The 112,349-nt window shown below is 73.6% G+C and carries 105 protein-coding genes (2 of these 105 only partly in view); 42 read left to right on the top strand and 63 right to left on the bottom strand.

What is annotated here, in order from left to right; genetic code table 11:
• Nucleotides 1–952: the 5' portion of a long-chain fatty acid--CoA ligase gene (locus tag ACFZP7_RS03780; RefSeq protein ID WP_210951889.1), read on the bottom strand. 956 nt of this gene lie to the left of the window's left edge; the window shows 952 of its 1,908 coding nt (coding positions 1–952); its start codon is at nt 950–952; its stop codon lies beyond the left edge, outside the window.
• A gap of 151 nt (nt 953–1,103) precedes the next feature.
• Here ACFZP7_RS03780 and ACFZP7_RS03775 point away from each other — a divergent pair, with 151 nt between their 5' ends.
• Nucleotides 1,104–1,337: a DUF6480 family protein gene (locus ACFZP7_RS03775; RefSeq protein WP_019331176.1), complete on the top strand. Its 234-nt coding sequence runs from the start codon at nt 1,104–1,106 to the stop codon at nt 1,335–1,337.
• Between the two features lie 8 nt (nt 1,338–1,345).
• Here ACFZP7_RS03775 and ACFZP7_RS03770 read toward each other — a convergent pair whose 3' ends face one another.
• The 6 genes from ACFZP7_RS03770 to ACFZP7_RS03745 form a co-directional block, all read right to left on the bottom strand.
• A complete protein-coding gene (locus ACFZP7_RS03770) occupies nt 1,346–2,437 on the bottom strand; it encodes a glutamate--cysteine ligase (RefSeq protein WP_385633845.1) in 1,092 nt (363 codons plus the stop codon).
• A 111-nt stretch (nt 2,438–2,548) separates the two neighbouring features.
• Nucleotides 2,549–4,771, bottom strand: coding sequence for a 1,4-alpha-glucan branching enzyme (glgB, locus tag ACFZP7_RS03765; protein WP_385633844.1), 2,223 nt, complete (start codon nt 4,769–4,771; stop codon nt 2,549–2,551).
• Nucleotides 4,772–4,774: 3 nt separating this feature from the next.
• On the bottom strand, nt 4,775–6,136 hold the full coding sequence (locus ACFZP7_RS03760) for a maltokinase N-terminal cap-like domain-containing protein (protein WP_168723625.1): 1,362 nt from the start codon (nt 6,134–6,136) through the stop codon (nt 4,775–4,777).
• A gap of 28 nt (nt 6,137–6,164) precedes the next feature.
• A complete protein-coding gene (treS, locus tag ACFZP7_RS03755) occupies nt 6,165–7,883 on the bottom strand; it encodes a maltose alpha-D-glucosyltransferase (protein WP_086878704.1) in 1,719 nt (572 codons plus the stop codon).
• On the bottom strand, nt 7,880–9,880 hold the full coding sequence (locus tag ACFZP7_RS03750; protein WP_385633843.1) for an alpha-1,4-glucan--maltose-1-phosphate maltosyltransferase: 2,001 nt from the start codon (nt 9,878–9,880) through the stop codon (nt 7,880–7,882). The genes treS and ACFZP7_RS03750 overlap by 4 nt, the downstream gene beginning before the upstream one ends.
• Nucleotides 9,881–9,932: 52 nt before the next feature.
• The gene (locus tag ACFZP7_RS03745) at nt 9,933–10,205 is read right to left on the bottom strand and encodes a DUF5133 domain-containing protein (protein ID WP_019324075.1); all 273 of its coding nucleotides are present in this window, start codon (nt 10,203–10,205) and stop codon (nt 9,933–9,935) included.
• Between the two features lie 238 nt (nt 10,206–10,443).
• Between ACFZP7_RS03745 and ACFZP7_RS03740 the strand changes: the two genes are divergently transcribed.
• Together ACFZP7_RS03740 and glgX are read left to right on the top strand one after the other, a co-directional pair.
• Complete coding sequence (locus ACFZP7_RS03740) at nt 10,444–10,959, top strand: hypothetical protein (RefSeq protein ID WP_031020436.1); 516 nt, start codon at nt 10,444–10,446, stop codon at nt 10,957–10,959.
• Nucleotides 10,956–13,103, top strand: coding sequence for a glycogen debranching protein GlgX (gene glgX, locus ACFZP7_RS03735; RefSeq protein ID WP_385633842.1), 2,148 nt, complete (start codon nt 10,956–10,958; stop codon nt 13,101–13,103). Before ACFZP7_RS03740 ends, glgX begins: the two co-directional genes overlap by 4 nt.
• 13 nt (nt 13,104–13,116) lie before the next feature.
• On the opposite strand, the gene ACFZP7_RS03730 is transcribed toward glgX, so the two are convergent.
• Entirely contained in the window at nt 13,117–13,920 is an 804-nt protein-coding gene (locus tag ACFZP7_RS03730; RefSeq protein ID WP_046250693.1) for a VOC family protein, read from the bottom strand.
• A 227-nt stretch (nt 13,921–14,147) separates the two neighbouring features.
• On the opposite strand from ACFZP7_RS03730, the gene ACFZP7_RS03725 reads away from it, so the two are divergent.
• Nucleotides 14,148–14,474 (top strand): ANTAR domain-containing protein, encoded by a 327-nt coding sequence (locus tag ACFZP7_RS03725; RefSeq protein WP_175437918.1) that lies wholly within the window; start codon nt 14,148–14,150, stop codon nt 14,472–14,474.
• A 3-nt stretch (nt 14,475–14,477) separates the two neighbouring features.
• Here ACFZP7_RS03725 and ACFZP7_RS03720 read toward each other — a convergent pair whose 3' ends face one another.
• Nucleotides 14,478–15,269 carry an RNA polymerase sigma factor SigF gene (locus ACFZP7_RS03720; protein ID WP_031020441.1) on the bottom strand — a complete coding sequence of 264 codons (792 nt, stop codon included), beginning with the start codon at nt 15,267–15,269 and terminating at the stop codon, nt 14,478–14,480.
• 301 nt (nt 15,270–15,570) lie between these two features.
• Between ACFZP7_RS03720 and ACFZP7_RS03715 the strand changes: the two genes are divergently transcribed.
• Complete coding sequence (locus tag ACFZP7_RS03715) at nt 15,571–16,095, top strand: hypothetical protein (protein ID WP_019324082.1); 525 nt, start codon at nt 15,571–15,573, stop codon at nt 16,093–16,095.
• A gap of 74 nt (nt 16,096–16,169) precedes the next feature.
• On the opposite strand, the gene hemC is transcribed toward ACFZP7_RS03715, so the two are convergent.
• From hemC to ACFZP7_RS03695, 4 genes are all read right to left on the bottom strand, one after another.
• On the bottom strand, nt 16,170–17,105 hold the full coding sequence (hemC, locus tag ACFZP7_RS03710) for a hydroxymethylbilane synthase (protein ID WP_385633841.1): 936 nt from the start codon (nt 17,103–17,105) through the stop codon (nt 16,170–16,172).
• 74 nt (nt 17,106–17,179) lie between these two features.
• Nucleotides 17,180–17,965: an NPP1 family protein gene (locus ACFZP7_RS03705; RefSeq protein ID WP_192341689.1), complete on the bottom strand. Its 786-nt coding sequence runs from the start codon at nt 17,963–17,965 to the stop codon at nt 17,180–17,182.
• Between the two features lie 136 nt (nt 17,966–18,101).
• Nucleotides 18,102–19,082 (bottom strand): non-homologous end-joining DNA ligase, encoded by a 981-nt coding sequence (ligD, locus tag ACFZP7_RS03700; protein ID WP_385633840.1) that lies wholly within the window; start codon nt 19,080–19,082, stop codon nt 18,102–18,104.
• Between the two features lie 94 nt (nt 19,083–19,176).
• On the bottom strand, nt 19,177–20,634 hold the full coding sequence (locus tag ACFZP7_RS03695; protein ID WP_127441965.1) for an MFS transporter: 1,458 nt from the start codon (nt 20,632–20,634) through the stop codon (nt 19,177–19,179).
• Nucleotides 20,635–20,886: 252 nt separating this feature from the next.
• On the opposite strand from ACFZP7_RS03695, the gene ACFZP7_RS03690 reads away from it, so the two are divergent.
• From ACFZP7_RS03690 to ACFZP7_RS03675, 4 genes are all read left to right on the top strand, one after another.
• A complete protein-coding gene (locus tag ACFZP7_RS03690) occupies nt 20,887–21,543 on the top strand; it encodes a TetR/AcrR family transcriptional regulator (protein ID WP_029392862.1) in 657 nt (218 codons plus the stop codon).
• Between the two features lie 247 nt (nt 21,544–21,790).
• Nucleotides 21,791–22,171, top strand: a complete 381-nt coding sequence (locus ACFZP7_RS03685; protein ID WP_385633839.1) for a hypothetical protein — start codon at nt 21,791–21,793, stop codon at nt 22,169–22,171.
• Nucleotides 22,168–22,635 carry a peroxiredoxin gene (locus tag ACFZP7_RS03680; protein ID WP_030973678.1) on the top strand — a complete coding sequence of 156 codons (468 nt, stop codon included), beginning with the start codon at nt 22,168–22,170 and terminating at the stop codon, nt 22,633–22,635. Before ACFZP7_RS03685 ends, ACFZP7_RS03680 begins: the two co-directional genes overlap by 4 nt.
• Before the next feature lie 55 nt (nt 22,636–22,690).
• Nucleotides 22,691–25,033 (top strand): SpoIIE family protein phosphatase, encoded by a 2,343-nt coding sequence (locus ACFZP7_RS03675; protein WP_385633838.1) that lies wholly within the window; start codon nt 22,691–22,693, stop codon nt 25,031–25,033.
• 84 nt (nt 25,034–25,117) lie between these two features.
• Here ACFZP7_RS03675 and ACFZP7_RS03670 read toward each other — a convergent pair whose 3' ends face one another.
• From ACFZP7_RS03670 to ACFZP7_RS03660, 3 genes are all read right to left on the bottom strand, one after another.
• Nucleotides 25,118–25,948 carry an aldo/keto reductase gene (locus tag ACFZP7_RS03670; protein WP_322500477.1) on the bottom strand — a complete coding sequence of 277 codons (831 nt, stop codon included), beginning with the start codon at nt 25,946–25,948 and terminating at the stop codon, nt 25,118–25,120.
• A 114-nt stretch (nt 25,949–26,062) separates the two neighbouring features.
• Entirely contained in the window at nt 26,063–26,818 is a 756-nt protein-coding gene (locus ACFZP7_RS03665) for a dienelactone hydrolase family protein (protein ID WP_385633837.1), read from the bottom strand.
• A gap of 137 nt (nt 26,819–26,955) precedes the next feature.
• Nucleotides 26,956–27,576 (bottom strand): L-threonylcarbamoyladenylate synthase, encoded by a 621-nt coding sequence (locus ACFZP7_RS03660; protein ID WP_019324094.1) that lies wholly within the window; start codon nt 27,574–27,576, stop codon nt 26,956–26,958.
• A 185-nt stretch (nt 27,577–27,761) separates the two neighbouring features.
• Between ACFZP7_RS03660 and ACFZP7_RS03655 the strand changes: the two genes are divergently transcribed.
• The gene (locus ACFZP7_RS03655; protein WP_385638325.1) at nt 27,762–29,294 is read left to right on the top strand and encodes a helix-turn-helix domain-containing protein; all 1,533 of its coding nucleotides are present in this window, start codon (nt 27,762–27,764) and stop codon (nt 29,292–29,294) included.
• 142 nt (nt 29,295–29,436) lie between these two features.
• Here the strand turns inward: ACFZP7_RS03655 and ACFZP7_RS03650 are convergent, their stop codons facing one another.
• The 3 genes from ACFZP7_RS03650 to ACFZP7_RS03640 form a co-directional block, all read right to left on the bottom strand.
• The gene (locus ACFZP7_RS03650; protein ID WP_046250702.1) at nt 29,437–30,477 is read right to left on the bottom strand and encodes an NAD(P)-dependent alcohol dehydrogenase; all 1,041 of its coding nucleotides are present in this window, start codon (nt 30,475–30,477) and stop codon (nt 29,437–29,439) included.
• A gap of 65 nt (nt 30,478–30,542) precedes the next feature.
• Complete coding sequence (locus ACFZP7_RS03645) at nt 30,543–31,340, bottom strand: SDR family NAD(P)-dependent oxidoreductase (protein WP_385633836.1); 798 nt, start codon at nt 31,338–31,340, stop codon at nt 30,543–30,545.
• A gap of 10 nt (nt 31,341–31,350) precedes the next feature.
• The gene (locus tag ACFZP7_RS03640) at nt 31,351–32,016 is read right to left on the bottom strand and encodes a TetR/AcrR family transcriptional regulator (protein ID WP_019324098.1); all 666 of its coding nucleotides are present in this window, start codon (nt 32,014–32,016) and stop codon (nt 31,351–31,353) included.
• A 134-nt stretch (nt 32,017–32,150) separates the two neighbouring features.
• Here ACFZP7_RS03640 and ACFZP7_RS03635 point away from each other — a divergent pair, with 134 nt between their 5' ends.
• Together ACFZP7_RS03635 and ACFZP7_RS03630 are read left to right on the top strand one after the other, a co-directional pair.
• The gene (locus ACFZP7_RS03635; RefSeq protein WP_019324099.1) at nt 32,151–32,387 is read left to right on the top strand and encodes a hypothetical protein; all 237 of its coding nucleotides are present in this window, start codon (nt 32,151–32,153) and stop codon (nt 32,385–32,387) included.
• A 208-nt stretch (nt 32,388–32,595) separates the two neighbouring features.
• The gene (locus ACFZP7_RS03630) at nt 32,596–34,254 is read left to right on the top strand and encodes a catalase (RefSeq protein WP_019324100.1); all 1,659 of its coding nucleotides are present in this window, start codon (nt 32,596–32,598) and stop codon (nt 34,252–34,254) included.
• 3 nt (nt 34,255–34,257) lie between these two features.
• Here ACFZP7_RS03630 and ACFZP7_RS03625 read toward each other — a convergent pair whose 3' ends face one another.
• Entirely contained in the window at nt 34,258–35,127 is an 870-nt protein-coding gene (locus ACFZP7_RS03625) for a fructosamine kinase family protein (RefSeq protein ID WP_385633835.1), read from the bottom strand.
• A 91-nt stretch (nt 35,128–35,218) separates the two neighbouring features.
• Here ACFZP7_RS03625 and ACFZP7_RS03620 point away from each other — a divergent pair, with 91 nt between their 5' ends.
• Nucleotides 35,219–35,542, top strand: a complete 324-nt coding sequence (locus ACFZP7_RS03620; RefSeq protein ID WP_019324102.1) for a hypothetical protein — start codon at nt 35,219–35,221, stop codon at nt 35,540–35,542.
• Between the two features lie 61 nt (nt 35,543–35,603).
• On the opposite strand, the gene ACFZP7_RS03615 is transcribed toward ACFZP7_RS03620, so the two are convergent.
• Entirely contained in the window at nt 35,604–36,872 is a 1,269-nt protein-coding gene (locus tag ACFZP7_RS03615) for an SLC13 family permease (protein WP_385633834.1), read from the bottom strand.
• A gap of 174 nt (nt 36,873–37,046) precedes the next feature.
• Between ACFZP7_RS03615 and ACFZP7_RS03610 the strand changes: the two genes are divergently transcribed.
• A complete protein-coding gene (locus ACFZP7_RS03610) occupies nt 37,047–37,535 on the top strand; it encodes a hypothetical protein (protein WP_385633833.1) in 489 nt (162 codons plus the stop codon).
• A gap of 515 nt (nt 37,536–38,050) precedes the next feature.
• On the opposite strand, the gene ACFZP7_RS03605 is transcribed toward ACFZP7_RS03610, so the two are convergent.
• On the bottom strand, nt 38,051–39,286 hold the full coding sequence (locus ACFZP7_RS03605; RefSeq protein WP_031020474.1) for an MFS transporter: 1,236 nt from the start codon (nt 39,284–39,286) through the stop codon (nt 38,051–38,053).
• Between the two features lie 412 nt (nt 39,287–39,698).
• Here ACFZP7_RS03605 and ACFZP7_RS03600 point away from each other — a divergent pair, with 412 nt between their 5' ends.
• Genes ACFZP7_RS03600 through ACFZP7_RS03590 form a run of 3 tightly spaced genes read left to right on the top strand, consistent with a single transcriptional unit; the run spans nt 39,699 to nt 41,493 of the window.
• Nucleotides 39,699–40,694: an NAD-dependent epimerase/dehydratase family protein gene (locus ACFZP7_RS03600; RefSeq protein ID WP_385633832.1), complete on the top strand. Its 996-nt coding sequence runs from the start codon at nt 39,699–39,701 to the stop codon at nt 40,692–40,694.
• The gene (locus tag ACFZP7_RS03595; RefSeq protein WP_385633831.1) at nt 40,691–41,287 is read left to right on the top strand and encodes a glycosyltransferase family 9 protein; all 597 of its coding nucleotides are present in this window, start codon (nt 40,691–40,693) and stop codon (nt 41,285–41,287) included. The genes ACFZP7_RS03600 and ACFZP7_RS03595 overlap by 4 nt, the downstream gene beginning before the upstream one ends.
• Nucleotides 41,288–41,295: 8 nt before the next feature.
• Nucleotides 41,296–41,493: a hypothetical protein gene (locus ACFZP7_RS03590; RefSeq protein ID WP_385633830.1), complete on the top strand. Its 198-nt coding sequence runs from the start codon at nt 41,296–41,298 to the stop codon at nt 41,491–41,493.
• A 50-nt stretch (nt 41,494–41,543) separates the two neighbouring features.
• On the opposite strand, the gene ACFZP7_RS03585 is transcribed toward ACFZP7_RS03590, so the two are convergent.
• From ACFZP7_RS03585 to ACFZP7_RS03570, 4 genes are all read right to left on the bottom strand, one after another.
• Nucleotides 41,544–42,107: a hemerythrin domain-containing protein gene (locus tag ACFZP7_RS03585; protein WP_385633829.1), complete on the bottom strand. Its 564-nt coding sequence runs from the start codon at nt 42,105–42,107 to the stop codon at nt 41,544–41,546.
• An 85-nt stretch (nt 42,108–42,192) separates the two neighbouring features.
• Nucleotides 42,193–42,726 carry a DoxX family protein gene (locus tag ACFZP7_RS03580; protein WP_220672000.1) on the bottom strand — a complete coding sequence of 178 codons (534 nt, stop codon included), beginning with the start codon at nt 42,724–42,726 and terminating at the stop codon, nt 42,193–42,195.
• 151 nt (nt 42,727–42,877) lie between these two features.
• Nucleotides 42,878–43,369 carry a hypothetical protein gene (locus tag ACFZP7_RS03575; protein ID WP_385633828.1) on the bottom strand — a complete coding sequence of 164 codons (492 nt, stop codon included), beginning with the start codon at nt 43,367–43,369 and terminating at the stop codon, nt 42,878–42,880.
• A complete protein-coding gene (locus ACFZP7_RS03570) occupies nt 43,366–45,855 on the bottom strand; it encodes a molybdopterin oxidoreductase family protein (protein WP_385633827.1) in 2,490 nt (829 codons plus the stop codon). The genes ACFZP7_RS03575 and ACFZP7_RS03570 overlap by 4 nt, the downstream gene beginning before the upstream one ends.
• Nucleotides 45,856–45,964: 109 nt before the next feature.
• Between ACFZP7_RS03570 and ACFZP7_RS03565 the strand changes: the two genes are divergently transcribed.
• Nucleotides 45,965–46,606, top strand: a complete 642-nt coding sequence (locus tag ACFZP7_RS03565; RefSeq protein WP_019324112.1) for a GNAT family N-acetyltransferase — start codon at nt 45,965–45,967, stop codon at nt 46,604–46,606.
• A gap of 48 nt (nt 46,607–46,654) precedes the next feature.
• On the opposite strand, the gene ACFZP7_RS03560 is transcribed toward ACFZP7_RS03565, so the two are convergent.
• The 3 genes from ACFZP7_RS03560 to ACFZP7_RS03550 all read right to left on the bottom strand — a co-directional run bounded on the left by ACFZP7_RS03560 (nt 46,655) and on the right by ACFZP7_RS03550 (nt 48,455).
• The gene (locus ACFZP7_RS03560) at nt 46,655–47,383 is read right to left on the bottom strand and encodes a metallophosphoesterase (protein ID WP_019324113.1); all 729 of its coding nucleotides are present in this window, start codon (nt 47,381–47,383) and stop codon (nt 46,655–46,657) included.
• Nucleotides 47,380–47,601, bottom strand: coding sequence for a BON domain-containing protein (locus ACFZP7_RS03555; RefSeq protein ID WP_050990676.1), 222 nt, complete (start codon nt 47,599–47,601; stop codon nt 47,380–47,382). Before ACFZP7_RS03555 ends, ACFZP7_RS03560 begins: the two co-directional genes overlap by 4 nt.
• A gap of 143 nt (nt 47,602–47,744) precedes the next feature.
• Nucleotides 47,745–48,455: a nucleotidyltransferase family protein gene (locus tag ACFZP7_RS03550; protein ID WP_062136017.1), complete on the bottom strand. Its 711-nt coding sequence runs from the start codon at nt 48,453–48,455 to the stop codon at nt 47,745–47,747.
• Between the two features lie 163 nt (nt 48,456–48,618).
• Here ACFZP7_RS03550 and ACFZP7_RS03545 point away from each other — a divergent pair, with 163 nt between their 5' ends.
• Nucleotides 48,619–48,930: a hypothetical protein gene (locus ACFZP7_RS03545; RefSeq protein ID WP_137960571.1), complete on the top strand. Its 312-nt coding sequence runs from the start codon at nt 48,619–48,621 to the stop codon at nt 48,928–48,930.
• Between the two features lie 54 nt (nt 48,931–48,984).
• Here the strand turns inward: ACFZP7_RS03545 and ACFZP7_RS03540 are convergent, their stop codons facing one another.
• Nucleotides 48,985–50,166, bottom strand: a complete 1,182-nt coding sequence (locus tag ACFZP7_RS03540) for a PP2C family protein-serine/threonine phosphatase (RefSeq protein ID WP_385633826.1) — start codon at nt 50,164–50,166, stop codon at nt 48,985–48,987.
• A gap of 225 nt (nt 50,167–50,391) precedes the next feature.
• Between ACFZP7_RS03540 and ACFZP7_RS03535 the strand changes: the two genes are divergently transcribed.
• Together ACFZP7_RS03535 and ACFZP7_RS03530 are read left to right on the top strand one after the other, a co-directional pair.
• Nucleotides 50,392–50,805, top strand: a complete 414-nt coding sequence (locus tag ACFZP7_RS03535) for an SRPBCC family protein (RefSeq protein WP_046249341.1) — start codon at nt 50,392–50,394, stop codon at nt 50,803–50,805.
• A gap of 91 nt (nt 50,806–50,896) precedes the next feature.
• Complete coding sequence (locus ACFZP7_RS03530) at nt 50,897–51,514, top strand: hypothetical protein (protein WP_385633825.1); 618 nt, start codon at nt 50,897–50,899, stop codon at nt 51,512–51,514.
• 25 nt (nt 51,515–51,539) lie between these two features.
• Here ACFZP7_RS03530 and ACFZP7_RS03525 read toward each other — a convergent pair whose 3' ends face one another.
• Nucleotides 51,540–52,415, bottom strand: coding sequence for an MBL fold metallo-hydrolase (locus ACFZP7_RS03525; RefSeq protein WP_125771295.1), 876 nt, complete (start codon nt 52,413–52,415; stop codon nt 51,540–51,542).
• Nucleotides 52,416–52,618: 203 nt separating this feature from the next.
• Here ACFZP7_RS03525 and ACFZP7_RS03520 point away from each other — a divergent pair, with 203 nt between their 5' ends.
• The gene (locus tag ACFZP7_RS03520; protein WP_385633824.1) at nt 52,619–53,860 is read left to right on the top strand and encodes a cytochrome P450; all 1,242 of its coding nucleotides are present in this window, start codon (nt 52,619–52,621) and stop codon (nt 53,858–53,860) included.
• Nucleotides 53,861–53,869: 9 nt separating this feature from the next.
• Here the strand turns inward: ACFZP7_RS03520 and ctaD are convergent, their stop codons facing one another.
• On the bottom strand, nt 53,870–55,585 hold the full coding sequence (ctaD, locus tag ACFZP7_RS03515) for a cytochrome c oxidase subunit I (RefSeq protein WP_261698455.1): 1,716 nt from the start codon (nt 55,583–55,585) through the stop codon (nt 53,870–53,872).
• 227 nt (nt 55,586–55,812) lie between these two features.
• Here ctaD and ACFZP7_RS03510 point away from each other — a divergent pair, with 227 nt between their 5' ends.
• From ACFZP7_RS03510 to ACFZP7_RS03495, 4 genes are all read left to right on the top strand, one after another.
• A complete protein-coding gene (locus tag ACFZP7_RS03510) occupies nt 55,813–55,998 on the top strand; it encodes a hypothetical protein (RefSeq protein WP_223781236.1) in 186 nt (61 codons plus the stop codon).
• A 280-nt stretch (nt 55,999–56,278) separates the two neighbouring features.
• Nucleotides 56,279–57,322, top strand: a complete 1,044-nt coding sequence (locus ACFZP7_RS03505) for a polyprenyl synthetase family protein (RefSeq protein ID WP_385633823.1) — start codon at nt 56,279–56,281, stop codon at nt 57,320–57,322.
• A gap of 271 nt (nt 57,323–57,593) precedes the next feature.
• The gene (locus tag ACFZP7_RS03500; protein ID WP_051851025.1) at nt 57,594–58,424 is read left to right on the top strand and encodes an ABC transporter ATP-binding protein; all 831 of its coding nucleotides are present in this window, start codon (nt 57,594–57,596) and stop codon (nt 58,422–58,424) included.
• Nucleotides 58,421–59,185 (top strand): ABC transporter permease, encoded by a 765-nt coding sequence (locus ACFZP7_RS03495; protein ID WP_220671384.1) that lies wholly within the window; start codon nt 58,421–58,423, stop codon nt 59,183–59,185. Before ACFZP7_RS03500 ends, ACFZP7_RS03495 begins: the two co-directional genes overlap by 4 nt.
• A gap of 50 nt (nt 59,186–59,235) precedes the next feature.
• On the opposite strand, the gene ACFZP7_RS03490 is transcribed toward ACFZP7_RS03495, so the two are convergent.
• Nucleotides 59,236–59,475 carry a hypothetical protein gene (locus tag ACFZP7_RS03490; RefSeq protein WP_031020497.1) on the bottom strand — a complete coding sequence of 80 codons (240 nt, stop codon included), beginning with the start codon at nt 59,473–59,475 and terminating at the stop codon, nt 59,236–59,238.
• A gap of 198 nt (nt 59,476–59,673) precedes the next feature.
• Between ACFZP7_RS03490 and ACFZP7_RS03485 the strand changes: the two genes are divergently transcribed.
• Nucleotides 59,674–60,288 (top strand): CAP domain-containing protein, encoded by a 615-nt coding sequence (locus ACFZP7_RS03485; RefSeq protein WP_385633822.1) that lies wholly within the window; start codon nt 59,674–59,676, stop codon nt 60,286–60,288.
• A gap of 22 nt (nt 60,289–60,310) precedes the next feature.
• On the opposite strand, the gene ACFZP7_RS03480 is transcribed toward ACFZP7_RS03485, so the two are convergent.
• Nucleotides 60,311–61,264, bottom strand: coding sequence for a terpene synthase family protein (locus ACFZP7_RS03480; protein ID WP_199807771.1), 954 nt, complete (start codon nt 61,262–61,264; stop codon nt 60,311–60,313).
• 877 nt (nt 61,265–62,141) lie between these two features.
• Here ACFZP7_RS03480 and ACFZP7_RS03475 point away from each other — a divergent pair.
• Together ACFZP7_RS03475 and ACFZP7_RS03470 are read left to right on the top strand one after the other, a co-directional pair.
• Nucleotides 62,142–63,428 carry a cation:proton antiporter gene (locus tag ACFZP7_RS03475; protein ID WP_385633821.1) on the top strand — a complete coding sequence of 429 codons (1,287 nt, stop codon included), beginning with the start codon at nt 62,142–62,144 and terminating at the stop codon, nt 63,426–63,428.
• A 119-nt stretch (nt 63,429–63,547) separates the two neighbouring features.
• Nucleotides 63,548–63,985, top strand: a complete 438-nt coding sequence (locus ACFZP7_RS03470; RefSeq protein WP_031020501.1) for a hypothetical protein — start codon at nt 63,548–63,550, stop codon at nt 63,983–63,985.
• 90 nt (nt 63,986–64,075) lie between these two features.
• Here the strand turns inward: ACFZP7_RS03470 and ACFZP7_RS03465 are convergent, their stop codons facing one another.
• The gene (locus ACFZP7_RS03465; protein ID WP_385633820.1) at nt 64,076–65,239 is read right to left on the bottom strand and encodes a S1 family peptidase; all 1,164 of its coding nucleotides are present in this window, start codon (nt 65,237–65,239) and stop codon (nt 64,076–64,078) included.
• Between the two features lie 318 nt (nt 65,240–65,557).
• On the opposite strand from ACFZP7_RS03465, the gene ACFZP7_RS03460 reads away from it, so the two are divergent.
• The 3 genes from ACFZP7_RS03460 to ACFZP7_RS03450 are packed head-to-tail and all read left to right on the top strand — an operon-like array spanning nt 65,558 to nt 68,582.
• A complete protein-coding gene (locus ACFZP7_RS03460) occupies nt 65,558–66,058 on the top strand; it encodes an SRPBCC family protein (protein ID WP_029392868.1) in 501 nt (166 codons plus the stop codon).
• The gene (locus ACFZP7_RS03455; RefSeq protein ID WP_385633819.1) at nt 66,051–67,670 is read left to right on the top strand and encodes a phytoene desaturase family protein; all 1,620 of its coding nucleotides are present in this window, start codon (nt 66,051–66,053) and stop codon (nt 67,668–67,670) included. The genes ACFZP7_RS03460 and ACFZP7_RS03455 overlap by 8 nt, the downstream gene beginning before the upstream one ends.
• A gap of 45 nt (nt 67,671–67,715) precedes the next feature.
• Nucleotides 67,716–68,582, top strand: a complete 867-nt coding sequence (locus tag ACFZP7_RS03450; RefSeq protein WP_385633818.1) for an SDR family oxidoreductase — start codon at nt 67,716–67,718, stop codon at nt 68,580–68,582.
• Nucleotides 68,583–68,703: 121 nt separating this feature from the next.
• On the opposite strand, the gene ACFZP7_RS03445 is transcribed toward ACFZP7_RS03450, so the two are convergent.
• Genes ACFZP7_RS03445 through ACFZP7_RS03435 form a run of 3 tightly spaced genes read right to left on the bottom strand, consistent with a single transcriptional unit; the run spans nt 68,704 to nt 72,242 of the window.
• Entirely contained in the window at nt 68,704–70,275 is a 1,572-nt protein-coding gene (locus ACFZP7_RS03445) for an FAD-dependent oxidoreductase (RefSeq protein ID WP_385633817.1), read from the bottom strand.
• Nucleotides 70,272–71,003 carry a methyltransferase domain-containing protein gene (locus ACFZP7_RS03440; RefSeq protein ID WP_019324137.1) on the bottom strand — a complete coding sequence of 244 codons (732 nt, stop codon included), beginning with the start codon at nt 71,001–71,003 and terminating at the stop codon, nt 70,272–70,274. The genes ACFZP7_RS03445 and ACFZP7_RS03440 overlap by 4 nt, the downstream gene beginning before the upstream one ends.
• A 3-nt stretch (nt 71,004–71,006) precedes the next feature.
• Nucleotides 71,007–72,242 carry a lycopene cyclase family protein gene (locus ACFZP7_RS03435; RefSeq protein ID WP_385633816.1) on the bottom strand — a complete coding sequence of 412 codons (1,236 nt, stop codon included), beginning with the start codon at nt 72,240–72,242 and terminating at the stop codon, nt 71,007–71,009.
• 498 nt (nt 72,243–72,740) lie between these two features.
• On the opposite strand from ACFZP7_RS03435, the gene crtI reads away from it, so the two are divergent.
• Genes crtI through ACFZP7_RS03415 form a run of 4 tightly spaced genes read left to right on the top strand, consistent with a single transcriptional unit; the run spans nt 72,741 to nt 76,765 of the window.
• Nucleotides 72,741–74,258 carry a phytoene desaturase family protein gene (gene crtI / locus ACFZP7_RS03430; protein ID WP_029392872.1) on the top strand — a complete coding sequence of 506 codons (1,518 nt, stop codon included), beginning with the start codon at nt 72,741–72,743 and terminating at the stop codon, nt 74,256–74,258.
• Nucleotides 74,255–75,256, top strand: coding sequence for a phytoene/squalene synthase family protein (locus ACFZP7_RS03425; protein ID WP_019324140.1), 1,002 nt, complete (start codon nt 74,255–74,257; stop codon nt 75,254–75,256). Before crtI ends, ACFZP7_RS03425 begins: the two co-directional genes overlap by 4 nt.
• Nucleotides 75,253–76,260, top strand: a complete 1,008-nt coding sequence (locus ACFZP7_RS03420; RefSeq protein ID WP_062136108.1) for a DUF5914 domain-containing protein — start codon at nt 75,253–75,255, stop codon at nt 76,258–76,260. Before ACFZP7_RS03425 ends, ACFZP7_RS03420 begins: the two co-directional genes overlap by 4 nt.
• A gap of 16 nt (nt 76,261–76,276) precedes the next feature.
• Nucleotides 76,277–76,765, top strand: a complete 489-nt coding sequence (locus ACFZP7_RS03415; protein ID WP_125536794.1) for an MSMEG_6728 family protein — start codon at nt 76,277–76,279, stop codon at nt 76,763–76,765.
• Nucleotides 76,766–76,772: 7 nt separating this feature from the next.
• Here ACFZP7_RS03415 and ACFZP7_RS03410 read toward each other — a convergent pair whose 3' ends face one another.
• Complete coding sequence (locus tag ACFZP7_RS03410; protein WP_385633815.1) at nt 76,773–77,519, bottom strand: hypothetical protein; 747 nt, start codon at nt 77,517–77,519, stop codon at nt 76,773–76,775.
• Between the two features lie 225 nt (nt 77,520–77,744).
• Between ACFZP7_RS03410 and ACFZP7_RS03405 the strand changes: the two genes are divergently transcribed.
• Nucleotides 77,745–78,683: a DMT family transporter gene (locus ACFZP7_RS03405; protein WP_385633814.1), complete on the top strand. Its 939-nt coding sequence runs from the start codon at nt 77,745–77,747 to the stop codon at nt 78,681–78,683.
• Here ACFZP7_RS03405 and ACFZP7_RS03400 read toward each other — a convergent pair.
• A complete protein-coding gene (locus ACFZP7_RS03400) occupies nt 78,647–80,134 on the bottom strand; it encodes an MFS transporter (RefSeq protein ID WP_385638323.1) in 1,488 nt (495 codons plus the stop codon). The two genes, ACFZP7_RS03405 and ACFZP7_RS03400, sit on opposite strands and share 37 nt — an antisense overlap.
• 450 nt (nt 80,135–80,584) lie before the next feature.
• Here ACFZP7_RS03400 and ACFZP7_RS03395 point away from each other — a divergent pair, with 450 nt between their 5' ends.
• Complete coding sequence (locus ACFZP7_RS03395; protein ID WP_385633813.1) at nt 80,585–82,309, top strand: hypothetical protein; 1,725 nt, start codon at nt 80,585–80,587, stop codon at nt 82,307–82,309.
• 46 nt (nt 82,310–82,355) lie between these two features.
• On the opposite strand, the gene ACFZP7_RS03390 is transcribed toward ACFZP7_RS03395, so the two are convergent.
• The 6 genes from ACFZP7_RS03390 to ACFZP7_RS03365 form a co-directional block, all read right to left on the bottom strand.
• Entirely contained in the window at nt 82,356–83,687 is a 1,332-nt protein-coding gene (locus ACFZP7_RS03390) for a lipase family protein (RefSeq protein WP_193449600.1), read from the bottom strand.
• A 193-nt stretch (nt 83,688–83,880) separates the two neighbouring features.
• Nucleotides 83,881–84,474 carry an exonuclease domain-containing protein gene (locus tag ACFZP7_RS03385; protein ID WP_385633812.1) on the bottom strand — a complete coding sequence of 198 codons (594 nt, stop codon included), beginning with the start codon at nt 84,472–84,474 and terminating at the stop codon, nt 83,881–83,883.
• A 60-nt stretch (nt 84,475–84,534) separates the two neighbouring features.
• Entirely contained in the window at nt 84,535–86,604 is a 2,070-nt protein-coding gene (locus ACFZP7_RS03380; RefSeq protein WP_385633811.1) for an iron ABC transporter permease, read from the bottom strand.
• Nucleotides 86,605–86,611: 7 nt separating this feature from the next.
• Nucleotides 86,612–87,595, bottom strand: a complete 984-nt coding sequence (locus ACFZP7_RS03375) for an ABC transporter substrate-binding protein (RefSeq protein WP_385633810.1) — start codon at nt 87,593–87,595, stop codon at nt 86,612–86,614.
• On the bottom strand, nt 87,592–88,452 hold the full coding sequence (locus tag ACFZP7_RS03370; RefSeq protein ID WP_037822485.1) for an ABC transporter ATP-binding protein: 861 nt from the start codon (nt 88,450–88,452) through the stop codon (nt 87,592–87,594). Before ACFZP7_RS03370 ends, ACFZP7_RS03375 begins: the two co-directional genes overlap by 4 nt.
• A 144-nt stretch (nt 88,453–88,596) precedes the next feature.
• Nucleotides 88,597–89,775: a spore photoproduct lyase family protein gene (locus ACFZP7_RS03365; RefSeq protein WP_030973563.1), complete on the bottom strand. Its 1,179-nt coding sequence runs from the start codon at nt 89,773–89,775 to the stop codon at nt 88,597–88,599.
• A 158-nt stretch (nt 89,776–89,933) separates the two neighbouring features.
• On the opposite strand from ACFZP7_RS03365, the gene ACFZP7_RS03360 reads away from it, so the two are divergent.
• Complete coding sequence (locus ACFZP7_RS03360) at nt 89,934–90,119, top strand: hypothetical protein (RefSeq protein ID WP_019324154.1); 186 nt, start codon at nt 89,934–89,936, stop codon at nt 90,117–90,119.
• A gap of 42 nt (nt 90,120–90,161) precedes the next feature.
• Here the strand turns inward: ACFZP7_RS03360 and ACFZP7_RS03355 are convergent, their stop codons facing one another.
• The 7 genes from ACFZP7_RS03355 to ACFZP7_RS03325 all read right to left on the bottom strand — a co-directional run bounded on the left by ACFZP7_RS03355 (nt 90,162) and on the right by ACFZP7_RS03325 (nt 99,380).
• Nucleotides 90,162–90,953: an SAM-dependent methyltransferase gene (locus ACFZP7_RS03355; RefSeq protein ID WP_385633809.1), complete on the bottom strand. Its 792-nt coding sequence runs from the start codon at nt 90,951–90,953 to the stop codon at nt 90,162–90,164.
• Between the two features lie 46 nt (nt 90,954–90,999).
• Nucleotides 91,000–91,704, bottom strand: coding sequence for a sugar O-acetyltransferase (locus ACFZP7_RS03350; RefSeq protein WP_385633808.1), 705 nt, complete (start codon nt 91,702–91,704; stop codon nt 91,000–91,002).
• Nucleotides 91,705–91,790: 86 nt separating this feature from the next.
• On the bottom strand, nt 91,791–93,836 hold the full coding sequence (locus ACFZP7_RS03345) for a glycoside hydrolase (RefSeq protein WP_385633807.1): 2,046 nt from the start codon (nt 93,834–93,836) through the stop codon (nt 91,791–91,793).
• 133 nt (nt 93,837–93,969) lie between these two features.
• Nucleotides 93,970–96,015 carry a beta-galactosidase gene (locus tag ACFZP7_RS03340; RefSeq protein WP_385633806.1) on the bottom strand — a complete coding sequence of 682 codons (2,046 nt, stop codon included), beginning with the start codon at nt 96,013–96,015 and terminating at the stop codon, nt 93,970–93,972.
• 54 nt (nt 96,016–96,069) lie between these two features.
• Nucleotides 96,070–97,410, bottom strand: a complete 1,341-nt coding sequence (locus ACFZP7_RS03335; RefSeq protein ID WP_019324159.1) for an ABC transporter substrate-binding protein — start codon at nt 97,408–97,410, stop codon at nt 96,070–96,072.
• Nucleotides 97,411–97,496: 86 nt separating this feature from the next.
• On the bottom strand, nt 97,497–98,447 hold the full coding sequence (locus ACFZP7_RS03330; RefSeq protein WP_385633805.1) for a carbohydrate ABC transporter permease: 951 nt from the start codon (nt 98,445–98,447) through the stop codon (nt 97,497–97,499).
• A 6-nt stretch (nt 98,448–98,453) separates the two neighbouring features.
• Nucleotides 98,454–99,380 (bottom strand): carbohydrate ABC transporter permease, encoded by a 927-nt coding sequence (locus ACFZP7_RS03325; RefSeq protein ID WP_019324161.1) that lies wholly within the window; start codon nt 99,378–99,380, stop codon nt 98,454–98,456.
• 205 nt (nt 99,381–99,585) lie between these two features.
• Between ACFZP7_RS03325 and ACFZP7_RS03320 the strand changes: the two genes are divergently transcribed.
• From ACFZP7_RS03320 to ACFZP7_RS03310, 3 genes are all read left to right on the top strand, one after another.
• Nucleotides 99,586–100,653: a LacI family DNA-binding transcriptional regulator gene (locus ACFZP7_RS03320; protein ID WP_019324162.1), complete on the top strand. Its 1,068-nt coding sequence runs from the start codon at nt 99,586–99,588 to the stop codon at nt 100,651–100,653.
• Between the two features lie 122 nt (nt 100,654–100,775).
• Nucleotides 100,776–102,578, top strand: a complete 1,803-nt coding sequence (locus tag ACFZP7_RS03315; RefSeq protein WP_030973549.1) for a thiamine pyrophosphate-requiring protein — start codon at nt 100,776–100,778, stop codon at nt 102,576–102,578.
• Nucleotides 102,575–103,621, top strand: coding sequence for an SDR family oxidoreductase (locus tag ACFZP7_RS03310; RefSeq protein ID WP_062136140.1), 1,047 nt, complete (start codon nt 102,575–102,577; stop codon nt 103,619–103,621). Before ACFZP7_RS03315 ends, ACFZP7_RS03310 begins: the two co-directional genes overlap by 4 nt.
• Before the next feature lie 98 nt (nt 103,622–103,719).
• On the opposite strand, the gene ACFZP7_RS03305 is transcribed toward ACFZP7_RS03310, so the two are convergent.
• The 10 genes from ACFZP7_RS03305 to ACFZP7_RS03260 all read right to left on the bottom strand — a co-directional run.
• Entirely contained in the window at nt 103,720–104,517 is a 798-nt protein-coding gene (locus ACFZP7_RS03305) for a hypothetical protein (protein WP_019324165.1), read from the bottom strand.
• Between the two features lie 241 nt (nt 104,518–104,758).
• Nucleotides 104,759–105,160: a hypothetical protein gene (locus ACFZP7_RS03300; RefSeq protein ID WP_019324166.1), complete on the bottom strand. Its 402-nt coding sequence runs from the start codon at nt 105,158–105,160 to the stop codon at nt 104,759–104,761.
• A 136-nt stretch (nt 105,161–105,296) separates the two neighbouring features.
• Nucleotides 105,297–106,520, bottom strand: coding sequence for a cytochrome P450 (locus ACFZP7_RS03295; RefSeq protein WP_127441937.1), 1,224 nt, complete (start codon nt 106,518–106,520; stop codon nt 105,297–105,299).
• Nucleotides 106,517–107,776, bottom strand: coding sequence for a cytochrome P450 (locus ACFZP7_RS03290; protein WP_019324168.1), 1,260 nt, complete (start codon nt 107,774–107,776; stop codon nt 106,517–106,519). Before ACFZP7_RS03290 ends, ACFZP7_RS03295 begins: the two co-directional genes overlap by 4 nt.
• Complete coding sequence (locus ACFZP7_RS03285; protein ID WP_385633804.1) at nt 107,773–108,390, bottom strand: ATP/GTP-binding protein; 618 nt, start codon at nt 108,388–108,390, stop codon at nt 107,773–107,775. Before ACFZP7_RS03285 ends, ACFZP7_RS03290 begins: the two co-directional genes overlap by 4 nt.
• Nucleotides 108,371–108,718: a DUF742 domain-containing protein gene (locus tag ACFZP7_RS03280; protein WP_019324170.1), complete on the bottom strand. Its 348-nt coding sequence runs from the start codon at nt 108,716–108,718 to the stop codon at nt 108,371–108,373. The genes ACFZP7_RS03285 and ACFZP7_RS03280 overlap by 20 nt, the downstream gene beginning before the upstream one ends.
• Nucleotides 108,715–109,122 (bottom strand): roadblock/LC7 domain-containing protein, encoded by a 408-nt coding sequence (locus tag ACFZP7_RS03275; RefSeq protein WP_019324171.1) that lies wholly within the window; start codon nt 109,120–109,122, stop codon nt 108,715–108,717. The genes ACFZP7_RS03280 and ACFZP7_RS03275 overlap by 4 nt, the downstream gene beginning before the upstream one ends.
• Entirely contained in the window at nt 109,119–110,933 is a 1,815-nt protein-coding gene (locus tag ACFZP7_RS03270) for an ATP-binding protein (RefSeq protein WP_385633803.1), read from the bottom strand. The genes ACFZP7_RS03275 and ACFZP7_RS03270 overlap by 4 nt, the downstream gene beginning before the upstream one ends.
• A 268-nt stretch (nt 110,934–111,201) precedes the next feature.
• Nucleotides 111,202–111,894, bottom strand: a complete 693-nt coding sequence (locus ACFZP7_RS03265) for a GAF and ANTAR domain-containing protein (protein ID WP_385627230.1) — start codon at nt 111,892–111,894, stop codon at nt 111,202–111,204.
• Nucleotides 111,895–112,261: 367 nt separating this feature from the next.
• Nucleotides 112,262–112,349, bottom strand: the final stretch of a protein-coding gene (locus ACFZP7_RS03260) for a hypothetical protein (RefSeq protein ID WP_385633802.1). It continues 344 nt past the right edge of the window; the window shows 88 of its 432 coding nt (coding positions 345–432); the start codon falls outside the window, past its right edge; its stop codon occupies nt 112,262–112,264.

Below are 112,349 nucleotides of genomic sequence, written 5' to 3'. Positions count from 1 at the left end.
CGGCGGCGAAGTCCCGTGCCGTGTCGGCGGCCCGCTCGAACAGTGCCCCGCGGCCGGCCTCCTGGGCGGTGCGCAGGAAGTTCTTGTACAGCTTCTCCAGCACGGAGGGGACCGCGTAGAGGTACGTCGGGCGGAAGGAGCGCAGCGCCGCGCCGAGCGCCTCCTCGGTCGTCGCGGGCTCGTGCGCCATGAGCAGACCGCCCCGCACGCACAGGTTCTGGATCATCAGCCCGTACACGTGCGAGAACGGCAGGAAGGCGAGGACGGCGCCCTGCTCCCCGGGCGGCGCCACCGTGTGGCCCCAGCCCTCGAGCAGGGTGTCGCAGGGACCGGCCAGCCCGCGGTGGCTCAGCGCGCAGCCCATGGCGCGGCCCGAGGAGCCCGAGGTGTAGGCGACGACCGCGGTGGAGTCCGGCAGCACGATGCGGCGCATCGAGTCGACCGTCTCGTACGGGAGGAACTCGCCGCGTGCCCTGAGCGTGTCCAGCGCGCCCGCGTCCAACTGCCAGACGTGCCGCAACGCGGGCAGCTGCGCGCACACCGAGCCGACCGTCATCACGCTCTGCTCGTCCTCGACCACCACGGCCACGCAGCCCGCGTCCCGCAGGATCCACTCGACCTGGTCGCGCGAGGAGGTCGGGTAGATCGGCACCACCTCGGCGCCCACCGTCCACAGCGCGTAGCTGAAGACCGTCCACTCGTACCGGGTCCGCGCCAGGATCGCCACCCGGTGGCCCGGCGAGATCCCGCTGGCGATCAGGCCCTTGGCCACGTCGACCACCTCGTCGCGGAACTCCACCGCCGTCACCTCCTGCCAGTCGGAGGAGCCCGGGGCGGGACGGCGGGCCAGCATCGGCAGGGCCGGCGTGCGCGCGGCCGTCTCGAAGAGGCTGTCGGCCAGCCCGCCGGTCAGGGGCGCGGCGGCCCGGGGAGCGAGAGCGGGATCGTGCATGCGCCGGCTCCTGACGTGTACGGACGGTGACACCGTCGGCGTGCACCGTCGACGGAGCTGCCGAATCTAGTCGAGGGGGTGGTCACGGCGGGCCGGGACGCCAGAACTGTTCCCGCCCGGTGATCTCGGCGGATCGGGGGACCCGGAGGGCATGACGTACACGAATCCGGACCCGGAACCCGAACGCAGCACCGGACTCGAGCCGGGAGGCGGTGTGCCGCCGGGCGAGACCCCGCCGGGCGAGAGCAGCATGGCCGAGGCCGGCCCCTGGGAGGGGAACAACCCGCCCAAGGGCTGGGCCGTGGCCCCCTTGACCGTGATCCTCGTCGTCGTGGCCCTCGTCGCGGCCGGCTTCCTGGGGTACGCCTTGGTGCTGATGCTCTGAGCGGCGCGTCAAGCCGCCTGCGTACGGCGTACGCACTCGGTGACGACGTCCCGCAGGCTGCCGGTGCGCTCCAGCAGCTCGCGCTGCACGCGGGCGCCGTTGCCGTCCCGCAGCAGCCGGGCGGTGCCCTCCCGCGCCAGGCCCAGGTCGCCGCAGCTCTCCAGCGCCTCCTCGACGTGCTCCAGCAGCGCCCGCACGACCGCCTCGGCCGGCATCCGCCGCATCGTCGCCGGGTGCAGCAGCTCCTCCGTCAGCCCCGACCGGGCGGCGCGCCAGGCCGCGAGGCGCAGCAGGCTCACGCTGTGCTCGGCCGGCGGGATGCCCTCGCGCCACTCCCGCGCCGCCGTCTCCACCAGCGCGCGGGCCAGGGCCGCGACCAGGACGGCCGTGCCGGCGTCCAGACACACGTCCGCGACCCGGAACTCGACCGTGGGGTAGCGCTGGGAGAGCCGGACGTCGAAGTAGATCATCCCCTCGTCGAGGATGGTGCCGGTCGCCACCATGTCGGCCACCCGGCGGTGGTAGGTCTCCGCCGACCCGAACAGCTCCGTCGGACCGGCCGAGGGCCAGCGCTGCCAGACCCGGCTGCGGTAACTGCTGTACGCCGAGTCCTTGCCCTGCCAGAAGGGCGAGTTCGCGCTGAGCGCGGCCAGCACCGGCAGCCAGGGCCGGACCCGGTCGATGACCGCGACGCCCTCCTCGTCGGAGTCCACCGACACGTGCACGTGGCAGCCCAGCACCAGCTGCTCCTGGACGACCACCCCGTACTGCTCGGCCATCCACCGGTAGCGCCGGTTCATGCCGACGGCCGGACTGACCGGCAGCGGCGAGGTGGCGAGCGCGGCCACGGCGCACCCGATGCCGCCCGCGTGCCGGCCGGCCTCCTGACGGCAGCGGGCGATCTCCGCGTGCAGCCGGCCCATGTCCGCCTGCGGATGCGTGGCGAACTCGAGCATCTGCTCGTGCAGCTCCTTCTCGAACACGTCCTGTTCGGCGTCGTCCAGTGAGGCCCGGGCGAGCACGGCGGCGGACAGCGCCCGCGGCTCGCCGGTCTCGGGATCGACCAGGAGGAGTTCCTCCTCCACTCCGACGGTGCGCACGTGATGCCCCTTTTCTGCGGTGCCCGGTCGCGGTGACGACGAGGTCTGCTGGTCTCAGGACCACCGACTGCCCGGTCAGGGGCGTCGGACACCTCGTCGCGCCGCCGAGCCTCACAGGGAGTGCGGCACCAGCCACACCGTCGCCAGCGGAGGAAGCGTGATCCGGATGGTCCCGTCCTCCGGCTTGACCGGGTCCGGGTCGGTGACGCCACTGCCGCCGTACTCCTCGGCGTCCGTGTTGAGGACCTCCCGCCAGGCGGTGGCGTCGTCCCCGACGTGGAGCGCGTAGTCGTGGCGGACCACGGGGGAGAAGTTCGACACCGCGAGCAGGGGAGTGCCGTCGGCGTCGAAGCGCAGGAACGCGAAGACGTTGTCCTCGGCCGCGTCCACGGCGACCCAGCGGAAGCCGGCGGGGTCGGTGTCGCGCTGCCACAGGGCCGGGGTCCTCCCGTAGCACCGGTTCAGCTCGCGCACCAGGGACTGGACGCCCCGGTGGTCGCCCGCCGAGTGGTACCCCTCGTCCAGCAGCCACCACTCGGGCCCCTGCTCCTCGGACCACTCGGCGCCCTGGGCGAACTCCTGCCCCATGAACAGCAGCTGCTTGCCGGGGTGGGCCCACATGAAGCCCAGGTACGCCCGGACGTTCGCCCGTCGCTGCCACCAGTCGCCCGGCATCTTCGACACCAGCGCCTGCTTGCCGTGCACCACCTCGTCGTGGGAGATCGGCAGGCAGTAGTTCTCGCTGTACGCGTACACCATCGAGAAGGTCATCTCGTGGTGGTGGTACTTGCGGTGCACCGGCTCGTGGGCGACGTACTCCAGCGAGTCGTGCATCCAGCCCATGTTCCACTTCAGGCCGAAGCCGAGGCCGCCGGTGTCGGTGGGCCGGGTCACCCCGCCCCACGCGGTCGACTCCTCGGCGATCGTCACCACGCCGGGGCAGCGCCGGTAGACGGTCGCGTTCATCTCCTGGAGGAACGCCATGGCCGCCAGGTCCTCCCGGCCGCCGTACACGTTGGGCTCCCACTGGCCCGAGTCACGGGAGTAGTCCAGGTAGAGCATCGAGGCGACCGCGTCGACCCGCAGGCCGTCGATGTGGAACTCCTCGCACCAGTACACGGCGTTGGCGACCAGGAAGTTGCGCACCTCGGTGCGGGCGAAGTCGAACGTGTAGGTCCCCCAGTCCGGGTGGGTCGCGCGACGCTCGTCCCCGGGCTCGTACAGCGGCTCCCCGTCGAAGCGGGCCAGCGCCCAGTCGTCCTTCGGGAAGTGGGCCGGCACCCAGTCCATGATCACGCCGATGCCCGCCCGGTGCAGGGCGTCGACGAGGTACCTGAAGTCGTCCGGGGAGCCCAGCCGCGCGGTCGGCGCGTAGAAGCCGGTGACCTGGTAGCCCCAGGACGGCCCGTAGGGGTGCTCGGCGACCGGCATCAGCTCGACGTGGGTGAAGCCCAGGTCCTTGACGTACGCGGGCAGCACATCGGCCAGCTCGCGGTAGGTCAGCCCCGGCCGCCAGGACGGCAGGTGCACCTCGTACACCGAGAACGGCGCCTCGTGCACGGGCGTGTCGGCGCGGGTGCGCATCCACTCGGCGTCGCCCCACGCGTAGTGGGACGCCGTCACCACGGAGGCGGTGTTCGGCGGCTCCTCGGCGGCGCGCGCCATCGGGTCGGCCTTCAGGGAGCGGTGCCCGTAGCGGGAGTGGATCTCGAACTTGTAGCGGGTGCCCTCGCCCACGCCCGGCAGGAACAGCTCCCACACCCCGGTCGAGCCGAGCGAGCGCATCGGGAAGGCGGTGCCGTCCCAGTGGGTGAAGTCGGTGGCGACCCGCACCCCCTGGGCGTTCGGCGCCCACACCGTGAAGCGGGTGCCGGTGACGCCCTCGTGCGTCATCGGTTCGGCGCCCAGCGCCCGCCACAGCTGCTCGTGCCGGCCCTCACCGATCAGGTGCAGGTCCAGCTCGCCGAGGGCGGGCAGGAAGCGGTACGGGTCGTGCGTCTCCTGCTCGCCCACCTCGTACGCCACGGCGAGGGTGTACGAGGGGATCGCGTCCAGCGGCAGTACGCCGGAGAAGAGGCCGTCGCCCTCCGACACGAGGGGACGGCGCTCTCCGTCGACGACCACGCTCACCTCGCGGGCGAACGGGCGCAGCGCCCGGAAGACGACGCCGCCGGGGACCGGGTGGGCGCCGAGCAGGGCGTGCGGGTCGTGATGGGCGCCCGCCAGCAGGCGCCCCCGGTCGACCGGGTCGAGGGGCGGGGCGGTCGCGCACCCGCCGGGGGCGGGCGGGACGGGACCGGACGGCTCGGGGAGCGAGGTGTCGCGGAGGGCCACGGGTCAGTCTCCTCTCACGGCGAGTCGTTCGATCGCCGCCATGGGTACGGGAAGCCAGTCGGGGCGGTGCCGGGCCTCGTACAGCACCTCGTACACGGCGCGGTCCGTCTCGTAGGCGCGCAGCAGGCCGTGCTTCTTGCGGGGGTCCCACCCGGCGCGGGCGGCGTAGCCCGCGCAGAACGCCTCCCGGCAGCGGCGCGCCCACTCGGGACGCCACGGGCGGCGCTGCCGGGCGGCGTAGTCGAAGGAGCGGAGCATGCCCGCGATGTCCCGGACGGGGGAGTGGGCGCTGCGCCGTTCGGACAGCGGTCGGGACGGCTCGCCCTCGAAGTCGATGACGAACCAGTCGCGTCCGGCCCGCAGCACCTGCCCCAGGTGCAGGTCGCCGTGGATGCGCTGGGCGGGCGGCCCGGAGTCGCAGGTGGACAGCGCCGCGAAGGCCGCCCGCAGACCGGGGACGAAGGGCTGCAGCGCCGGTACGCAGTGCGCGGCGGCGGTCAGCCGTTCGGTCATCGCGGCCGCCGTACGGCCGTTCTCCCCGGGCGGGCCGGGCGGGAAGGCCTCGGCGAGCGCGAGGTGGACGTCGGCCATGGCCCGTCCCAGCTCGTGGGCCTGCACGGTGAAGTCGTCCCCGGCGGCCAGCGCGTTCAGGGAGAGGGTCCAGCCGTCGGAGGCGTCGTTCAGGAACGGCTGGAGGACGCCCAGCGTCGCCTCGTACGGATGGGTGGTCCGCATCCAGGCCACCGGTGCGGGGACCCGGTCGCAGCCCTGCCGGGCCAGCGCGTCCGGGACCTCCAGGTCCGGGTTGACGCCGGGCTGGACGCGCCGGAAGAGCTTGAGGATGAACTCGTCCCCGTAGATCAGCGACGAGTTGGACTGCTCGGCGTCCAGCAGCCGCGGCGCGAGTCCGCCGGGCACCGGCCGGGAGGGGTCGGCCTCGAAGCGCAGGGGGCCCGCCTTGCCGGGGTGCCGCAGGCGCTCCAGGAGCAGTTGGGCGGTCCGCGGGTCGTGCAGCGCGTCGTAGACCGTCCGGCCGGCCAGCGGCCCGTCCTGCACCCGGCCGATGACGGCCCGGCCCAGGCGCGGCGACGGATGCTCGCGCACGCCGAGCAGCAACTGGTAGCAGTCGCCGGCCGGGGGAGCGCCGCCCGGGGCGGGCACGGGCCCGTGCCCGGTGTGCACCAGCAGGTGCAGACAGCCCGGGAACAGCTCGGTCATGGACAGCAGACCGAGCTCGGCCACGGGCCGGTCCTTGCCCGCGAACCAGCGCTGGCGCGGCAGCCACTCGCGCAGCAGCCCGTCGAGCGACGCCATCGGCTCGGCGAGGTGCGCGCGTCTGGGGCGCAGGGATGCGGTCTTCGGCATGGTGACGCGTCCTTTCCTCGGCCCGCGCTCAAACGCGGCGGCCGATGCGGGATGCGACTCGGGTGAGCCGGAACCAGTAGAAGCCGTGTCCGCCGAGGGTCAGCAGGTACGGCAGTTCGCCGATCGCGGGGAAGCGGACGCCGCCGAACAGCTCCACCGGGTGGCGTCCGGCGAACTCGCGCAGGTCCAGCTCGGTGGGCTGGGCGAACCGCGCGAAGTTGTGGACGCACAGCACCAGGTCGTCCTCGTACTCCCGCAGGAAGGCCAGCACCGCGGGGTTGGAGGAGGGGAGTTCGGTGTAGGTGCCGAGGCCGAAGGCCGGATTCTGTTTGCGGATCTCGATCATGCGGCGGGTCCAGTGGAGCAGGGAGGACGGCGAGGCCATGGACGCCTCGACGTTCGTCACCTGGTAGCCGTAGACCGGGTCCATGATGGTCGGCAGGTACAGGCGCCCCGGATCACAGGTCGAGAAGCCGGCGTTGCGGTCCGGCGTCCACTGCATCGGGGTGCGGACCGCGTCGCGGTCGCCGAGCCAGATGTTGTCGCCCATGCCGATCTCGTCGCCGTAGTAGAGGATCGGCGAGCCGGGCAGGGACAGCAGCAGCGCGGTGAACAGCTCGATCTGGTCCCGGTCGTTGTCCAGCAGGGTGGCGAGTCTGCGCCGGATGCCGATGTTGGCGCGCATGCGCGGGTCCTTGGCGTACTCCGCGTACATGTAGTCGCGTTCCTCGTCGGTGACCATCTCCAGGGTCAGCTCGTCGTGGTTGCGCAGGAAGATGCCCCACTGGCAGCCGGACGGGATGGCGGGGGTCTTGGCGAGGATTTCCGAGACGGGGTAGCGGGACTCGCGGCGCACGGCCATGAAGATGCGGGGCATGACCGGGAAGTGGAAGGCCATGTGGCACTCGTCGCCGCCGGAGGCGTAGTCGCCGAAGTAGTCGACCACGTCCTCCGGCCACTGGTTGGCCTCCGCCAGCAGCACGGTGTCGGGGTAGTGCGCGTCGATCTCGGCGCGCACCCGCTTGAGGAAGGCGTGGCTGGCGGGCAGGTTCTCGCAGTTGGTGCCCTCCTCGGCGTAGAGGTAGGGCACGGCGTCCAGCCGGTAGCCGTCCACCCCGAGGTCCAGCCAGAACTTGAGCGCGGCCAGCATCTCCTCCTGCACGGCCGGGTTCTCGTAGTTCAGGTCCGGCTGGTGGGAGAAGAAGCGGTGCCAGAAGTACTGGCCGCGGACCGGGTCGTAGGTCCAGTTGGAGGCCTCGGTGTCGACGAAGATGATGCGGGCGTCGGCGTAACGGGTGTCGTCGTCGGCCCAGACGTAGTAGTCGCCGTAGGGGCCGTCGGGGTCCTTGCGGGACTCCTGGAACCACGGGTGCTGGTCGCTGGTGTGGTTCATGACGAAGTCGATGATCACGCGCATGCCGCGCTGGTGGGCGGCGTCCACGAACTCGACGAAGTCGGCCAGGTCGCCGAACTCCGGCAGGACGGCGGTGTAGTCGGAGACGTCGTAGCCGCCGTCGCGCAGGGGCGACTTGAAGAAGGGCGGCAGCCACAGGCAGTCCACGCCCAGCCATTGCAGGTAGTCCAGCTTGGCGGTCAGGCCCTTGAGGTCACCGATGCCGTCGCCGTTGGAGTCCTGGAAGGAACGGACGAGCACCTCGTAGAAGACGGCTCGCTTGAACCAGTCCGGGTCGCGGTCCTTGGCCGGGGTGTCCTCGAACTTGTCCGGCACGGGCTCGTTCACGGTCATGAGGCTGCGGACCCTTCGTTGCGGGGCGCGGCGGCGGACGGCCGGCGGATGTGGAGGACGTGGGCGGGGGCCCGGCCGGGCTCCAGCCGCACGTAGTTCGTGCGGCCCCAGTGGTAGGTCTCGTCCGTGAGTTCGTCGTGGACCGGCACCGACGCGTGCCAGTCCAGGCCGAGCTGCGGCATGTCGAGCGAGATCGTGGCCTCCTGGGTGTGGTGGGGGTCGAGGTTCGCCACCACCAGCACGACGTCGGACCCCTCACGTTTGCTGTACGCGATGACGGCGTCGTTGTCGGTGTGGTGGAAGCGGAGGTTCCTGAGCCGGTGCAGCGCGGGATGGGCCCGGCGGATGGTGTTGAGGCGGGTGATGAGGGGGGCGATGGTGGTGCCCTCGCGGGCGGCGGTGGCCCAGTCACGGGGTTTGAGCTGGTACTTCTCGCTGTCGAGGTATTCCTCGCTGCCTTCGCGCAGGGGGGTGTTCTCGCACAGTTCGTAGCCGCTGTAGATGCCCCAGGCGGGGGAGAGGGTGGCGGCCAGGACGGCGCGGACCTCGAAGGCGGGCCGGCCGCCGTGCTGGAGGTAGGCGTGGAGGATGTCGGGGGTGTTGGCGAAGAAGTTGGGCCGCATGTAGGAGGCGGCGTCCCCCGTCAGTTCGGTGAGGTACTCCGTCAGTTCCTGTTTGGTGTTGCGCCAGGTGAAGTAGGTGTAGGACTGCTGGAAGCCGATCTGGGCCAGGGTGTGCATCATCGCGGGGCGGGTGAAGGCCTCGGCGAGGAAGACGACGTCGGGGTCGGCGCGGTTGATCTCGCCGATGACCCGTTCCCAGAAGACGACGGGTTTGGTGTGGGGGTTGTCGACGCGGAAGATCCGCACGCCGTGGTCCATCCAGTGGCGCAGGACGCGGACGGTCTCGGTGACCAGGCCGTCGAGGTCGGCGTCGAAGGCGATGGGGTAGATGTCCTGGTACTTCTTGGGCGGGTTCTCGGCGTAGGCGATGGACCCGTCGGGGCGGTGGTGGAACCACTCGGGGTGTTTGTGGACCCAGGGGTGGTCGGGGGAGCACTGGAGGGCGAAGTCGAGGGCGACCTCCAAACCCAGGCGTGCGGCCTCGGTGACGAAGTGGTCGAAGTCGTCGAGGGTGCCCAGGGCGGGGTGGATCGCGTCGTGGCCGCCCTCGGGGGAGCCGATGGCCCAGGGGACACCGACGTCGTCGGGACCGGCGGAGAGCGTGTTGTTGCGGCCCTTGCGGTGGGTGGTGCCGATGGGGTGGATGGGCGGGAGGTAGACGACGTCGAAGCCCATCGCGGCGATCGTGGGCAGCCGGCGGGCGGCGGTGCGGAAGGTGCCGTGGGGCCGGTCGGGGGTGCCCTCGGAACGGGGGAAGAACTCGTACCAGGCGCCGTACAGGGCGCGTTCGCGCTCCACCAGCAGCGGCAGCGGGTCCGAGGTGGTGACCAGTTCCCGCAGCGGGTGCCGGGCCAGCACCGCGTCCACCTCCGGCGTCAACGCCCCCGCCAGCCGGGTGGCCACCGGGAGCGTGTCGTCGAGCAGGGTCTCGGCGGCGGCCAGCACCACGGCACGGCCGGCGTCCTTCGGCACCCCCGCGGCGGCCCGCCGGTACAGCTCGGCGCCCTCCTCCAGGACCAGCCCCGTGTCGATGCCCGCCGGCACCTTGATCCGGGCGTGTCGCTGCCAGGTGGTGACCGGGTCGCTCCACGCCTCGACCCGGTAGGTCCACTCGCCCGGGGCGTCCGGGGTGACCTCGGCGCCCCACCGGTCGCTGCCCGGGGCCAGCTCCCGCATCGGAGTCCAGGGACCCGGCCGCCCCTCGGGGTCCTTCAGTACGACGTTGGCGGCCACCGCGTCGTGCCCCTCGCGGAACACGGAGGCGGTGACCTCGAACGTCTCTCCTGCCACCGCCTTCGCCGGGCGCCTGCCGTGATCCACCACCGGGTGGACGTCCCGCACCGGGATACGCCCGATCTCCACGGTCGTGCTCATCCGTTCTCACCTCCGCCGTGCTCGGGGCCGGGCGCCGGCCCGGCCGATTGGGTCAAGCCGCGCCGGAGGGGGTCTTCCGCCCCGACGGGGAGAGCAGGTCCGGTTGTTCCTGCGCACAGGTGACGAGATTGGTCCGCAGGTACCGTTCGGCCGCCTCCGCGGCCTCCCGCGCGCACCGCTTTCCCATCAGCACGCACAGGGTGTAACCGGAATCCTCGAAGGTGGCCCGGATGCCCACGTCCGCGGGGGACGCCAGCATCGAGCGTTCCCAGGCGCGGTAGAGCCGCAGCTGCCGGGCGACCTCTGACTTGGCAGGGAGCAGCATGGCCGGTCACCTTCCGGACGGTCCGGTACGGACGATCGAGTTCTTCACACATGGTGCACGCGTGGTGACTCGCCGTCTTGTTGGATCTTCAACTGATTTCTCGTGTTGCACGAATGGGCTACGGCTCCCACGCTGGAGTGACTCAGAAGCGAACATCGCTCACGCTTCGTGATCGGGGAGCCCGTCCCCCAAGGGACGAGGAGGAGCGAGAGCCCCTTCGCGGTGAGGAGCCACGACGATGAAGACCGCAGTGCCCTGCTACTACCACCTCGACGTGGAAGTGAGCCCGGAACGGGTCGGACAGGTCAGGCGCATCCTGGCCGCTCACCTCCGGTTCTGGGACCTGGAGAACCTCGTCGAACCCGTCTGCACCGGCGCCGAGATGCTGCTCCGGGCCATCGACGAGCACGCGAGCGACAAGCACACGTCGATCGAGATGTGGTGGAACCGCCAGCACCTCATCACGGCCGTGGGGGGCAACGACCACGCGCTCCGTCCCGACCAGGACCTGCGCACCTGTCTGCAGCACCTCGCCGCGACCAGTGACGGCTGGGGCTGCTGCGCCGCCGACACGGGGGCCAAGGTCATCTGGTTCTCGCAGCGGGCCCGGGCCGGCGAGCGGGTCCCGCTGGTCGCGACGGCACCGGAACCGATCACCCAGGAGGGGCTGGAAGTGCCGCGAGAGATCATGCCGATGGCCCGGCTGGGCCGTCCCGCCGACATCGTGAACGGCGTCCTGGAGGAGGCCCGGTGACCCGGGCGAGGCCGAACTGGAAAGGGGCGCCCGTGTGGAGCGGGCTCCCCTACCCCCTGGGGGCCGTGTACGACGGACAGGGCACCAACTTCGCCCTGTTCAGCGAGGTCGCCGAACGCGTCGACCTCGTCCTCGTCGACGACGACGGCACCCACAGCACGATCCCGCTGCCCGATGTCGACGGCTTCGTCTGGCACTGCTACCTGCCCGGCGTCGGCCCGGGGCAGCGCTACGGCTACCGGGTCCACGGTCCGTGGGCCCCGTCCGTGGGCCACCGGTGCAATCCGAAGAAGCTGCTCCTCGACCCGTACACCCGCGCGGTGGACGGGATGGTGGACAACCACGCCTCCCTCTTCGAGCGCGCCCAGGGCAGGCCCGACCCCGGCGACAGCGCCGGCCACACGATGCTCGGCGTGGTCACCGACCCCTACTTCGACTGGGGCGACGACCGCCCGCCCCGGCACCCGTACTCGGAGTCCGTGATCTACGAGGCGCATGTGCGCGGCCTGAGCCGCACCCACCCCGACGTGCCCGAGGAACTGCGCGGCACCTACGCCGGGTTGGCCCACCCCGCGATCGTGGACCACCTCACGTCCCTCGGCGTCACCGCCGTGGAGCTGATGCCGGTGCACCAGTTCGTGCACGACGGTCACCTCCGCGACCGGGGACTGTCCAACTACTGGGGCTACAACACCATCGGCTTCTTCGCGCCCCACAACGGCTACGCGGCCCTCGGCACCCGGGGTCAGCAGGTCACCGAGTTCAAGTCGATGGTCAAGACGCTGCACGAGGCTGGCCTCGAAGTGATCCTCGACGTGGTCTACAACCACACCGCCGAGGGCAACGAGAAGGGCCCCACCCTCTCCTTCCGGGGCATCGACAACGCCTCCTACTACCGCCTGGTGGACGGCGACTGGCAGCACTACTACGACACCACCGGCACCGGCAACAGCCTGCTGATGCGCCACCCCTACGTGCTCCAGCTGATCATGGACTCGCTGCGGTACTGGGTCACCGAGATGCACGTCGACGGCTTCCGCTTCGACCTCGCGGCGACCCTGGCCCGGCAGTTCCACGAGGTGGACCGGCTCTCCGCGTTCTTCGACCTCATCCAGCAGGACCCGGTGATCAGCCGCGTCAAGCTGATCGCCGAGCCCTGGGACGTCGGCGAGGGCGGCTACCAGGTCGGCAACTTCCCGCAGCTGTGGTCGGAGTGGAACGGCATGTACCGGGACGCGGTACGGGACTTCTGGCGCGGCGAGGACCACACCCTCGGCGAGTTCGCCTCCCGGCTGACCGGCTCCTCCGACCTCTACCAGCACAGCCGGCGCCGCCCCCGGGCCAGCGTCAACTTCGTCACCGCGCACGACGGGTTCACCCTGCGCGACCTCGTCTCGTACAACGACAAGCACAACGAGGCCAACGGCGAGGGCAACCGGGACGGCGAGAGCCACAACCGGTCCTGGAACTGCGGCACGGAGGGCGACACCGAGGACCCGGCCGTCCGGGAGCTGCGCGGCCGCCAGCAGCGCAACTTCCTCGCCACGCTGATGCTCTCGCAGGGCATCCCGATGCTCTGCCACGGGGACGAGCTGGGCCGCACCCAGCGCGGCAACAACAACGCCTACTGCCAGGACAACGAGATCTCCTGGATCGACTGGCGGCTGGACGACGAGCAGCGCGCGCTGCTGGACTTCGTCCGGCGCCTCATCGCGCTGCGCGCCGACCACCCCGTGCTGCGCCGCCGCCGCTACTTCCGCGGGGAGACCGTCACCCACGTGGACCAGCCGCTGCCCGATCTGGTGTGGCTGCGGCCGGACGCCCGCGAGATGTCCGACGACGACTGGCGGCGCGGCGACGCGCACACGGTCGGTGTCTTCCTCAACGGCGACGCCATCGCCGAGCCGGACTCCCGCGGCCGGCCCGTGACCGACGACTCCTTCATCGTGCTGCTCAACAGCCACTGGGAGCCGGGCGACTTCCGGCTGCCCGACGCCACCTACGGAGAGCGCTGGACGACCCTGATCGACACCGCGGACCCGGAGGGCGTCCCCGACGAGGCGGAGCACAAGGCCGGCACCCTGGTCCACGTCGAGCAGCGCAGCCTGGTGCTGCTCTCCCGGCCGTCCCGCAACGGCCGGTGAGCAGCCCGTGAGGTCAGCCGCCGAAGCGGCGCGCGGTCACCGTGAACTGCGCGCCGTCGGTGTCCCGGAGCACGGCCTCGTCGTCGCCCAGCGACAGCACGCTGCCCCCGTGCCGTTCGGCGGTGCGGGCACAGGCGGCGACGTCCTCCACGGCGAAGTGCACCTGCCAGTGCGGCCGGATGGACGGGTCGGGCGCCGCCTCCAGGGCGCCCGACTCGATGCGCGCCACCACGTCGCCCTGGTTGCGCAGGACCACCTCGTCGCCCTCGTACTGGACCTCGCAGCAGCCGCCGGGCTCCGCCCAGTCGAAGACCCCGCCGTAGAACATGGCGGCGTCGAAGGCGTCGCGGGTGTGCAGCCGGATGAAGGCGGGGCGCGAGGCACGCCAGGTCTCCCAGTCGGAGAACAGCTCCCCCTCCCAGATGCCGAAGGTCGCGCCGTCCCGGTCGGCCAGCAGGGCCGCACGCCCGGGTGGCAGCGAGATCGGGCCGACCGCGGCCGTGCCGCCGCGCTCGGCGGCCCGCGACACCGCCTCGTCCGCGCTGCGCACGGCGAAGTACGGCGTCCAGGCCACCGCCATCTGCCACATCGCGGCGACCGCGGCGACACCGGCGACCGGTACCCCGTCGACCAGCGCGATGCGGAACGGTTCGCCCAGCTTGGCGGGCCGCCACCGCCAGCCCAGCACGGCGGAGTAGAACTCCTCGGTGATCTTCAGGTCCCGGCTGGTCAGGCTCACCCAGCAGGGAGCCCCGTACACGGAGTGGGTGGACAGGAGGCTCTCCTCGCCGGCGGGGAAGGGCATGTCGTGTTTCATGGCAGTCGCGTCCTGGTCTCGTCCACCGGCAGCCACCGGCTCCACACCAGTGTCCGGCCGGGAGTGCGGCGGGCGCCTGTCGAGTACCCCGGGCGCGGCGCCGAAACGGTGGTGGGACGGCCCCGGACGGCCCAGTGGCGCGGGGCGGGACATGCGGTGACGATGGACGCGCCGGGGCCGCTGAGCCCGGCGCAGGCGGCGGTGACCCGCCGGACCCGGAGGTGATCATGCCCGCGGACCGGGGCTCGGACCAGATCGTCCAGCTGCAGGAACAGATCAGGCAGCTGAAGGAGGCGGTCGTCTCGCACGCCGTCGTGGACCAGGCGATCGGGATGATCGTGGCCCTCGGCCGCGTCACCCCGGATCAGGGGTGGGCCGTACTCAAGGAAGTTTCCCAGCATACGAACATCAAACTGCGCAATGTGGCAGAAATGATACTCATCTGGGGGCGCACCGGAGTGATGCCGACGGAGATATGCGCGGTCCTCGAGGAGGTCCTGGACCGGCGCGGACCGGTCCAGGTCCCGGGAGCCTGGCCGCGGATCACCCGCTGACCGTCAGCGGGCCTCCGCGAGGATCTCCTCCCGTATGCGGTCGAAGCAGCCGCTGAGCAGCCGGGACACGTGCATCTGGGAGATGCCGAGCTGCTGGGCGATGCGGCTCTGCGTCATGCCGCCGAAGAACCGCAGGTAGAGGATGGTGCGCTCGCGTTCGGGCAGGGCCTCCAGGCACGGCCGCACCGCCACCCGGTCCACCACCGTGTCGAAGGCCGGGTCCGGGCCGCCGAGCGCGTCCCCGAGGGCGTATCCGTCGGTGCCGGGCATCTCCGCCTCCAGGGAGAGCGCCGTGAAGCACTCGAGCGCCTCCATGCCGGTGCGCACCTCGACCGTGGTCAGCTGCGCGTGCTCGGCGATCTCCTCGACCGTGGGGGCGCGTCCCGGCGTGGTCTGCGCCAGCTCCTTCGCGGCTCTGCGGACGCGGTTGCGCAGGTCCTGGATGCGGCGCGGCACGTGCAGGGTCCACATGTGGTCGCGGAAGTGCCGCTTGATCTCGCCGGTCACGGTCGGCACGGCGTACGCCTCGAAGGCGTGGCCGCGTTCCGGGTCGTAGTGGTCGACGGCCTTCACCAGGCCCAGGGCCGCCACCTGGTAGAGATCCTCCAGGTTCTCGCCGCGGCCCCGGAAGCGGACCGCGATCCGCTCGGACATGGGCAGCCAGACCCGGATCAGTTCGTCCCGCAGGGCCCGGCGCTCGGGGCCGTCGGGCAGAGCGGCGAGCCGGTCGAACGCCGCGGCCGTGTCGGGGGCGTCGTCATGGGGGTGGGGCTTGGTTCGGCCGGTGCTGTGCATCAGGCGCACCTCCCTCAGCAGGGGTGCTGGCAAGTCCTCGTATATATGGATACTGAGCGCGAAAGTCCCGGCCTGCCACCCGAACGGCAGCCGGCCGGTGAGCGGGCCGCCTCGGCCGCCGGACGTGATGTGCGGCACCCTTCGGCGGACGGTCCCGCACGGGCGCCGGCGGATCGTCGCTGGGCAGCGCTTGATCACCGAGCAAAAGGGGCGAATCCCCTGGCCACAGCGCATTCCGCTCATTTGACAGTGCACTGAGCGCACAGATAGGAAGCAGCGTCGAGAGGTCGAGAGGGGCACCGTGTACGAGCCGAACGTGGTCGGGGACTGGCAGGAGTACGAGGGGCACGCCGGGCTGCGGGTCCGTGTCCACCGTCTTGAGCCGGCCGAGCCGCCGCGTGGACGCGACGACGCCGCCGAGGGGCTGACGTACTTCCGCGTCCGGGTGACCGTCGAGAACCGGGGTGCCCGGCAGGTCACCGTCCATCTGGAGGACGGCCAGATCGACGTGCGGATCGGTCCCGACGGGGAGAGCGCCTTCCTCGACTGGCGCAACTCCCAGTTCATCGAGGGCTTCGACGTCTACCCCCTGCGCCGGGCCACCGCCGTGCTCTACGCCGCCGGGCCCGAGGCGAGCCTCGACCAGGTCGACGTGCAGGTGCAGTTGCGGGTGGACGAGGAGTGGGCCGACCGGCGGCTGTGGACCGGCGGACTGGGACTGCCCGGCGGGGAGTGCGGGACCTCGCCCGGCACCGCGCGCGAGGAAGGACTGGCGCACCAGGTGAGCGCCTTCCTGCGGGACCAGGCGGAGGAGGGAACCGCCTGATCCCCGCCGCCTGACCTCCGTCGCCGGTCCCGCCGCCCGGTCGTCCTCGCCTGCCGACGCCCCGCGCTCAGTGCTCAGTGCGCGATGCCGTCGATGATCTCGCGGGCGCCCTGCCGCAGCAGCGCCACGGCGACCGAGGTGCCCAGCGTCGCCGGGTCGAGCCGGCCGGCCCATTCGTGGGCGTTCAGCCGGGTCTTGCCGTCCGGGGTGAACACACAGGCCCGCAGGGAGAGTTCCCCGCCGCGGTCCACCCGGGCGTACCCGGCGATCGGGCTGTTGCAGTGGCCCTGCAGCACATGCAGGAACATGCGCTCGGCCGTGGCCTCCCGGTGCGTCCTCGGGTCCCCGAGGCCGCTCACCGCGTCGATCAGGTCGCCGTCGCCCTCGCGGCACTGCAGGGCGAGGATGCCCGCCCCGATCGGCGGCATCATCGTCTCGGGGGAGAGGACCTCGCTGATCACGTCGCGGCGGCCGATGCGCTCCAGCCCGGAGACCGCGAGCAGCAGGGCGTCCGCCTCGCCGGCCGCCAGCTTGGCCAGCCGCCGGTTGGCGTTGCCCCGGAACGGCACGCACGTCAGATGCGGGTGGGTGGCGGCCAGCTGGGCGACGCGGCGCACCGACGAGGTGCCGACGCGGGCACCGTCCGGAAGCTCGTCCAGCGTGAGCCCGCCCGGGTGGACCAGGGCGTCCCGGATGTCGTCCCGCTCCAGGAACGCGGCGAACACCGTGCCCGCCGGCAGCGGCCGGTCGGCGGGCACGTCCTTGACGCAGTGCACCGCGAGATCCGCCTCGCCCGACAGCAGCGCGGTGTCGACCTCCTTGGTGAACGCGCCCTTGCCCTCCACCTGCGACAGGTCGCCGAGCCACTTGTCGCCGGTGGTCTTCACCGGTACGACCTCGGTGCGCACGCCGGGGTGGAGGGCCGCCAACTCGGCCCGGACGCGCTCGACCTGCGCCAGGGCCATGGGGGAGTCGCGGGAGACGATACGGATCAGCTCGGGGACGGCCATGCGGACACGATAGTGCGCGCGGGGGACGCCCGGGGTCGCGGTTCGCTCGACCGGCCCCGTCCTTTCCGGTCGTCTCAGGCGTTCGGGTCGAAGGAGATGCCGGCGGGCTTCGCCGCCGCGAGGTGGGAGGCGAAGCTCCCGTCCTTCAGGCCGAAGTTGGCGCTGCCGAAGTCGTACGCGCTCAGCTTCTCGCGCACTCCGGCGGGATAGCCGTTCCAGCCGACCAGCGTCGGGTACTGCCAGCTTCCCCGGTGGTTCTCGGGCGGCTCGTCCCCGGCGGTGGCCAGGCGGAAGCAGTGGGTGCTGATGCCGTCCTTGTGGTAGACGATCTTCGGATGGGTTCCGTCGAAGCGGACCGCCGACCGCGCGTGCACGCTGAACGAGCCGTGGTTGGAGGTCGACACGTACTCGACCACGCCGTCGCGCACCCACACCACGACGTGCTCCCAGTCGTGCCGGTGGCCGCCGAGGCTGCTGCCGGGCAGCGCCTGGTCCTTCTCGAAGTAGAGGCCGTACATGTAGGCGCACCAGCCGTTGTCGCACTTGGCGCGCGCGTAGCCGTTGGTGTTGTCCAGGTCCGCGGCGTCCCGGCAGTTGCCGTTGAGGGCGCCGGTCGGGTTCAGACCGCCGTTGACCGTACCGTCGGCGCCGATGGCCGGCGTGGGGTAGCAGCCGTCGGTGTCGTAGTCGTAGGCGGGCTGGTACGCCCGCTCCAGGCTGTCGGCGTTGCCGGGCAGCCCCGGGGGAGGGGCGGCGAACGCGGTGGCGGGGAAGGCGAGGACGAGGGCGAGGGCACCGAGCGGTGCGGTGAGCCATCTCCTGCGGCGGGCGGGGGCGGGGGCGGTGGCACGCGAAGCCATCGCGTCCTCCTCTGAGTCCGGGCGCAGCCCAACGGCTGTGGGGGGAAAGGGAGTTCAGAGTCCCGCCTTTTCACTTCCGTGCCAAGGGTGTACGGGCGTCCCCGCGGTGAAGCCCGGCCCAACAGTTGATCACGCGTCACACCGGATCGTCGGGAAGGTCCGCGGCCGACTCCTCGGGAGCCAGGTCCGGGCGGAGCCTGAGCCAGGAGGGCTGGCGCAGCATGCCCTCGCGGGTGCGGGTGCTGTAACGGACCTCGCCGACCAGCCGGGGCATCACCCAGCGCGCTCCCGGCACCGGCGGCACGGGATCGAAGGGGCACGTGTCCGTCGCCGCGGCCCGCAGCAGCGCCGCCAGCTCGTCGCGCTCGGCCGCGCTCCAGCCGGTGCCGACCCCGCCGACGTAACGCAGGCGGCCGGCGGCGCGCTGGCCGACCAGGACGGCGCCCGGGAGCCCGGCGAGCCGCCCCTTGCCGGGCAGCCAGCCGCCGATCACGACGTCCTCGCTGCGCATGTTGCGGATCTTGATCCAGGCACGGGAGCGGACCCCCGGCTCGTACACGGAGTCCAGCCGCTTGCACACCAGGCCCTCCAGGCCGTGCTCCCGGGTGGCCCGCAGGGCCTGCTCGCCGTGGCCGACCAGCGCGGCCGGGGTCGACCAGGACGGACCGCTCAGGCCGAGGTCCGTGAGCCGTTCGCGGCGGCGGGTGTAGGGCTGCCGGAGCAGGGACTCGCCCGCCAGGTGCAGGGCGTCGAAGAGCACCAGGTGGACGGGGGCCTTCGCCGCCCGGTGCGCGGCCCGGCCCGGGGCGTGCGCCAGACCCATGCGCGACTGGAGCAACTGGAAGTCGGCGCGCCCTTGTTCGTCCAGGGCCAGCACCTCCCCGTCCAGCACGGCGGGGGTGGAGCCGAGCGCGGTGGCGAGCGGCGCCAGTTCCGGATAGGCGGCCGTGATGTCCTGGCCCGAGCGGGCCCGCAGCAGCACGCCGCCGTCGCCGGGCAGGTAGACGATCACACGCTGACCGTCCTGCTTGGTCTCGTAGGCCCAGCGCGTGTCCTGCCCGGCGGGCGGCAGGGTGCCGGACGTGGCGAGCATCGGAGGGATCAGCGGCAGCTCCACGGGTCAGTACTCGACGCGCCCGGGCGCGGCCACGCGCGTCGCCCGCCAGGTTCGCCTGAACGGCGCCGGCCCCGCGGGACCGGCGCCGTCGGCGTCAGCGGACGGGGGCGGCCTGCGCGCCGGTCCCGGTGACCGGCGCCGGACGGGCCGGGCTCCCGGCGTCCGGCCGGTGCCGCGGGATGAAGGAGGCGATCACGAAGGCGAGCAGGGCCGCGCCCGCCCCGATCCCCATGACCACCTTGAAGGCGTCCTTCGACGGCAGCGCGAAGCCGCCGACGCTGACGGTCATCTGGGCCAGGACCACGCCCGCCAGCGCGCTGGCGAGGGAGGTGCCGATGGACCGCATGAGCGTGTTGAGGCTGTTCGCGGCGGCCGTCTCGCTCGCCGGCACCGCCCCCATGATCAGCGCGGGCATCGCGCCGTAGGTGAAGCCGATGCCCGCGCTGATGACGCAGGAGGCCAGCACCAGCTGCCAGACCTCGGCCATCAGCACGATGTTCAGCCCGTAGCCCGCGGCGACGATCACGGCGCCGATCATCAGGGTGACCTTCGGGCCCTTGGCCTCGGAGACCTTCGCCGAGACGGGGGCGAAGGCCATCATCACCAGACCGGACGGCGCCATCACCAGACCGGCGGTCAGCAGGGAGCGGCCGAGGCCGTAACCGGTCGCCTCGGGCAACTGGAGGAGCTGCGGAAGGACGAGGGACATCGCGAACATCGAGAAGCCGATGGCTATGGACGCCAGGTTGGTGAACAGCACCTGACGGCGGGCGGTGGTGCGCAGGTCCACCAGCGGCTGCGGGGAGCGCAGCTCCCACCGGCCCCACACCAGCAGGATCACCACCGCGGCCGCGAACAGACCGAGGGTGGTGCCGCCGGTCCAGCCCCAGTCGGCGCCCTTGGAGATCGCCAGCAGCAGGCAGACCAGACCGGCCGCCATGCCGATGCCGCCGGGCACGTCGAAGCGACCGCCGGTGCGCACCGCCGACTCGGGCACGAGGGCCAGCACCAGGACCAGGGCGACGGCGCCGAGCGCACCGGAGAGCCAGAAGAGCATGTGCCAGTCGAGGTTGTCCGCGATCAGCGCGGCGGCGGGCAGGCCGAGCGCGCCGCCGACGCCGAGCGAGGCGCTCATCAGGGCGGTGGCGCCGGCCAGCCGCTCGGCGGGCAGCTCGTCGCGCATGATGCTGATGCCGAGCGGGATCACCGCGGCGGACAGGCCCTGCAGGGCGCGGCCGACGACCATCGGCACCAGGGTGTCGCTGAGTCCGCAGACCGCCGAGCCGACGATGAGCAGCACCAGGCTGAGCAGCAGCATGCGCCGCTTGCCGACCATGTCGCCGAGGCGGCCGACGACCGGGGTGGCCACCGCCGCGGCGAGCAGCGTGGCGGTCACCGCCCAGGCCGCGTCCGAGGCCGGCGCGTCCAGCAGCCTGGGCAGCTCCGGCACGATCGGGATGACCAGGGTCTGCATCAGTGACACGACGATCCCGGCCAGGGCCAGTACCGCCACGACGGCGCCGGGCCGCGGGGCGGTGGGGGAAGCGGGCATGGAGCAGCCTTTCGGGGGAGGGCTTCGGAACGGACTCGGAACGGACTTCGGTACCGAGGAGCGACACTTTAAGTCAGTCGCTTGACGTATCTTACGGCGCGGGGGTGGGCGCGCTCGTGGGGGCCGGGGCGGCGGCCCCGGGCCGGTGGTGCGTAAGCTCCCGGGGAGAAGCGCCGCATGGCGGCGGACCTGCGACGACTCGAGGGACTGGCCGCCGCGGGCCGTAAGGAGAGTCCCGACGCGGTGGTGAGCATGGCGGGCAGGACGGTACGGACGGAACAGGTCAGCGCGACCCGGCAGCTGATCCTGACCACCGCCGAGCGGCTGTTCGCCGAGCACGGCGTGTACGCGGTCTCCAACCGCCAGGTCAGCGAGGCCGCGGGACAGGGCAACAACGCGGCGGTCGGCTACCACTTCGGCACCAAGGCCGACCTCGTCCGGGCCATCGCCCAGCGGCACTCGCTGCGGGTGGAGGAACTGCGGGCCCGGCAGCTCGCCGGCCTCGGGGACTCCACGGACCTGCGGGACTGGGTGGACTGCCTGGTGCGGCCACAGTTCGACCACCTCGCGGCACTGGGCAGTCCCACCTGGTACGCGAGGTTCTGCGCCCAGGTGATGACCGACCCGGCGCTGCGGCAGATCATGGTCGACGAGTCCCGCGCCTCCGCGTCGCTGCGGGAGATCGTCGCGGGGCGCGACCGGTGCATGCCCGCGCTGCCCGCCGAGGTCCGCGCCGAGCGGGGCGACATGGCCCGCCACCTCATCGTGCACACGGCGGCCGAGCGGGAGCGCGCCCTGGCCGAGGGGCGTCCCACTCCTCGCGCCAGTTGGCAGGAGGCGGCCGACGGGCTCGTCGACGCGATCGTGGCCATGTGGCTCGCACCCGTCACCGCCCGGCCGAGGGCCTGACGGGCGCGGCTTTCCTCAGTCCGGCGGGGACGCGCAGGCCGCGTGGGGAGCGGTCCGCCGACGGCCGGCAGGACCCGGGAGGCTGCCGTCAGCGACAGCCGTCCCTCACCGGCACGGTGTCGCGCCGCGCGTCCGGGTCCGCGCCCGGCGCCCTCGCCGCCGTATCCGAGCCGGACGCGGGCCGAGCCGGACGCGAACCGGTTCCTACCGTCGAGTAATATCGCGCGCCAGTCCCCGAGGAGGAACCGTGCCCCGTTCCCGACGCTCACCCCTGCTGCTCGCCGGCCTGCCGGCCACCGCCGGCGCCGCCCACTTCGCCCGCCCCCGCGTGTTCGACGCGATCGTGCCGCGCGGCCTGCCCGGCACGCCCCGCGCCTGGACGTACGCCAGCGGCGCCGCGGAACTGGCGCTCGCCGCGGGCGTCGCTCTGCCCCGCACCCGCAGGGCCGCCGCGCTGGCCACGGCGGCCTTCTTCGTCGGGGTGTTCCCCGCCAACGTCAAGATGGCCGTGGACTGGCGGCACCGCCCCACGCCGCAGCGGGCCGCCGCCTACGGCCGTCTGCCGGTGCAGGTGCCGCTGGTGCTGTGGGCCCGCAGCGTGGCCAGGGGCAGCGAGGGCCGGTCGTGAGCCGGGTGCCCCGCGTCGGGGACAGGGTCGACGACTTCACGCTGCCGGACGAGACCGGGACCCCGCGCCGCCTGTCCGGCCTGCTCGCCGACGGCCCGGTCGTCCTCTTCTTCTACCCCGCCGCCCTGACCCCCGGCTGCACCGCGCAGGCGTGCCACTTCCGGGACCTCGCCGCCGAGTTCGCCGCCGTCGGCGCCCGCCCCGTCGGCGTGAGCGGCGACCCCGTGGAACGGCAGCGGGAATTCACCGGACGCCACACCCTCGGCATGCCGCTGCTGTCCGACGCCGACGGCCGGGTCCGCGAGCTGTTCGGGGTGAAGCGGGATTTCGGCCCGCTCCCCACCAAACGGGTCACCTTCGTCGTCGGCCGGGACCGCACCCTGCTCGAGGTCGTCCGCAGCGAGCTGCGGATGAACGCCCACGCCGACCGCGCCCTGGCGGCACTGCGCGCGCACCGAGCGTAGGCATCCGTGACCGTTGCGGTTGAAACCCTGCCGCAACGGGTCAATCCTGGACGCTATGGAGCATGCCTCCGCCGTGGCGACCCTGGACACCCGCGGCACGGTGACGGCGTGGAGCGAGGGCGCCCGACGGCTGACCGGCCACGCGGCCGAAGAGGCGGTGGGACGGGACGCACGCGAGCTGCTCGCCGGGGACGTGCCGCCCGAGGGTCTGTCGGAACTCTCGGCCACCGTGCTGCTCCGTCACCGCGACGGCTCGACGGTGCCCGCGCACGTGCGCGCGCTGCCCCTGCTCGGGCCGGCCGGCACACCGCAGGGCTGGGCCCTGACCGCGGGCCCGCCCGAACCCCCGACGCCTCCGCTGACCGGGGAGACCTTTCAGCAGGCTTCCCTGTCGATGTCCGTGCACGACGTCGAGCAGCACTACCTCCAGGTCAACGACATGGCGCGCCGCATGCTCGGACTGCCGCCGGAGAACCTGATCGGACGGCGGCTGTCGGACGTCATGGAAGAGATCGACGCCAACGGCACGGACTTCGAACGGCACCTGCGGCGCGTCACCGAGACCGGCCGGGCCGCACGCTACGAGACCTTCACCCCGGCCTCCTCCCGGCTCGGCGAACACGCATGGACCATCGAGATGTGGCCGGTGCGCGACGCCTCCGACGAGGTGGCCGCCGTGGCCGTGGCTGGCTTCGAGAGCACCCTCCAGCACCGGGCGCGCCAGCGGCTGGCCCTGCTGAACGAGGCCGCCGCCGGCATCGGCACCACCCTGGACGTCACCCGGACCGCCGAGGAACTCGTCGGCTTCCTCGTGCCCCGCTTCGCCGACTTCGCCAGCGTCGACCTGCTCGACTGGGTCCTCGGCACGGAGGAACCGCTCACGGCGGTGACCGGGGGCGTCGCGCTGCGCCGCGTCGCGCACGACTCCGCCACCGAGGGCGTTCCCCGGCCGTCCGTGCACCTGGGCGCGGCCGATGTCTACCCGCCGTACTCGGCACCCGCCCGGGCACTGGCCCTGGGCCAGGTGGTGCTGTCCGGGCCGGGCGACCCGGACTTCGACCGGTGGATGCGCGTCCGCAACGAACAGGCCCCGCACAACCGTTCCTTCAGGGAACGCGTCCGCTCCGCCCTGGCCGTGCCGCTGAAGGCCCGCGGCACCACCCTCGGAGTGGCGGTGGCCGTCCGCGTCGCGCCCCGGGAGCCCTACGCCGACGACGACCTCGTCCTCGCCGAGGAACTCGCCAGCCGGGCCGCGGTCTGCGTCGACAACGCACGCCGCTTCGCCCGCGAACGCGCCACCGCGCTGGTCCTCCAGCACAGCCTGCTGCCCCGGGGCCTGCCCGGACCCGCGGCGGTCGAGGTGGCCCACCGCTATCTGCCCTCGGTCTCCGCGGCCGGCATCGGCGGCGACTGGTTCGACGTGATCCCGCTGTCCGGCAGCCGCGTCGCCCTCGTCGTCGGCGACGTCGTCGGACACGGCATCCCGTCCACGGCCACCATGGGCCGCCTCTGCACCGCCGTCCGCACCCTGGCCGACGTGGACCTGCCGCCCGACGAACTCCTCACCCACCTCGACGACCTGGTCACCCACCTCGTGGCCGGCGACACCGGCAACGAGGTCGCGGAACTGGGCGCCACCTGCCTCTACGCCGTCTACGACCCGGTCTCCCGCCGCCTGACCGCGGCCGCCGCCGGCCACCCCGCGCCGGCCGTCGTCCTGCCCGACGGCACCACCCGGCTCCTGGCGATGACGGCGGGACCGCCGCTCGGCGTCGGAGGGCTGCCGTTCGAGGCGACCGAGACCGAACTGCCCGAGGGCTCCGTCGTCGCCCTCTACACCGACGGTCTGGTCGAGGACCGCGACCGGGACGTCGACCACGCCACCGAGGAACTGTGCCGCGCCCTGACCGCGCCGGCCGCCTCGCTCGACGCCCTGTGCGACACCGTGCTCAAGGCCGTCCTGCCGGAGGAGCCCAGCGACGACGTGGCGCTGCTGCTCGCCCGCACCCGGGCGCTGGGCGCCGACCAGATCCGCACCTGGGACATCCCCCAGGACCCGGCGCACGTCGCCGACGTCCGTCGCTCCGTCAACGAGCGGTTGGCGGCCTGGGGACTGGAGGAGACGGCCTTCGTGCTGGAACTCGTGGTCAGCGAACTCGTCACCAACGCCATCAGGTACGGCGAGCCGCCCATCCAGCTCCGGCTCATCCGCGACGGCGCCCTCATCTGCGAGGTCTCCGACGGCAGCTCGACCTCACCGCACCTGCGCCGGGCCCACGCCTACGACGAGGGCGGCCGGGGCCTGCTGCTGGTCGCCCAGCTCACCGAGCGCTGGGGGAGCCGCCAGACCACCACCGGCAAGACCATCTGGGCCGAACTGTCCCTGCCCGCCGAGTGATCCCCTGCCCCTGGGGCGGAGGATCAGTCGGCGGGCCCTGCCCTCCGCGGCGCCCCGGGCGACCGCACCGCCCGCTCCAGCGGGTCAGAACTCCTCGTGCGCCTCCGGGTCACCGCCGATCCGGCGGTGTGCGCGGTCCGCGACGGCGCGCATCTGCGCGTCGTCCAGCTCGAAACCGAAGACGTCGAGGTTGGCCCGCTGCCGGGCGGGGTCGGCGGACTTGGGGATCGGCACCGCGCCGAGCTGCGTGTGCCAGCGCAGGACCGCCTGGGCGGGCGTCACGCCGTGCGCGCCGGCGACCGCCGCCACGGCCGGATCGTCCAGCAGGTCGCTGCCGCGGCCCAGCGGGCTCCAGCTCTCGGTGCGGATGCCCTTGCGCTCGTGGAAGGCGCGCAGCTCCTCCTGCGGGAAGAGCGGGTGCAGTTCGATCTGGTTGACGGAGGGCAGCACCCCGGTCTCCTTCTCCAGCCGCTCGATGTGCGCGGCGGTGAAGTTGGAGACGCCGATCGAGCGCACCAGGCCCTCCTCGCGCAGCTTGACCATGGCCCTCCAGGAGTCGGCGTACTTGTCGACCCGGGGCAGCGGCCAGTGGATCAGGTACAGGTCGACGTACTCCAGGCCGAGCCGCGCGCGGGACTCCTCGAAGGAGGCGAGCGTCTCCTCGTAGCCGTGGTGCCGTCCGGGCAGCTTGGTCGTGACCACGATCTCCTCGCGCGGCACGCCGCTGTCGGCCACGCCGCGGCCGACGCCGGTCTCGTTGCGGTAGTTGGCCGCCGTGTCGATCAGGCGGTAGCCCGACTCCAGGGCCTCGCGGACCGCCCGGCGGGCCTCGTCGTCCGTCATCGGCCAGGTGCCGAGCCCCAGCGCGGGGAGCGTGGTGCCGTCGTTGAGCGTGTGCGTCGGGATGCTGATCACCGTGGGACCTTCCCTCGAACGTGCGCGGCGGAGTTCCGTCCGTCCAGCCTCGCCCACCCGGGCGTCGGTGATCAACCGGACGGGACGGTGCGGACGCGGCCGGGAGGAGCCGCGTCAGAACGTGCGCTCGAGCAGACCGAGCAGCGCCTCCCAGTGCCGCTCGGTCGCCGCCGGGTCGTACGCGGCGGTGTCGGCCTGCGTGTAACCGTGGGGGGCGCCCTCGTACACCTCGCAGGTGTGCCGGACACCGGCCGCGGTCAGGGCGGCGGTCAGGCGCTCCTGCTGTTCGGCGGGCAGGCCCGGGTCCTGGTCCGCGTGGCCGAAGTACAGTTCGCCGGTGATCCGCCCGGCCACCAGGTGCGGGCTGTCCGCCGCCTCGGTGGCCAGGTTGGCGCCGTGGAATCCCGCCGCCGCGGCGACCCGGTCCGGGAAGGTGCCGGCCGTGCGCAGGGCGAGCCCGGCGCCCATGCAGTAGCCGGTCAGCGCGACCGGGCCGTCGGCCGCCGCCGGGCATGCCTGGAGCCACCGCAGGTAGGCGTCGGCGTCCCGCATCGCCCGGTCGGGGGTGAGCGCCTCGAAGGCCGGGCCGAGGAGCCGGAAGAGGTCCGGTCGCGCCGCCGGGTCGATGAACTCCGGCAGCTCCGCGACCGGGGCCCGCCCGTTCCGGTGGAAGACGTTCGGCACCAGCACGGTGTAGCCGGCACCGGCCAGCCGGTCGGCCATGCTCCGCAACTGCGGGCGCAGACCGAAGGCGTCCATGAAGAACAGCACGGCGGGGTGCGGCCCGCCCTCGGCGGGGTGGGCCAGGTAGGCGTCGCAGACGCCGTCCTCGGTGCGGATGTCGACGGCGGTTCCCTGTACGGCGGTCACGGCGGGCCTGCCTCTCTGTCGATGCTCGCGGGCGACCCGCCGGCCGCACCGGCGGATCATCGCCATCCTGGCACGCCCGGTCCCCGGGGCATCGCCCGCCCCGGAGCGCACCGTCGCCCCGCGCGGGCGGCGGTCCGCTACTCGAACCGGGTCGTGTCGCCCGCGCCGCGCCGTACGATCTCCGCCTCCCCGCCGGAGAAGTCGACGACCGTGGTCGGTTCGGTGCCGCAGTCGCCCGAGTCGATCACCGCGTCCACCACGTGGTCGAGACGGTCCTTGATCTCCCAGCCCTGCGTCATCGGCTCCTCCTCGCCGGGCAGCAGCAGGGTGCTGGACAGCAGCGGCTCACCGAGTTCGGCGAGCAGGGCCTGGGTGACGACGTGGTCGGGGATGCGCACGCCCACGGTCTTCTTCTTGGGGTGCTGGAGCATGCGCGGCACCTCCCGCGTGGCGGGCAGGATGAAGGTGTAGCTGCCGGGCGTGGACGCCTTGATCGCCCGGAACACGTCGTTGTCGATCTGCACGAACTGGCCGAGCTGCGCGAAGTCCTGGCAGACCAGCGTGAAGTGGTGCCGGTTGTCCAGTTGCCGGATCGACCGGATGCGGTCGGTGCCGTCGCGGCTGCCCAGCAGGCAGCCGAGTGCGTAGCAGGAGTCGGTGGGGTACGCGATCAGCGCGCCCGAACGGACGCTGTCGGCGACCTGGGCGATGCTGCGCGGCTGGGGGTTGTCGGGGTGAACGTCGAAGTACTTCGCCATTCACCGAGCTTATGCCCGCCCGCGCGCACGGAGCGGCAGGCCCGGTCGGCGGCACCGGTGGGCGGCACCGGTGGGTGGCACCGGCCGGCCGGGGTACCCGCCCCGCCGAAGGAGCCGTGCGCGCGGTCATGCGGTACCGTCCGCAGTCGGGCCGGGGGCGAGGCGAGGACGAGGAGAAGGCCGACGTGGCGGGCCGAGCGGACGGGACGCGGCAGCGGGAAGCAGGGACCGGCGAGCACGCCGACTGGGCGGCGGAACTCCTCGACCACCTGCGGCCGGCCGGGCGCGACGTGCACCGGGTCGTGAGCTGGCTGGCCTCGGCCGTGCACGGGACCGTGTCCCTCCAGGACGGCACCGGCCGTCTGCTGGCCGGCACCCGCGCCGTCCCCGACGACTCGCCGCTGGCCGACATCACCTCGGGCCGGATCGCGACCGCCGCCCTGGAGGACCGGGGTCGCCACCTGCGGCTGGTGCGTGTGGAGCGGGTGCACCCGGCGCCGGCGGCGGTCCTCGCGGTCACCCGTGAGACCCCGTTCGACCGCCGTGCCTCCGACATCGTCACCCACACCGCGCAGGTGCTGGAGCTGCTGCTGGCTGGCCACGAGTCGACCGCCGCCGGCCACCGGCTGCGCCGGGCCACCGCCGACCTGCGCCTGGCGATCCTGCAGTTGCTGATGGTCGAGGACACCGTCTCGGCCCGTCGTGTGGCCGCCGGGCTGTGGCCGGGCCTCCTCGACACCGACACGGCCTGCGTCTACGTCGTGGAGTGCGGCGCCGGGGAGCGCGACCGCCTCACCGAGGAGTGCCTGTCGGTGACCGGGGACCTGGCGCTGGTCGTACGGTGCCCGGCGATGGACGGCCATGTGATCGTCCTGTCGCCCCACGAGGCGGCCGGGCAGGAGCTGCGCGCGCTCGTCGGCCGCCTCCCGGGCGTCTTCCTCGGCGGCAGCGCGCGGCAGAGCCTCGCCCGTACCGCGACGGCCTACGGCCAGGCCGTGAGCGCCCTGGCCGTGGCCCGCTTCCGTCCCCAGCAGGCGGCGGTCTACGCCGAACGCACCCGCCCCGAGCGGCTGATGGACCCGGCCGCCCTCCACGGCTGGACGGCCCGGCTGCTGCGCCCCCTGGACAGGCTCCCGCACCACACCCGCGCCGAACTGCTCGCCACGACCCGGCTGGGCCTGGAGTTCACCGCCGTCAACACCGCCAAGATCCTCGGTGTCAGCCGCAACACGGTCCGCGCCCGGATGGACCGGGTCGAGACCCTGCTGCGCACGGACTTCGCCGACCTGAGGGTGCGGGCCACCGTCCACCTCGCCCTGAGCGCGCAGGCCGGTCTCGACCAGCACGGCGCCGAGGGCGGTCCCGCCCGGCCCGGCCCGGCGAGTCTCACCGACGTGCTGGCCGGGCCCGCGCTGGGCGCCTGGGCCGGGGACCTGCTGGGCCGCCTGGAGCCGGACGCCCGGAGCCTGCGGCGCACGCTGCGCACCTGGATCGCGGCCGGCGGCAACGCCGAACGGGCCGCCCAGACGCTCGGCGTGCACGCCCAGACGGTGCGCGAGCACGTCCGCAGCGCCGAGCCCGTCCTGGAACGCCAGCTGCTCGCGGCCGGCAGCGACCTGTACGAGGTCGTGCTCGCCCACCTGGTGGCGGGTGACCTGGCGGAGCCCGCCCTGCCCGGTACCAAAACGGACCATCCGGACTCACCTGTGCACGGGTGAGTCCGGATGGTCCGGCAGCGGGCATCGCCGCGATTCACAACGGCGGAGCCGTCCACGTAGGTTCGACGCGTCGCGGGGGACGGCGACCGGAACGGGGGACCGGTCGCGTCCCCGCGGCCCTCGGGCCCGGGCGTACGGGTGATCAGCCGTGGGGCAGGATCACCGCGCGTCCGTTGACCTTGCCCTCGTGCAGCCGCTCGTACGCCAGCGGGGCGTCGTCCAGGGAGTACGTCTCGGTGTGCACCGAGACGGCACCCGACCGGGCCAGGTTCAGCACCTCGATCAGCTCGCTGCGGCTGCCCCAGTAGGGCGCGTTGACCGACACCTCGAAGGGCAGCAGGCCGAAGCCGACGGGGATCGAGCCCCCACCGATGCCGACCAGGGTGACATCGCCCTCGACGGCCGCGACGGCGCCTGCGGTCTTCACGGTCGGCGCCACTCCGACGAAGTCGAACACGGCCTCGGCGCCGAGACCACCGGTCAGTTCCCGCACCGCGTCCGCGGCCTTCGCGTCCGACAGCACGGTCTCGTGCGCGCCCACCTCACGGGCGAGGCGCAGCTTGTCCTCGGTGACGTCGAGGGCGACGACCCGCGCGGACGTCAGGGCGCGCAGCAGCTGGATCGCGACGTGGCCGAGACCGCCGGTGCCGATGACGACCGCGGTCGACCCGGGCACCAGCTTGGGCAGCGACCGCTTGATGGCGTGGTACGGCGTCAGACCGGCGTCCGTCAGCGGCACCGCCGCCACCGGGTCCAGTCCGTCCAGCGGGACCAGGTGCCGGGGGTCGTCGACGAGCAGGTACTCGGCCATCGACCCCGGGCGCCCGAGCCCCGGCGGGTGGATGCCCAGCTCGCCGGCGCGCAGGCAGTAGTTCTCCTTGCCCTCGGCGCACTTGGCGCAGGTGCCGCAGCCCCAGGGCCCGTAGACGGCGACCGCGTCGCCCTCGCTCAGCCCCGTCACCCCGGCGCCGAGCGCGGCCACGGTGCCGACGCCCTCGTGGCCGAGGGTGAGCGGCAGCTCGTACGGGAAGCCCTCGGCGGGCCAGCCCATCACCGCGATGTCGGAGTGGCAGACACCCGCGGCGGTGACCTTCAGCAGCACCTGGCCGGGGCCGGGCTCGGGGTCGGGGACCGTCACCACCTCGGGCGGGGCGCCGATGGTGCGGTACTGCAATGCCTTCATGGTCGAACTCCTTCGTTCTCCCCCGGTTCGGTGTCCCCCCGGTGTGTGGCCCGGTGCGGCCGGTCTCAGACGGCGGTGTAGGCGCCGTCGACCAGGTGGTAGCTGCCGGCGACGAAGGACGCCCGGTCCGACAGCAGGAAGGCGATCAGCTCGGCGACCTCCTCGGAACGCCCGAGCCGGCCCGCCGGGTGCAGGGCGACCAGGCCCTGGTAGGCGGCCTCGTCCATGGTCTTCAGCAGCGGGGTGTCGATGAAACCGGGGCCGACCGCGTTCACCCGGATGCCCTTGGCGGCGTACTCGGCCGCGGCGGCCTTGGTCAGCCCGACCACGCCGTGCTTGGCGGCGACGTAGGCGGGCGAGCCGGCGAAGCCGACCGAGCCGAGGATGGAGGCGACGTTGACGATCGCGCCCGCGCCGGCCGCCTCCATGACGGGCAGTTCGTAGCGCATCGAGTAGAAGACGCCGTCGAGGTTGGTGCGCACGACGCGGTGGTAGGCGTCCACGTCATACTCGCCGGTCGGGGCGCTGGGGCCGCCGATCCCGGCGTTGTTCACGGCGAGGTCCAGGGTGCCGAAGGTGTCGACGGCGAAGGTGACGGCGGCTTCGACGGACTCCGGACGGGTCACGTCCAGTTCGACGGCCGCCGCGCGGACGCCCGCCGCCCCCAGTTCGGCCGCGGCCTTCTCGGCGCCCTCGGCGTTGTAGTCGGCGACGACGACGTTCGCGCCGCCGGCGCCGAGGCGGCGGGCGGTGGCCAGGCCGATGCCGGAGGCGCCGCCGGTGACCAGGGCGGTCCGGCCGGTGAACTCGGCGGCGTCGGCGGCGGAAGTGGTGCTGCTGGTGCTGGTGCTGGTGGTGCTCATGATGTGGTTCTCATTCTTCGGTGGTGCTGTCGGGGGTCGCGGCCGCGGCCTCCGAGGTCAGGGCGTCGTAGGCCCGCTCCACGAGGGCGGCGAGGTCTGCGGCTCCCGCGTCCCGCTCGTCACCGCGCGCCCACAGGCGCATCGCGGCGATCAGGACTCCGGCGGCGGCGTCGACGACGGCCGCCGGGCGCACGTCCCGGGCGTCGTCGGTCCCGAGCCGGTCGGCGACGATCCGGATCGACTCCTCCTGGGCGTCGACCCTGATGCGCTGGTAGGCGGCGAACAGGTCGGGTTCGCTGTCGGCCAGCGCCAGCAGCCGGCGCATCCGGGGACGCACGTGCCACGCCGGGTCGTCCCGGTCGGCCAGCCAGTCGCGCACCGCCCTGCGGTACGCGAGCAGGGGCGGCTCGTCGGCGGGCCGCGCCCGCAGCAAGGCGTTGATGCGGGCGCCGTCCCGCCGGACGAAGTCCAGGGCGGCGTCCTCCTTGCCGGAGAAGTGCCGGCTGAACGTGCGACGCGTGACGTCCGCCCGTTCGGCGATCGCCTCCACCGTGGTGGCGGCCGAGCCGCGCTCCAGGATCAGGTCGCAGGCGGCCGTGGCCAGCGCGTCGCGGGTCAGCCGCGCCTTGCGCCGGCGCCGGTCCTCTGGGGTGGGGGAGGGCTTCGTCGCCGTCATGCCTCCGAGGGTACACCCGAAAATGTCCCGTTGGGACACATGACTCAGCGGGACATGACTGCTGCCGTGTGCCCCGAGGCGCCCCGGGTACCCGGCCCGCACCACGGAACGAACACCCCGACGAGGAGGACCGCATGACCAGCGGTACGGAGACCGGCGGCGTGACCGGCACGCAGGACAAGGACTACAACCTGATCTGGTACGTCGAGTCGTGCCTGAGCAACGCGCTGCGCCTGGAGACGTACATCCAGGACGCGGAGCGCGACAAGGACACCGAGGTCGCGGAGCTGTTCCGCAAGGCGCAGGCGGACAGCCGCAAGGGCGCCGAACTGGGCAAGGAACTGCTGCGCGCCCGTCTGAGCGGCGGCTGACCCCTCACGCCCCGCCCGTGACCGGCCCGGACGCCCACTGAGCTGGGTGGCCGGGTCCTTGGTGTGAGATGCCGCGAATGTGTGCACATCGGTAGGTGACGGGCACCTCGTCGCGGGGTACCCGCACCACCCATGTGCGCGGCCGACGGCCGCCTCGCCGCTCAGGGCCGCGTCCGACGGCGGCCACGAGTCGAAGGAGCCCACGAACATGACGGACGTATCGAGTCAGGGGCCCGCCCCGGGCGACGACCGCAAGGTGCTCACCAACCGCCAGGGGCACCCCGTCTACGACAACCAGAACCAGCGCACGGTCGGCGCCCGCGGCCCCGCCACGCTGGAGAACTACCAGTTCCTGGAGAAGATCAGCCACTTCGACCGCGAGCGCATCCCCGAGCGTGTGGTGCACGCCCGCGGGGTCACGGCGTACGGCTATTTCGAGGCGTACGGCGCCTGGGGCGACGAACCCATCGACCGCTACACCCGGGCCAAGCTGTTCCAGGAGCGGGGCAAGCGCACCGACCTCGCCGTCCGCTTCTCCACCGTCATCGGCGGGCGGGACTCCGCCGAGACCGCCCGCGACCCGCGCGGCTTCGCGGTGAAGTTCTACACCGAGGACGGCAACTGGGACCTCGTCGGCAACAACCTCGCCGTCTTCTTCATCCGCGACGCGATCAAGTTCCCCGACGTCATCCACGCCCTCAAGCCGGACCCGGTCACCTTCCAGCAGCAGCCCCGGCGCATCTTCGACTTCATGTCGCAGACGCCCGAGTGCATGCACATGCTGGTCAACCTGTTCAGCCCGCGCGGCATCCCGGCGGACTACCGCCACCAGCAGGGCTTCGGCGTCAACACCTACAAGTGGGTCAACGCGGCGGGCGAGACCAAGCTCGTCAAGTACCACTGGATGCCCAAGCAGGGCGTCCGCAGCATGACCGAGGAGGACGCCGCCAACGTCCAGGCCCACGACCTCGGCCACGCCACCAAGGACCTCTACGACGCCGTGACCCGCGGCGACTACCCGGAGTGGGAACTGCTCGTCCAGATGATGGACGACCACGACCATCCGGAGCTGGACTTCGACCCGCTCGACGACACCAAGACCTGGCCCGAGCAGGAGTTCCCGGCGAAGCCGGTCGGCCGGATGGTCCTCGACCGGATGCCGGAGAACTACTTCGCCGAGAACGAGCAGATCTCCTTCGGCACCGGCGTCCTGGTCGACGGGCTCGACTTCTCCGACGACAAGATGCTGGTCGGCCGCACCTTCTCGTACAGCGACACCCAGCGCTACCGGGTGGGCCCCAACTACCTCCAGCTGCCGGTCAACCAGGCCAAGAACGCGGAGGTGCGCACCAACCAGCGCGACGGACTGATGGCCTACCACCAGGACGGCGGCGGCGAGAACCCCATCGTCAACTATGAGCCGTCCATCACCGGCGGCCTGCGCGAGGCCGAGTACCCGACCCACGACGAGCAGGGTCCGGAGATCCAGGGGCGCCTCACCCGCAAGCGCATCCCGCGCACCAACGACTACATGCAGGCCGGGCAGCGCTACCTGCTGATGGAGGAGTGGGAGCGCGACGACCTGGTGGCGAACTTCGTCAACCTGCTCTCCCAGTGCGACCGGCCGGTCCAGGAACGCATGGTGTGGCACTTCCTGCTGGTCGAGAACGACCTCGGGCTGCGGGTCGGCGAGGGCATCGGCATCAGCCCGCAGGACGTGAAGCACCTGGAGCCGCTGGCGAGCCAGGACCTCACCGACGAGGACCGCGAACGGCTGGCCAACCTCGGCAAGAACCCGCCGCGCGACGTCGAGGGGCTGACGATGACGCACTGTGTACCGAACGAGCGGCACGTCGTCACGCGCTGACGCTCACGGCGCGCGGCGCAGCGCCGACCGGGCCGCCGCGAGGGCCTGCTCGGCGTAACCGCGGCCGAACAACACGGCGTGCACCAGCAGCGGGAAGAGCTGGTGCACGCCGACCCGGTCGGCCCACCCTTCGGCGAGCGGCGCCGCATCGTCGTAGGCCGCCAGGATCCGGTCCAGGTGCGGGCAGCCGAAGAGACGCAGCATCGCCAGGTCGGTCTCCCGGTGCCCGCCGTGCGCCGCCGGGTCGATCAGGTGCACCTGCCCGTCGGCGCCCCACAGCACGTTCCCGCTCCACAGATCGCCGTGCAGCCGGGCGGGCGGCTCCGGCGGCCCCGCCAGGCCGGGCAGCCGCTCGCAGACCCGCTCGACGTCGGTCGCCTCGGCCGCCCGGAGGGTGCCGGCGTCGACCGCTCGGCGCAGATACGGCAGGACCCGGTGCTCGGCGTACCAGCGTGGCCAGTCGTCACCGGCGGCGTTGCGCATCGGGGCGAGCCCGATGTACGCGTCCTCGGGTCCGCCGGGCGGCGCGGCGCCGAACGCCGGCGCCCCGGTGGCGTGCAGGGCGGCCAGGTCACGGCCGAACCGGTCCGCCGCCCCGGCACCCGCCCGGCCCAACGCCACGCGGTCGGTGACCAGCCACCGCTCGTCGTCGCCGTGCACCGCCGGAATCCGTACCGTCCCGGCGGCGGCGAGCCAGCGCAGGCCCGCGGCCTCGGCCCGCGCCGCTCCCGTGCCCTCGCCGCGCTTGACCATGACCGTGCGCCCGTCGTCGAGGTCCACCTCGGTGAGCGAGGCGGACAGCGGGCGCTCGCCGGTGACCTGCCGGCCGGTGAAGCGAGCGGCGGCGGTCGAGGGGGGAGAGGCGGGAGGCACGGCCACCAGACTAGGGGCCGCTGCGGCCGACCCGGTGAAAATCGTCCCGTACGCCGATCGAACGCCTTCGGTACGGGGGAGCAGTGGGACTATGACCAGTTCAGCGTTCCATCGCACCATCACCCTGCCCGCTCCCGTCTGCGCCCAGGCCGCCCAGCACCTCGAACAGGCCGTGCACAAGGCGATCGACGGTGCCGCGACTCCGTGGCGCGCCTTCCGCGGGGCCGACGGGGACGACTACGCGTTCTCGGTCCCGGTGGTCGAGCAGGCCGCCGGCTGTCTGCTGGTGCTGGCGGCCGAGAGCGCCCAGAGCCTGCGTCCCTCCGCCCTGCGCGCGCTGATCACCGTCGCGCTGCACCTGCGCGACGCCGCCGAAGCCGTTCGACGGCCCGCGATTCCCAGCGTGGCCTGGTGAGCGGACGCCGGGGACCGGTGGGCGACGGTGAGCGGGTGCCGGGGTCCGGTGGGTGACGGCGTCAGGCGCCGGTGAGGCGCAGCGTGCCCCACAGGGCGACGGTCGCGGCGACGACCGTGGCCGGCACGGTGAGCAGGCCGAGCCGGGTGAACCGGCCGAGTTCCGCCTCGATGCCGTGCCGGTGCAGGATGCGCCGCCACAGCAGGGTGGCGAGCGAGCCGGCGTAGGTCAGGTTGGGGCCCAGGTTCACGCCGATCAGCACGGCCAGGACCTGGGCCGGGCCGGCGGGGGCGGCCAGGGGGAGCAGGGCGAGGACGGCCGGCAGGTTGTTGACGAGGTTGGCGAGCACCGCGGCGACCGCCGCCACCGCGAGCAGCGTCGGCAGCGAGTCGCCCGCCGGGAGCAGGCGTCCGAGGCCGGACGCCGGTCCGCTGGACACCACCGCCTGTACGACGACGCCGAGCGCGAGCACGAACAGGCAGAACAGCGGGGACGCGGCGCCGAGCAGTTCGCGGGGCCCGGCGCTGCGGCGGGCCAGCGCCCGGGCGCCGAGTATCAGGACCCCGCCGAGCGCCGCCCACGCCGGGTCCAGGCCGAGCGGGGAGGAAACGGCGAAGCCGGCGAGGGTGAGGGCCACGACGACGAGGGTGAAGCGGGGCACGGCCGGGTCCGGCGTGCGGCTGCCGGAGGCGGGTGCGGTCGGTGTGGGATCGGGGGAGGCGGATGCCGGGGAGGTGGCGAGGTCGGCGCGGAAGAAGTGGCGCAGGATCGCGTACTCGACGGCGATCACGGCCAGCCAGGGCAGCGCCATGAGCCCGGCGAACCGGGTGAAGGACAGCCCGCTGGCCGTGAACGCCAGCAGGTTGGTCAAATTGGACACCGGCAGGAGCAGTGACGCGGAGTTGGCCAGGTGCGCCGTGGCGTACACGTGCGGGCGGGCCCGGGCGCCGGCCTTGGACGCGGTGGCGAGGACCACGGGCGTGAGCAGGACGACGGTGGCGTCGAGACTGAGCACGGCCGTGACCGGGCAGGCCATCGCGAACACCCCGGCCAGCAGGCGTCGAGGGCTGCCGCCGCAGCGGCGGGCCACGATCGCTCCGACGGCTTCGAAGAGGCCCTCCTTCGCGCACAGGTGCGCCAGGACCAGCACCAGGGCCAGGAAGACGACGACCGGCAGCAGGGTGCGGGTCTGCTCCCACGCCTGGTGCGGGGTGACCGTGCCCAGCACCACCGCCAGTGCGGCGGCGGGGACGGCCGCGGCGGCCTCGGGCAGGCCGCGGGGGCGCAGTACGGCGAAGACCAGCACGGCCAGCAGCAGGACGAGGGGCACGGCCTCGGAGAGGACGGTGGTACTCAGGGCTTCTCCTAGGTAAGGACCGGATGCGTGTGTCCGAGGCCACGCCGTCGATGAGAGGCGGGCCATGTTCCGCGCGGTGGGCGCCGGGCTACGGTGCCGGCGGAATTTTCTGACTCCGCCTTGACCGGCAGTTCGGACGGCCCGGCAGTGTACGCAGATCTCTCACCCGTCATCGCGGCGACCGCCCAGTGGCTCACCCGCGCCTACCCGGCGTCGGGCGGGGCGCTGGCCCTCGCCCTCACCGAGGCGCAGGCGCGGCAGGCCGTGACGGTGGCCGCGCGGCTGCGCTACCCGACTCCGATGGACGTGGGGCTGATGGGCGTCGCGGGGCCGGGGGGCTCCGCCCGGCTGGACTGGATCACCGGCGTGGACGGGGACGGCGACGGGGCGGCCGACGCGTGGCGGACCTGGGTGGACGAGGTCGTCGCCAGCTGGGCGTTGAGCCTGCTGGCCGACCCGGAACTCGCCGCCCGCGCGGTGAGGGCGTTGGCCGAGGGCGGGACGCCGGTCGACTACCGCCGCCTGCTGACCCCGGACGACGGCGACCGACGGGCGGCCGCGCTGCTCCGCCACCCCGACCTCGTGGCACCCGTGGCCGTACTGCACCGGGCGGAGCTGCTCGCGTTGGTGGCGTGACACGGGTGCCTCCGGCGGTCGGGCGGGGATGCCTGCGGCGGGGTGTGTGGGTGGGATGCCTGCGGCGGCCTGCGCGGCTTGGTGGGTGGGGTGCCTGCGGCGCCGCTGCGGCTCGGTGGGGGTGCGCGTAGCGCGTTCGGTTGTCTGTGGGTCGGGGCCGCGCCGGGGGGTGTCCGTCCTCGGAACGGCGCGAAATCGGTCGGCCACAGAAGCCGGGGGCGTTGACGCGCCAACCGCTGCGGGCGGACACCCCCCGACACGTCCCCTCCCCGCCGTACGCGGCTATCCGTACGTCCCACCGCAGCTGCCATAGCCGCCGCCGCTGCGAGCAGTCATCCCACCCAGCTGCGGACTTCCCTCCCCCCGCGCAGCTGCGGGCAGTCGTGCCGCTGGGGCGGCACGGGTGGGCGCAGCGGCACCCCGCTACGCCGGGTTGCGTGACCCACCCCCGCGCGCACACCCACGCCGGGCGCGAAGGAGGCGTCGGCGACCTCACCGCCCCGAGCCCCGCAGGGTCACGCCGCTGTCCCCAGCGCCGCCCGCGCCGGCGCCTCCGTGTCACCGCCCCGCACGGCCACCGCCTCCACCGGCCTACGACCGTGCAGCACATGCCCCGCTCCGATCGCCCCGGCGATGACGAGACCCCCCACGACGAGCGCCCCGCGCGCGCCGGCCAGCTCCATGAGCAGGCCCAGCGCCGGCGGACCACCCAGGCTCCACACCGTGCCGATGCTGCCCCACACCCCGAGCACCCGGCCCCGCATGTGCGCGGGCGGATCGGTCTGCAGGACCGCCGTGCCCGCGGTGTCGGAGACGGACTCCACGACGGCCATCGGCAGCACCATCACCAGCAGGACCGCCAGCGACGGCGACAGACCCGCCACGACCTGCAGCAGCCCGCCCGCCGCGGCCAGCGCGCCCACCACCCGCACGGAGGGCCGCCGCAGCCGGGCGCCCAGCACCGCGCCGACGATGCCGCCGGCCGCCAGCACCGTGGAGACCGTCCCGAACGATCCGGCGCCGCCCGCGAGGGGGCCGGTGACGAGCACCGCGAGGGTGAGCTGGTAGTTGCGTCCGAAGACCGCGCTGACCCCCGTGACGCCTGCCAGCGCCAGCAGCCGGGGACGGCGGGCGAAGAAGGCCAGGCCCTCCCGCACGCTGAGCGCGTCCCGGGGCCGCGCGGTCGCCGCGTGCTTGACCGCGCCCTTCGCCGGGCGCAGGAAGGGGATGACGGAGGCGACGAAGAGGAACGACAAGCCGTTGGCGGCGTAGGCGGCGGCCGTGCCCAGGAAGCCGACGGTCACCCCGGCCAGGGCCGCGCCCGTGAGACGGCCGGCCTGGTGGACCAGGGCCCCCACCCCGATCGCGGAGGGCACGTCCTCGGCCGGGACAAGGTCGTTGCCCAGCAGGGAACAGGCCGGGCCGTCGACGGTGGCGACCACTCCGGTGATCGCGGCCAGCACCATCAGCGAGGTCACGTCCAGCCGGTCCAGCGCCACCATGAGCGCCGTCACGAAGGCGATCGTGCCGAGCAGCGCCTGGCTCACCGCGGCGGTCAGCCTGCGGGGCCAGCGGTCGACGGCCGCACCGCCGAACACGCTGATCAGCAGCGCGGGCGCGGCCTGGACGGACATGGACAGACCCGTCGCGGCGGCCGACCCGGTGATCTGCAGGACCAGCAGGTTCTGCACCGTGAGCTGCATCCACGTACCGGCGTTCGACACGAAGTTCGCCACCGACCACCAGCGCATGCTGCGGTATCTCAGGGACCGCCACGGTGAACGGGACGGGGCGGGGGAAGGGGAAGAAGACACAGTGCGCCACTCGAAGTCGGGTCGGGGACCCGGAAGGGAAAGGGACGGGAGCGAGAAGGCCGGCTGCGCTGCGCGGCCGCTCCACTGAGCCGGAAACGGCGCCGCCCATCGTGGCAGAAGGAGGCGGACAGTCCTCGCCGACGGGTGTCCCGGGACCGAGCCAGGTGGCACCAATTCCGTTGTGGCGGGGCGTACTTGGCGGGGCGAGTGTGCTTGATCACAGGCCGCCGGGGCGGGAGTGACCGGAGCCACAGGGGTGGCCGCGGCAGGCGTCAGAGCATGAAAGGTACTCGGTGGGGCACCCGGGGCCCGCTCGTCAGTGCTGCGCGGAGGAAGGAAGGTCGTCCTCATGATGCCGACGGCGGCGTTCGGCCCGCGGGAAGAGGCCCGGTCATCGTGGCGCCGGGCCCTGGTGACCGGTGGTGCGGGCTTCCTCGGGTCCCGTCTGTGCACCCGGCTGCTGGATTCGGGAGTCGAAGTCGACTGCCTCGACGACCTCTCCACGGGGCGGGCCGAGAAGGTGGCCCACCTGGCGGGCCGCCCCGGCTTCCGCTTCCTCGAACAGGACGTGTCGGACGAGGGCTGCGCGGGTCTCCTTCCCGGTCCCTACGATCTGGTGCTGCACCTGGCGGGACCGGGGGTCTGCCCGGGGCCCTGGCCGGAGCGGCCGGTGGAGATCCTGGACACCGGGAGCCTCGGCACCCGGACCGCGCTGGCCCTCGCCGAGCGGGACGGCGCGCGGTTCCTGCTGGCCTCCTCACCGCCGGTGCCCGCCGACGGCGATCCGGTCGGACCGCACATCGCCCGCGCCGAAGCCGTCCGCTTCTCCGAGGCCCTGGTCGCCGCGCACGCGGCCGCCCACGGCTCGGACGCCGGGATCGTGCGGCTCTTCGGCGGTTACGGGCCCGGCATGCGGACCGACGACGGGGGCATTCCGGCCGTCTTCCTGGAGCAGGCGCTCGCCGGCCGGCCGGTCACCGTCCCCGGGGACGGCAGCACGCCCCACCCCCTGTGCTATGTCGACGACATGGTGGACGGCGTGCTGCTGGTGGCGGCCGGCCGGTCGGTACGGCCCGTGGACATCGGCGGGGACGAGGCACCCACGGCGGTGGAGATCGCCCGACGGGTCGTCGAGCTGACCGGGTCGGGGTCGGCGCTGACGTTCGTGGACGGGCAGGCACCGGACAGGCCCCGGCCGGTCACCGGGTTCGCCCGTGAGATCTTCGGCTGGTTGCCGAGCGTGACCTGGCAGGAGGGGCTGGAGCGCACCGTCGCCTCCCTCCGGGGGCGGGCGGAGCCGGTTCCCCCGGCGCCGGCCGAGCGGGCGGGGGAGTGGTCGGCGTGAAGGCGCTGATCGCCCGGCCGGGTGGACTCGGCGACGTCCTCCAGGCGGGCCCGGCGGTCCGCGCGGTGGCCACCCGGGCCGCCCGCGTGACCATGCTGTGCGGCCCCCGCGGCGCGTCCGCCGCCCGGCTGCTGCCCCACGTCGACGAGGTCGTGGTGTGGGACCCGCCCGGCGAGGCCGACGACGCCGACGGGCTCGTGCGCAAGCTGCGCGAGGAGGCGTACGACGTCGCCCTGGTCCTCCCCGCCGGACGGCGGGGGCCAGGGTCCGCGACGCGGCTGCTGCGGTCGGCGCACGTGCGCCGTATCGGCGCCGCCCCGCCCCCTGCCGGACGGCCGGAGGCGGAGGCCGCGCTCGGCGCCGCCGCTGAGCTGGGGTTCGGGCTGCGACGCGGCGACGACGGCCGGCCGCGGGTGCGACCGGTACCGGACACCGCCGCCCTGACCGGCAACGGCCCCTACGTCGTCGTCCACCCCGGGGCCGGAGATCCGGGCCGTGCCTGGTCGGCCGAGCACGGTGCGGAGGCGGTCGCGCTGCTCGCCGACGCCGGGCACCGCGTCGTCGTCACCGGCGGGCCGAGGAGGCCGCGCTGACCCGCGCGGTGGCCGGTCGGGCCGGAGTCGATCTCGGCGGGCGCACCGACCCGCGCGCGTTCGCCGGTGTGCTGCGCGCCGCCGACGCGCTGGTCACGGGCTCCGGCGGAGCCGCCGGACTGGCCGCCGCCGTCGGCACGCCGGTCGTCCCCCCTGCGTCCCGGGACCTCACCCGGGCCGTGCGGAGTCTGCCGCGGCGCCGTTGACCGCGCGAGGGCCCGTCGCCACGGCGACGGGCCCTCGCACGTGGTCCTGCTCAGTCGGACTTTCCCCGGCCCGACAGGGCGTCCCGCACCCGGTCGACCATTCCCGCGCCGGGCGCCAGCAGCTTGTTCATCGGCGGCTTGTCCGGGGCGGACGGGTGCGGACGGGTCGGCGCCGTCTTCTTCGCCTGACGGACCTTGTCGCCCAGCTCGTCCAGGGCGTGGGCGGGGCACGCCTCGCGCAGCCGGGGGAAGAGGTTGCCCTCCTCGTCGGCGACGTGCTCGCGGATCTCGCTCATCAGCATGCCGATCAACCGGTCGAACTCGGCGTCGTCCGCGTTGTGGCCCTCCAGGTCCTTCATGATCTGCTCGGCCCCGGCGTGGTCCTCGAGTTCCTTGTCCGCCAGGGCGTTCCCGTTCGCCACGTGCTCGCGGACGGCCGGGTAGAGATACGCCTCCTCGGCCACCGAATGCCGGATCAGCTCGATCGTGGCCTGGTCGGCGTACAGCTTGCGGTCCTTGTGGCCTGGTGGCAGCGCCTCGATCTTCCCGAAGAGCTCCTCGACCTCACGGTGATCGGTTGTCAGCTCGTCGATGACGTTCCCTCCGTGTCCCATGCTGCACCTCCGCGTCGTCCTCGCGGGCCGGGGCGGCCCGTCACGAGGCGCCGGGTCCCCCGCGGCCCGCGCGGCTAACGCCGGTTCAGACGCCCAGCTTCGCCCTGACGCCGCCCGCCGCCACCGCCGGACGCGCCGTGGCCCGGACCGAACGGTGTACCAGGTGGGCGTCGTGGCGCAGGTCCCGCGCGGCGTGCCGGCCGCGCCACAGCAGGGACGGGGAGCCGCCGGTGTCGTCCGCCGCGATCAGCAGCCCGCCCATCATGGACAGGTTCTTCAGGAAGTGGATGCGCTGCTGCGCGCGCTCGCCCGGGTCCTGTGCGTCCCAGTAGCGGTGCGCCGCCAAGGTGGTCGGGACCAGGGTGGCCGCGAGGGCCAGCGCCGCCAGACGCGGGCAGCGGCCCAGGCCCAGCATGAGCCCGCCCACGACATGGACGGCACCGTTGAGCCGGACGAGTTTCTCGGTGCTGTCCGGGAGCACCGACACGCGGTCGGTCACCGGACGCACGATCGGCTCCGCCGCCGGGGCCACGTCCTCGGGTCGCCGCAGGGACTGCAGACCGCCCGCGACGAACATCGAGGCGAGCATCGGACGGCCGGCGATACGCAGAAGACTCATGACGCTCTCGCTCTTTCCAGGTGGGTTGCCGGAACAGTGACAGAGGTGTGGTTCCTAGGGGATCATCGGGTGCCCGGACCGGTGGCCGCCATTCGGCGACCGGTGCGGCACTCAGCCGGGGCGCCGCCCTGACGCCCGGCGTCCGCGCAGGTCAGAGGTTGTTCAACAGCTGCGGAGACAGATTCTTGATCATGGTGTTGGTCCAGCGCATCTGGCGCAGTGTCCGCGGGTGGCAGGCGGAGGCCAGCCCCAGCAGCTCGCTGTCCCGGGCGGCCTGTGCGGCCTGGGCGAGCATCTCCCAGTGCAGCGAGTTCTCCGCGGCGGCCAGATGCAGCTCGCGCAGGTCGCGCAGGAGCAGCAGGCCGGGCTCGGGCCGGTGCGCCACCGCCTCGGACGCCTTCGCGCGCAGCGTCGCCAGGACGCCGTCCGAGGAGGTGTCCGGGGGATCACCGAGCCGCACCCCGTGGTGCGCGGCGACCTCGGCCAGGCGCCGGACGTGGTCGCGGGACCAGCGGGCGAGGTCGGTGGCCACGTGGTGCACCTCGTGCTCGGGGCGGTGGCGCTCGGCGACCGTCACCAGGTCGTGGGCCAGGTGCCGCTCGCCGCGGTGCAGGACGCGCAGGGTCAGAGTGATGCCGTTCACCGGACGCCTTCCTCGGGATCGTGCGGGAACCGGGCCGGCGACTGCGTCGTCCGGGCCGCCTCGCCGCCCGCGGTGGGCCGGGCCGCCACGCCGTCCGCGGGCGCCGAGGCGGTCGTGGTGGGCGCCGGGGACGGACTGCCGTCCCCGCGCTCGACCAGGGTGAGCGCCGCCGTGGCCGTCTTGAACAGAGGCTGCTTGGAGGCCGGGTCCCAGTCGGTGATCGTCGTCTCGTTGGCCGCCCGCCCGGGAGTGCCCGGTCCCGGCCCCGACCCGTTCCCGGTGTCCCAGTAGCCGTAGTGGAAGGGGACGAAGAGCAGACCCGGGCGGATGTCGGTCACCCGCAGCCGGCCGCGCAGCGCACCGCGCCTGCCGGCGACCTCCACCAGGTCCCCCTCGGCGAGACCGAGCCGTTCCGCGTCCACGGCCGAGACCTCCACCCACACGTCCGGTGCGGCGTCACGCAGCTGCGGTGCCCGCCCGGTCTTCGTACGGGTGTGGAAGTGGTAGATCGTGCGGCCCGTGGTCAGCTGGAACGGGTACTCCTCGTCCGGCTCCTCGTGCGGCGGCAGGTACGCGGCCGCCTTGAGCATCGCCTTGCCGTCCGGGTTGAGCGAGCGGTATTCGACGACCTCCTGCGACGCCCCCGTCTCCAGGTCCTTGCCGTAGCTCTCGCACAGGTCGGGGTGCGCCCAGGCGATGCCGTCGGTGTAGAGCCGCGGGGTGCCCTCGGGTGCGGCGGCGGTACAGGGCCACTGGATGCCACTGGTGTCGTGCAACTTGGCGTACGACAGACCGGTGTAGTCGCAGGGGCGGCCCGCGCTGCAGCGCTGCCACGCCCGGAACGCCGACTCGGGGTCGTGCCAGGTGACGAGCGGACCGCCGTCCTTGTCCCGGAAGTCCATGCGCCGGGCGTAGTCCAGGAAGATGTCGAGGTCGGGCCTGGCCTCGCCGGGCGGCTCGACCGCCTTCCGCGACAGGTGCACGGTGCGGTCCGCGTTGGTCAGCACCCCGGTCTTCTCGCCCCAGGTGGCGGCCGGCAGCACCACGTCGGCCAGCTGCGCCGTCTCCGTCAGGAACAAGTCCTGTACGACGGTGAACAGGCGGTCCTGCGTCAGGATCGAGCGGACACGGGACAGCTCGGGCAGGGACACGGCGGGGTTGGTGCCGCTGATCCACAGCATCCGGATCGAGCCCTGCTCGGCGTACCGGTACATCTGCATCGCGTGGGTGGGCGGCGCGTAGTGCGGGATCCTCTCCGGCTCCACGTTCCACACCTTCGCGAGGTCGGCGACGTGGGCGTCGTTCTGCCAGTTGCGGAAGCCCGGCAGGTCGCCGTCGGCGCCGCACTCGCGGGTGTTCTGGGCGGTGGGCTGGCCGTTCATCTGGAGCAGGCCGGCGCCCGGGCGGCCCAGCATGCCCCGGATCAGATGCAGGTTGTTGACCTGGACCGCCGCGGCGGTGGCCTGGTGGGACTGGTACACGCCCTGGAGGACGCTGGAGACCAACGCGTCCGCGGTGCCGACGAGTTCGGCGGCCTCCTCGATCCGGGCGGCCGGCACGTCGCAGATGTCCGCCGCCCACCGGGGCGTGCAGTCGGCCACCCGCTCGGCCAGCTCCTCGAAGCCGACGGTGTGCGCGGCGATGAAGTCGCGGTCGACGCGGTCGTGCCGGATCGTCTCGTGCAGCAGGGCGTTGAGCAGCGCGACGTTGGTGCCGCCGCGGGGCGCCAGGTGCACGGCGGCGTGCCGGGCGACCTGTGTGGGCCGCGGGTCCACACAGAGCAGGCGCGGCGGATCGGCCCCCTCCAGCCGGTCCAGCAGCCGCATCCACTGCACGGGCTGGGTCTCGGCGATGTTGTGGCCGAACAGCGCGATCACGTCGGCGTGGTCGAAGTCGTCGTAGCTCCCGGGCTGCCCGTCGCAGCCGAAGGTCTCCTTGAGCGCCTCCGCCGCCGTCGACGTGCACAACCGGGTGTTCCCGTCGAGGTGGGGGGTGCCGATGCCGGCCCGGGCCAGGACGGCGAGCGTGTAGTACTCCTCCAGGAACAGCTGGCCCGAGGTGTAGAAGCCGATCGAGCCCGGGCCGCGCTCTTCGAGCAGCTCGCGCGAACGGGCCGCCACCAGGTCCATCGCGGCGTCCCAGTCCGTCTCCACCAGCCGCCCGCCGCGCCGTACCAGGGGCCGGGTCAGCCGGTCCCGGGAGGCGTTGGCCTGCCAGCCGAACAGGTCCTTCGGGCCGAGGCGGCCCCGGTTGACCCGGTCCACGTCGCGGCCCCGCACGCCCACCATCCGGCCGTCGGCCACCGCGATGTCCATGGCGTCGCCGTCGGAGTGCAGGATCGACGCGGACTGCACCCAGCGCTCCACCGCGTCGGGCGCCACCCCCTCGGCGAGGAACGTGTCCACCCGGGCCGGCCAGGTCTCGTGCCGCCCGTAGGGTGTCCTGCCGCCCCACGGTCGGGCGATCCGGTCCGTCGCCTCCTCCATCGCCGGCCTCCCGCCAACGTCCGTCGCACTGCCGGCCGCCGGGTACCCGGACGCCGCGGATCGAAGCGACTCCCTTGTGGGAGCGCTCCCAAGCGGGCAGGATGCTGCGGTGACTCCGACTCCCTTCGTACGCCCGTACCGCCCGGCCGACGCCCCGGCCCTCGACGACATCTGCATCCGCACCGCGCACAACGGCCGGGACAGCCGGCCGGTGTACGCCGACCCCTCCGTGCTGCCCGCGATCTTCGCCGCCCCGTACGTCCACCTCGATCCGGACCTGGCGTTCGTCCTGGACGACGGCGAGGGCCGGGCGGTCGGCTACATCCTCGGTACGGCGGACACCGCGCGTTTCGCCGAGGAGTTCCGCGCCAAGTGGCTGCCGCGCGTCGCGGACCGCTACCCGGCTCCCGCGGGCCCGCCCGGCACCCCGGACGAGGTGATGGCCGGGCTGCTGCACGACCCGGAACGCATGATCGTGCCCGAACTCGCCGCGTACCCGGCCCATCTGCACATCGACCTGCTGCCCGGCTGGCAGGGCCGCGGACACGGCCGGACGCTGATGCGGACCTTCTGGCGGGCGCTGCGCGAGCGAGGGGTCCCGTCCGTCCACCTGGTCATGGCCACGGCCAACACACCCGCCCGGGCCTTCTACGACCGCCTGGGCTTCCACGTGATCGAGACGGCCGGGCTGGACCCCGCGGACGTCACCTGCCTCGGGCGTACCACCCGCGAGGACCCGGCTCGGCCCTGACGGCACGCCGGACACGACGGCCCGGGGTGCGGCGGGCGGGTCGGGTCGTCAGGCCGAGCCCAGCCGGTAGACGTTGAAGGCCCGGCGGATGACCGGCTGGGCCACGTTGCGCACCCGTACACCGCCCGCCGTCATCCCGTGCTCGGTGCCCAGATGGGCGTGGCCGTGGACGGCCAGATCGGCACCGGCCGTGTCGATCGCCTCGGCGAGCAGGTAGCTGCCGAGAAAGGGGTGGATCTCCGGCGGTTCCCCGGCGAGCGTGTCGGCGACGGGGGAGAAGTGGGTCAGCGCCACCCGTGCCGTGCAGCCCTCCTCGTCCAGTTCCTTCAGCGCGGTGTGCAGACTGTCCGCCGAACGGCGGGTGGTGCGTACGAACTCCTTCATCACCGGCTCGCCGAACTCCCCCGCGCTGCGCCCCACGAACCCGCCGCCGAACCCCTTGGTCCCGGCGATCCCCACCCGGCCCCCGGCGCACTCCACGACCGTGCCCTCGCCCTCGAGGACGGTCACCCCGGCCTCCCGGAGGATGCCGGTGACCTCCTCGGGCCGTTCGTCGTGGTGGTCGTGGTTGCCGAGGACGGCCACCACCGGCACCGACAGGTCGCGGACCTCGCGTGCCACCACCCGGGCCTCGTCGGGCGTGCCGTGCCGGGTGAGGTCCCCGGCGAGCAGCAGCAGGTCGGCACATTCGGGCAGGGTCTCGAACGCGGGCCGCAGCAGCCCTTCGCTGTCGGGTCCCATGTGGATGTCTCCGACGGCGGCGACGCGGATCGTCACAGCTCCTCCGCATGATCGGGGCGGGTGGTCTCCGCGACCACGATGTCGGTGTGCACGGTCAGTCCGGCCAGTTCCTCGCGGGCGATCCGCAACACGCTCTCGCGGCAGCCGGCGGAGGGCACCGTGCCCGTGAGCGCGATCGCCCCCGCCCTGATCTCGGCCCGGACGCCGAGTTCGCCCAGCTCCTCGGCGGCGAGCCGATCGTGCAGGTGGGCCACGCGGTACTCGACGTTCTCGGTGGTCTCGGCGTTCTCAGCGGCCTGGGCGTTCTTGGCGTTCTGGGCGCCCGAGGCGCGGTCGGCGTCCCCGGCCGCCGCGGCGGGGCCGCTCGCCGCGGGGCCCTGATGTCCGACGGGGTCGCTCATCGCTGTTCCTCCTCCGGGGTGGTGGCCGGGGGACCGGCCGGGGGGATGATCTCCAGCCGTTCGAGGACGAAGAAGAACGCGGCGGGCATCGGGGCGTCCCCGCAGTCGCGGCGCAGGGCCTCCCAGTCGATCTTCTCCCGCAGGGTGCGGGCGATCGGCAGTACCGCCCCGAAGTCGCAGTGGTGCTCGGAGAAGGCCGCCAGCAGGCCGCGCAGCAGATCGGTCGGGGCCAGCACCGGCATGAGCACCGAGTCGACCGACAGCTCCTCGGCCCGGGCCAGCAGCTCCGTCGTGACCGGTTCGTGGGCCAGCTCGAAGATCAGGTCGACCTGCTGGCCCAGACAGCTCGCCTTGAGCAGCCAGTCCTCCGGCGGCGTGTAGACCGTGAGACCGGCCGCCCGCAGCGTCTCGGCGACGGCCGCCGCGTCGTCGGGACGGATGCAGAAGTCCACGTCGTGCTGGAGGTTCTGGTGGCCGCCGTGCGCGTAGACGGCGACGCTGCCGGCCAGCGCGAAGGGGTGCTCGTTCCGCTTCAGGATGGCGCCCACCTGCTTGGCCGCCTGGAGGATCGCCTGGTTGCGGTCGACCGGGAGTTCCTGGTGGCGCGGGTCGTCCGCCGGGACGGGGCCGGAGTCGTGCGCCGCCGTCGGACGGAGCTCGGACACGCCGCGCCGGTCGAGAGCGTGTTCGTCGGCGGGCTGCGTCATCGCTGTCCCCTCTCCGTTTCTGACTCCGGGCCGTCGCCTCGCGCGGGACGGGCCGGACCCGTCCGGTCGTCCCACGGCCTGCGGGTACCCGGCGTGCCACCGCCGACACGAGGGGTCGGGGGACGAGGTGGGGCGGCGGGGCGAATTCGGGCACCCGGCCGCCATGGACGACAAGCGGACACAGCGAGGGACCGGCACGCACGAGCCCGGAACCGTGGAGCGACTGGTGGCGGCGTGGCTCGCCGAGACCGAACGGCACGACCCGGCCGCGGCGGGCGAGGCGCGCGCCGGCTGGGAACGGGGCGCCCTGTCCGAGCGGGCCGCCCAGGACCTGGCCACCTGGGTCACGGCGCGGATCACGGACACCGGGTTCACCGAGGACGAGGGCCCCTACGTCGAAGGAGACGTGCGCATCACCCCGGCCGACAAGGACGCCGTGCACGACTGGCTGCGCGCGCGGGGGCACGCCGTGTGACGCGCACGCGGGGCGCCGTGCGCACCGGGCGCCCGTCCGGGCCGGCCGTCGCCGTCAGCCGGAGAGCGGCTGCCACTCGAACATCAGGAGGGTCGCGTCGTCGCGCAGCCGGCCCTCCTGCATGGCGAGGATCGAGTGGATGAGACGGCGCATCGACTCCGGCGCCAGCTCTCCGCCGGCCGTCGCCCGGATCACGTAGTCGGCGAAGCGTTCCAGCCCGAGCAGCTTCGCCTCCCGGGTCCGCGCCTCGATGACCCCGTCCGTGTACATCAGGACCCGGTCCCCGGGCTCCAGGGAGATCTCGTGGGTACGGCGCGGTCGGGAGGACAGGAGCGAGGGCATGCCCATGGGCGGATCGGCGTCGCGCTCCATGGCGTCGGTGATGAGCCGCTGGCCGCGGATGAGGATGGGCGGCGGGTGACCGCAGTTGCTCCAGCGCAGCAGCCCGGTGCCCAGGTCCAGCTGCGCGAGGACCGCGGTGCAGAACTTGTCCGGGAGCCAGCGCGCCAGTGCCTCGTCCACGCACTCCACGAGTTCGGGCAGGTCGGCGCCGGTGCGCCGGGCGTTGCGGCAGGCCGCCAGGGAGACGGCGCTGGTGAGGCCGGAGGCCAGGTCGTGTCCCATCGCGTCCAGCACCGAGACGTGCAGGGTCGTCTCGGTGAGCGAGTGGTCGAAGGCGTCGCCGCCGATCTCGTACGCGGGCTCCAGCACGGCCGTCGACACCACCTGGGCGTTGCCGATGGTGCGGGGCGGCAGGAAGGCGCGGAGCATCTCGGCGGGCAGCCGCATCGGCGCGGTCCGGGTACGCCGGACGAAGGAGTCCTCGTAGGCCCGCTTGGAGGTGATCATCATGGCCAGCAGGGAGGCGAGCGCCCGCCCGCGGGTCAGGGAGGTGGAGGTGAGCGCCGACTGGCTCACGGCGAGCACGCCGAGCCGTTCCGCCCCGTCCAGCAGCGGGAACCAGGCGGTGATGCCGCCCGCGTCGGACTCTTCCACGCGCAGCGCCTGCGTGCGGTACGCCCAGCCCGCCAGCGTCCCGTCGACCGGGATCGTGGAGGCCACGTCGGTCTGCGGGATGAGGTGCCGCTGCTGGATGTCGACGAGGTAGACGACCGCGTGCCGCAGCCCCAGCGCCTTGGCGCACCGGGACACGGCGGTGGGCAGGTCCAGGGTGAGGTGGGCGGGGTCGGCGAGGAAGTCCTGCAGGGCCGCGTCGCTGCTCTCCGGCGTGGACACCTCGTCCCCTCTCGTCGGGCGGCCCGCCGCGGCGGGAGCACGTGCCAGCAGTCTGGCACCGGACGCCGGGCCCCGCCCGTCGGCCGCCGGCCATGGGCGTCCCGGCCCGGACCCCTGGCCCGGTCCCCGGCGCGGCCGACCCGGGCACCCGCTCCGGGCGCTTCGGTCCCGGCCACGAGGGCACGCGTCATGGCGTAGGCCACGAACGCCGAGGAGTGGTGCCACATGACCGAGTACGAGCGTTCCCGCACCATGCCCGCCCAGCCCGAGCAGGTCTTCGACCAGGCCGCGAACGTCGGGCAGCTGGACACCTGGCTGCCCCGGGACCTGCATGTCGAGCCGGAGGAACCGCCCGCCGTCACTGTGCACGAGGACCGCACCGACCAGGACATGTCCGCGCTGCTGAGCGCCCGGCCCGAGCAGATGCGCCTCGAGTGGGGCACCCGCGACCAAGGCAGCTACGCCGGCTGGCTGCAGGTCGCCGGACTGGACGGCGGGGCCAGCGAGGTGACGGTGCACCTGTCCTTCTTCGACGAGGACCACGACCCGGGGCGGCGGGCGGTCGACGACGCCCTCGACGGCAGCCTGCGGCGCCTGGAGGAGCAGGTGCGGCTGCGCACCGAGAACCCGGCCGGGTGACGAGGGCAACCCATGGCGGTCATGTCGTGTCGTAAAGGGAAATGCTCCACCGGATTCGACGTCGACACCGACGAACCGACATGGGGGAAACATGAACATCCGTGCCCGAGGGGCCCGCGCCGCGGTGACCGTGCTGACGGCCGGGGCGGCGGTCGCCGTCGCCGCGGTCCCGGCGACCGCCGCGACACCGCCCGCCGATCCGCCGGCCTTCCTCGAACCGGCCGAACTGCCGCCGCACCCCTCCTCAAACTGGTACGCCGGCCCGGTCACCGCCGGACAGCCCGACCCGCTGCCGATGTGCGTGGGCGAGGCACTGCCCTCCACCGCGTCCCACCGGCAGTACTGGACCGAGTACGACACCGGCGCCCTCCAGGTGACGGTGGTCGAGCGCAGCACCCAGCGGGCCAGGGAGTTCGCCGCCCTGATCCGCGCCGACCTCGCCGACTGCGCGCGGACGATGATGGAGCGGTACCCCGACGTCACCGCCACGCAGAAGTACTACGGGCGGTTGGCCGTCGAGGAGGGCGCCCACGTCTACGGCGTCCACACGGTCGCCGAGTGGGGTGCCTCCGACATCAACCTGCTCTCGGTGGGCCGGGACGGCAGGACCGTGACCATCGTGAAGTGGGGGCAGATGGGAACCTTCGAGCACGCGCAGGTGGCGGGCTTCCGGGCCACCACCGTCACGGCCGTCGAGAAGCTGCACTGACCCGGGCACGGCGGCGGGCCGACCGTCAGATCACGACGGGCGGCCCGCCCTCCGCCCGCAGAACGGCCCGCTGCCCGTGCCGGCAGTGCACGAGCCGGTCCGCGAGGCCCTTGCGGTCCGCCTCGGCCAGGAAGGCGTCGAGCGGCGAGCGGAAGACGGTGTAGTCGTCGTAGTGCACCGGCAGGATCAGGCGGGGGTCGAGGCGCCGGGCGAGTTCCGCGCCCTGGCGCCCGTCCATGGTCACCACGAAACCGCCCGGCAGGGTCGTTCCGCCCAGGTGCAGGACGGCCAGGTCGAGGCCGGGGAACCGGCGGCCGATCTCGTCCAGGCCGTCGAAGAGCAGCGTGTCCCCGGAGACGTAGAGCCGGTGGTGGGCGGGGCCGACGGCCGGACCGAACTCCAGCAGGCTGCCCATCACCGGCGGCAGCAGACGCCGCAGTACCGGATGCCCCGCGTGCCGGCCGGGCAGCGAGGTGATACGCACCCGCGCGTCCCCGTGCCGCACGGTCTCCTCCTGCCAGGTGCGCAGCCCCACGGCCCGGTGGAACCCGTGCACGCCCTGGAGGCGGCGTGCGGCGTGCGGGGTGGTGACGATCGGCAGCGACCGGGACAGCCTGCGCCGGGCCCTGCGGTCCCAGTGGTCGCCGTGCAGATGGGACAGCACCACGGCGTCGACCCGCGCCAACTCGCCCGGATCCAGGTCGGGCTCGGTCAGACGGCGGCTCACCAGCCCGTACCCCAGGTGCGCGCGCTCGCCGCGGTGGAGGAAGTTGGGATCGGTGAGCAGACTCAGTCCGCGATAGCCCAGCAGCACGGTCGCGTTGCCGATGAAGTGGATCCGCAGGGAGTCGTCGAAGTCGCCGGGGGCCGTGCTCCGGGCCGGGGGCGTGGTCGGGGACATGAGGGGGGTCCGATCCTGTCCGGGACTGGGGGAGGGGCGGGACACCCGGCCGCCGGGCTCCCGGCCCCCGTGGCAGTACGGAGTACCCGTCCCGCCGGCCCTCACCCGGCGACCGGGGCGGCCGTCCGCACGGCTGCCCCACGGGTCCCGGATGTCCCGTGAGCCCCAGGTGTCCCCGCCCCGGCCCGGGGCACCCGCCGGCCATGGACGCACACCGCCGCCCGTTGACGGACCGCACCCTGCCCCTGCTCACCGAGGGGTACGCCTGGCTGCCCGACCGGATGCGCGACAGCGCCGACCGGGTGGTGCGGACCCGGCTGCTCGGCAGGCCCGCGCTGGCCGTGCGCGGACCGGACGCGGTGCGCTTCTTCTACGACGAGGCGCACGTCCACCGGCACGGCGCCGTCCCCGCTCCCGTGCTGGACACCCTCTTCGGGCAGGGCGCGGTGCACACCCTGGACGGCGACGCCCACCGCGCCCGCAAGGAACTGTTCCTGCCGCTGCTCGACCCGGACCGGGTCGCCGGCCTCACCGAGCACGTCACCGCGGCCTGGGACGAGGCCGTGCACGACTGGAGCGGGCGGGACCGTGTGGTCCTGTTCGACGAGGCGGGCGTGGTGCTCACCCGCGGGGTGTGCCGCTGGGCCGGACTCCCCGGCGAAGCCCTCGACGCCGAGCCCCTCGCCCGGGACCTGATCGCGATGGTCGACGGCTTCGCCTCCCCGGGGCCGCGCCACCTGCGGGCCCGCCGCGCCCGTTCCCGGCAGGAGGCCCGGACGGCCCGGCTGATCGAGGACGTACGGTCGGGGGCCGTCACCGCCCCGGACGGCTCGGTGCTCGAACGGGTCGCCCGGCACCGCGACGCCCCGGACCGGCCGCTGGACGCCCGGACCGCCGCGGTGGAACTGCTGAACGTGCTGCGCCCCACGGTCGCCGTCAGCTGGTTCGTGGCCTTCTCCGCCCACGCCCTGCACCGGTGGCCGGCCCACCGGGAGCGGCTGCGCGCCGGGGACGACGCGTTCGCCACGGCGTTCGCGCACGAGGTCCGTCGCTTCTACCCGTTCGCCCCGTTCCTCGGCGGCCGGGTGGTCACCGACCTCACCTGGCGCGGCGCGTCCGTCCCGGCCGGCGGCATCCTGCTGCTCGACGTCTACGGGCAGAACCACGACGAGGACCTGTGGGGCGACCCGTACACCTTCCGGCCCGAACGGTTCCTCGACCGGCCCCCGGGCCGCGACGAACTGATCCCGCAGGGCGGCGCCGACCCGGCCACCGGCCACCGCTGCCCCGGCGAACGCGTCACCGTGGGCCTGCTGGAGGCGCTGGCGGTGCGGCTGGCCCGCCTGGAGTACACGGTCCCCGTCCAGGACCTGCGCATCCCGCTGCGCCGCATCCCGACCCGTCCGCGCAGCGGCTTCGCGGTCACCGGCGTGCGGGCGCCCTGACGCGGCCCGTCACGAACGGGCGCCCTTGTGCCCGTCGCCCGGCTCCACGGCGTCGCGCCGCCCCGTCTGCTCGGCCTGGTCGAAGCGGACCAGCTCGGGGTGGTTCAGGTCGAAGGCGGGTGACTCGGAACGCACCCGGGGCAGCGCGTGGAAGTTGTGGCGCGGCGGGGGACAGGACGTGGCCCACTCCAGGGAACGCCCGTATCCCCAGGGGTCGTCGACCCCGACCGGCCGCCCGTACCTGGCGGTCTTCCAGACGTTGTAGAGGAACGGCAGCGTCGACAGCCCCAGCAGGAAGGCGCCGACGGAGGAGACGGTGTTCAGGGCCGTGAAGCCGTCGACGGCCAGATAGTCCGCGTACCGGCGCGGCATGCCCTCCACACCGAGCCAGTGCTGCACCAGGAACGTGGTGTGGAAACCGACGAACAGCGTCCAGAAGTGCACCTTCTCCAGCCGGTGGTCGAGCATCCGGCCCGTCATCTTCGGCCACCAGAAGCTGAATCCGCCGAACATCGCGAAGACGATGGTGCCGAACAGCACGTAGTGGAAGTGCGCGACGACGAAGTAGGAGTCGGTGACGTGCCAGTCCAGGGGCGGCGAGCCGAGGATCACCCCGGTCAGGCCCCCGAACAGGAACGTCACCAGGAACCCGGCCGCCCACAGCATCGGCGGTTCGAAGGACAGCGAACCCCGCCACATCGTGCCGATCCAGTTGAAGAACTTCACGCCCGTCGGCACGGCGATGAGGTACGTCAGGAACGAGAAGAACGGCAGCAGGACGGCGCCCGTGGCGAACATGTGGTGCGCCCAGACGGTGGCCGACAACCCCGCGATGGCGATGGTCGCCCCCACCAGACCCATGTAGCCGAAGACCGGCTTGCGGGCGAAGACCGGGATGATCTCGGTGACCACCCCGAAGAACGGCAGCGCCAGGATGTACACCTCGGGATGGCCGAAGAACCAGAACAGGTGCTGCCACAGGATCGCCCCGCCGTTCTCGGCGTCGAACACGTGCGCCCCGAAGTGCCGGTCCGCCTCCAGCACCAGCAGCGCCGCCGCCAGCACCGGGAAGGCCAGCAGCACCAGGACGGAGGTCAGCAGCACGTTCCAGACGAAGATCGGCATGCGGAAGATCGTCAGACCGGGCGCCCGCATGCAGATGATGGTGGTGATGAAGTTGACCGCGCCCAGGATGGTGCCGAAACCGGACAGCGCCAGCCCCATGATCCACAGGTCCCCGCCGACGTAGGGGGCGCGCAGCGGCCCGCTGAGCGGCGTGTAGGCGGTCCAGCCGAAGTCCGCGGCGCCCTGCGGGGTCAGGAAGCTCGCCAGGACGATCAGACCGCCGAAGAGGAACAGCCAGTACGACAGCATGTTCAGCCGGGGGAAGGCCACGTCCGGCGAGCCGATCTGCAACGGCATGACGGCGTTGGCGAATCCGGCGAAGGTCGGAGTCGCGAACAGCAGCAGCATGATGGTGCCGTGCATCGTGAAGGACTGGTTGTACTGCTCGTTGGAGAGCAGCTGGAGTCCGGGCCGGGCCAGCTCCGCCCGGATCAGCATGGCCAGCACCCCGGCGATCAGGAAGAACGCGAAGGACGTGATGAGGTAGAGGTGGCCGATGCGCTTGTGGTCGGTCGTGGTGAGCCAGGAGATGATCACCCGCCCCTTGGAGCGGCGTCCCGCCGCCGGGACCGGAGCGATCGGTTCGGTCTGTGTCGCCATCCGACCACAGCAGCCGAACCCCGGCCCCCTGCGCCGACGCCACGTCACGCACCCAGCCAGGTAGGGCCGATTGGCTGATCGTTTCTAGCCGTCCGGGTGTGTCGCCGCCCCGGAGGGACGAAGCGGCCGTCACCCGAATGGACCCCGCTCGCTACTGGTCGCGGCCGATCCGGTGTCTCCTGGAGTGTGTCAGCGGCGTCCAGGCTGGGAGGCCGAACATGTACGAAATGTGCGTGGGCCCGGAGAAGGCGGGCGGAGCGTTGGTGTGGCACGTGATGGCCAAACAGGCGGCGGCCACTCTGTGCGGAGAGAAGCTCCGCGAACGTATCGAAGCATCCGACGGCGAGCGGGCACGTCACTGCCCGGACTGCATGGCTTCCTTCGAGAAGCTCATGGCGACCTCGCCGTGCTGACGGACCGTCCGCGAAATGTCCGCCCCGTCGCATCCCGCGGCGGGGCGGACGTCGTACGGCGGCCCCGCCCTCCTCGTGGCGGGCGGCCTGCGTGATTGTCGGCTGGGTGCATGGTCATGGAGCTGGGCTGCATCGGTGATCTTTCGCCCGGTGGCGCGCCCGGACTCGGCCCGCGCGCCCCGGCACCCGATTGACTGACGGCGCGACCGGCGCGGTGCGGCACGAGCACCACCGGTTCCGCTTCCCCGTCCTGGTGTCCCGCCCTCGTGAGGAGTAGTTCGTGTCGCAGATCACCGACTCGGCCCCGGCAGGTGTCTTTCCCCGGCTGGACTGGGTCGACGACGTCCTGTCACCCGCCCTGCGGGCGGCGGTGGAGTCGCTGCCCGCCGAGGAGAGCCTGGTGGCGAGGTACCACCGGGGCTGGTGCGAGGCCGACGGCGAGCCCCGTACGTCCGCCCGCGGCGGCGGCAAGGTGGTCCGTCCGGCACTCACCCTGCTGGCGGCCGTGGCCGTCGGCGGCAGCCCCGCGGACGCGGTGGCCGGCGCCGTGGCCGTGGAGCTGGTCCACGACTTCACCCTGCTGCACGACGACGTCATCGACGGCGACACGCTGCGCCGCCACCGGCCCGCCGCCTGGTCGCTGTTCGGTACCCCCGCGGCGGTCCTCACCGGGGACGCGCTGCTGGTCGCCGCGCTGCGTGTCCTCGCCCAGGCCCCGCAGGCCCAGGCCGGGGCGGCGGTCCAGGAACTCGTCGGCGCGCTGATGGAGCTGGTGGAGGGGCAGAGCCGCGACGTCGCCTTCGAGAAGGAGCACGTGGTGACGGTCGCCGACTACCTGGCCATGGCCGCCGGGAAGACCGGCGCCCTGATCGGCTGCGCCTGCGCGCTCGGCGGAGTCCTGGCCGGCGCGGACCCCGACCGGGTGGGCGGCCTGCGGGAGTTCGGCCGCCACCTCGGCGTGGCCTTCCAGTGCGTGGACGACATCCTGGGCCTGTGGGGCCGCACCGCGCGCAGCGGCAAACCGGTCGGCGCGGACCTGGCCGCGCGCAAGAAGTCCCTGCCCGTGGTCGCGGCCCTCGCCGCCCCGGGAACGGCGGCCGAGCGGCTGCGCGAGCTGTACCGCGCACCGCACCCCCTGACGGGCGACGACATCGACCTGGCGCGTCACCTGGTGGAGGAGGCCGGCGGCCGGCAGGCGGCCCAGGAGGAGGCACGCCGTCAGACGGCGGCCGCCCTGCGCTCCCTGTCACTGGCCCGTCCCACCGCGGACGCCTACCGCCAACTGCACGACATCGCCCGGTCGATGACCCGCCGCGAGTCCTGACCCGCGCACCGCGCCGGGCCCGCGCCGGCCCCTCACCGGTGACCGGCCCGCCGCCTGCCCGTGACCGGTACGCACCGGCACACCGGCGGGAGCCGGGGGCGTCACCGGCGCGTGACCTCGACAGCGGCGGGCCGTTGTCCTGGCGATGACCGCTCCCTTCCCCCGACCCGGCAGCGCCGAGGCCGCCCGTCGCGGCACCGATCCGACGAAACTCAGTGGAGCCGTGCAGAACACCGAGCACAGCGCAGCGCCCGCGGGCGACCTCCCGGCCGTGGCCGCCTACGGACTGACCGTGAACCGGGGCACCCGGCCGGTCCTGCGCAACGTCAGTTTCACCATCCCCCGCGGCCGCATCGTCGGCCTGCTCGGCCCGAGCGGCTGCGGCAAGACCACCCTGCTGCGCTGTGTGGTCGGCGTCCAGGAGCCGGACGCGGGCCACGTCCAGGTGCTCGGCCACTCGGCGGGCGCCTGGCCGCTGCGGACCCGCGTCGGCTACGTCACCCAGGCGCCGTCCGTCTACGCCGACCTGACGGTCCTGGAGAACCTGCGGTACTTCGCCGCCGCCCTCGGGATGCGCGGCTGGCGCCGGGAGGACGCCGTGGTCCGCGTCGTGAAGGAGGTGGACCTCGTCGCGTACGCGGACCAGCCGGTCGCCCGGCTGTCGGGCGGCCAGTACTCGCGGGTCTCCCTCGCGGTGGCCCTGCTGAACCGGCCCGACCTGCTCGTGATGGACGAACCCACCGTGGGCCTCGACCCGATGGTGCGCCGGGAACTGTGGCTGGTCTTCCAGCGGCTGGCCGAGCAGGGCACCACGCTGCTGGTGTCCAGCCACGTGATGGACGAGGCCGACCGCTGCGACCGGCTGCTCCTGATGCGCTCCGGCCGGCTCCTGGCCAGCGCGGACCGGGACAGCCTGCTCAAGCACACCGGCTGCGCCGACGTGGAGGAGGCGTTCCTGCACCTCGTACGCGTCGCGGCGGCGGCCGAGGCGCGGGCGGCCCGGCGGCACGACGCCGTCGACGGCCTGTCACCCCACCTGCTCGACCAGCCCGGCGCACCCGACGCCGAGCGCGCCTTCTTCGCTGCGGACACCCTCACATGACTGCCACTCACCTGACCGACAGGCTGCCCTTCTCGCCCGGCATCACCGCCGCCACCGCGGTGCGGGTCCTCCAGCAGATCTCCCGCGACCGCGGCAGCACCGCGCTGCTGCTGGGCATCCCCTGCATGCTCATGGTGCTGCTCAAGCTGATGTTCCACGACTCCGAGGCGACCTTCGAACGTGTCGGACCGCAGGTCTTCGGCATCTTCCCGGTCATCGTGATGTACCTGGTGGCCTCCGTGTCGACGCTGCGGGAGCGCACCTCCGGCACCGCTGAGCGGCTGCTGACGATGCCGGTCCGCCGACTGGACATCGTCCTCGGCTACAGCCTCGCCTTCGCGTTCCTGGCCCTGCTCCAGGCCGTGCTGTCCACGCTGCTCGCGGTGGGCCCGCTGGGACTGGACATCGAGGGCCCCGCGTACCTGCTGATGGTCATCGCGATGCTCGGGGCCCTGCTGGGACTCGCGCTCGGCCTGCTGGTGAGTGCCTTCGCCCGCAACGAGTTCCAGGCGGTCCAGTTCCTGCCGGCCGGTGTCCTGCCCCAGTTCCTGGTCTGCGGACTGTTCGTGCCGCGGGACGAGATGCACGGCGCGCTGGCCGCCGTGGCCCGGGCGATGCCGATGACGTACGCCGTGCAGGCCGCGGGCGAGGCCGCCACGCACTCGGGTGTCACCGCGCTGTTCGTCAGGGACGCGGTGCTGATCCTCGGCTGTGTGGTCCTGGTGCTCGTCGCCAGCGCCGCCACGCTGAAACGACGATGAGGGCCGTCCACCGACGGCCCTCATCAGGGTCTTGCCGCTGTCCGGTGCGGCTAGCGCGCCAGACCCCAGGAGAAGCCTCCGGAGACGCTGCCGAACTTCGGGATCTCGAAGGGGCCGAAGTGCATCGGCGGCTCGTGGCCGCCCCGGAATCCGTTGCCGCCGTCGGGGCCGTTCGCGGTCACGGCCGGGACCGACGCCTCGGCGGCACCGGCGGCCGACACGGCCCCGCCGGCCGTCAGGGCCAGTGCGGCCAGCGACACCACGGCGGCGCGGCGCAGCTTCAACGACATGAAATACCTCCGGAGGAAAGAAAAACGTGGGGGGAAGTGAGCGATTGCCATGCTAGCCAATGCCGGGCACCATTGTCGCCGCCGAAATGCGGGATTCCCTCCAATGAAGTGCCGGATACACCAACGGAAAACGCGATGAACGTTATCGGGTCCAAAGATATGAATGCGGCGGACGGTCGCGGAAAGGCGAAAGGGAACATGATCGGGACGCGGTCCGCGACGGTCGCGCTCGGCGCGGTCCTCACCGCGCTGCACATGGTGGCGGTGCCCGCCTGGGCCGGGCCGCCGCCCCCACCGGCACCGCCCGCCCCCTACCGGGCGCCCCTGTGGCCGGTGCCCGAGCCGGGCCGCTGGCAGCAGGAGGCGTCCGGCCCGGCCTCCTCCGGCCCGTCCTCCGGGGCGGGTTCCCGGCCGCAGGCGGGCGGTTCCGGCGCCGCGGACAGCCGCATGATCGCCGCCGTCAACCGGCGCAGGGAGGAGGCCGGCTGCTCCCCGGTGCGGCTGCACGCGGCGCTCGACCGGGCCGCCCAGAAGCACAGCGCCGCGATGGCCCGCAGCCGTCGGCTCACCCACACCGGAGCCGACGGCAGCAGCCCCGCCGACCGGATGCGGGCCGCCGGATACCGGGTCGGCTCGGCCGGTGAGAACGTCGCCGCCGGATCGGACACCGCGGAGGCCGCCGTGGCCGTCTGGATGCGCAGCGCCCCGCACCGCGACATCCTCCTCACCTGCCGCTACACCCATGCGGGCGTCGGCCGGGCCAAGGGCTCCGGCGGCCCCTGGTGGACCCTCGACCTGGCCTCGGGGCGCTGAACCGCCCCGGGCCGGCCGGGCGTCAGCCGAGGTCGGCGTCCCACCACCAGGCGATGGCCGGCGCGCCCTCCACCGGCCCGGGACGGGTGTCGGAGGGTTCGTCCGCCCAGGTCAGCAGCGTGTCGTCCATCTCGTCCGGCCACTGACCGCAGCTGAGATAGCGCGGCACCCTCAGTCCCCACTCGTTGTTGCCGCGGATGCCGTACCGGAGCCCCTGGAGATAGGTGGCCAGGTCCTGTCCGGCGGTCGGCCGGACCCGGTCGTGCAGCTCGATGAAGCGCAGCAGGACACGGTCGCGCAGGCCGGTGGCGGCCCGTACCGCGTCCTGGAGCGGGCACTCGAGCTCCTGCATCAGCACGGTGTAGACGTTCTGGTCGGCCTGGCCGCCCGTCAGCTCCTTGTGCAGCGAGTGCGCGTCGTTGTCCAGGGCGGCCACCAGGATGGCCATCTCGGTCAGCGCGCGGACGGCCGGGCGGTGCAGGTCACGGTCCGGGACCCGGGCGCCCGTCGCCAGTTCCAGCAGCGCGAAGGTGGGCTCGCCGCCCGACGACAGCAGCCGCATCACCAGGAAGTCGTCCAGCCCCGGCATGCGCCCGGCCGCCTGGTTGCCGATCTGCCAGGCCACCCCCGACAGCCAGGCGCGGTGGGCGTGCGCGAACCGGCTGACCTGCGTGGGCGGCGCCGAGGCGCGGAAGCGGCGCATGATGTCCTGCAGGGCGCCGGCGAAGCGGTCGTGGAAGATCGCCGAATCCGTCTCGCAGGCCCGCTGCACCTGGCCGGCCAGCGCGTTGAACTGCGCCGGGCGGCCACTGAGCGGTCCGCTGTCGCAGCGCGCGTCGTCGAAGGCGAAACCCCAGTACACCCACAGGGCGGCCGTCAGCAGCCGGTCCTCGTCGGCGACCGGCGCGAACCGGGCGAAGAAGTCGGCGCTGTGCGTCGCCACCGTCCAGGCCCGTTCGCGCTCCGTGGCGCACATGCCGCTGTCGCCGATCCATTCGACGGCCCGTTTCTCGACCTGCCGGACGCGTGGATGAATGGCGGATTCGAAAGGACAGAAGACCGGTGGCAATTCCACACCGGACACGCGGGACGCGGGGGACCCCATGGCAAAACACACACCTTCCGGATAAGGGGCGGAGATTCGGTCACGATCATGGAGAAGCGGCCGGCGGAATGGGGACAGGCCATTCCGCCCGTCGATGGCTGTCAGTCGAAAGGGTTCCGGTCCCGTCGCCGTTGACCGACCGTGATGATCACCCGCTCGGGGCAGTGTCGCGGCCGGTGCCCGGGGAAGTCGCACCTCGTGCCCGGGCGCGCCGTCCTCCCGCCCGGGTGCCGCGGGTGTGCCGCGGCCGATATCCCCGAGTCGGTCGTGGCGCACCCGGCGGTCCCTCCCGCACCCGCACCGGCACCGTGTCCGCGCCGTCGAGTTGGGTGTCGGTCACCGCGGAGTATGGGTGCCGTCCCCGATGGCCCGGCACGGGTCCGACGTGTGACCGTGGAGCGACGCCGTGCCCCGGGCCCTTTCCGGGGCCGGGCAGCGTCGCGGGGAAGTCCCGTCCCGCCCGTGGTTCACGGGCGTCGCCGCGTGGTCCGTTCCGGGTGTGCCGTTCGCACCCCGAGTGCCGACGCGGCCGGTGGTCATCGGTGCACAGGGCCGTGGGCGCGGCTGATGCCGGGTGCCCGCCCGTCCGCGCGCGCCGCGGCCCGGCCGGACCGGGCGCGGCGTCACCGTGCCGGCCGATGGCGTCCGGCGGTACGACCGATGTCGCGTCTCAGCTGAAGGAGAACCCGCATCCATCCCCGTCAAGTGAAGCCCTGCCGACCCTCCGCACGGTCGAAGGCGGTGACCCGTGGGACACGCTGACACCCTGCTCGCCATGGGCGGAGCCTTCCTGGCCGCCGCGTTCCTCGCCCGCCTCGGCGGCCGGATCGGACTTCCGACGATTCCCCTGTTCATGCTCGCCGGCATCCTGCTCGGCCCCCACACACCGGGCTTCGTCCTGGTCGAGGACGCGCACGACTTCGAGATGCTCTCCGCGCTCGGACTGGTGCTGCTGCTCTTCTACCTGGGCCTGGAGTTCCACCTCGACGACCTGAAGAGCGGCGGCAAGAGGCTGCTGACCGCGGGCGGCATCTACCTGCTGCTGAACGTCGGTGCCGGACTCGGCTTCGGGTTCGTCCTGGGCTGGGGCGTGCGCGAGGCCCTGGTGCTCGCCGGCGTGCTGGGCATATCCTCCTCCGCCATCGTCACCAAGATCCTCATCGACCTCGGGCGGATCGGCCGCCCGGAAACCCGTCTGATCCTGGGCGTCATCGTCGTCGAGGACATCTTCCTGGCGCTGTACCTGGCCGCCCTGCAACCGGTCATCGCGGGCGCGCACGGCGTCGCGGACATGGCCCTGCAGGCCGGCAAGGCCTTCGGATTCCTGCTGGTGCTGGCCGCCGCCGCCCGCTACGGGACCCGGCTGGTGGGCCGCCTGATCGCCACCCGGGACAACGAACTGCTGGTCATCAGCTTCCTCGGCGCCGCGGTCCTCGTCGCCGGGGTCTCCGAGGTCCTCGGCGTCGCCGACGCCATCGGCGCCTTCATGGTCGGCCTCATCCTCGCCGGCACCCCCTCCGGTCCCCGTATCCGGGAACTGGTGCACCCGCTGCGCGACGCCTTCGCCGCCATCTTCTTCTTCGCCTTCGGACTCGCCATCGACCCCGGTGACATCGCCTCCGTGGCCGGTCCGGTCGCCGCGGCGGCGGCCCTGACCGTCCTGATGAACGTCGCCGCCGGGCTGTGCGTCGCCCGCGTCTACCACTACGGCGCCCAGCCCGCGGCGGAGATCGCCACCACGCTGGTCGCCCGCGGGGAGTTCGCGCTGATCCTGGCCGCCATGGCGGCGGGCGCCGGACTCGACGCACGGCTCGCCCCGTTCATCGCCGGGTACGTCCTGGTCCTCGCCGTGCTCGGCCCCATCGTCGCGGGCCGCGCGCACGTCCTGGCCGGCTGGCTGCGGGCCGCCGGCCGGCTGCTGCCCGGCACGGGCTCACCGGCCGGGACGGGCAGCGCGCGGTCCGAGGCGGAGGAGGCCGGTGAGCCGGTGTCCGCGGCGGTGCCGTCGGCGTCCCGCGCGGACGCCGACCGGTAGGGCCGGTCCCCGGGGCACCGGGTGGGACACCGGCCGGTGCCCCGGTGGGACAATCTGCCCGCGGGGTCGGTGTCCGATGATGTGGTCGGAGCCGTCCGGGACCGGAAGGAGCCGTCAGCATGATCGAGTGGGTGCCCCTGGGCAGCGGTCCCAGACCCGTTCCCCGGCCGGTCGCCGCTCCGCTGGTCTGGGCGGGGGCCTTCGCGGGCGCTCTGGCCCTGGTGGCGCTCGTCAACGGCACCGTGGGCTACGGCCGTCCGGGACTGGCCCTGGCCCTGCTCTCGCTGCTGGCGGCGCTGCTCGGCGTGTGCGCCCGGTTCACGGCCGCTCCCGGTACGGCCCTGCTGTGCTGGCTGTCCCTCAACGGCTTCGCGATCCCGCCGGCCGGCGTCCTCACCTGGACCGGCCGGCGGGACGCGTTCTGGCTGGCCTGCCTGCTCGCGGCCGCCCTGGTCGGTACGGCACTGGCCCGGCTGGCGCACGCGCGGGCCGCCTACCGCCGGCTGACCACCGCGTCCGGCCCCGACTCGCCGGACGCGGCGACCGGCGACCTCTGATCCGCGTCCGGGCCGCGAGCCCGGCGCGGGTGGGCAGGCTCCACCGGGGGACCGCCGGTCCCCCGGTGGAGCCGTCCGCGTCGTGCGGGGTCAGGCCGTGTGCAGGGTCAGCCCGTAGCGGTTGAGGATCTCGTTGACGGGCTGGAACCACGTCTCACCGCCGCTGGAGCAGTTGCCCCAGCCGCCCGAGGTGACGCCCTGGGCCTGGTCGCCGCTGATGAAGGAGCCGCCCGAGTCGCCGCCCTCGGCGCAGACGCTGGTCTTCGTCATCTGGTGCACGGCGCCCTGGCTGTAGTTGACCGTCTCGTTCTTGGCCAGCACCGTGCCGCAGTGCCAGTGCGTGGTGGAGCCGGAGCGGCAGATCGACGCGCCCACCGGTGCCTCGTTCGAGCCGCGCACCAACTGGTCGGAGACCGTGCCCCAGCCGAGGACCACCGGCACCGTCCACCAGCCGCTGCCCACGCTGACCCAGGCGTAGTCGTTGCCCGGGAACGACGAGCCCTGGAAGGTGCCGATGTGCGAGCCGTCCCAGCCGCGCACCGCCCCTCCCACGCCGCCGCAGTGCCCGGCGGTGACGAAGCCGCCGTGCACCGAGAAGCCGATGGAGCAGCGGACGTTGCCGGTGTAGTACGGGTCGCCGCCGACCGTGCCGGCCGCGAAGGTGCTCGGCGCCGAGGACACCGTGCGCACCGTGACCGGACCGGTCGCGCGTGCGCGGTCCACGAAGCGCCGGACATCGTTGTCGGCGCGCTCGCCCCGGACCACGTACACGACGACGGTGTTGGCGGCCGGGTCGACGTGCCAGCTGCTGACGCCGGCCGGCGCGTCCAGGCGGTCGATGCGCGCCTTGGCCGCGTCCAGCCGCTCCGCGCTGTGCTCGACGGTGGTCACGTGCGCCCCGGTGGCCGCCACCGCCCGCACCGTCGTGGCCGGCGCGTCGGAGGTGACGGCCACGGTGAGCCGTCCCCGGTCCGCGTCGAACCAGGAGCCGCCGAACGCCTCCCCGGCGGCCCGGCGAGCCGTGGGCGCGAGGTCGGTGGCGCGGCGCTCGGCCGCGAGCCGGTCCTCCGCCTCGGCGCGGGTGAGACCGAAGTCCCGCTGCATGGCGTCCAGGAGGCCGGCCGAAGCGGGCTGTTCCCCGGCCGTGTCGGCGGGGGCGCCGGTCGCCGAGGCCGGCAGGGCGCCGGTCGCGGTCAGGCCGCCGAGCACGAGGAGGGTGGCCAGGCCGAGGTGCCTGAGTCTGCTGCGTCTCACGGGAGTTGCCCTTCGTCGTTCCAGCAAGGTGGGGGTGGAACTGATCGGTGGAACAACCGCGGATCTGAGAGCGCTCTCATCGGGTCGTGACGAGCTTAGCCAGGGCGAGAGATCAGGTCCATGCCAATGCGGCGCCTTTCCACGCACCGTCCGCCCGAAGGCCGGCGCCGGTTCCGTACGCCGCTCCACGGTCCGCCGAACCGTCGCGGTCGCCCACCGTTCCGGACGGTCCTGGCGGCGTACCCGGTTGACCGGCCGCGAACGGGGCACTCAGGGCTGCGTCCTCGCAGTGACGGTCATCGGACGCGGGAGGTACGCGTGGCGGTTCGGCATCGATTGATCCAGGCGAGTCCGCAGGCGGTGTGGGACGTCCTCGCCGACGGCGACCGGTACGTCGAGTGGGTCGTGGGTCCCTCGGACGTCACCCCCCGGAGCGGGCGGTGGCCGCAGGTCGGCGCGACGATCGCCTACGAAATCCGGCTCGGGCCGGTGCGGCTGAACAACGAGTCGGTCGTCAGGCGCTGCGTGGCGGGCTCCGAGCTGGAGATCGAGGCCAAGGCGGGCCCGCTCGGCACCGCCCGCATCGCCATCGAACTGCGCCCCTGGGGCGAGCAGTGTCTGGTGATCGTGGACGAACACCCGCTGCGCGGCCCCGGCGGCCTGCTGCACAACGTGGGCGTCGAGGCGCTGATCCAGGTCCGGCACCGCGCGATGCTCGCCAGGCTCGCGAAGCTCTGCGAGGCCGGTGACGGGTGCCGCCCGGACCCGGCGGACTCCACGGGGTCGGTGAGCTTCGGGCCGGAGACCGGCCGTGCCTGACGCGGTGGTCGTCGGGTCCGGCCCCAACGGACTGGTGGCGGCCAATCTGCTCGCCGACGCCGGCTGGAGCGTCGAGGTCCTGGAGGAGCAGCCCGAGCCGGGCGGCGCGGTGCGGCACGACAGCGAGGTCGCCCCCGGCTTCGTCAACGACCTGTTCAGCTCCTTCTACCCCCTCGCCGCCGCCTCCCCGGTACTGGCCGGACTGCGCCTCCAGGACCACGGACTGCGCTGGGCCCACGCCCCGCACGTCCTCGCCCACCCGCTGACCGACGGCACCTGCGCCGTCCTCGACCGGGACGTCGCCGTCACCGCGGCCTCGCTCGACGCCTTCGCGCCCGGCGACGGCGCCGCCTGGGACCGCCTGCACGAGGTGTGGGACCGCTACCGCTCCGACATCCTCGACGCCCTCTTCACTCCCTTCCCGCCGGTCCGCGCCGGCGCCCGGCTGGCCCTGCGGCTGCGCGGCGGAGGCGGTCTGCGGCTGGCCCGCACCCTGGTGCTGCCGGTGCGCCGCCTGGGGGAGGAGGAGTTCCGGGGCGAGGGCGGCAAACTGCTCCTGGCCGGCAACGCGCTCCACGCCGACCTCGCCCCCGAGGCGGCCGGCAGCGGCGGCTTCGGCTGGCTGATGTCGATGCTCGGGCAGACCTACGGCTTCCCCGTGCCGGTCGGCGGCTCGGGGGCGCTCACCGCTGCCCTGGTCCACCGGTTGCAGGCCCGCGGCGGCAGCCTGCGGTGCGGGGAGCGCGTCGAGCGGATCGTGGTCCGCGACCGGCGCGCGGTGGGCGTCCGCACGGCCGGGGGCGAGACGGTCGACGCCCGCCGCGCGGTCCTGGCGGACGTGTCGGTGCCCGCCCTCTACGGCGATCTCGTCGGCTCCGAGCACCTGCCCGACCAGGTCGTCGCCGATCTGCGCCGCTTCCAGTGGGACTTCGCCACCTTCAAGGTGGACTGGGCGCTGGACGGGCCCGTGCCCTGGCGGTGCGAGGACGCGGCGCGCGCGGGCACCGTGCACCTGGCCGACGGGCTCGACGAACTGACCCGGTTCGCCGCCCAGATCGCCATGCGGCAGGTGCCCGACCGCCCCTTCTCCCTGTTCGGGCAGATGACGACCACGGACCCGGTGCGCTCACCGAGCGGCACCGAGTCCGCCTGGGCGTACACCCACGTCCCCCATGACATCCGGGCCGACGCGGGCGACGAGGGCATCACCGGCAGCTGGGACGCCAGGGAGCGGGAACTCATGGCCGACCGGGTCGAACGCCAGGTGGAGCGCTTCGCGCCGGGCTTCCGGTCGCTGATCCGGGCCCGGCGCGTCCTGGCCCCGCCGACGCTGCAGGCACTGAACGCCAACCTCGAGGGCGGTGCCATCAACGGCGGCACCACCGCCATGCACCAGCAACTGGTCTTCCGGCCCGTGCCCGGCACCGGGCGGCCGGAGACCCCGGTGGCCGGCCTCTTCCTCGCCTCCGCGGGCGCCCACCCCGGCGGCGGGGTGCACGGGGCGCCGGGCGCCAACGCGGCCCGCGCCGCCCTGCGCCGGCAGCGGTTCGGCGACCTCACGCGGGTGCAGCGCGCCCTCACCCGGCGCGACCGCACCGGCGACAAGAAGTGATCCCCCGTGACCCCGCCCGCGCACCCCGAGGGAAAGAGCCGGCCGATGACGGACAGCCCCCTGCGTGACCGGACCGTCGTGGTGACCGGCGCCGCACGCGGACTGGGCGCCGCCCTGGCCCGCGTCTGCGCCCTCCGCGGCGCCCGGCTCGCCCTGCTCGGCCACGAGAAGTCGCTCCTGGACGCCGTGGCGGCGGCTCTGCCGGCCCCGGCCCTCGCCGTCGAGGCCGACGTCACCGACCCGGCCGCGCTGGAGGCGGCGGCCGCCGAGGTGCGCGCTCACCTCGGCCCCCCGTCGGTCGTCGTCGCGAACGCCGGCATCGCGCTCGGCGGGCCGTTCGCCACGTCGGACCCGGACGAGTGGGGCCGCGTCGTCGACGTCAACCTGACCGGCAGCGCCCACACGGCCCGCGCCTTCCTGCCCGACCTGCGCCGCACCGCGGGCTACCACCTCCAGATCGCGTCACTGGCCTCACTGGGCGCCGCGCCCATGATGAGCGCCTACTGCGCCTCCAAGGCGGGCGTGGAGGCGTTCACCCACTCGCTGCGCGCCGAGGTCGCCCACCACGGGATCGCGGTCGGCATCGCCTACCTCAACTGGATCGACACCGACATGATCCGCGACGCCGACCGGTACGCCGTCCTGCGCGAACTGCGCGGGCACATGCCGGGCCCGGCCCGCCGCACCTTCCCCGCCGACGAGGTCGCCGCCCGGCTGGTCCGCGCCGTGGAGCGCCGCAGCACCGCCGTGTACGTGCCCGGCTGGCTGCGCCTGGCCCAGGTGGGGCGCACAGCCCTGCCGCCCCTCGTCCTCCGGGTCGCCCGGCGCGACCTGCCCCGCCTGGAGGCCGACGGGGCGCTGGACGCGACCGGCCCGCTGGGCGCGGGCGGCACGGCGGACCGCGGAGCGTAGCGTCTCCGGGCACCCACGCGGCACGGCGGCACGGCACCGCGCCCCATGCCCGCGCCGCACACCCGCGAGCCCCACGCCCGCGAGCCCCACGCCCGCGAGCCCCGCCTCGGCTCGCGCCGGTCTACTCCCCACCGCCCCCGGGTGGCGGGGCGAAGCGCCGGGCCAGGGCGCGCAGCGGCGCCGAGCGGCCCCGGTCGGGGACCGTCCACAGGGTCTCGCCGCGCACTCCCCACCGTTCCAGCAGCGCGTTGGCCGCCAGGAAGCCGGAGGTGGCGGCCCGTTCCATCAGGGCGACGGGCAGGTCCGTACGGACCAGGTCCCCGGCGACCACGACGGACGGGTCCGGGGTGCGCACCGTCGGGCGGTCGCGGTAGCCGCCGACGGTGAACAGCGGGCAGTCCTGACGCCACTCGTGCCGGGCGGCCACCACGCGCGCCCGTCGCGTCTCCGGGTACACCTGGTGCAGCTGGTCGACAAGTCGCTTCTCCTCGACCTCCTGGACGGCCGTCGCCGGCACGGCGTAGGCGTGGAGTTCGACGACGGACCCCCCGGAGCGCGCCGCCCAGCGGGCCGCCTCGCCCTCCCACCGGGACAGCACGCTGACGTTGTCCAGCGAGCCGTACCCGCTGGTGCCGAGGAAGCCGGGACGGCCGGAGGCGACCGGACGGTCCAGCCACAGCCGGGAGACCAGGAACGGCGGCGCGTTCCGCAGCCCGGCCACCCGGTCCCGCCAGGCGGCGTCGCCCAGCTCCGGCGAGCGGCCCACCAGCTCCCGCAGCCCGCCGGTGTCCAGGGCCAGCACCACGGCGTCGTACGACCGGACACCGGTGTCGTCGGCCACCAGGTGGCCGCCGGAGGGAGCGGGCCGCACCGACCGGACGGGTGTGCTCGTGCGGATCTCGGTCCCGAGCCGGGCCAGCCGGCCGGCGAGCGGGTCCCACAGGGCCTGCGGGAACGGCTCGCGCGGGACGTCGAACAGCAGTCCCTCGTTGGAGCCGAGGAAGTAGATGTGGAACATCAGCGCCATCTCGGCGGCCGACAGCTCCCGCGGGTCGGCGAAGAAGCTGCGGGAGAACACCTCGAAGGCCAGGTGCCGGGCGGTGGCGGGGAAGCCGAGGGTGTCGAGGAAGTCGTGGGCGCTGACGTCGTCCAGGCGCGCGTGGACGCCGCGCGTGCTGACGTCCAGCAGGGGCAGGGCCGCGGCGGGCCGCAGAGCCAGCAGGTCGCGCAGCCCGAAGCTGGGGCTCAGCGCGACGAAGCCGAGCGCGCTCAGCGGGGGAGTGCGGGGGATGCGGCGGAACCCGTCGGACAGTCCGCTGCTGTGCCGCAACGGGTAGTCCGGCAGGCCCGTCAGCATGCCCAGCGTCGGATCGCAGCGGCGCAGCAGGCCCCGCAGGTTGTAGTACTGGCGGAAGAAGGCGTGGAACCCGCGGCTCATGGTGGCGGACGTGCCGTCGGGCAGGGTGACCGGCCACCCGGAGACCCGCCCGCCGAGCACGGGCTCGCGTTCGTGGAGCACCACCCGCACCCCGCGCTCCGCCAGCACGGTCGCCGCCGCCAGCCCCGCGATGCCGCCACCGATCACCGCCACGGCGGGCGGCTCACCGGCCACCCGCTCCCGCCCCGGCCGGGCCGGGAGCGCCCGCGCCCGCCGGTCCCGGCCCGGAGGCCGCGGCCCGCCCCGCCCGCTCATCGCGCACCGCCCGTCCCACCGGCGGTCCGGCGACCGACGAACGTGTGGGTGACGCCGGTCTGCCAGCCGGGCAGCGGCAGCACCCGCACGTCCTCGAAACCGGCCCGGCGCAGCCGTGCCGCGAAGGCCGGCGCCGTGTCGAACGCCGCGACGCTGCGCCACAGGTGCCGGTACAGCGCCCGGTCGCCCGTGGCCGAACCGAGCGGCAGGATGACGCCCCGGCACACCGCGTCCCACACCAGCCGGTCCGCGCGCCGCCCGCCGAGCGCGTACTCGTGCACCGCCAGCCTCCCCCCGGGCGCCAGCAGGTCGCGCACCGCGCGCAGGACGGCGTCCGGACCGGTGAGGTTCCGGAAGAGATAGGCGGCGAGGACCGCGTCGAACGGGCCGTGCACCCCGGCCCGGCCCAGCTCCTCGGCCGGGGCGTGCACGAAGCTCACCCGGTCCGGCCACCGCTTGGCCCGGGCCCGCTCCAGCATGCCCGCCGAGGCGTCCACGCCGACGATCTCGGCGGCGGGCAGGACCGCGGCCAGCGCCGCCGTCGACGCCCCCGTGCCGCAGCCGAGGTCCAGCACCCGGCGGCCGGCACCGCCGTCCGGGAGGCGGAGCCGGCGGGCGGAGCGGCGCAACTGGGCGTGGTAGCCCGGGTTGAGCGCGACCAGTCGGTCGTAGCGGCCGGCGCCGCGGTCGAAGGCGGCGGTGAGCGCGGCGTCGCGCAGCAAGGGCATCGGTCACTCCCCGGTGGTGTCTCTCGGTGGGCTCTCCCGGCGGTCGGGCCGGGTTCGGCGCGGCAGCCGGGGCAGTTCGGCCGCCGTCCGCAGCATCGGCAGCACGGGCGTGCGCACCCCGACCGCGAGGTCCTCGTACCACCGGGACCGCCCGTCGAGGAAGCGCAGCAGCCGTCCGGCGGGCACCCGCTCGAACAGCCGGAAGAACAGGTCCGGGCCGTCCACCCGGCCGGTGTCCAGCGCCCGCAGCAGCACCGCGTCCATCAGCCGTGCCCGCGTCGGGTGCGCGCGCGGCGGCACCGGCCGGCGGCCCGCCCGTACGGCCCGGGCGATCGCGTCGGACTGCCGCTGCACGGCGGCGAACGTGTAGCCGGTCGACGCCCGGGTCGCCCCGCCCGCGCCCCCGACCCGGAAGACGGAGGCCAGGCCCGGGACCCGCCGGTCGAACACCGCGTCGGTCATCGGGATCACCCCCTGCTCCGTCGACAGGACGTGGACGGCACCGGTGCGCAGGACGCGCCGCGTGTAGTCCTCCAGCTCCCGCTCGTACGCCTCGGAGGGCAGCGGCGCCGCCCCGAACGCGGTGTACTCGACCAGCGCGGTGTGCCGTCCGGTCGGCAGGACGTACCCGAAGGACAGGCCGTGCTCCGGCTGCCGGGTGCGGAAGTCCATGAGGTCGGCCACCGCCGGGTCGAAGACCGGCCGTTCGGTTCGGACGAACCAGCCGCGGAAGTGCTGGAGGAGCAGGGAGCGGGCGGGCGGCAGACGCCGGAGCGGGCGGGAGTCGAAGACCCAGCGGGCGCGCAGTTCCACCCGCCGGCCGGCCGCGTCCTCGGCCGTCACCCGGGCCGTCCCGTCCGGCAGCGCGGTCACCGTGCCGACGGTGGCCTCCAGACGCCGCAGTCCCGGCCGGTCCTTCAGGTCCCGGTCCACCAGCGCCTCGAAGTCGTCCGAACGGATCATCTTGTAGCGGGCCGGCGCGATGTGCCGCAGGACCACCGCCCCGTCCCGGCCGCGTACCCGCAGCCACTCCCAGGAGGCCGTCGCCGCGGCGTCGTAGCGCCCGGGGCCCGTCTCCCAGAAGCACCAGGTCCGCTGCGGCGGGCGCAGCGGCCCGGGCGGCGGATCGATCAGGACCACGGACGGGTGCGCGCCGTGCGGCGCGTGCGTCGAAAGCCGGTGTGTCAGGGACAGCCCCGCGGCACCCGCGCCCACGACGACGATGTCCGCGTCCACCACCGACCGCCTCCTTCCCGTCCGTCACCGGTCCGGTCCCCCGGCACCCGGGGAGCGCCGCGCCCGCGCCCCGGCGTCGCGGCGGGCACACCCGCGACGCCGGCGCACCACGCGGATGCGGCGGTCGCCGCCCGGCTCCGGCGGAGTATTCCGTCCCCGTGCCGTCCGCGGATGCGCGGCGCGCTGAACCGCCCGGCGCGGGTACCCGCCGCGGCGCCGGGCACCCGCCGGACGGGTGACTGCCGGGCGCGACAGGGCCCCGGACGGCATCGCGCCGGAGCCGACGGGGGAAGGCATGACGCCGAGTCACCGCCCCCGGGGCCCGGCCGGGAACGCACCGTGCATCCGCGGCGCGCCGTCCGGCCGAAACACCCCCAGCGCCACGCACCCGGCGCGGCCCACCGCCGCGGCCGACGACGAGAGGACCCGGATGCGCCCCCACACCCCCGACGACCGCCCGGACCGGTCGCGCGACCGGCTGCCCACGGGCGGGGGCCCGCGATGACGCGGACGGTGACCGGCCGCACCGATCACGTCGTGGTCGTCGGCGCGGGGCTGGCCGGCCTCTCCGCCGCCCTGCACCTGCTCGGCTCCGGGCGGCGGGTGACCGTCGTCGAACGCGACCCGCTGCCCGGGGGCCGCGCCGGACGGCGCGAACTCGGCGGCTACCGCCTCGACACCGGCCCCACCGTGCTCACCATGCCCCACCTGGCCGACGAGGCGTTCGCGGCCGTCGGCGACCGGCTGGCCGACCACGTCGAACTGCTGCCCCTGCACCCCGCCTACCGGGCGTGCTTCGCCGACGGCGGCACCCTCGACGTGCACACCGACGCCGCCGCCATGGAGGCGGAGGTCGAACGCTTCGCCGGGGCCCGGGAGGCGGCCGGGTACCGGCGGCTGCGCACCTGGCTGACCCGGCTGCACGCCGTGCAGATGCGGCGGTTCATCGACGCCAACTTCGACTCGCCGCTCGGTCTGCTCACCCCCGATCTGGCCCGGCTCGCGGCCCTCGGCGGGTTCGGGCGGCTGGACGCGCGCATCGGGCGGTTCCTGACGGACGAACGGCTGAAGCGGGTCTTCTCCTTCCAGGCCCTGTACGCCGGTGTCGCACCGGCCCGCGCCCTGGCCGCCTACGCCGTGATCGCCTACATGGACACCGTGGCCGGCGTGTACTTCCCGCGCGGCGGCATGCACGCGCTGCCCCGCGCCATGGCCGCGGCGGCGGCCGGAGCCGGGGCCGACCTGCGCCTCGGACGGGACGTCACCCGGCTGGAGCGGTCCGGCACCCGGATCACGGCCGTGATCACCGCCGACGAGCGCATCCCGTGCGACGCCGTCGTCCTCACCCCCGACCTGCCCGTCGTCCACCGGCTGCTGGGCCGCCGCCCGCGCCGGCCGGTCGCCCTGCGGCACGCCCCCTCCGCCGTCGTCCTGCACGCCGGCACCAGGCGCACCTGGCCGCACCTCGCCCACCACACGCTCTCCTTCGGTGCCGCCTGGCGCCGCACCTTCGACGAACTGACCAGGACCGGCACCCTGATGAGCGACCCGTCCCTGCTGATCACCCGGCCCACCGCGAGCGACCCGGCCCTGGCCCCCGAGGGCCGCCACCTCCACTACGTCCTGGCGCCCTGCCCCAACACCCGCACCGGCCCCGACGCCCGTGCCTGGACCGACCTCGCACCCCGCTACCGCGACCGGCTGCTGACCACGCTCGAAGCCCGGGGAATGGCCGGCCTCGCCGCCGCCATCGAGGAGGAGTGCCTGGTGACACCCGCCGACTGGACCGCCCAGGGCCACGCCGCCGGCACGCCCTTCTCCGTCGCCCACACCTTCGCCCAGACGGGACCCTTCCGGCCCCGCAACCTGGTGCGCGGCACGGACAACGCGGTCCTCGCGGGCTGCGGCACCACCCCGGGGGTCGGCGTGCCCACCGTGCTCCTCTCCGGGAAACTGGCCGCCGCCCGCATCACCGGGACACCCGGGCCCCGCACGGCGGCGGGGGGCGGGCGCCGATGACCCGCCGCGAACTGGACGCGGCGGGCATCACCGACCCCGCCCTGCGCACCGCCTACGCCCGTTGCCGGCTCCTCAACGCCCGCCACGGCCGCACCTACTTCCTCGCCACCCGCCTGCTGCCCGCCGACCGCCGACCCGCCGTGCACGCCCTGTACGGGTTCGCGCGGTGGGCGGACGACATCGTCGACGACACGGGAGCCGAGGCGACCACCGCCGAGCGGGCCGCCGCACTCGACCGGCTCGAAGAGGAACTGCGGCGGGCGCTGACCGGCCCGGTCCCCTCCACCGCCCACCCCGTGGCCGCGGCCCTGGCCGACACCGCCGCCCGGTACGCCATCGACCCCGCGCACTTCACCGACTTCATGGCCTCCATGCGCAGCGACCTCACGGTCACCGACTACGCCACCTACGCCGACCTGCGCGCCTACATGCACGGCTCGGCCGCCGTCATCGGCCTGCAGATGCTGCCCGTCCTCGGCACCGTCACCGCCCGCGCCCTGGCCGCCCCGCACGCCGCCGCACTGGGGGTCGCCTTCCAACTGACCAACTTCCTGCGCGACGTCGGCGAGGACCTGGACCGCGGCCGGATCTACCTCCCGGCGGACCTGCTGGCCGCGCACGGCGTCCACCGGGACCTGCTGCTGTGGAGCAGGCGGACCGGCCGCCCCGACGCCCGCATCACCGCGGCGCTGCGCGCCGCCGAGGACCTCACCCGCGGCGTCTACCGCGAGGCCGCGCCGGGACTGGAGATGCTGGACCCGGTGGCCCGGCCCTGCATCCGCACCGCCTACGTGCTCTACCGGAACATCCTCGACGCGATCGCCCGGAGCGGGTACGCGGTGCTGCACCGGCGCGCGGTGGTGTCCCGCCGCCGGCGCGCGGCCGTCGCCGCCGACGGACTCGCCCGGGTGGCCGCCGCCCGGCTGGGGACCGCCGCGCACCGGACACCACGGGGGCCGTCCCGGCCCGACGCCCGTTCCGCGAAGGAGGCCGGATGAGGCCGAACCCGCCCAGCCCGCGCAGGGGCCGATACCCCCTGCGGCTGCGCCGCCGCCCCGTGCCCTGGCAGCACCAGCGCCCCACCTGGCGCGAGGCCCGCCCCGCGATCGTCGCCGACGCCCTCGCACGCGCCCTGGCCCGCCCCTCGGGCAACTGGTACGTCCTCGGCGCGAGCACCGCCGTACGGGCCGACCGTCCGCTGTCCGGCACGGTCGCCGACACCGAGGTCGTCGTCTGGCGGGACGCCGGTGGTCGGCTGGTGGGCGGCCCCGGCGTCTGCCCCCACCTCGGCGCCCCGCTGGCCGACAGCCCGGTGCGGTGCGGCACCCTCGTCTGCCACTGGCACGGACTCGCCCTGGACGGCTCCCCGTTCGCCGGCTGGGAGCCGCTGCCGGTGCACGACGACGGCGTCCTGGTCTGGGTACGGCTGGACACCGCGGGGGAGGAGGAGCCGACACCCGCTCCCGTCGTCCCCGCCAGGCCGGACCGGGCTGCGTCCCTGACGTCCGTGTGGCGCGGGGTCGGCGTCTGCGACCCCGAGGACGTGATCGCCAACCGGCTCGACCCCTGGCACGGCGCCTGGTTCCACCCGTACTCCTTCGTGGACCTCACCGTCGTCGGCGCGCCCGCCGGCGAGGACGACCGGTTCGTGGTGGACGTCTCCTTCCGGCTGACCGGACGGCTCGTCGTGCCCGTGCGCGCCGAGTTCACCGCGCCCGAGCCCCGCACCGTCGTCATGCGCATCACCGACGGCGAGGGCACCGGGTCGGTCGTGGAGAGCCACGCCACGCCCCTGGGCGCGGACGAGCGGGGCAGGCCGCGCACCGCGGTCACCGAGGCGGTGCTGGCCACCTCGGACCGGCCGGGATTCCCCGTCGCCCGCCGCCTCGCACCCGCCCTGCGCCCGCTGATGCGCGCCGCGGCGGGCCGCCTGTGGCGCGACGACCTCGCCTACGCCGAACGCCGCAGGCACCTGCGCGAGCGCGGCCAGTTCCCCGGCTGAACGGAGCAGGAGCGGCATGCAGACCTTCCTCCCCCACCCCGGCTTCCGGGAGTCCGCGCTCGCCCTGGACCGCCGCAGGCTCGGCAAGCAGCGGGTCGAGGCGCTCCAGGTGCTGCGCGGCCTGACCGTGCCGGGTTACGGCTGGCGCCGGCACCCGGCCGTGCGCATGTGGACGGGGTACGAGGAGGCCCTCGTCCGGTACGGACTGGAGATCTGCCGGGTGTGGCGGGAGCAGGGTCACCAGGACGGCGTCGCCGCCTCCCTCGTCGCCGGACTCGCCGCGTGCCGCCCGGGTGAACCGGTGCGGGACCAGGAGGAGCTGGCAGAGGCCGGCGAGTTGCCGCCCTGGCTCGGTGACGAGGCATTCCACCGCAGCCACCGGTCGGCGCTGGTGCGCAAGGACCCGGAGACGTACGCCGGGCTGTTTCCCGGCGTCCCCGACGACCTGCCCTATGTGTGGCCGGCCTCGGACCGGGAGGGCGGGGAGACGGTCGAGGGCGGTTGAGGGGGCGTCAGGTCTGCTGCTCGCCGGCGAGTTCCTTGAGGTCGACGGTCTCGCCGGCCGGCGGCTGCTCGGCCCGCACCGGCTCGTTGTAGTCGCTGAAGGTGACGCTGCCGGGGTTCTTGCCGCCCTCGGTGGTGCTCTTCAGGATGTACGGCTCGCCCTCCGTGGCGACGTACAGGGCGAGGGTCTCGCCGGCGGAGGTCTTCTTGGTCAGCTTCAGGGCCTCCTCGCCGTCGACCTCGGTCGTGCCGTCGCGCTTCATGCCCTGGCGTTCGGACTCGTCCTCGTCCATGGCCGCGATGAAGCCCTGCTTGTCGCAGATCCCGGCGGTCGCGGCGTCGCCCGCCGGCATCTTGACCCACTTGCCGTCGAGCTTCTGCGCCATGCCCTGGGCCGCGTCGGGCTGCTGGCGCAGCGCGTCGCGCCAGTACTGCTCGTCGCCGCGCAGGTAGAGCGTCGCGTCGGCGTGGCGCACATCCGCCCGGGCCCCGCCGGTGCCGATGGTGCCCTCGCAGTTCTTCTCCTGGTCGACCGAGACGTCGAGGGTGACGGTGCCGCCGTTCTCCGGGCGCACGTCGCCCTTCATGTGCAGGGAGTCGGCCTGCTTGGTCGCCTCGACCGCCTTCGCCGCGATGTCGTCGGCGCTCTGCCCCTCGAACGGCTCGCTGCCGCCACCGGAATCGCCGCAGCCGGCCAGTAAGGCGACGGAGACGCTCGCGGTCGCCACAGCGGTTGCCATCTTGATGGTGCGCACGGGGTGTTTCCTCCCATGTCGGTTCATGACCGTCTCATGACTGTCAAATCCCTTGCTGTCCCGATGTGTTGGCATCGGGAGCTTCCGACTACCCCGATTCCTGTGACATGCACGCGGTGGAGAATCCGTGACGGCCGTGTGAGGGCCTGCCGGGCCGATTGGTCCCCGATGAGGCTCGTCCGGTGGACTCCATGACGGGCCGCCGCGCTTTCTACGGTCGTGGCCATGAACGCCACCACCACGCGCGGGTCCCTGCTCGCCGCGCTCGCCTGTCTCCTCGTCGGAGGCTCCTTCACCGCCAACAGCCTGCTCGGCGACTACCCGTACGCGGGCGGCCAGTTCCTGCGCTACGCGCTGGCCTTCCTGCTGCTCGTCCCGTTCGCGGGCCCCGGCGCGTGGGCCCGGCTGCGCACGCTCGGGGCCGGCCGGTGGGCGCGGCTCGCGCTGCTCGCGGCCGTCGGCATGGTCGGCTTCAATCTCGCCGTGCTCGCCGCCGAACGCACCGCGGAACCGGCGGTCCCCGGCGTCTTCGTCGGCTGCGCCCCGGTCGTGGTCGCCGTGGTCGTCCCCCTCCTGGACGGGCGCCGGCCGCAGCGGATCGTGTTCTTCGGGGCGCTGTTCGTGGCCCTGGGCGCCTTCACCGTCCAGGGCTGGGGACGCACCGACGCGGCGGGCATCGCCTTCTCCGTGTGCGCGCTGGTCGGCGAGGTGGGTTTCGCCGTCCTCGCGGTGCCCGTACTGCGGCCGCTCGGCCCTCGTCTGCTGTCCACCGCGGTGTGCGGGATCGCGGCGGTGGAGTCGGCGCTGGCCGGCGTCCTGATCGACGGTGCCGGGTGGCTGCGGCGGCCGGACGCGGTCGAGACCGGGGCCCTGCTGTGGCAGGCGGCGGTGGTCACCGTCGTCGGCTTCGTCTGCTGGTACATGGGCATGCAGCGGATCGGCGCCGAGCGCGCCACCCTCTTCTCCGGTCTGATCCCCGTGGCCGCCGCCTGCACCGCGCCGCTCGTCGGCACCGGTTCCTACGGCGCCGCGCAGGCCGTGGGCAGCGCGCTGGTGTGCGCCGGGGTCGCCGTGGGGTCGGGCGCGCTGCCGTGGCGCGCACGCCGGGGACGGGTACCGGGCGGCCGTCAGCGGGCCTCGGAACGCTCCTTGGAGAAGGTGTAGAGCTCCTGCGAGGTGGTGATCAGCTCCCGCTGTTCGCGCCGGGAGCCCACCATGGGCTGCGAGCCGCGGAGCGGCACCTGGGCGCTCTCCGGCAGGAACCGCACGGTCACCAGGCCGATGGCGCCGGCCGCCATCAGGTAGTAGGCGGGCATCAGCGCGTCGCCGGTGGCACTGACCAGGGCCTCGGTGAGCAGCGGCGTGGTGCCGCCGAACGCCGCGACGGCGAAGTTGAAGCCGATGCCCATCGCCGCGTAGCGCACGGCCGTCGGGAAGAGCGCGGGCAGGGTGGCGGCGCTCGGCGCGGCGAAGCAGGCCAGCAGGGTGGCCAGGAGCAGCACCCCGATGACCGGCTTCCAGGTGCCGTCCGCCTTGAGCAGCAGGAAGGACGGCACGGCGAGGACGATCATCGCCGCGGCGCCGCAGGCATAGAGGGGGCGGCGGCCGACGAGGTCGCTGAGCCGGCCGAGGAAGGTGATCAGCAGCACGATCCACACCATGCCGATCAGCACCAGCACGTCGGCGAAGCCGCTGGAGCGGCCCAGCGTCTCGGTCTGGTACGTGGGCAGGTAGCCGGTGACCATGTAGTTGGTGACGTTGTAGAGCAGCACCAGGCCCATGCAGACGAGCAGCGGGCGCCAGTGGTCCTTGACGATGGTCCTGAACTCGCTGCCCGCGGACTCCTGCGCGAGGCTCTTCTCGTGCTCGTCGAGCTGCTGCTGGAAGGCCGGGGACTCCTCCAGCTTGAGCCGCATGTACAGCCCGATCAGGCCCAGCGGGCCGGCGATCAGGAAGGGCACACGCCAGCCCCAGTCGAGCATCTGGCCGTCGGTCAGCGCCAGGTTCAGCACCGTCACCAGCGCCGAGCCGAGCGCGTAGCCGACGAAGGTGCCGAAGTCGAGCCAACTGGAGAGGAAGCCGCGCCGCCGATCGGGTGAGTACTCCGCGACGAAGGTGGTGGCACCGCCGTACTCACCGCCCGTGGAGAAGCCCTGGAGCATGCGGGCGAGCAGCAGCAGGACCGGGGCGGTGATGCCGATGGAGGCGTAGCTGGGGATCAGGCCGATGGAGAAGGTGCCGATCGCCATCAGGATCATCGTGGTGGCGAGCACCTTCTGACGGCCGACGCGGTCGCCGAGCGGACCGAAGACGAGTCCGCCCAGGGGCCGCACGACGAAGGCGGCGGCGAACGTCGCGAAGGACGAGATGACCTGGGCGGTCGGGGAGGCGTCCGGGAAGAAGACCTTGCCGAGGGTGGCGGCCAGGTAGCTGTAGACGCCGAAGTCGAACCACTCCATGCAGTTGCCGAGCGCCGACGCCCCGACCGCCCGTTTGAGCAGCGGTCCCTCGACGACCTGGACGTCCTCCTCGCGGAACGCCCGCCTGCCGCGGCGCAGGCGCCGGGTCAGTTCCTCGCGCACCTGCCGCGGCATGTTCGCGACCGTGCTCGGCATCTTCGCCCGGCCCGCAGGACCGGACCCGCCGTCGGGCCTCGCGTTCGTCACGCTGCCGCCTTTCTGTTGCTCCGCCACGTTCCGCCTGAGCGAATTCTGCGCCGCGGTGATCGTCCGGCGCATGCGGAGCGGCTGCCCGCGGGCGCGGCGGGTCACACCGTCGGCGCAGGAGCCGTGGGCCCCCGCTTCCGGGCGCGCCGCGGCCCGGCCGGTGCCCGTTCCCGTCCCGGACGGTGCAGGCCACGGCGGGCCGGGGGAGCGGAGGGTGGCGGCGGACGCCCGCACGACGGTGCTCGGCACGGGCCGGCCGCCCGTACGGGCACGGCGACGGACGCCCGGTCCTGGGCCCCGCCCGGCGCCGGAATGGGCTCCCGGGCCCTGCCGGTGGGCCCCGGTCGCCGCCTACCGTCACGGCACCGGACGGGGAGACGACGAGCGGGAGGGCACGGCGTGCGGGTCGGCGGGGCGGGACGGGAGCGCGCGGGCGGTCGCGCCGGACGGGACGGCGGCCAGGGGGCCGTGGAGTACCTGGGCATGGTCGCGGTGGCCGGCGCCGTCGTCCTGGCCATCGCGGGCACCGCCCTCGGCACGGAGATCGACGACCGGATCATGTGCCAGGTGCAGCGGGTCGTCGGCACGGACGGGTGCGGCGGGCACGACACCGAGGGCGCCCCCGGCCCCGACGACCCGCTGCCGCCCGGCGGTGACCCCTTCCAGCCCGCCAAGTGCCTGCTCTCCTCGGAGGAGACCAAGGACACCGTCGTGGTGCAGATCCTGTTCATCAAGATCTCCAGCACCGAGCAGGTCAAGGTGATGCAGTGGTCCGACGGGTCCGTGATGCTGGAGCGGGTCACCAGCACGGGCGGCGGCGTGACCGCGAGCATCGGCGCGGACATCCCGGGCCTGAAGAACTGGGGCGGCGGTGCCTCGCTGGGCGGAAGCTACGTCAGGAGCAGCGGCAGCGGCGGCCGGTGGCTGTTCGACGCGCACGACTCCGACGATCCGCAGGCGGACCTGGAGGCGAACCTCGCCGACGCCAAGCAGTTCGCCGAGTACCTGAAGGCCGCGCACAAGTGCCGCAGCCGTCCGCCGGGAGCCCGTTCCGCGGAGCTGGGCATGATCTGCAGCCACGCCGCGGACGAGAAGAAGCCGGACGTCGACCCGGAGAAGGCCCCGGACGTCGACATCACGAAGACCACCACGGAGATCTCCGGCGAGGTGAGCTTCGGCGGCAAGTACGCCAAGGACGACAAGGCGGTGAAGTCCCTGAAGGACGACATCGCCGCCGAGATCCGCAGGAACAACCCGAAGGCGTCCCCGAAGGAACTGGCGGAGAAGATCGAGAAGGCGCAGGAGACGGTGATCGGCTCGGCGTCCGACACCAAGGACATGGGCAACGGCTCCCTCCAGGGACTGTCCGGCACCATGAGCAAGGACGTCGTGGTGATGCGGGCGAAGACGGGACCGGACGCCGGCAAGATCACCTTCGTCTACACCTTCGAGATGAGCGGCAGGTCCGGGGCCGGCGACCAGACCGGCGCCACGCGCATGCAGCAGATCGCCGTCACCTACGACGCCGAGGCGTACGACCGGGAGACCGAGGAGGGGCTGCCGCACCGTCCCGAGAAGCTGAAGATCACCACGAGCGAGGAGAGCGGCGGCGGCCCCGGCGTCAGCGTCGGTGCCGGAGTCAACACCGGACCCGTCACCATCGACGTCGGCGGCGGTGGCGGCAGCACCGAGACCCGCCTGCACACCGAGATCGCGGAGATCACCCTCACCGACGACACCGACCGCGAGACGGTGGAGGACTGGATCCGCGGGCGCGGCGACAACCCGGCCGGCCAGGGCGTCCCCTCACCGTCCTCCCTCGTCGGCCCGCTGCCCTCGGACGCCGGCCCCATCGACCGCCTGCTGCACGGCAAGGCCCAGATCAGCAGCCTGGACTACGACGTGAACACCGACTGGTGGAACGCCTCGCTCGGCATCGGTTTCGGCGTCTCGGCCGGTTCCCTCAACGCGGGCTTCAAGCTGTTCGGCATCGACGTCACCCATGAGGAGCGCACCCAGACCATCACCGGCAACCCGGCCTACGCGGGCGCGCCCGACGATGACGGCAGCCGTCCCTGGAAGCCGTTCACCAACTGCAGCGAGACCGAGCCGATCACCACCTGAGCCGGGGCACGGCGGAACGCTCCCGCCGCACCCCGGCCGCGCCGGTTCAGGGCTGCACGGGCATGCTCCAGCAATTGGAGCGGGCCGGTTCGCCGGAGAGCCGGTCGGTGAGCCAGGAGATGGCCTTGCCCTGGTCGGCCAGGAGCGGGGCGAAGTGGTTGAGCAGGCCGCTGCCCACGCCCGGCAGCACCACCGGGTCGTAGGTGACCTTCGCGCCCTTGCGGCACCAGTCGACGGCGAGCTGCCGGGACTGGTCGTGGGGCACCAGGTCGTCGGCGGTACCGGTGGCCACGCGGACCGGACTCGCGGGCTTCAGCCCGCCGATGCGCTGCTCGGCGAGGAACGCCTGCAGGGTCGGTTCGGCCCGGATGACGTCGCTGATCGACTGCCCGCCCGTCGTCCAGGCGGTGCTGCTGTCGCCGCCGTACGCGAAGAGCGCGTCGCCGACGCACATCGTCGACAGGTCCTCGAGCGCCGCCTCGCCCGCCCGGTTGATGTACCGGTCGGCGATCGGCCGCAGGTCGGGCTCGCTCTGCAGGAAGCCGTTGAGCGACCAGCCGAGCGCGCCCGCCAGGTCGCCGCCGTCTATCGCCTCGGTGACCTCGACCAGGTCGGCGGGCGGTGCGCCGGCGTACGTGCCCGCCAGGGTCACGTCCGGGGCGTAGGTCGGCTGGAGTTCGGCCGCGGCGGCCGTCGCCCCGCCGCCCTGGCTGTACCCGAAGAGCCCGACCCGGGAGTCGGAGGTGACCGACGCCGAGTCGAGGGAGCGCGCGGCGCGTACGGCGTCCAGGACGGCGTGGGCCCCGTCGACGCGGTTGACGTAGGTGTGCAGCCGGTCGGTGGTGCCGAGGCCGACGTAGTCGGTGACGACGACGGCGACGCCGCGCAGCAGCAGCCGGTAGATGGACAGGTCCTCGTAACCCACCGAGACCGTCTCGCCGTTGAACCGCAGCGGGTGCTCCAGGGCCATCGAGGCGGCGCACTGGTCGCCCTGGCCCATGGTGCCGGGCGCGACGGCGACCAGGGGCCGCGGTCCGGCGCCGCGCCACTCGGCGGACGGCTCGATGTAGGCGCCGGTCACGGCGACCGGTTCGCCGCCCGCGTCGGTGGACTTGTACATCAGGCGGGTCGCCTCTCCCGGGAGGGGACCGCCGAGGCTGGGCAGGCTCAGCGCCAGGGGCAGCGGCTCGCTGCGGACCAGCGCGCCGTCGGCCTCGGGCAGGGTGGCCGGCGGGGTGTAGAAGGCGGGGATCTCGATGCCGCGGGAGACCTCCGTGGCGGTGGCCGGCGCGTCGGCCGCCACGGCGGGGACGGCCTGGGCGCCGAGGCAGAGTGCGACGGTGACCGCCGCGGCGAGGGTGCGTGGACGTGGGGGCATGGCGAACCTCCTGGGGAAGGGCCGGAACCGGTCGTCCGCGGTCCCGTGGGGTCAGGGCCGTGGCCGCGCTGCTCCTGGGGGGTCACGGGACGGTAACCGGACAGGGGTTACCGGGGGTAGCGCCATGCTCATTACGGTTCAGTAACTTGACGTACTGTCTAACAGCGGTCGCTTCGAGGAGGCGGCGCCGCCGTCAGGGCACGGGCCAGGCCCCCCGCTCAACGAGCCCCAGCACCAACTTCGCGATGTTCCAGGCGTCGTCCACGCCTCGGTGGTGCCGCCCCTCCAGCGGCAGCCCGGCGAGGTCGAGGGCCTGCGCCATGCCGGGCCGCTTGCGCAGTCCGTGGGCGCCGGTGAAGACCGCTTTGGCGTTGGTGTGGGTGCGTTCGGCCGGCCGGCCGAACGGGTAGGGCACCCCGTCCGCCGCGCACTGGCGGACGAACTGGTGCCGGTCGTAGTCGCCCCAGCTCGCCCAGGGCCGGACGGCCGCGCCGTGCAGGCGTACCAGCGTGTCGCAGGCGTCGGCGAAGCTCATGCCCGCGTCGGCCTCGGCCTGGGTGATCCCGGTCAGTTCCGTGCAGAACGCGCTGACCCGGGAGCGGGCGGGCCGCACCATGACGCGGTGCCGCTCCACCCGCTCCCGGGCCACGAGGTCGACCACGGCGAGCCCGATCTCGACGACCTCGCTCACCGCACCGGGCGGCGGCTGCCCCGCCCAGCAGGTGGCCTCGACGTCGATGACGTTCAGCAGACGCCCGTGGCCCCCGCCCGTGCCGTACCGGTCCATCCCGGCACCGTACGGGGGCGCACGGGCACCGTCATCCGGATTTCCGCCCGGCCCGCGCCGCTACCGGCGGCTGCGCACCAGCAGGTACAGGAAGTACGGCGTGCCGATGACCGCCGTCATCAGCCCCGCGCCGAGCTGGGACGGCGCGATCACCGTGCGGCCGATCAGGTCGGCCGCGCACACCAGCAGCGCCCCCAGGAGGATCGCGACGGGGATCACCCGCACATGCCGCCGGCCCACGAGGGCGCGGGCCGCGTGCGGCGCCACCAGTCCGACGAACCCGATGGTGCCCGCGCAGGCCACGGCCGTCGAGCTGAGCACGACGCTCAGCACCAGGAACCCCAGACGTCCCGGGGCCAGCCGCAGTCCGAGCAGCCGCGGGGTGTCCTCGTCGAGCGAGACCAGGTCCAGCTCGGTGCGCCGGGCGAAGGCCACGCCGATGCCGACGGCCAGCGCCAGGGCGACCGGCACGACGTCCGGCATGGTCCGCCCGTACGTCGAACCCGACAGCCAGGTCAGGGCCTTGGTGGCGTTGAACGGGTCGGTGAGCACGATCAGCAGGCTGATCAGCGCCGCCGTCCCGGAGGCCACGCCGATGCCGACGAGGACCAGCCGGTTCTGCCGGAAGCCGCCCCGGGCGGCGAGTCCGAAGACGACGACCGCGGTGATCGCGGAGCCCGCGAAGGCCGCGCCCGCGATGCCCCACGTACCGGCGACCGGTGCGGTGGTCACCAGGATCACCGCGCCCAGCGCACCGCCGCCGGTGACGCCCAGGACACTCGGTTCCGCCAGCGGATTGCGGGTGACGGCCTGCACCAGGGTGCCGGCCAGGGCGAGCGCCGCGCCCGCTCCGAGCGCGGCGAGCACCCGGGGCACCCGCGTGTCCAGCACGAAGGTGACGGCCCGCCCGGCCCGCCCCTGCGCCCAGTTGACGACGTCGCCGAGCAGCAGCTTGCTGTCTCCGACCAGGACGGCGGCGATCACCAGGCCGACCAGAACGGCGCCGAGCACGGCGAGGGTGACCAGGAAGACCGTACGGCTCGGGGTCCGCAGCCGGTCGGGCGCGCCGGCCGAGGCGGTGTCCCGCATCCGGATCGCCATCACGACCAGGAACACGGCACCGACCAGGCTGGTGACGACACCGGTGGGCACGGCCACCGAGAGGTCGTCCGCGACCAGCGACCGCAGCAGCACGTCCGAGCCGAGGACCAGGGCCGCGCCGGTCAGCGCGGCGGCGGGCAGCGCGGCACGGGAGCGCGCGTAACCGCGGAACCGGCGGGCCAGCGGCCGGACCAAGGCGGGGGCGCACAGGCCGACGAACCCGATCGGCCCGGCGAGCGTGACCGCCGCGGCGGACAGCAGGGCGGCCAGCACGACGACCGTGACCCGGGTGGCCCGGACCGGGACGCCCAGCCCGCGGGCCGCGTCGTCGCCGAGGGCGAGCGCGTCCACCCGTCGGGCCGTCAGCAGCAGGCCGGCCAGCCCGATCAGGGCGACGGGCAGCATCTGCAGGACGCCGTCGAAGCCGTTCTGGCCGATGCTGCCCTGGTTCCACTGGTAGAGGCCCTCGGTCTGCTCGGGGAAGAGCAGCAGCAGGCCCTCCGTCATGGAGTTCAGGCCCAGCATCAGCGCCGTGCCCGCGAGCACGAGCCGGACCGTGCCGGTGCCGAGCCCGGACAGTCCGAGCACGACGGCCGCGGCGGCCAGGCCGCCGAGGAAGGCGACGCCGGAGGAGGCGATCATCGGCAGGGAGAGACCGGTGGCGCCGGCCAGCCCGAGCGCCAGGTAGGAGCCCGCGTTGACGGCCAGAGTGTCCGGCGAGGCCAGCACGTTGCGGCTGACCGCCTGGAGCACGGCGCCCGCCGTGCCGAGGACGGCGCCGACCAGCAGGCCGGCGGTCATCCGGGGGAGCCGGGAGGCGATGACGACGGAGGCGTCGTCGGGGTCGGCCTGCCCGGTCAGGGCCCGCCACACCTCGGAGGGTCCGACGGCGGCGGTGCCCTGGGTGATGTCGACGACGGCGAGGACGGCGACCAGCAGGACGAGTCCGGCCGTCACCGCGGCCGCACCCGACCGGGGCGTGGGAGCCGTCGAGGGACGGGCAGCGGATTCGGTTGCGGTGACGGCCATGGCCTCGCTACTTCGTCAGCGCGCCGACGACGGAGTCGATGTACGCCTCCATCGAGCCGGGGCCACCGAACATCCAGATACCGTCGTCCAGCCGGTGCACGTCGCCGGCCTCGACGAACGGCAGGGACTTCCAGACGGAGTTCTTGGTGAGCGCGCCCGTGAACGGGGTGCTGTTCTTGTCCTCGTCGTTGGCGATGTAGGCGAACTGGACGTCCTTCGGCAGGGCGGTCAGGCCCTCGACGTCGGTGGCGCCCAGGCCGTAGGCCTCGTCGCCCTTCACCTTCCAGGCGTTCTTCAGGCCGATCGCCTCGTTGACCTCACCGAGGAGCGAGGTGGCGGTGTAGGGGCGGATCGAGACCTGGTTGGAGGTCACGTAACCGTCGGCGAAGGCGATGTCCTTGCCGGCCATCCCGGCGTCGGCCAGGGCCTTCTTGCCCTCGGCGACCTTCGCCTCGAACTCCTCGCGGACGGTCTCGGCCTTGTCCGTGGTGCCGGTGGCCTTGGCGATGAGGTCGACGTTGTCCAGCATCTGCCCGATCTGGTCGGTGCCGTCGGCGGACTTCACCTCCAGCACGGGGGCGACCTCGCGCATCTGCTTCACGGCGGCCGGTGGCAGGTCCGTGGTGGCCACGATGAGGTCGGGGGCGAGGGAGGCGACGGTGTCCATGCTCGGCTCGCCGCGGGTGCCGATGTCCTTGGGGTCGCCCGTCAGCGGGAACGCCTTGTTCCACGTCTTGTAGCCCTTGACGTCCGCGACACCCGCCGGCTGGACACCGAGGGCGAGCAGGCTCTCCACCACGTTCCACTCGGTGGCGACGACCTTGGTCGCGGGGCCGTCGAGCTTCACCTCGACGCCCTTGCCGTCCTTGAGCGTGATGGCCTCGGAGGCCTTCTTCTCGGACTTGTCGGCGGCGGGTTCGGTGGTGCCGCAGGCGGCAAGGGTGAGCGCCGCGGCGGTGGTGGCGGCCGCGGTGAGCAGGAGGCGTCTCATGAGGTGGTGCCGAGCCTTTCGGTTCGTATGTGGTGGCGGCCGATCGGGCGGGTGCGCAGCCGGCCGGTGAGGGGGTCGGTGTCGACGTCGATGCGGATGCCGTAGACGGCGCTCAGCCGCTCCGGCGTCAGTACGTCCTCGGGCGGGCCGTCGGCGACGATCCGGCCCGATTCGAGGAGTGTGATCCGGTCGGCGACGGCCGCCGCCTGGTCGAGGTCGTGCAGCACGACGCCCACGGCGATGCCGTGGTCGTCCGCCAGGTCGCGGATCAGGTCCAGGAGTTCCACCTGGTAGCGCAGGTCGAGATAGGTGGTCGGTTCGTCCAGGAGCAGTACGCCGGTCTCCTGGGCGAGGCAGCTCGCCAGCCAGACCCGCTGCAACTGCCCGCCGGACAGGTGGTCGGCGCCGCGGTCGGCGAGTGCGTCGACCCCGGTGAGGGCGAGCGCCCGGTCCACGGCGGCCGGGCCGTCCGGATCGGGGCGCCCCCAGCGTCCCCGGTACGGATAGCGGCCGAACTCCACGACGTCCCGCACGGTCAGCCCGCCCGGCGTCGGCCGCCCCTGCGTCAGCAGCGCCACGTGGCGCGAGAACTCACGGGAGGTCAGGGCCATGCCGTCGATGCCGTCGTCGATCCTGAGCGTGGCACTGCGGGCCCGCTGCAGCCGGGCGACGGTCCGCAGCAACGTCGACTTGCCGCTGCCGTTGGGACCCACCAGGACGGTCACTTCACCGGGTCTGAGCCTGACGGCCGCGCCGTGCACGACATCGACGCCGTCGTAGGCCACGGTCACGTCCGTGGCCGACAGTTCGTGTCCGCGCAGGCGTGGGCTGCCGGCTGCGTCTTCACCAGATCTCACATGGCGAAGGTTAGCCTAACCTAAAAAGCGCTGGTAGAGGCGGGGGTCACACGGCGGGGCCGATCCCGCCCGGCCCCCGTCCGGCCGTTTCGGGGGACGCTTCCAACTCCCGTGCGACAGACGGGTTTTCGCCAGGAGCCCCCTTCAGAAGGCGTACCGGATGCGCAACCAGGGCGCGTGGGCGGCCACCAGCGCCCGGACCCGGGCCACCGCCTCGGCCTTGACCCCGACCCGGTAACGCACGTTCAGCGCGCCGTTCTCGGAGCGCTTGGCCTGCTGGAGGTCCGGCCGCCACAGCACCTCCTCCGCGCGCGGGTGCCAGCCGAGGTTGACCTCGTGCAGCTCCCGGTTGTGCGTCAGCATGATCACCTCGGCGGCGGCCTGCCGCTTGACCCGGTCCGGCAGCACGTCGTCGAGCTGCCGCAGCAGCTCCGCCCAGGCGCTCTCCCAGCCCGGCCGCACCACCACGGGGGAGAGGTTGAAGTGGACCTCGTACCCGGCGTCCAGGAAGTCGGCCGCCGCGGCGATGCGCTCGGCGACCGGCGAGGTGCGCACGTCCAGCAGCCGGGAGTCGTCCGGCGGCATCAGGGAGAAGCGGACGCGGGTCCGGCCGCGCGGGTCGAGGGCCAGCAGGTCGGGATTGACGAACTTCGTCGCGAAGGACGCCTTGGCCGTCGGCCACTGCCGGAAGGCGTGCACCAGGTCCGCCGTGTTGTCGCAGATCAGGGCGTCCACCGAGCAGTCGCCGTTCTCGCCGACGTCGTAGACCCAGGCCTCGGGGTCGCACTGGTTCGGCTCCGGCTTGGGGCCCTGCCGGGCGATGTGCCGGCCGAGGTGGGCGATGATCCGGTCGATGTTGGTGAAGACGGTGACCGGGTTGGCGTACCCCTTGCGCCGGGGCACGTAGCAGTAGGCGCAGGCCATCGCGCAGCCGTTGGAGGCGCCGGGGGCGATCCAGTCCGCGGAGCGGCCGTTGGGACGGGTGGTCAGCGTCTTCTTCTCGCCCAGGACCAGGGTCTCGCCCTTCACTCGCACCCAGCGCTCCACCCGGCCCTCGTTGCCGTGCAGGCCGGGGATGCGCCAGTGGGAGTCCACCTCGACGACGCGGGCCTCGGGGAAGCGCGCCAGGACCTGCCGACCGCGCGCGGACGCCGCTGCCGCCGGTTCGGCGTGGATCTCGCGGACCGGCAGCAGACGGCGGGCGGCGGGAGAGTCCCGGAAGAGCGGTCCGGCGGGCGCGGCGGACGGCGGGCCGGGCGCCAGGGCGTCGAGGCCGAAGAGGGTGCCGGAGCCGTCGTCCGGTGGCGTGGACGGGTCGTGCATGCGTGCTCCGGGTGCGAGGGTGCGGTGGGGCCCGGCGGTGGCCGCCCGGTCCCCGTCCCTCCACTGTACGAAGTGAACGCGGTCGCCGGCCGTGTCACGCCCCTCGTCGGGGGCATACGCGTGACACGGCACCGGCCCGGTGCCCCCGATCCGAAGGGATGTACACCGTGCTCGCCATCATCGCGGCGGTCCTGTTCCTCATCGCCTGGCTGATCAACGCGGCGGAGGTCTCGACCAACGACATCTTCACCTCGACCAACGTCATGCTCGTCGGCCTCGCCCTGCTGGCCCTGCACGTCGCCGGCATCGGCAGCGGCTGGGCGGCGCGCGGGCGCCGCCGCTGAGCCACCGCGCACGCCCGCGCCGGGCAGTTGCGCGCCCGCGCGTCAGGGGACGCGCGCCACACCCGCGTAGATGCCGCTCTCCTGCGGCGCGGGCGGCTCCTGGCCCTCGCCGTACCACTCCGTGGCCGTGACCAGGCCGGGCGGGAGCATCTCCAGACCGTCGAAGAAGCGCGCCACCTCGGCCCGGGTGCGGAAGCCCAGCTCGATGCCGCCCTTCGCGTACTGGGCGATCACCTGCTCCGCCAGCTCCGGGAACAGGTCGATCGCGGCGTGCGAGAGGATCAGGTGGCTGCCCGGGGGCAGCGTCGCCACCAGTCCGCGGACGATGCCGTGGGCGTCCTCCTGGTCCGTGACGAAGTGCATCAGGGCGATCAGCGACAGCGCGATCGGCCGGTCGAAGTCCAGGACCTGGCGGGCGTGGCGCACGATCTCGTCCGGTTCGCGCACATCCGCCTGGATGTAGTCGGTGGCACCCTCGGGACTGCTGACCAGCAGGGCCTGGGCGTGCCGGAGCACGATCGGGTCGTTGTCGGCGTAGACGACCTTGGCCGAGGGCACCGTCCGCTGGACGATCTGGTGCAGATTCGGGGCGGTGGGGATGCCCGTGCCGATGTCCAGGAACTGGTGGATTCCCCGGGCGGCCAGATGCGCCACCGCGCGGTTCATGAACGCGCGGTTCTGCCGCGCGGCGTCCCGCGCCTCGGGCGGCAGGGTCTCGCCCACCGCCTCGTCGACGGGATAGTTGTCCTTGCCGCCCAGCAGCCAGTCGTAGACCCGCGCCGGGTGGGCCCGGCCGGTGTCGATCACCGGGTGCTGGGAGTGGTCCGTGGTCATGGCAGGCTCCGTGGTCCGAGAGATGACGCTCCGCCGCGATGCGCGATCATCGTACTGCTCCGCCATCGGTGTCATGTGCGGCGCGGGCGGCGGGAGTTGAGCCCGGCCGGTCGGTCGCCGCCCGGCGCGCGGTGCGCGGCGGCCGGTACGCCCACTCCCGGTCGGCGTCGGTGATCTCGCGGATCACCCGCGCCGGGGCCCCGGCGACCACCACCATGGGCGGCACATGCGCCGTCACGACGCTGCCCGCGCCGACCACCGAGCCCCGCCCGACGGTGACCCCCGGCATGATCTGGGCGCCCGCCCCGATCCACACGTCGTCCTCGATGCGCACCGGTGCCGAGAACTGGGTGCCGTCCCGGCGCAGGTCCGGATGGACGGGGTGCCCGGTGGTGCTCACGGTCACGTGCGGCGCGAACATCACCCGGTCCCCGACGAAGACCTCGACGTCGTCGACGAGGGTGAGGCCGAAGTTGGCGTACACGTCGTCGCCCAGACGCACGCGGCTGCCGTAGGCCACGTGCAGCGGCGGCTCGATCCACACGCCCGTGCCCACGGCGCCGAGCAGCTCCCTCAGGAGCGCGCCGCGGCCCTCCTCGTCGCGGGCGCCGGTCCGGTTGTAGGTGTCCGCCAGCTCCTTGCCCCGCGTCCGTTCCTCCGCCAGGCCCTCCAGGCCGGGCGCGCCGTCCGCGTAGAGCCGGTGCGCCGCCATCCTGCGGCGTACGTCCCGTTCGCGGGGGTCCATGGTCATGTCGTCCCTCTCGTGCGGTAGGCGTACGGGTCCCGTCCGCACGGCCGGCGGCCGTGCGGACGGGACCCTTCGCGGGCGGTCGGGGATCAGCCGGCGGACACGTCGGTCACCGTCCAGCGCTGGTTCGCGCCGGAGTTGGGCGGCCAGGTCGTGACGGCCGCGCCCTCGTGCGTCGCCTGGCCGCCGACCTCGAGCAGACGGCCGGTGGCGGCGTTGACCAGGGTCCAGGTGCCGTCACCGGTGGTCGACATGATCCACTCGGTGGCACGGTCGCGCCGGCCGATGTCGGGTTCGGCGACCGGGACGTCGTCGCGTACGGCCAGCCGTGTGCCGCTCCCCGGGTCGGTGAAGACGTAGCGGTCGCGGACGCCGCCGTCCTGGCGCACCGCGCTCAGCCGCCACCGCCGGTCGCTCGTGCCGGTCCCGTCACCGAGGACCAGGCCCCTGCCGTCCGCCGCGACGGTGACGGCCTTGCCGCTCTGCGCGCCGGTCAGCGTGTAGGTGTGGCCCTTGCGCAGCAGCGGGGCGTCCTTCGCGACGCCGGAGACGCCCTTGATCGCGAACGAGGTCACGGACTGCGCCGGCACGGTGAAGGTGGCCGCGCGGTCGCTCACCCTGATCGGGGACCGCTTCTCCAGCTTGCCGTCCGCGCTGGTCACCACGGGCGTGACGGTGGCCCCGCGGCTGACGTCGCGGAACTTCGACAGGTCGAGGGTGACCGTGCGGGCCTCGGTGGTGCGGTTGACGTGGATCACCGAGGCGCCCTTGCCGTCGCGGGTGACGGCGGCGGCGCTGGAGGTGTCGTCCGTCTTGATGAGCCGGTCGCCGGGCTTGATGAAGTGGGTGAAGTTGCGGGCGGTGTCGAACTTGGTGTTGGTCCGGATCGGGCAGGTCTCCAGGGTGTCCTCGGCGGTGCAGTCGAAGGGGAGCTGGATGCTGCCCCAGTTGCCGCCCTTCTCGGACTCGCCGCCGGGCTTCATGTTGTCGTAGTCCTCGACGGGCTGCCAGAACACCCAGGCCCGTGGCTCCAGTTCGCGCAGGTCGTCGACGATGTGCTGGGCGAGGCCGAGGCCGGGCCGCATGTCCTCGAAGTCCTGCCCGTCGCCCCAGTCGCCGCCGACCTCGCTCATCCACAGCGGCTTGTCCGCCGCCTTGGCGAGGTCCCGGACGGTGGTGCGCTGCCCGGTGCCGTAGGTGTGGACGTTCATCCGGCCGACGAGCGCGCGGTCGGCGGGGGAGTAGGCGCTCCAGTTCTTCGCGAAGGTCTGGGGGTTGGTCTCGTCCATCGCCGAGATGTCCGCGCCGACCTTCGCCTCCCTCAGCGCCGGGGCGAGGGCCTGGAGGACCTCGCGCTGCAGCTCGGGGCCCATGTGCGCCCCTTCCTGCCGGCCGCCGACGGGTTCGCCGTCCGCGCCGAGCCGGGTGCCCCAGTAAGGGGTGTTGGGCTCGTTGAACGGGTCGACGGTGTCGACCTCGATGCCCTCGGCCCGCTCCAGCCGCTCGGTCGCGCCGGCCAGATAGGCGGCGAAGTCGTCGACCGACTCGGTCTTCAGCTGGTCGGCGGAGGAGTCGAAGCCGCCGGAGACGTAACCGCTGACGGTCATGAACCAGGGCGGGGAGTTGCTGAACGTCTCCCAGTGGTCGATGTCGTCCTTGATGCGCTCCACCCACCAGCGCTGGGTGGCGTCGGCGTCCTCGTTCCAGTCGGCCGGGTCGTCGGCGCTCCACCAGTCGGTGTCCTCGCGGGTGGTGCCCGCGGGCGCCTTCCACCAGCCCTCCACGGCGCCGCCGGCCCGCAGATAGTCCTTCACGTCCGGGGCGTTGCCGCCACCGATGTTGTAGCGGGCGATGTTCAGGGCCAGACCGTCGTCGTCGAAGAGGAGCCGGGCCAGCTTCTCGCGGATCTCGGGCGGGTAGTCGCCGGTGGCGTTGGCGAACCAGACCAGACTGGTGCCCCATCCCTGGAACGGCTCCTGCCGGTACGACGGGTCCGGCCGGACGGTGACGGAGGCGGCGTCCGGTGCCGCGTCCGGTCCCGCCTGGGCGGGAACGCCGATCAGGGAGGCCCCCGTGGCCATGGCGGTCAGGACTGCGCCCGTCAGGAGGCGTCTGCTGCGGGTACGGCGTGCCATCGTGTGCTCCCAACTGGAAGGTGTGGTCGCTGCGGTGGCCCCCGCCGCCCGCTGCGCGGGCAGGAGGGGGTGGCCCCGGAGCAGGGCGTGCCGCTCCGGGGAGTCGGTGGGTGTCGCGTCGGAGCCGGGTGGCTCAGCCGGTGGTCGTGCGCAGCACGGCCACGCCCCGGGGGGCCAGGACGACGGCCCCCTCGTCACCGGTGCCGCCGGCCAGGACCTGACCGGTGAGCCCCGGGACGGCCACCGTCTCGTCGGTCCGGTTGACCAGGAACAGGAACCGTCCGCCGGGACCGCGGCGCACGGTGGCCTCGACCCGGCCGCGCACCTCGGCGGGCAGGTCGCTCCCCACCCCGGCCGGCTCCAGCAGCCGCGGCAGCAGGGCGGCCAGCCCGTCCGCGCCGAGCCGGGTGGAGACGTAGGCGGCCGATCCGCCGCCCGTCGCGCGCCGGGTGACGGCCGGGCGGCCCGCCTGGGCGCCGGTGCCGTAGTGGGCCAGTACCTCGGTCCCGGGCGCGGTCACGGTGATCCGGTCGGTCCACAGCGCGCCGCTGCCCACGCCCTCCACCTCCACGGTCCGCCCGTCGGGCAGCGGACCGAACTCCTCGATGCGGATGCCCAGCAGGTCCCGCAGCGCACCCGGGTAACCGCCCAGCCACACGTGGTCGTTCTCGTCCACGACGCCGGAGAAGTACGTGGTGACCAGGTGCCCGCCCTGTTCGGTGTACCGGGTGAGTTCCTTGGCCAGCTCGGCCGTGACCAGGTGCAGCACGGGGGCGATGACCACGCGGTGGCGGCCGAGGTCGGCGCCGGTGGGGACGACGTCGGCCCGGATGCCGAGGGACAGCAGCGCCGAGTACCAGTCCAGCGCCTCCCGGTGGTAGTCCAGCAGCGAGGTGGGGTGCGAGTCCTGCTCGCTCGCCCACCAGGACTCCCAGTCGAAGAGGATGCCGACCTCGGCGGGCTCCCGCTCGGACCCGGCCACCGGCGCCAGCGTCCTCAGCGTGTCGCCGAGCGCGGTGACCGCGCGGAACAGGTCGCTGTCCGCCCCGGCGTGCGGGACCATCGCCGAGTGGTACTTCTCGGCACCCGCCGCCGACTGGCGCCACTGGAAGAAGCAGACCGCGTCGGCGCCGTGCGCGACGTGCGTCAGCGAGTCCCGGGCCAGCTCGCCCGGCTCCTTCGCCAGGTTCACGGGCTGCCAGTTCACCGCGCTGGTGGAGTGCTCCATCAGGAACCAGGGCCGCCCGCCCGCGATGCCGCTGGTGAGGTTCGCCGAGAAGGACAGCTCGTCGCGGTCCCGGGGGCCGGGCACCACGTAGTGGTCGTTGGCGACGAAGTCCACCTCGGCGGCCCAGTCCGCGTAGTTCATGCCCTTGATGCCGGGCATCACCATGAAGTTGGTGGTGACGGGGATGTCGGGCGTCAGCTCCCGCAGGATCTCCCGTTCCGCCCGCAGGTGGTCCTTGAGGGCGTCCGACGAGAAGCGCTTGAAGTCCAGCTGCTGGGTCGGGTTGGGGTGGGAGGCGGCCAGCCGCGGCGGCAGGATCTGCTCCCAGTCGCTGTAGCGCTGGGACCAGAAGGCCGTGCCCCAGGCGTGGTTGAGGGCGTCCAGGGTGGCGTACCGTCCGCGCAGCCAGTCGCGGAAGGCACGGGCGGCGTCGTCGGAGTAGTCGTAGACGTTGTGGCAGCCCAGCTCGTTGCTGACGTGCCAGGCGACCAGGGCCGGATGGCCGGCGTAGCGGGTCGCCAGCTCCCGGACCAGGCGCAGGGCGTGCTCGCGGAAGACCGGCGAGGTCGGGCGCCAGTGCTGGCGCGCGCCCGGCCACAGGGTCTCCCCGCGGTCGGTGACCGGCAGGATCTCCGGGTGCGCGGTGGTCAGCCACGGCGGCGGGGAGGCGGTGGCGGTGGCCAGGTCGACGCCGACGCCGTTCGCGTGGAGCAGGTCCATCACGTCGTCGAGCCAGCCGAAGTCCCACACGTCGGCGGCGGGCTGGACGCGGGCCCAGGAGAAGATGCCCACGGACACGATGTTGACGCCGGCCTCGCGCATCAGCCGTACGTCCTCCTCCCACACCTCCCGGGGCCACTGCTCGGGGTTGTAGTCGGCGCCGTAGGCGAGGCGGGGGGCGGGCGCGCCGTCCGTCCCGCGAGAGAGGCGGGACAGGAGGGTGGAGATCATGGCGGTCCAGGTCCTTCCGGTGTGCTGCGTCGGCTGTTCTCGGCTGCTTCTCGGCTACTTCTCGACGGTGAAGCCCTGCTCGGTGCCGTACTTGACCGACGCCTCCTGCCAGGACTTCAGGCCCTCGGCCAGCGTGGTGCCCGAGACATACGCCTTGCCGACGGTGTCGTTGAAGATCGAGTTGGCGTACACCTGGTACGGCAGGTACGACCAGTCGTCGGCGACGTTCCCGGCCGACTCGGCGAAGATCTCGTTGGCCTTCTGGCCGCCGAAGTAGGGGAACGCGGTGTTCTGGAACTCGGCGGACTCCAGGTCCGCGGTGGTCGCCGGGAAGGCTCCGTTCGCCAGCCGGGTCTGCACGCCCTTTCCGGCGCTGGCGTACTCGACGAAGGCGTACGCCAGCGCCTCGTCCCCGCCCAGCTCCGGCAGGGCGAGGGCGCTGCCGCCGTTCTCCGCGCTCGCCGTGGCGCCCGCGGTCCACTGCGGCAGCGGGGCGACGCGCCAGTCACCGGCGGCCTCCTTCACGCCCGAGGCGAGGTTGGCGGGCATCCAGGCGCCGGTGGCCAGGGTCGCGATGGTGCCGTCGCCGAGGCCCTTGTACCAGTCGTCGGTCCAGCTGGTGACGGGGGCGAGCAGCTTCTCGTCGATGAGCTTCTGCCAGGTGTCGGTGAAGGTCTTTGCGCCCTGGTCCGAGAAGTCGATCTTCACTTCGGTGCCGTTCACCGTGTAGGGGCGCGAACCGGCCTGCCAGAGCAGGCTGGTGGCGAATCCGGCGTCACCGGTGTCGGCGGTGATGTACGCCTTCGGGTCGGCCTTGTGCAGCTTCCGGGCGGCGTCCAGATACTCGGCCCAGGTGGTGGGCACCGCGATGTCGTACTTGTCGAAGACCTTCTTGTTGTAGAACAGCGCCATCGGGCCCGAGTCCATCGGCAGGGCGTAGACGCCGTCCCCGCCGGCCTTCACACCGTTCCACGGGCCGGGGGAGAAGGTGCCGGAGAGCTTGTCGGCGCCGAAGCCCTTGAGGTCGGTGAGCTGCTCGGTCAGCGCGTACTGGCCCATCGCGTAGTACTCGATCTGCGCGACGTCGGGGACGCCCTTCTTCGCCGATATCGCGTTCTGCAGCGCGGTGTACTGGTCGGCGTTGGTGCCCGCGTTGACGAGGTCGACCTCGACGCCGGGGTGCTCCTTCTCGAAGTCGGCGGCCACCTGCTTCAGCGTGGGCTCCCACGCCCAGACCGTGAGGGTGCCGCCCTTCTCCAGGGCGGCCCGGATGTCCTCCTGGGAGACCGTCTCGCGGCCGGACTCCCCGTCGTCGGAGCCGCAGGCGGTCACCCCCAGGGCGAGGGCGCAGACGAGGCCGATGCCGCGCAGCAGGCGGCGCGAGTGCTTGTGCATGGGCGAGCTTCCACTTCTTCGTGGGCCGGGACCGGCACCGTTGAGGGTTGGCGGGGCTGGGGGACGGGGGGAGGGGCCTGCCGGGCCTACTCCTTGACGCTTCCGGCGGCGAGTCCGGACTGCCAGTACCGCTGCAGCAGCAGGAACGCGGCGATCAGCGGCAGGACGGTGATGAGCGACCCGGTGACCACCAGGTTGAAGACGGCCTCGCCGCCGGCGGTCGCGGCCTGGGAGTTCCAGCTGTTCAGACCGAGGGTCAGGGGGTACCAGTCGGGGTCCTTCAGCATGACCAGCGGCAGGAAGTAGTTGTTCCAGGTCGCGACCATGGTGAAGAGCAGGACCGTGACGATGCCGGGCGCCAGCAGCGGCAGCGCGACCCGGAAGAAGGTGCGCACCTCTCCGGCGCCGTCGATCCGGGCGGCCTCCATCAGCTCGGTGGGGATGGCCTCGCTCGCGAACACCCACATCAGATACAGGCCGAACGGCGAGATCAGGGACGGGACGATCACCGCCCAGGGGGTGTCGGTCAGGCCCATCTTGCTGAACATCAGGAAGGTCGGGACCGCCAGCGCCGTACCGGGCACGGCCACCGCGCCGATGACCACCGCGAAGACCGCCCGCCGGCCGGGGAAGTCGAACTTGGCCAGCGCGTAGCCGCCGAGCACCGCGAGGAAGGTGGCGCCGCCCGCGCCCAGACCCACGTAGAGCAGGGTGTTGAGGAGCCAGCGGGTGAAGACTCCGTCGTCGTAGGTGAAGGTCTGGCCGATGTTGTCCCACAGCGCGAAGTCGTCGTCGAACCACAGCCCGAAGGAACGGGACATCCCCTCCTGCGTCTTGGTGGCGCTGACGGCCAGCCAGACCAGCGGCACCAGGCTGTACAGCAGGACCAGCGAGGTGAGCAGCGTCAGCAGGACACTGCGGCGGGGCCGGTCGGCGGAGTACCGGCGCCGCGGGGCGCGCAGCCGGGGCGGGGAGCCCGGGCCGCGCGAGGACGTGGCCGCGCCGGGGTCGGAGACGGTGACGACGGGACTGGTCATCGTGGCTCACACTCCCTTGCGCATGCCGCGCAGCTGGACGACGTAGGCGATGACCATGGTGATCAGCCCCATGACGATGGCGACCGTCGCCGAGTAGTTGTGCTGCTGGCCGTTGAAGGACAGCGAGTAGGTGTAGAAGTTCGGCGTGTAGTCGGTCGTGATGGCGTTGGGCGCGAGCGGTTGCAGGATGCTGGGCTCGTTGAAGAGCTGGAAGCTGCCGATGATCGAGAAGATCGTCGCGATCACCAGGGCGCCGCGGATGGCCGGGAGCTTGATCGCGGTGATCACGCGGATCTGCCCGGCGCCGTCGATCTGCGCCGCCTCGTACAGGGAGTGCGGGATCACGCGCAGCGCCGAGTAGAAGATGAGCATGTTGTAGCCGACGAACTCCCAGGTCACGATGTTGCCGATGGAGGCCAGCACCAGGTCGGTGGAGAGCGGGTCGGGCAGCGAGACGCCGAAGGCGCTGTTGATGTCGCCGACCAGGCCGAAGCGGGTGCCGTACATGAAGCCCCACATCAGGGTGGCGACCACGGCGGGCACGGCGTACGGCAGGAAGATCGAGATGCGGAAGAAGTCCCGGCCATACAGGCGTCCGCTGTCCAGCGCGAGGGCCACCAGCAGGGCGATGCCGAGCATGATCGGCACCTGGACGGCCAGGAAGAGCGAGACCCGCCCGAGCGAGTCCCAGAACCGCTCGTCCCGCAGCGCCTGCGTGTAGTTGTCCAGGCCGACGAAGGTCGTGCCGCCGATGAGCCGGTCGCGGAAGAGGCTGAGGTAGACGGAGTAGGCGATCGGCGCGAGGAACACCAGGGCGAACACGGCCACGAACGGGCCGAGGAAGCCCCACCCCGTCCAGGAGCGGCGGTCACGCCTCGCCCGGGGTGGGGCCGGCCGCGGCGCGGCGGCGGCCGGCGGTTGCAGCGTCGTCATGTCGTTCCTCGCTCGTGCGGGTACGGGAGCCACGGCATGTTTGCGTAAACATCGCGCAGCGCGAAGGGTGCTTCAGAGGCGTGGGCGGGCTGTTATGTTTACGTAAACATCTGGTGGCGGCATGTCTACACTGCCCCGAGGACGACGGTCAAGGGTCCTTCGGGAGCCGGGGCCCGGGCAGTTGCGGAGAGGTGGCGGAGGACAAGTGGACACGGCTGAGGGGGTCGCGGACCCGCGGGGAGCGGGCGTGCGGCGCCGGCGCGGCGGCCGGGTGCCCACCGCTTCCATGGCGGACGTGGCGCGGCTGGCGGGGGTCTCCTCGCAGACCGTCTCCCGCGTCTCCAACGGCTACGCCGGGGTGACCGAGGAGACCAGGCAGCAGGTGCTGGCGGCCATGAAGGAGCTGGGCTACCGGCCCAACAGCGCGGCCCGGGCCCTCAAACGCGGCGAGTTCCGGACCATCGGCGTCATCACCTTCTCGCTGGCGACCACCGGCAACGTACGGACCCTGGAGGCCATCGCCACCTCCGCGGCGGGCGAGGGGTACGCGGTGACCCTCCTGCCGGTCGCCGTCCCCACCCAGGACGAGGTGCGCGGCGCCTTCTCCCGGCTGGAGGAACTGGCCGTCGACGCGGTGATCGTCATCATGGAGGTCCATCTGCTGGACGCCGCCACCCTCACCCTGCCGCCCCACGTCCAGGTCGTCGTGGTCGACTCCGACGCCGGCGACCATTACACGGTCGTCGACACCGACCAGGCCGGCGGCACCCGCGCCGCCGTGCGCCACCTGCTGGACCTCGGGCACCGGACCGTGTGGCACCTGGGCGGGCCCGAGGACTCCTTCGCCGCCCAGCGCCGCACGGACGCCTGGCGGCGCACCCTCGCCGAGGCCGGCCGCACCGTGCCGCCCCTGGTCCGGGGCGACTGGTCGGCGCGGTCCGGCTACCTGGCCGGCCTCGAACTCGCCGCGCGCGAGGAGTGTACGGCCGTCTTCGCGGCCAACGACCAGATGGCCCTCGGTCTGATGCGCGCCCTGCACGAGCACGGGCGACGGGTCCCCGAGGACGTCAGCGTCATCGGCTTCGACGACATCCCCGAGGCCGGCTCCTTCCTGCCGCCGCTGACCACCGTCCACCAGGACTTCGCCGAGGTGGGACGGCTGTGCGTCGAGGCGGTGCTGCGCAAGATGCGTCAGGACGGCCCGGAGCGGGGCACGACGCTGGTGCCGACCCGGCTGGTGACCCGGGCGAGCACGGCGCCCCCGCCGCGCTGACGCCCCGGGGGACGGCGGGCGGCGCCCGGTCGGGACGAGGGGAGCGCCGTCCGGTTTACGGGCGGTCGGGCAGGCAACCCCACAACCCGACCCGTTGTCCCCTCGTGCCCCGGGAGGGCCCCATGACCCAAGTCGCCGACTTCGTGCTGCAGCGCCTGTCCGAGTGGGGCGTCCAGCGGGTGTACGGGTATCCGGGCGACGGCATCAACGGCCTGCTCGGCGCGTTCGACCGGGCCGACGGCGACCCGGAGTTCATCCAGGCGCGGCACGAGGAGACGGCCGCGTTCATGGCCTGCGCCCACGCCAAGTTCACCGGCGAGGTGGGCTGCTGCGTCGCCACCTCGGGACCGGGCGCGATCCACCTGCTCAACGGCCTCTACGACGCCAAGCTCGACCACCAGCCCGTGGTGGCCGTGGTCGGGCAGCAGAAGCGGCTCTCGCTGGGCACCCACTACCAGCAGGAGATCGCCCTCGACCAGCTGTTCGCGGACGTCTCCGAGTACTGCCAGATGATCGTGCACCCGGGACAGGCCCGGCACGTGATCGACCGTGCCTTCAAGACCGCGCTGACCACCCGGGGCGTCGCCACGATCATCATCCCCAACGACGTGCAGGAGGAGGACGCCATGCCCTCCCCGCCCCGGGAGCACGGCTCCGTCTTCTCCAGCGTGGGGTGGAGCCGGCCCAGGGTCCTGCCCGACCACGACGAGCTGCGCAGGGCCGCCGACGTCCTCAACGCGGGCGACAAGGTCGCCATGCTGGTCGGCCAGGGCGCCGCCGACGCCGAGGCCGAGGTCATGGAGGTGGCCGAGCTGCTCGGCGCCGGCGTCGCCAAGGCGCTGCTCGGCCGCGAGGTGCTGCCCGACGACCTGCCGTACGTCACCGGACCCATCGGCCTGCTGGGCAGCAAGGCCAGCGACAAGATGATCAAGGGCTGCGACACCCTGCTGATGGTCGGCAGCAGCTTCCCGTACGCGGAATGGCTGCCCGAGGAGGGACAGGCCAGGGGCGTCGAGATCGACATCGACGGCCGGATGATCGGCATCCGCTATCCCATGGACGCCCACCTGGTGGGCGACTCCCGGGAGACCCTGCGCGCCCTGATCCCGCTGCTCCGGCGCAAGAAGGACCGCGGCTGGCGGGAGAAGATCGAGAAGGACGTGCGGGAGTGGCACGACCTGGCCGACCGCTGGGCCGGTGAGCACTTCGGCAGGACCATCAACCCGCAGGCCGTCGCCGCCGAACTCTCCTCCCGCCTGCCCGACGACGTCATCCTCACGGCCGACTCCGGCTCGGGCACCAACTGGTGGGCACGCCACCTCAAGCTCCGCCAGGGCATGCGCGCCTCGCTGTCCGGCACCCTGGCGACGATGGGCCCGGGCACGCCGTACGCCATCGCGGCGCGGTTCGCCTACCCGGACCGGCCGGTGATCGCCTTCGTCGGGGACGGCGCGTTCCAGATGAACGGCATGAACGAGATGATCACCGTCAAGCGGTATCTGGACCGCCTGTCCGGACCGGCCCCGCTGGTCTTCTGCGTCTTCAACAACCAGGACCTCAACCAGGTCACCTGGGAGCAGCGCGCCATGGCGGGCGACCCCAAGTACCCGGGCTCGCAGGACATCCCCGACGTCCCCTACGCCGCCTACGCCGAACTCCTCGGCCTCAAGGGCATCGTCTGCGCCGACCCCAAGAAGGTGGGCGACGCCTGGGACGAGGCACTGTCCGCCGGCCGGCCCGTGGTCCTGGAGTTCAAGGTCGACGCGGAGATCGCGCCGATCCCGCCGCACATCATGAAGGAGCAGGGCAAGAAGGCCGTCAAGGCGGCCCTGCACGACCCGCAGGCCACCGGGATCGCCACCAGGGGCGTACGCCAGAAGCTCACCGAGTACGCCGGGCACCTTCCCGGCCGGGGCAAGAAGTGAGGGGCGTCCGGCGCCGGGGCGGGAACGGGACCGAGGTCGTCGTCGTCACCGGTGCGACCGGCGGCGTCGGGCGGGCCACCGTCCGGGCCTTCGGCGCCCGCGGCGCCTCGGTGGCCCTCCTCGCCCGCGGCGAGTACGCCCTCGAACGGGCGGCCGAGGAGGTCCGGGAGGCCGGCGGACGCGCCCTGCCCCTGGTGGTGGACGTCTCCGACGCCGAGGCCGTGGACGCGGCGGCCGACCGGGTCGAGGAGGAACTCGGCCCGATCGACGTGTGGGTGAACGCCGCGTTCTCGACGGTCTTCGCGCCGGTCGCGGACCTCTCGCCGGACGAGCTGAGGCGCGCCACCGAGGTCACCTACTTCGGTTTCGTGCACGGCACCCAGGCCGCCCTGCGGCGCATGACGCCGCGCGACCGCGGCACGATCGTCCAGGTCGGATCGGCCCTGGCCCGGCGCAGCGTCCCGCTCCAGGCGGTCTACTGCGGGGCCAAGCACGCCATCCAGGGGTTCACCGAGTCCCTGCGCTGCGAGCTGCTGCACGACCGGAGCGGCGTGCGGGTGACCATGGTCCAGATGCCCGGACTCAACACGCCCCAGTTCAGCTGGGTGCTGACCCGGCTGCCCCGGCACCCGCGCCCGGTGGCCCCCGTCTACCAGCCCGAGGTCGCCGCCCGTGCGGTCCTGCACGCCGCGGACCGTCCCGAGCGGCGCGAGTACTGGGTGGGCGGCTCCACCGTCGCCACCCTGCTGGGCCAGATGGTGGCTCCGGGCCTCCTGGACCGTTACCTGGCCCGGACCGGCTACGACGGGCAGCAGACCGACGAGCCCGTCGACCCCGGCCGGCCGGTCAACCTGTGGAAGCCGCCGGACGACACCGCCCCCGCCGACTACGGCGCACACGGGATCTTCGACGACGAGGCCCATCCGCGCAGCCTCCAGTTCTGGCTCTCGCGCCACCGCCGGCCGCTCGCCCTGGCCGCCGCCGTGTCCGGGACGGCCGCCGCGGCACTCGCCGACGGCATCCGCCGGCGCTCCCGGCCGTAGGGCGCGCTGCCCGCCGACCCCGCCCTCCCGGCCGTAGGGCCCTCCCCGTCGAGGCCCGTCCTCCCGGTGCGGGGCGGGCCGGCCGGGGAGGCGGCGGCTCATTCGCGGTCGATCGTGCGCGTCCACCAGTGGTGCTCGCAGAACCAGTGGCCGACCATGGCGCCGCCGAAGACGACGAACCCGACGCCGATCAGCCAGGACTCGACCACCAGCACGATGCCCACGGTGCCGTAGCTGATCGCGTTGTCCAGGATGAGCGGCGTGAAGACCAGGTACGAGAAGCCCCGCAGGCCGATGAGGCCGATCATGGTCGCGACGGCTCCGGGCAGCAGGTCCCGCCAGCGGACCTGGCTGCCGAGCAGGAAGTGCTGCCCCCACCAGAAGAACAGCATGCCCGTCGCCGTCGACAGCGCGATCCGCACCGACCCGTGCAGCGCGGTGCGCGTCTGCACCTCCTGGTAGAGGTAGCAGGTCAGCACGATGACCCAGGTCAGCTGGCGCCACACCCGGTGCCAGGGGCCGGAGGGCAGCTCCCAGATGCGCTCGTAGCCGTTCTGCACGCTCGCCGCGAAGGACACGCCGAACACCGCGAGGGCGATGCCGCCCCACACGCTCGTGGTGCCGATGACCTTGGTGGGCGGGCTGATGATGTCGGTGAGCACCTTGGCGGACCGTCCGGACAGTCCCATGCCGTCGGCCAGCCACGACGCGAAACCGCCGCCTCCCAGGGGATCGAAGGCGGCCACCACGATCAGCAGCGGCGCCAGCGTGACCAGGGCGAGGGTGGCGAACCCCATGGCGCGGTGCATCAGCTCCAGGTCCCGGCCGCGCCGGACGAGGGAGGACGCGGCCAGCCGGTCCCACGCACGGTGGAACGGCTGCCATAACCGGTTCACGGGGTGCTCCTCGGGCGGTCCTTCCGCGGCTGTCGGACGCGCAACTGAGTGACCCCGGGCGGGCCCCGGCAAACGTGACACCACCCGGACGCCCGGCGACGGCCCCCGCACGGGCTCGCCGGCGCGGGGAACCGGCCCTCGGACAGCGGGCCGGGAGAGCGGGGCGCCGACTACCCCCGGGACCGGCCGGCCACCGGCTTCCCGGACGAGGCCGCGTACCGGGCGGGACCCGCGGCCCGGGTCAGGGGTCGGTGCGCTGCTGCTCGCGCATCCGCTCGTTGTGCCAGGCGATGGCCGCCCGTATCTGCGGCTCCTGGAGACCGGTGCGGCAGCCGAGCTGGTCCATGGAGAGCTCCGACGGGCCCGAGGTCAGCGCCCGGGTGAGCTTCGCCGCCCACAGCTCCTCCTCCACGAAGGGCCGGTGCGCGTAGCCGTCCTTGATCACGTCGAAGTGTTCGTCGCAGCAGGCGGTGATGAGCCGCAGCCCGTCGCACCACTCGTGCGCCACCCGCGCCGCGGACGAGTCCGGCACGTAACCGCGCACGGACCGGTCCTCGGGGAAGACCCTCGCACACAGGTCGCACAGTTCCACGGGGACCGGCTTCGCCGCCCGACGGCCCTTCCTGCCCTTGCGCTTCCACATGGCGCCTCCCGGAATGCCGGACAATGCCGGACGACCGTGCCGACTCCGGTGGACCGGTGTCCGGAATGCCGGAGTTACCCGCAGGGCGGGGAGCAAACGCCCCACGGGTGACGGTAGGGGTCCGGGCCGGGCGGCGCTAGGCCGTCCTGACCGGCAGTTCGAACAGGTCGTTCTGGGTGACCACCGGTTTGTTGCGCAGCTCTGACGCCGGCACCGCCAGGTCCAGGCGCGGGAAGCGGGCGTAGAGCGCGGGCAGCGCCACCCCGGCCTCCAGCCGGGACAGGGCCGCGCCCGGACACACGTGCGGGCCGTGCCCGAAGGAGATGTGCCGGCTCGGCGAGTCGCGGGTGATGTCGAACTCGCCCGCGGTCGGTCCGTGCGCCCGCTCGTCCCGGCCCAGCGCGCCGTACGACACGATCAGCGCGTCCCCGGCGGGTATCACCCGGTCGCCGACCGGGACGTCCTCGGTGGCGAAGCGGATCAGGACGTGCGAGGTCGGCGTGGACCAGCGCAGCGTCTCCTCGATCACCGCCGACCACTCGGCCCGGCCCGACAGCACCAGGGCGCGCTGCTCGGGGTGGGTGGACAGGTTGACCACCGCGTTCACGATCAGCGAGATCGTGGTCTCGTGACCGGCCGCCACCATCAGCTGGAGCGTGGAGACGATCTCCTCGTCGGTGAGGTGGTCGCCGTTCTCCGAGGCCAGGATCAGGGCGCTGGTCAGGTCGTCGCCGGGAGCGGCGCGCTTGGCGGCGACCGTGTCGGCCATGATCCCGGCCAGCTCGGTGAGGGTCGCGACGACCTCCTCGGGGGGTGTCTGCGTCGAGAAGAACTTCTCGAACAGCACCTTGAGCCGAGGCAGCCGCGCCTCCTCGATGCCCATCAGGTCGGCGACGACGTACATCGGCAGGGGGTAGGCGAAGGCCGCCTTGAGGTCGAAGACGCCGCCGTCGGCCGGCAGCTCGTCCAGCAGCCGGTCGGTCAGCTCGGTGATCCGTCCCCGCATGTGCTCCACCCGGCGCACCGTGAGCGCCTGCGCCACCAGGGTGCGCAGCCGGCGGTGCTCGGCGCCGTCCACGGTGAGCATCGAGCGGCCGGGATTGGCCAGTCCGATCAGCGGCCAGTCGGCGGGTATCTCACCGCGCTGCCACGCCCCCCACACATTGATGTCCTTGACCAGCCGGGGGTCGGTCAGCAGGGCCTTGGCCTCCGCGTGGTGCGTGACCGCCCAGACGGGCACGCCGCCCGGCAGCTCCACGGCGGCGAGCGGTCCCGCCGCGCGCAGCCGGGCGCTCTCGCCGTCCAGGTCGGTGACGAACGGGTCCAGCGGGATCCGCGCTTCTTCGATGCCGGTCGTCATGCTGACGCGCCTTTCGGGGCAGGGGTCGGAGTGAACCGCACGGGCAGCTCGGTCAGCCCCCGCAGCCAGGGCGAGGGGCGACGGGTGAGGGAGGCGGCGGGCACCGCCAGGTCGATGTCCGGCAGCCGGTCGAGCACGACCTCGATGCCGGTGCGGGCGATCACCTCGGCGACCTCCTGCGCGGGGAAGGGGCAGCGGTGCTCGCCGTGGCCGAAGGAGAAGTGGGCGTTGTTGCCGCCGGTGAGCGCGGAGCCGTGGGTGCGGACCTGCGGGTCGGAATTGGCGCCCTGCAGTCCGAGCAGCACCAGGTCGCCGGCGCGGACGCGGCGCCCGCCGAGCCGGGTGTCGCGGGTGGCCCAGCGGCCGGCCACGTTCTGCGTGGGGGTGTCCTCCCACAGCACCTCGTTCATCGCCTCGGCGACACTGTTGCGGCCGCCGAAGAGGGACGCGGCGAAACGGTCGTCGGTGAGCATCAGGCGCAGCGAGTTGCCGATCCAGTCGGCGGTCGGCTGGTGGCCCGCGGCCAGCATCACCATCAGGTCCTGGGCGACCTCCTCCTCGCTGAAGCCGCCCTCGTCGGCCAGCATCCGGGAGGCGACGTCGTCGGCGGGCGCCGCCTTCCGGTCGGCGAGGAGCGCGGCCATCGACGTGGCGAGGTGCCGCTGCCCGGCGATGGCCCGCTCCCGGCCGTCGATCATGTCGTTGAGGGCGGTGACCAGCGCGGGACCCTCCTCGTCGGAGAAGCCGTACAGCCGGGCGAGCACGCGGACCGGGAGCAGCATGGCGTAGTCGCCCACGAGGTCGGCCTCGCCCTCGGCGCAGAGCCGGTCGACGAGTTCGTCGGCGAACCGCTCGGCGTGGCCGCGCAGCACGTGCGGGTCCACGGCCTCCAACGCGTTGCTGATCATGGCCGCGCGCACGCGGTGCCGCTCGCCGACCGTGTACAGGATCGACGGCTGCCGACGGCCGATCATCGGCAGCAGCGGCCAGTCGTCGGGGATGTTCTCCCACTGGTTCCACAGCTCCGAGTCCCGGCTGAACAGCACCGGATCGCCGGTCACCTGGTGCAGTTCCCGGTAGCCCAGCACCAGCCAGGCCGGCACGTCCCCGTCCAGCAGCACCGGGGCGACCGCGCCGTGCTCGCTCCGCATCCGCCGGTAGAGCAGGGCGGGGTCGGTCCGGAAGCGCGGGCCGGACAGCGGCACGGCGTCCGCGGTGTCGGGGACGCCGGTGGCGTCGCTGGCGTCGGTGCTCACACGAACTCCTGTCGGGGCCGGCCCGCCCGGCCGGCGTAGTGGGCCTGGAGGTGCTCGACCAGCGTGATCAGCACCTGCTTGCCGGACTCCCGCGACCTGGCGTCGCAGAAGACCAGCGGCACGCGGGGGTCCAGGTCGAGGGCGTCGCGGATCGTCTCGGGCGCGTGCCGGGGGCCGCCGAAGTCGTTGCAGGCGACGATGAACGGCGTCCCGTGGTGCTCCAGCCGGTCGATGGCGTACCAGGAGTCGTCGATGCGCCGGGTGTCGACGAGGACCACCGCGCCGAGCGTGCCGGAGAACAGCCGGTCCCACAGGAACCAGAACCGCTCCTGTCCGGGCGCGCCGAACAGGTACAGCACGTTGCGCGCGTCGAGGCTGATGCGGCCGAAGTCGAAGGCCACGGTCGTCGCGGTCTTGCCGCGCACCTCGCTGATGTCGTCGACCGCCTCGCCGGCCTGCGTCATCGTCTCCTCGGTGTTGAGGGGGCGGATCTCGCTGACCGAGCGGACCATGGTCGTCTTGCCGACGCCGAAGCCGCCCACGACCACGATCTTCAGGCCGTTGTCGGCGGACGCGCCCAGCGGGGCGCGGGCGTCAGAGGTTGCGGAGTCCAACGAGCACCTGCTCCAGGATGTCGGGATCGGGGACGGCTGCCGTGCGCGGATGGCGCGCGCTCACGCGGCCCGCGGCGTGCAGGTCGGCGAGCAGGATCTTGGTGATGCTCACCGGGAGCCGCAGCTCGGCGGCGATCTCGACCACGGCCGTGGGCGCCTCGGTCATCCTCAGGATCGCCGTGTGCTCCGACTGCATGCCGGGCGCCGGTTCGCACTCGGCGACGACGAGGGTGACCAGGTCGAACGGGTTGTCCGGACCCGACCGGCTGCGCCCCTGGGTGAGGGTGTACAGGCGGTCGGGGGCGTCGTCCCTGCCGGGGCGGCTCATGACGTACGGGGCTGTGCGGTGAGGTGCTCGCCGAGCTGCTCGATCAGCTCGCTCATGTTGTGCCCGACGAGCCCGGCGTCCGCGTCCTCGGAGGTGACGACGGCCAGGTGCGCGCCCTCGCCCGCCTCCACGATGAACAGGATGCCGCCGTAGAACTCGGTCATGGCCGAACGCACCCCGCCGCTGCCGTCGCCGAACTCCACCGACGCGCCGTGGGACAGCGACTGGATGCCGGCGGCGATCGCGGCCAGTTGGTCGGCCTGGTCCACGGACAGCTCGGGGGTGCGGCAGAGCTTGAGGCCGTCCCGGGACAGGACGAGCGCGTGCCGCGCACCCGGCGTGCGCTCGAGGAGGCCCTCGATGAGCCAGGTGAGCTTGTCGTCGGCGGTGGTCGAGCCGGTCATGGAGTGGTGTCGCCTTCCGGGTGCGCGTGCGAGTGGGACGGGTGGTCGGGGGCCGTCTCGGTCGGGGTGGGGTCGGTGCGGTCCGCCGGCGCGGCGTCGTCCCGCGGTTCCGGGCCGGTGGGACCGGCGGCCCGTACGGCCTGGCGGAAGCTGCTGAAGCGGGCCGCGCGTGTCTTCGCGTCGTCGGCGGACGGGGCGGTGCGCGGCGCGGCGTCCCGGGCGCCCGCCCGTGCGCGTTCGGCGGCGGCGAGGGTGCGGCCCCGGCGGCGCCTGGGCAGCCCGGCGGCCTCGGCCGGCGCCGTCGGCCCGCCCTCCCGGGCCGCGGACTCGTGCGAGGGCACCGGCCCGCCCTCCCGGCCCGCGGACTCGTGCGAGGGCACCGGCTCGGGCTCCCGGGCCGCGGGCGAGGAGCCGACCTCGGTCGGTGGGGGCGTGGGGGAGTCGGGGCCGGTGAGCGCCGGTCCGGCGGGGAAGCGGGCCTCCTGCGGCGTGGTTGGTAGTACGCCGGTCCGCGACGGCGCCGCGGGCGGCGGGGGCGCCGGAGCAGCCGCGGACGGCGTCGGTGCCGGCGCGACGGCCGGGGTGCCGAGGATGTCCCGGGGGATCAGCATCAGTACGCCGGTACCGCCGCGCGCGGACGGCCGGAAGGAGACCTTCAGCCCGTACTTGGCCGACAGCCGGCCGACGACGGCGAGGCCCAGCCGGGTCCCGGTCAGTCCGCCGAGCCCGGCCGACTCCCCGGACACCGCCTGCTGGGCCCGGCGCAACTGCACCTCGCCCATCACCAGCCCGCTGTCCTCCACGGACACGATGACGCCGGCGGGCACCTCCTCGACGTACACGTGGACCTCGGCGGTCGGTGGCGAGAAGTTCGCGGCGTTGTCCAGGAGTTCGGCCAGCGCGTGCATCACGCCCTCGGCGGCGTGCCCGGCGACCGAGGCGTCGCCGGCCGCGTGCACCCGCACCCGCTGGTAGCCGGCGATGCGGCCCATGGCCCCGCGCAGGATGGACTCCATGCCGATGGGACGCGCCCAGCGGCGCCCCGAGCGGGCCCCGGTGAGGACGGCGACGGAGTCGGCGAGCCGGCCGGCCTGCGCGGTGCGGTGGTCGAGGTGCAGCAAGTCGGCGAGGACGTCCTCGTCGCTGTGCCGTTCCTCCATGGCCCGCAGGTCGGCGAGCATCCCGGTGGCCAGCGCCTGCATCCGGCCGGCCGCGTTGGCGGTCGCCGACACGGCGGCGGCCCGCTCGCCGGTCGCCCGGTCCAGCCGGGCCCGCAACCGCGCGGTCTCCTCGGTGAGCCGGGCGACTTCCCGGTCTCGCTCCTCGGTGAGCAGCGCCCGCTCCCGTGCGAAGTCCGCGGTGAGCCGGTCCGATTCCCGCTCGAAGTCCTCGGCGAGCCGCCTGCGCTCCTGATCGAACCCGTCGGCGAGACGGCGGCGTTCCCCGTCGAACTCCGCCAGGAGCCGGTCCCGTTCGCGCTCGGCCTCCGCGCGCAGCGCCTCCTGCTCCCGTGCGGCCCGCTCGGCCAGCCCTGCCCGGTCCCGCACGAGTGCCTCGGCGTCCGCGCGGGCCGCGTCCAGCAGCCGGCGCGTGGCCCGTTCCGACCGCACGGCGTGCACGGCCACGGTCACGGCCACACAGAGCAGGATCGCCGCGGCGCTCGCCCCGAGGGCGAGTGGAACACGGACCGAGGACGGCGCCGCGGCGACGGCCCCGCCGACGGCGAGTGCCGACACCACCGCGCACGGCAGGGCGACGGTCACGAGGGGAGGGAGAGCGGGGCGGTCGCCTGAGCGGGCGGGCGCGGTCATCAATCGGGTCCTCGCCAGGCCGCCGTCGGCGGCCTTCCTGTCGTCCTTCGGGGCGGATACGCGGATACGCGGATACGCACCGAGAACTGTCACACGGCACGCAACAGGCGATCACTATAGGGGAGTTAGTGATCTCGTTGAGTAGGCTTTCGCTCAAATATCCAGGGTTCGTGATCCGTCGCGTGCCGCGCGTCCAGCCGCGCCGGGGACGGGGTCACGGCCGGTCGGCCGCCGGGCGTCCGCCGGCGCCATGGGCCGAACGGGCGGCTCAGGCGAGACCGCCCTTCTCGCACACCCGGCGGGCGACCTCGCGGAGCTTCACGTTGTGGTCCTGCGAGTAGCGGCGCAGTGCGGCGAAGGCCTGGTCCTCGGTGAGGCGGTGCCTGCCCATGAGGATGCCCATGGCCTCGCCGATGGTGTGCCGGGTGTCGATGGCCTGCTCCAACTGGGCGTGCGTCCGGGCGCTGGAGAAGGCCACCGCGGCGTGCGAGGCGAGCAGCCAGCCGGCCGTCTCACTGGCCTCCGTGAACGCCCCGGGCCTGAAGGAGTAGAGGTTCAGCGCACCGAGGTCCTCGTCCTCGGTGAACAGCAGGAAACCCATCATGCTGCCCAGACCCAGCTTGCGTGCCTCGGGCACGTACCTGGGCCAGCGCCGGGCCTCCCGGGTGAAGTCGGCGATCCGGAACTGCCGCTGTCCTCGCGAGGTCCGCGCGGCGTCGAAGCAGGGCCCCTCGCCGACGCGTCCCTGTAGTTCGTCACTGTCGGCGACCACCTGGTCGGTCGGGGCGAGGGACCGCACCCGCCCGCCGCGCAGGATCAGGATGCCGGCGGCGTCGCAACCCTCCACCAGTTCCGTCGCGGACGAGCTGATCCGCTCCAGCGTGCCGTTCACCGACTCCTGGGCCAGCAGATCGCGCGCCAGCCGCGCCATCTGCTCGGCGAATCCGCGCCAGTCCTCCATGCCGCCTCCTCCTCGCTCCGTCGCAAGGGTTCCCGCGCGGGGCCCGACGACAACCGGGGGCGGGCCATTCTCACCCGGGCCCGGTAGGCCGCCGGGGTCAGCGGCCCGCGGTGCGGGGCGCCGCCGTCGACCTGCTCGCCCGCCTCGGCCGGGAGCGCGGCACCGTCACCGGCCGGTCACCACGCCCACGCCCCGTCCGGCCGCGGCCGACCGGGTCACCGACGTGCGCGACGGACCCCTGGACCCGCCCGCGTCTGCGCCCGCGGACCCGCCCGCGCCCGTGGACCCGCCCGCGCCCGCGGACCCGCCCGCGCCCGTGGACTGCCCGTGCCCGTGGACCGCCCGTGCCCATGGACCCGGCCGGGCTTCAGCCGCCGGGCCGCAGGCGGTCGGCGGCGTCCGGGGGATGGATCCGCATCCCGGGCCGCCGCCGGTGCACGGTGAGGTACGTCACC

The organism is Streptomyces sp. SudanB5_2050, assembly GCF_964272335.1.
Classification (GTDB): domain Bacteria; phylum Actinomycetota; class Actinomycetes; order Streptomycetales; family Streptomycetaceae; genus Streptomyces; species Streptomyces rochei.
The sequence above is the reverse complement of the archived record's forward strand: the minus strand, read 5'-3'. Positions and strand labels throughout refer to the sequence as shown.

Coding starts and splice junctions, on each gene's coding strand:
- ACFZP7_RS03325 (WP_019324161.1), bottom strand. CDS start 99,380: ATGACGACGCTGCAACCGCCGGCCGCCGCCGCGCCGCGGCCGGCCCCA.
- ACFZP7_RS03530 (WP_385633825.1), top strand. CDS start 50,897: ATGAACATCCGTGCCCGAGGGGCCCGCGCCGCGGTGACCGTGCTGACG.
- ACFZP7_RS03550 (WP_062136017.1), bottom strand. CDS start 48,455: ATGACGCAGCCCGCCGACGAACACGCTCTCGACCGGCGCGGCGTGTCC.
- ACFZP7_RS03350 (WP_385633808.1), bottom strand. CDS start 91,704: ATGACCATGGACCCCCGCGAACGGGACGTACGCCGCAGGATGGCGGCG.
- ACFZP7_RS03405 (WP_385633814.1), top strand. CDS start 77,745: ATGAACGCCACCACCACGCGCGGGTCCCTGCTCGCCGCGCTCGCCTGT.
- ACFZP7_RS03415 (WP_125536794.1), top strand. CDS start 76,277: ATGCAGACCTTCCTCCCCCACCCCGGCTTCCGGGAGTCCGCGCTCGCC.
- ACFZP7_RS03740 (WP_031020436.1), top strand. CDS start 10,444: ATGAAGACCGCAGTGCCCTGCTACTACCACCTCGACGTGGAAGTGAGC.
- ACFZP7_RS03270 (WP_385633803.1), bottom strand. CDS start 110,933: ATGACCGCGCCCGCCCGCTCAGGCGACCGCCCCGCTCTCCCTCCCCTC.
- ctaD (WP_261698455.1), bottom strand. CDS start 55,585: ATGGCGACACAGACCGAACCGATCGCTCCGGTCCCGGCGGCGGGACGC.
- ACFZP7_RS03750 (WP_385633843.1), bottom strand. CDS start 9,880: ATGAGCACGACCGTGGAGATCGGGCGTATCCCGGTGCGGGACGTCCAC.
- ACFZP7_RS03525 (WP_125771295.1), bottom strand. CDS start 52,415: ATGTCCCCGACCACGCCCCCGGCCCGGAGCACGGCCCCCGGCGACTTC.
- ACFZP7_RS03640 (WP_019324098.1), bottom strand. CDS start 32,016: ATGACGGCGACGAAGCCCTCCCCCACCCCAGAGGACCGGCGCCGGCGC.
- ACFZP7_RS03775 (WP_019331176.1), top strand. CDS start 1,104: ATGACGTACACGAATCCGGACCCGGAACCCGAACGCAGCACCGGACTC.
- ACFZP7_RS03645 (WP_385633836.1), bottom strand. CDS start 31,340: ATGAGCACCACCAGCACCAGCACCAGCAGCACCACTTCCGCCGCCGAC.
- ACFZP7_RS03570 (WP_385633827.1), bottom strand. CDS start 45,855: ATGGAGGAGGCGACGGACCGGATCGCCCGACCGTGGGGCGGCAGGACA.
- ACFZP7_RS03280 (WP_019324170.1), bottom strand. CDS start 108,718: ATGAGCCGCCCCGGCAGGGACGACGCCCCCGACCGCCTGTACACCCTC.
- treS (WP_086878704.1), bottom strand. CDS start 7,883: ATGACCGTGAACGAGCCCGTGCCGGACAAGTTCGAGGACACCCCGGCC.
- ACFZP7_RS03400 (WP_385638323.1), bottom strand. CDS start 80,134: ATGCCGAGCACGGTCGCGAACATGCCGCGGCAGGTGCGCGAGGAACTG.
- ACFZP7_RS03635 (WP_019324099.1), top strand. CDS start 32,151: ATGACCAGCGGTACGGAGACCGGCGGCGTGACCGGCACGCAGGACAAG.
- hemC (WP_385633841.1), bottom strand. CDS start 17,105: ATGGCCGTCCCCGAGCTGATCCGTATCGTCTCCCGCGACTCCCCCATG.
- ACFZP7_RS03510 (WP_223781236.1), top strand. CDS start 55,813: ATGTGCGTGGGCCCGGAGAAGGCGGGCGGAGCGTTGGTGTGGCACGTG.
- ACFZP7_RS03340 (WP_385633806.1), bottom strand. CDS start 96,015: ATGATCTCCACCCTCCTGTCCCGCCTCTCTCGCGGGACGGACGGCGCG.
- ACFZP7_RS03695 (WP_127441965.1), bottom strand. CDS start 20,634: ATGCCCGCTTCCCCCACCGCCCCGCGGCCCGGCGCCGTCGTGGCGGTA.
- ACFZP7_RS03335 (WP_019324159.1), bottom strand. CDS start 97,410: ATGCACAAGCACTCGCGCCGCCTGCTGCGCGGCATCGGCCTCGTCTGC.
- ACFZP7_RS03420 (WP_062136108.1), top strand. CDS start 75,253: ATGAGGCCGAACCCGCCCAGCCCGCGCAGGGGCCGATACCCCCTGCGG.
- ACFZP7_RS03660 (WP_019324094.1), bottom strand. CDS start 27,576: ATGGCGAAGTACTTCGACGTTCACCCCGACAACCCCCAGCCGCGCAGC.
- ACFZP7_RS03485 (WP_385633822.1), top strand. CDS start 59,674: ATGATCGGGACGCGGTCCGCGACGGTCGCGCTCGGCGCGGTCCTCACC.
- ACFZP7_RS03355 (WP_385633809.1), bottom strand. CDS start 90,953: ATGACCACGGACCACTCCCAGCACCCGGTGATCGACACCGGCCGGGCC.
- ACFZP7_RS03600 (WP_385633832.1), top strand. CDS start 39,699: ATGATGCCGACGGCGGCGTTCGGCCCGCGGGAAGAGGCCCGGTCATCG.
- ACFZP7_RS03345 (WP_385633807.1), bottom strand. CDS start 93,836: ATGGCACGCCGTACCCGCAGCAGACGCCTCCTGACGGGCGCAGTCCTG.
- ACFZP7_RS03315 (WP_030973549.1), top strand. CDS start 100,776: ATGACCCAAGTCGCCGACTTCGTGCTGCAGCGCCTGTCCGAGTGGGGC.
- ACFZP7_RS03295 (WP_127441937.1), bottom strand. CDS start 106,520: ATGACGACCGGCATCGAAGAAGCGCGGATCCCGCTGGACCCGTTCGTC.
- ACFZP7_RS03620 (WP_019324102.1), top strand. CDS start 35,219: ATGACCAGTTCAGCGTTCCATCGCACCATCACCCTGCCCGCTCCCGTC.
- ACFZP7_RS03380 (WP_385633811.1), bottom strand. CDS start 86,604: ATGGCCGTCACCGCAACCGAATCCGCTGCCCGTCCCTCGACGGCTCCC.
- ACFZP7_RS03470 (WP_031020501.1), top strand. CDS start 63,548: ATGATCGAGTGGGTGCCCCTGGGCAGCGGTCCCAGACCCGTTCCCCGG.
- ACFZP7_RS03300 (WP_019324166.1), bottom strand. CDS start 105,160: ATGTGGAAGCGCAAGGGCAGGAAGGGCCGTCGGGCGGCGAAGCCGGTC.
- ACFZP7_RS03440 (WP_019324137.1), bottom strand. CDS start 71,003: ATGCCCTTGCTGCGCGACGCCGCGCTCACCGCCGCCTTCGACCGCGGC.
- ACFZP7_RS03720 (WP_031020441.1), bottom strand. CDS start 15,269: ATGCACAGCACCGGCCGAACCAAGCCCCACCCCCATGACGACGCCCCC.
- ACFZP7_RS03495 (WP_220671384.1), top strand. CDS start 58,421: ATGACTGCCACTCACCTGACCGACAGGCTGCCCTTCTCGCCCGGCATC.
- ACFZP7_RS03535 (WP_046249341.1), top strand. CDS start 50,392: ATGACCGAGTACGAGCGTTCCCGCACCATGCCCGCCCAGCCCGAGCAG.
- ACFZP7_RS03545 (WP_137960571.1), top strand. CDS start 48,619: ATGGACGACAAGCGGACACAGCGAGGGACCGGCACGCACGAGCCCGGA.
- ACFZP7_RS03690 (WP_029392862.1), top strand. CDS start 20,887: ATGGCGGGCAGGACGGTACGGACGGAACAGGTCAGCGCGACCCGGCAG.
- ACFZP7_RS03650 (WP_046250702.1), bottom strand. CDS start 30,477: ATGAAGGCATTGCAGTACCGCACCATCGGCGCCCCGCCCGAGGTGGTG.
- crtI (WP_029392872.1), top strand. CDS start 72,741: ATGACGCGGACGGTGACCGGCCGCACCGATCACGTCGTGGTCGTCGGC.
- ACFZP7_RS03630 (WP_019324100.1), top strand. CDS start 32,596: ATGACGGACGTATCGAGTCAGGGGCCCGCCCCGGGCGACGACCGCAAG.
- ACFZP7_RS03760 (WP_168723625.1), bottom strand. CDS start 6,136: ATGCCGAAGACCGCATCCCTGCGCCCCAGACGCGCGCACCTCGCCGAG.
- ACFZP7_RS03275 (WP_019324171.1), bottom strand. CDS start 109,122: ATGACCGGCTCGACCACCGCCGACGACAAGCTCACCTGGCTCATCGAG.
- ACFZP7_RS03580 (WP_220672000.1), bottom strand. CDS start 42,726: ATGAGTCTTCTGCGTATCGCCGGCCGTCCGATGCTCGCCTCGATGTTC.
- ACFZP7_RS03385 (WP_385633812.1), bottom strand. CDS start 84,474: ATGGACCGGTACGGCACGGGCGGGGGCCACGGGCGTCTGCTGAACGTC.
- ACFZP7_RS03330 (WP_385633805.1), bottom strand. CDS start 98,447: ATGACCAGTCCCGTCGTCACCGTCTCCGACCCCGGCGCGGCCACGTCC.
- ACFZP7_RS03425 (WP_019324140.1), top strand. CDS start 74,255: ATGACCCGCCGCGAACTGGACGCGGCGGGCATCACCGACCCCGCCCTG.
- ACFZP7_RS03450 (WP_385633818.1), top strand. CDS start 67,716: ATGACGGACAGCCCCCTGCGTGACCGGACCGTCGTGGTGACCGGCGCC.
- ACFZP7_RS03675 (WP_385633838.1), top strand. CDS start 22,691: ATGGAGCATGCCTCCGCCGTGGCGACCCTGGACACCCGCGGCACGGTG.
- ACFZP7_RS03520 (WP_385633824.1), top strand. CDS start 52,619: ATGGACGCACACCGCCGCCCGTTGACGGACCGCACCCTGCCCCTGCTC.
- ACFZP7_RS03725 (WP_175437918.1), top strand. CDS start 14,148: ATGCCCGCGGACCGGGGCTCGGACCAGATCGTCCAGCTGCAGGAACAG.
- ACFZP7_RS03490 (WP_031020497.1), bottom strand. CDS start 59,475: ATGTCGTTGAAGCTGCGCCGCGCCGCCGTGGTGTCGCTGGCCGCACTG.
- ACFZP7_RS03360 (WP_019324154.1), top strand. CDS start 89,934: ATGTACACCGTGCTCGCCATCATCGCGGCGGTCCTGTTCCTCATCGCC.
- ACFZP7_RS03265 (WP_385627230.1), bottom strand. CDS start 111,894: ATGGAGGACTGGCGCGGATTCGCCGAGCAGATGGCGCGGCTGGCGCGC.
- ACFZP7_RS03375 (WP_385633810.1), bottom strand. CDS start 87,595: ATGAGACGCCTCCTGCTCACCGCGGCCGCCACCACCGCCGCGGCGCTC.
- ACFZP7_RS03390 (WP_193449600.1), bottom strand. CDS start 83,687: ATGCCCCCACGTCCACGCACCCTCGCCGCGGCGGTCACCGTCGCACTC.
- ACFZP7_RS03480 (WP_199807771.1), bottom strand. CDS start 61,264: ATGTGCGCCACGGAGCGCGAACGGGCCTGGACGGTGGCGACGCACAGC.
- ACFZP7_RS03365 (WP_030973563.1), bottom strand. CDS start 89,775: ATGCACGACCCGTCCACGCCACCGGACGACGGCTCCGGCACCCTCTTC.
- ACFZP7_RS03745 (WP_019324075.1), bottom strand. CDS start 10,205: ATGCTGCTCCCTGCCAAGTCAGAGGTCGCCCGGCAGCTGCGGCTCTAC.
- ACFZP7_RS03705 (WP_192341689.1), bottom strand. CDS start 17,965: ATGGCTTCGCGTGCCACCGCCCCCGCCCCCGCCCGCCGCAGGAGATGG.
- ACFZP7_RS03730 (WP_046250693.1), bottom strand. CDS start 13,920: ATGAAACACGACATGCCCTTCCCCGCCGGCGAGGAGAGCCTCCTGTCC.
- ACFZP7_RS03605 (WP_031020474.1), bottom strand. CDS start 39,286: ATGCGCTGGTGGTCGGTGGCGAACTTCGTGTCGAACGCCGGTACGTGG.
- ACFZP7_RS03445 (WP_385633817.1), bottom strand. CDS start 70,275: ATGAGCGGGCGGGGCGGGCCGCGGCCTCCGGGCCGGGACCGGCGGGCG.
- ACFZP7_RS03585 (WP_385633829.1), bottom strand. CDS start 42,107: ATGGGACACGGAGGGAACGTCATCGACGAGCTGACAACCGATCACCGT.